115 protein-coding genes, 1 other RNA gene, 2 pseudogenes and 1 riboswitch (2 of these 119 running past the window's edge) are annotated in these 113561 nt (G+C 58.5%); of the genes and pseudogenes, 84 read left to right on the top strand and 34 right to left on the bottom strand.

Annotated features, from left to right (window positions below; translation table 11 throughout):
- The 4 genes in view from mlaC to mlaF are tightly spaced (at most 7 nt apart) and all read right to left on the bottom strand, a layout consistent with a single transcriptional unit that may run on beyond the window.
- Positions 1–198, bottom strand: partial view of a phospholipid-binding protein MlaC gene (gene mlaC, locus WE862_RS02505; RefSeq protein WP_033115466.1) — the 5' portion only. The gene continues 435 nt to the left of window position 1, outside the view; only the first 198 of its 633 coding nucleotides appear in the window; it begins with the start codon at positions 196–198; its stop codon lies off the left edge, out of view.
- A 2-nt stretch (positions 199–200) separates the two neighbouring features.
- Positions 201–701: an outer membrane lipid asymmetry maintenance protein MlaD gene (mlaD, locus tag WE862_RS02500; protein WP_033115465.1), complete on the bottom strand. Its 501-nt coding sequence runs from the start codon at positions 699–701 to the stop codon at positions 201–203.
- A 7-nt stretch (positions 702–708) separates the two neighbouring features.
- Positions 709–1488: a lipid asymmetry maintenance ABC transporter permease subunit MlaE gene (gene mlaE / locus WE862_RS02495; RefSeq protein ID WP_033115464.1), complete on the bottom strand. Its 780-nt coding sequence runs from the start codon at positions 1486–1488 to the stop codon at positions 709–711.
- Entirely contained in the window at positions 1488–2288 is an 801-nt protein-coding gene (gene mlaF / locus WE862_RS02490) for a phospholipid ABC transporter ATP-binding protein MlaF (protein ID WP_042030127.1), read from the bottom strand. The genes mlaE and mlaF overlap by 1 nt, the downstream gene beginning before the upstream one ends.
- A 207-nt stretch (positions 2289–2495) precedes the next feature.
- Between mlaF and WE862_RS02485 the strand changes: the two genes are divergently transcribed.
- From WE862_RS02485 to npr, 10 genes are all read left to right on the top strand, one after another.
- Complete coding sequence (locus WE862_RS02485) at positions 2496–3491, top strand: KpsF/GutQ family sugar-phosphate isomerase (protein ID WP_042030126.1); 996 nt, start codon at positions 2496–2498, stop codon at positions 3489–3491.
- On the top strand, positions 3491–4045 hold the full coding sequence (kdsC, locus tag WE862_RS02480; protein ID WP_042030125.1) for a 3-deoxy-manno-octulosonate-8-phosphatase KdsC: 555 nt from the start codon (positions 3491–3493) through the stop codon (positions 4043–4045). Before WE862_RS02485 ends, kdsC begins: the two co-directional genes overlap by 1 nt.
- A complete protein-coding gene (gene lptC, locus WE862_RS02475) occupies positions 4042–4602 on the top strand; it encodes an LPS export ABC transporter periplasmic protein LptC (protein WP_042030123.1) in 561 nt (186 codons plus the stop codon). The genes kdsC and lptC overlap by 4 nt, the downstream gene beginning before the upstream one ends.
- Positions 4589–5116 carry a lipopolysaccharide transport periplasmic protein LptA gene (lptA, locus tag WE862_RS02470; RefSeq protein ID WP_041210123.1) on the top strand — a complete coding sequence of 176 codons (528 nt, stop codon included), beginning with the start codon at positions 4589–4591 and terminating at the stop codon, positions 5114–5116. Before lptC ends, lptA begins: the two co-directional genes overlap by 14 nt.
- Positions 5117–5119: 3 nt before the next feature.
- Positions 5120–5845: an LPS export ABC transporter ATP-binding protein gene (gene lptB / locus WE862_RS02465; RefSeq protein ID WP_033115458.1), complete on the top strand. Its 726-nt coding sequence runs from the start codon at positions 5120–5122 to the stop codon at positions 5843–5845.
- A 63-nt stretch (positions 5846–5908) separates the two neighbouring features.
- Complete coding sequence (locus tag WE862_RS02460) at positions 5909–7348, top strand: RNA polymerase factor sigma-54 (protein WP_042030122.1); 1440 nt, start codon at positions 5909–5911, stop codon at positions 7346–7348.
- Positions 7349–7369: 21 nt separating this feature from the next.
- A complete protein-coding gene (gene hpf / locus WE862_RS02455) occupies positions 7370–7657 on the top strand; it encodes a ribosome hibernation promoting factor (protein ID WP_005336323.1) in 288 nt (95 codons plus the stop codon).
- Positions 7658–7659: 2 nt separating this feature from the next.
- On the top strand, positions 7660–8106 hold the full coding sequence (ptsN, locus tag WE862_RS02450; protein WP_042030121.1) for a PTS IIA-like nitrogen regulatory protein PtsN: 447 nt from the start codon (positions 7660–7662) through the stop codon (positions 8104–8106).
- A 45-nt stretch (positions 8107–8151) separates the two neighbouring features.
- Positions 8152–9018: an RNase adapter RapZ gene (gene rapZ / locus WE862_RS02445; protein WP_042030120.1), complete on the top strand. Its 867-nt coding sequence runs from the start codon at positions 8152–8154 to the stop codon at positions 9016–9018.
- A gap of 20 nt (positions 9019–9038) precedes the next feature.
- Positions 9039–9311: a PTS phosphocarrier protein NPr gene (npr, locus tag WE862_RS02440; RefSeq protein WP_033115454.1), complete on the top strand. Its 273-nt coding sequence runs from the start codon at positions 9039–9041 to the stop codon at positions 9309–9311.
- A gap of 9 nt (positions 9312–9320) precedes the next feature.
- On the opposite strand, the gene WE862_RS02435 is transcribed toward npr, so the two are convergent.
- The 12 genes from WE862_RS02435 to WE862_RS02380 form a co-directional block, all read right to left on the bottom strand.
- Positions 9321–11225, bottom strand: coding sequence for a BglG family transcription antiterminator (locus WE862_RS02435; RefSeq protein WP_042030119.1), 1905 nt, complete (start codon positions 11223–11225; stop codon positions 9321–9323).
- Positions 11226–11332: 107 nt separating this feature from the next.
- Positions 11333–12073 (bottom strand): 2-dehydro-3-deoxy-phosphogluconate aldolase, encoded by a 741-nt coding sequence (gene dagF, locus WE862_RS02430; RefSeq protein WP_042030118.1) that lies wholly within the window; start codon positions 12071–12073, stop codon positions 11333–11335.
- Positions 12073–13188 (bottom strand): DgaE family pyridoxal phosphate-dependent ammonia lyase, encoded by a 1116-nt coding sequence (locus WE862_RS02425; RefSeq protein WP_042030117.1) that lies wholly within the window; start codon positions 13186–13188, stop codon positions 12073–12075. Before WE862_RS02425 ends, dagF begins: the two co-directional genes overlap by 1 nt.
- Positions 13172–14311: an amidohydrolase/deacetylase family metallohydrolase gene (locus WE862_RS02420; protein WP_042030115.1), complete on the bottom strand. Its 1140-nt coding sequence runs from the start codon at positions 14309–14311 to the stop codon at positions 13172–13174. Before WE862_RS02420 ends, WE862_RS02425 begins: the two co-directional genes overlap by 17 nt.
- Positions 14312–14353: 42 nt before the next feature.
- Positions 14354–15004, bottom strand: coding sequence for a DUF4310 family protein (locus WE862_RS02415; protein WP_005355144.1), 651 nt, complete (start codon positions 15002–15004; stop codon positions 14354–14356).
- Between the two features lie 11 nt (positions 15005–15015).
- Positions 15016–15792, bottom strand: a complete 777-nt coding sequence (locus WE862_RS02410) for a DUF4311 domain-containing protein (protein ID WP_005355143.1) — start codon at positions 15790–15792, stop codon at positions 15016–15018.
- Between the two features lie 39 nt (positions 15793–15831).
- Positions 15832–16128 carry a DUF4312 family protein gene (locus tag WE862_RS02405; RefSeq protein WP_042030114.1) on the bottom strand — a complete coding sequence of 99 codons (297 nt, stop codon included), beginning with the start codon at positions 16126–16128 and terminating at the stop codon, positions 15832–15834.
- Entirely contained in the window at positions 16128–16493 is a 366-nt protein-coding gene (locus WE862_RS02400; protein WP_010635935.1) for an SFCGS family glycine-rich protein, read from the bottom strand. The genes WE862_RS02405 and WE862_RS02400 overlap by 1 nt, the downstream gene beginning before the upstream one ends.
- On the bottom strand, positions 16494–16856 hold the full coding sequence (locus WE862_RS02395; protein WP_042030112.1) for a transcriptional regulator: 363 nt from the start codon (positions 16854–16856) through the stop codon (positions 16494–16496).
- Positions 16857–17176: 320 nt separating this feature from the next.
- The gene (gene degS / locus WE862_RS02390; RefSeq protein ID WP_041210132.1) at positions 17177–18298 is read right to left on the bottom strand and encodes an outer membrane-stress sensor serine endopeptidase DegS; all 1122 of its coding nucleotides are present in this window, start codon (positions 18296–18298) and stop codon (positions 17177–17179) included.
- Between the two features lie 89 nt (positions 18299–18387).
- Positions 18388–19749 carry a Do family serine endopeptidase gene (locus tag WE862_RS02385; protein ID WP_041210133.1) on the bottom strand — a complete coding sequence of 454 codons (1362 nt, stop codon included), beginning with the start codon at positions 19747–19749 and terminating at the stop codon, positions 18388–18390.
- A 90-nt stretch (positions 19750–19839) separates the two neighbouring features.
- On the bottom strand, positions 19840–20211 hold the full coding sequence (locus tag WE862_RS02380) for a YhcB family protein (RefSeq protein WP_042030111.1): 372 nt from the start codon (positions 20209–20211) through the stop codon (positions 19840–19842).
- Between the two features lie 140 nt (positions 20212–20351).
- On the opposite strand from WE862_RS02380, the gene zapE reads away from it, so the two are divergent.
- The 8 genes and pseudogenes from zapE (at position 20352) to WE862_RS02340 (ending at position 26526) form a co-directional block, all read left to right on the top strand.
- Positions 20352–21446, top strand: coding sequence for a cell division protein ZapE (gene zapE, locus WE862_RS02375; protein WP_042030110.1), 1095 nt, complete (start codon positions 20352–20354; stop codon positions 21444–21446).
- A gap of 266 nt (positions 21447–21712) precedes the next feature.
- Positions 21713–22142 (top strand): annotated as a pseudogene (gene rplM, locus WE862_RS02370) (50S ribosomal protein L13).
- 15 nt (positions 22143–22157) lie between these two features.
- Positions 22158–22550 carry a 30S ribosomal protein S9 gene (gene rpsI, locus WE862_RS02365; RefSeq protein WP_005336286.1) on the top strand — a complete coding sequence of 131 codons (393 nt, stop codon included), beginning with the start codon at positions 22158–22160 and terminating at the stop codon, positions 22548–22550.
- 294 nt (positions 22551–22844) lie between these two features.
- Positions 22845–23435 (top strand): ubiquinol-cytochrome c reductase iron-sulfur subunit, encoded by a 591-nt coding sequence (gene petA / locus WE862_RS02360; protein WP_041210136.1) that lies wholly within the window; start codon positions 22845–22847, stop codon positions 23433–23435.
- Between the two features lie 2 nt (positions 23436–23437).
- Entirely contained in the window at positions 23438–24655 is a 1218-nt protein-coding gene (locus WE862_RS02355) for a cytochrome b (protein ID WP_041210137.1), read from the top strand.
- A complete protein-coding gene (locus tag WE862_RS02350) occupies positions 24652–25386 on the top strand; it encodes a cytochrome c1 (RefSeq protein ID WP_033115439.1) in 735 nt (244 codons plus the stop codon). Before WE862_RS02355 ends, WE862_RS02350 begins: the two co-directional genes overlap by 4 nt.
- A gap of 88 nt (positions 25387–25474) precedes the next feature.
- Positions 25475–26104, top strand: a complete 630-nt coding sequence (gene sspA / locus WE862_RS02345) for a stringent starvation protein SspA (protein WP_033115438.1) — start codon at positions 25475–25477, stop codon at positions 26102–26104.
- A complete protein-coding gene (locus tag WE862_RS02340; protein ID WP_033115437.1) occupies positions 26101–26526 on the top strand; it encodes a ClpXP protease specificity-enhancing factor in 426 nt (141 codons plus the stop codon). The genes sspA and WE862_RS02340 overlap by 4 nt, the downstream gene beginning before the upstream one ends.
- A gap of 46 nt (positions 26527–26572) precedes the next feature.
- On the opposite strand, the gene dolP is transcribed toward WE862_RS02340, so the two are convergent.
- From dolP to WE862_RS02320, 4 genes are read right to left on the bottom strand one after another with little or no spacing between them, the layout of a single operon-like run.
- Positions 26573–27151 carry a division/outer membrane stress-associated lipid-binding lipoprotein gene (dolP, locus tag WE862_RS02335; protein WP_033115436.1) on the bottom strand — a complete coding sequence of 193 codons (579 nt, stop codon included), beginning with the start codon at positions 27149–27151 and terminating at the stop codon, positions 26573–26575.
- Between the two features lie 4 nt (positions 27152–27155).
- Positions 27156–27746 (bottom strand): D-sedoheptulose-7-phosphate isomerase, encoded by a 591-nt coding sequence (locus WE862_RS02330; protein ID WP_005336275.1) that lies wholly within the window; start codon positions 27744–27746, stop codon positions 27156–27158.
- Positions 27747–27755: 9 nt separating this feature from the next.
- A complete protein-coding gene (locus tag WE862_RS02325) occupies positions 27756–28127 on the bottom strand; it encodes a YraN family protein (RefSeq protein WP_033115435.1) in 372 nt (123 codons plus the stop codon).
- A complete protein-coding gene (locus tag WE862_RS02320; RefSeq protein WP_042030109.1) occupies positions 28069–29859 on the bottom strand; it encodes a penicillin-binding protein activator in 1791 nt (596 codons plus the stop codon). The genes WE862_RS02325 and WE862_RS02320 overlap by 59 nt, the downstream gene beginning before the upstream one ends.
- Before the next feature lie 199 nt (positions 29860–30058).
- Between WE862_RS02320 and rsmI the strand changes: the two genes are divergently transcribed.
- From rsmI to lfiJ, 16 genes and pseudogenes are all read left to right on the top strand, one after another.
- The gene (gene rsmI, locus WE862_RS02315; RefSeq protein WP_042030107.1) at positions 30059–30892 is read left to right on the top strand and encodes a 16S rRNA (cytidine(1402)-2'-O)-methyltransferase; all 834 of its coding nucleotides are present in this window, start codon (positions 30059–30061) and stop codon (positions 30890–30892) included.
- A gap of 62 nt (positions 30893–30954) precedes the next feature.
- Positions 30955–31341: RNase P RNA component class A (rnpB, locus tag WE862_RS02310), an RNA gene on the top strand.
- A 225-nt stretch (positions 31342–31566) separates the two neighbouring features.
- On the top strand, positions 31567–32439 hold the full coding sequence (gene lfiM / locus WE862_RS02305; protein ID WP_167335492.1) for a lateral flagellar motor switch protein LfiM: 873 nt from the start codon (positions 31567–31569) through the stop codon (positions 32437–32439).
- An 8-nt stretch (positions 32440–32447) separates the two neighbouring features.
- Positions 32448–32825, top strand: a complete 378-nt coding sequence (gene lfiN, locus WE862_RS02300; RefSeq protein ID WP_042030106.1) for a lateral flagellar motor switch protein LfiN — start codon at positions 32448–32450, stop codon at positions 32823–32825.
- Complete coding sequence (fliP, locus tag WE862_RS02295) at positions 32825–33559, top strand: flagellar type III secretion system pore protein FliP (protein WP_042030105.1); 735 nt, start codon at positions 32825–32827, stop codon at positions 33557–33559. Before lfiN ends, fliP begins: the two co-directional genes overlap by 1 nt.
- 1 nt (position 33560) lies before the next feature.
- Positions 33561–33830, top strand: coding sequence for a lateral flagellar biosynthetic protein LfiQ (gene lfiQ, locus WE862_RS02290; RefSeq protein WP_041210142.1), 270 nt, complete (start codon positions 33561–33563; stop codon positions 33828–33830).
- The gene (gene lfiR, locus WE862_RS02285) at positions 33827–34609 is read left to right on the top strand and encodes a lateral flagellar biosynthetic protein LfiR (RefSeq protein WP_042030104.1); all 783 of its coding nucleotides are present in this window, start codon (positions 33827–33829) and stop codon (positions 34607–34609) included. The genes lfiQ and lfiR overlap by 4 nt, the downstream gene beginning before the upstream one ends.
- A complete protein-coding gene (flhB, locus tag WE862_RS02280; protein ID WP_042030103.1) occupies positions 34606–35742 on the top strand; it encodes a flagellar biosynthesis protein FlhB in 1137 nt (378 codons plus the stop codon). The genes lfiR and flhB overlap by 4 nt, the downstream gene beginning before the upstream one ends.
- A gap of 3 nt (positions 35743–35745) precedes the next feature.
- Positions 35746–37821, top strand: a complete 2076-nt coding sequence (lfhA, locus tag WE862_RS02275; protein ID WP_033115427.1) for a lateral flagellar biosynthesis protein LfhA — start codon at positions 35746–35748, stop codon at positions 37819–37821.
- Positions 37822–38018: 197 nt separating this feature from the next.
- Positions 38019–38106, top strand: a riboswitch (cyclic di-GMP riboswitch).
- Positions 38107–38355: 249 nt separating this feature from the next.
- A complete protein-coding gene (gene lafK, locus WE862_RS02270; RefSeq protein WP_269747690.1) occupies positions 38356–39618 on the top strand; it encodes a lateral flagellar response regulator transcription factor LafK in 1263 nt (420 codons plus the stop codon).
- Positions 39619–39629: 11 nt separating this feature from the next.
- On the top strand, positions 39630–39956 hold the full coding sequence (gene lfiE / locus WE862_RS02265) for a lateral flagellar hook-basal body complex protein LfiE (RefSeq protein ID WP_082035417.1): 327 nt from the start codon (positions 39630–39632) through the stop codon (positions 39954–39956).
- Positions 39957–39973: 17 nt separating this feature from the next.
- Positions 39974–41722 carry a lateral flagellar M-ring protein FliFL gene (gene fliFL / locus WE862_RS02260; protein WP_082035422.1) on the top strand — a complete coding sequence of 583 codons (1749 nt, stop codon included), beginning with the start codon at positions 39974–39976 and terminating at the stop codon, positions 41720–41722.
- Positions 41709–42737 (top strand): annotated as a pseudogene (gene fliGL / locus WE862_RS02255) (lateral flagellar motor switch protein FliGL). The gene fliFL and the pseudogene fliGL overlap by 14 nt, the downstream one beginning before the upstream one ends.
- Positions 42738–42749: 12 nt before the next feature.
- Complete coding sequence (gene lfiH, locus WE862_RS02250; protein WP_042030100.1) at positions 42750–43442, top strand: lateral flagellar assembly protein FliH; 693 nt, start codon at positions 42750–42752, stop codon at positions 43440–43442.
- On the top strand, positions 43435–44763 hold the full coding sequence (gene lfiI, locus WE862_RS02245; protein WP_042030099.1) for a lateral flagellar FliI-like assembly ATPase LfiI: 1329 nt from the start codon (positions 43435–43437) through the stop codon (positions 44761–44763). Before lfiH ends, lfiI begins: the two co-directional genes overlap by 8 nt.
- A gap of 12 nt (positions 44764–44775) precedes the next feature.
- The gene (lfiJ, locus tag WE862_RS02240; RefSeq protein WP_041210149.1) at positions 44776–45195 is read left to right on the top strand and encodes a lateral flagellar protein LfiJ; all 420 of its coding nucleotides are present in this window, start codon (positions 44776–44778) and stop codon (positions 45193–45195) included.
- Here the strand turns inward: lfiJ and lfgN are convergent.
- The 3 genes from lfgN to lfgA form a co-directional block, all read right to left on the bottom strand.
- Positions 45192–45635 (bottom strand): lateral flagellar protein LfgN, encoded by a 444-nt coding sequence (gene lfgN, locus WE862_RS02235; RefSeq protein ID WP_042030098.1) that lies wholly within the window; start codon positions 45633–45635, stop codon positions 45192–45194. The two genes, lfiJ and lfgN, sit on opposite strands and share 4 nt — an antisense overlap.
- A complete protein-coding gene (flgM, locus tag WE862_RS02230) occupies positions 45632–45907 on the bottom strand; it encodes a flagellar biosynthesis anti-sigma factor FlgM (RefSeq protein WP_033115419.1) in 276 nt (91 codons plus the stop codon). Before flgM ends, lfgN begins: the two co-directional genes overlap by 4 nt.
- A gap of 77 nt (positions 45908–45984) precedes the next feature.
- Positions 45985–46776 (bottom strand): lateral flagellar basal body P-ring formation protein LfgA, encoded by a 792-nt coding sequence (lfgA, locus tag WE862_RS02225; RefSeq protein ID WP_042030097.1) that lies wholly within the window; start codon positions 46774–46776, stop codon positions 45985–45987.
- Positions 46777–46836: 60 nt separating this feature from the next.
- Here lfgA and lfgB point away from each other — a divergent pair, with 60 nt between their 5' ends.
- The 23 genes from lfgB to lafU all read left to right on the top strand — a co-directional run bounded on the left by lfgB (position 46837) and on the right by lafU (position 65730).
- Positions 46837–47226, top strand: a complete 390-nt coding sequence (lfgB, locus tag WE862_RS02220; RefSeq protein WP_033115417.1) for a lateral flagellar basal body rod protein LfgB — start codon at positions 46837–46839, stop codon at positions 47224–47226.
- A gap of 2 nt (positions 47227–47228) precedes the next feature.
- A complete protein-coding gene (flgCL, locus tag WE862_RS02215; protein WP_339058695.1) occupies positions 47229–47654 on the top strand; it encodes a lateral flagellar basal body rod protein FlgCL in 426 nt (141 codons plus the stop codon).
- A gap of 3 nt (positions 47655–47657) precedes the next feature.
- Complete coding sequence (locus tag WE862_RS02210) at positions 47658–48365, top strand: flagellar hook assembly protein FlgD (RefSeq protein ID WP_041210153.1); 708 nt, start codon at positions 47658–47660, stop codon at positions 48363–48365.
- Between the two features lie 18 nt (positions 48366–48383).
- Positions 48384–49589 carry a lateral flagellar hook protein FlgEL gene (gene flgEL, locus WE862_RS02205; RefSeq protein WP_042030096.1) on the top strand — a complete coding sequence of 402 codons (1206 nt, stop codon included), beginning with the start codon at positions 48384–48386 and terminating at the stop codon, positions 49587–49589.
- Positions 49590–49599: 10 nt separating this feature from the next.
- Complete coding sequence (lfgF, locus tag WE862_RS02200; RefSeq protein WP_033115413.1) at positions 49600–50334, top strand: lateral flagellar basal-body rod protein LfgF; 735 nt, start codon at positions 49600–49602, stop codon at positions 50332–50334.
- Positions 50335–50416: 82 nt separating this feature from the next.
- The gene (gene lfgG / locus WE862_RS02195) at positions 50417–51202 is read left to right on the top strand and encodes a lateral flagellar basal-body rod protein LfgG (RefSeq protein WP_033115412.1); all 786 of its coding nucleotides are present in this window, start codon (positions 50417–50419) and stop codon (positions 51200–51202) included.
- Entirely contained in the window at positions 51202–51873 is a 672-nt protein-coding gene (flgH, locus tag WE862_RS02190; protein WP_033115411.1) for a flagellar basal body L-ring protein FlgH, read from the top strand. Before lfgG ends, flgH begins: the two co-directional genes overlap by 1 nt.
- Positions 51874–51881: 8 nt before the next feature.
- Positions 51882–52988, top strand: coding sequence for a lateral flagellar basal body P-ring FlgIL (fgIL, locus tag WE862_RS02185; protein ID WP_042030094.1), 1107 nt, complete (start codon positions 51882–51884; stop codon positions 52986–52988).
- 8 nt (positions 52989–52996) lie between these two features.
- Positions 52997–53395 (top strand): rod-binding protein, encoded by a 399-nt coding sequence (locus WE862_RS02180; RefSeq protein WP_042030092.1) that lies wholly within the window; start codon positions 52997–52999, stop codon positions 53393–53395.
- The gene (gene lfgK / locus WE862_RS02175) at positions 53395–54714 is read left to right on the top strand and encodes a lateral flagellar hook-associated protein LfgK (RefSeq protein ID WP_042030091.1); all 1320 of its coding nucleotides are present in this window, start codon (positions 53395–53397) and stop codon (positions 54712–54714) included. Before WE862_RS02180 ends, lfgK begins: the two co-directional genes overlap by 1 nt.
- 10 nt (positions 54715–54724) lie before the next feature.
- On the top strand, positions 54725–55624 hold the full coding sequence (lfgL, locus tag WE862_RS02170) for a lateral flagellar hook-associated protein LfgL (RefSeq protein WP_041210158.1): 900 nt from the start codon (positions 54725–54727) through the stop codon (positions 55622–55624).
- Positions 55625–55642: 18 nt separating this feature from the next.
- A complete protein-coding gene (locus WE862_RS02165) occupies positions 55643–56647 on the top strand; it encodes a hypothetical protein (protein WP_225628312.1) in 1005 nt (334 codons plus the stop codon).
- Positions 56648–56699: 52 nt separating this feature from the next.
- Complete coding sequence (locus WE862_RS02160) at positions 56700–57986, top strand: motility associated factor glycosyltransferase family protein (RefSeq protein ID WP_042030088.1); 1287 nt, start codon at positions 56700–56702, stop codon at positions 57984–57986.
- Positions 57983–58258, top strand: a complete 276-nt coding sequence (locus tag WE862_RS02155) for a hypothetical protein (RefSeq protein ID WP_042030086.1) — start codon at positions 57983–57985, stop codon at positions 58256–58258. Before WE862_RS02160 ends, WE862_RS02155 begins: the two co-directional genes overlap by 4 nt.
- A 188-nt stretch (positions 58259–58446) precedes the next feature.
- Positions 58447–59286, top strand: a complete 840-nt coding sequence (gene lafA, locus WE862_RS02150; RefSeq protein WP_042030085.1) for a lateral flagellin LafA — start codon at positions 58447–58449, stop codon at positions 59284–59286.
- Positions 59287–59398: 112 nt separating this feature from the next.
- On the top strand, positions 59399–60682 hold the full coding sequence (gene lafB, locus WE862_RS02145; protein ID WP_042030212.1) for a lateral flagellar capping protein LafB: 1284 nt from the start codon (positions 59399–59401) through the stop codon (positions 60680–60682).
- Between the two features lie 46 nt (positions 60683–60728).
- Positions 60729–61121, top strand: a complete 393-nt coding sequence (gene lafC, locus WE862_RS02140; protein ID WP_033115401.1) for a lateral flagellar export chaperone LafC — start codon at positions 60729–60731, stop codon at positions 61119–61121.
- A 121-nt stretch (positions 61122–61242) separates the two neighbouring features.
- Positions 61243–61581 (top strand): hypothetical protein, encoded by a 339-nt coding sequence (locus WE862_RS02135; RefSeq protein ID WP_042030084.1) that lies wholly within the window; start codon positions 61243–61245, stop codon positions 61579–61581.
- Positions 61578–62666 carry a flagellar hook-length control protein FliK gene (locus WE862_RS02130; protein WP_269780155.1) on the top strand — a complete coding sequence of 363 codons (1089 nt, stop codon included), beginning with the start codon at positions 61578–61580 and terminating at the stop codon, positions 62664–62666. The genes WE862_RS02135 and WE862_RS02130 overlap by 4 nt, the downstream gene beginning before the upstream one ends.
- A 35-nt stretch (positions 62667–62701) precedes the next feature.
- Positions 62702–63160, top strand: coding sequence for a lateral flagellar basal body-associated protein LafF (lafF, locus tag WE862_RS02125; protein WP_042030211.1), 459 nt, complete (start codon positions 62702–62704; stop codon positions 63158–63160).
- A gap of 7 nt (positions 63161–63167) precedes the next feature.
- Entirely contained in the window at positions 63168–63878 is a 711-nt protein-coding gene (gene lafS / locus WE862_RS02120) for a lateral flagellar system RNA polymerase sigma factor LafS (RefSeq protein WP_033115398.1), read from the top strand.
- A 47-nt stretch (positions 63879–63925) separates the two neighbouring features.
- A complete protein-coding gene (gene lafT / locus WE862_RS02115; protein ID WP_033115397.1) occupies positions 63926–64783 on the top strand; it encodes a lateral flagellar motor stator protein LafT in 858 nt (285 codons plus the stop codon).
- Positions 64783–65730 carry a lateral flagellar motor protein LafU gene (gene lafU, locus WE862_RS02110; protein WP_042030082.1) on the top strand — a complete coding sequence of 316 codons (948 nt, stop codon included), beginning with the start codon at positions 64783–64785 and terminating at the stop codon, positions 65728–65730. Before lafT ends, lafU begins: the two co-directional genes overlap by 1 nt.
- A 380-nt stretch (positions 65731–66110) precedes the next feature.
- Here lafU and WE862_RS02105 read toward each other — a convergent pair whose 3' ends face one another.
- Positions 66111–67121 (bottom strand): lytic transglycosylase domain-containing protein, encoded by a 1011-nt coding sequence (locus WE862_RS02105; RefSeq protein WP_225628452.1) that lies wholly within the window; start codon positions 67119–67121, stop codon positions 66111–66113.
- A 194-nt stretch (positions 67122–67315) separates the two neighbouring features.
- Between WE862_RS02105 and WE862_RS02100 the strand changes: the two genes are divergently transcribed.
- The 19 genes from WE862_RS02100 (at position 67316) to mutT (ending at position 88849) form a co-directional block, all read left to right on the top strand.
- The gene (locus WE862_RS02100) at positions 67316–67528 is read left to right on the top strand and encodes a hypothetical protein (protein ID WP_225628314.1); all 213 of its coding nucleotides are present in this window, start codon (positions 67316–67318) and stop codon (positions 67526–67528) included.
- A gap of 237 nt (positions 67529–67765) precedes the next feature.
- Positions 67766–68224, top strand: a complete 459-nt coding sequence (mraZ, locus tag WE862_RS02095) for a division/cell wall cluster transcriptional repressor MraZ (protein WP_033115394.1) — start codon at positions 67766–67768, stop codon at positions 68222–68224.
- Positions 68225–69163, top strand: coding sequence for a 16S rRNA (cytosine(1402)-N(4))-methyltransferase RsmH (rsmH, locus tag WE862_RS02090; RefSeq protein ID WP_042033176.1), 939 nt, complete (start codon positions 68225–68227; stop codon positions 69161–69163).
- Positions 69164–69166: 3 nt separating this feature from the next.
- Positions 69167–69481, top strand: a complete 315-nt coding sequence (ftsL, locus tag WE862_RS02085; RefSeq protein ID WP_005341708.1) for a cell division protein FtsL — start codon at positions 69167–69169, stop codon at positions 69479–69481.
- Positions 69478–71232, top strand: a complete 1755-nt coding sequence (locus WE862_RS02080) for a penicillin-binding transpeptidase domain-containing protein (protein ID WP_033115391.1) — start codon at positions 69478–69480, stop codon at positions 71230–71232. Before ftsL ends, WE862_RS02080 begins: the two co-directional genes overlap by 4 nt.
- Positions 71213–72697, top strand: coding sequence for a UDP-N-acetylmuramoyl-L-alanyl-D-glutamate--2,6-diaminopimelate ligase (gene murE, locus WE862_RS02075; RefSeq protein ID WP_042033288.1), 1485 nt, complete (start codon positions 71213–71215; stop codon positions 72695–72697). Before WE862_RS02080 ends, murE begins: the two co-directional genes overlap by 20 nt.
- Positions 72694–74049, top strand: coding sequence for a UDP-N-acetylmuramoyl-tripeptide--D-alanyl-D-alanine ligase (gene murF, locus WE862_RS02070; RefSeq protein WP_042033177.1), 1356 nt, complete (start codon positions 72694–72696; stop codon positions 74047–74049). The genes murE and murF overlap by 4 nt, the downstream gene beginning before the upstream one ends.
- Positions 74043–75125, top strand: coding sequence for a phospho-N-acetylmuramoyl-pentapeptide-transferase (gene mraY, locus WE862_RS02065; RefSeq protein ID WP_042033178.1), 1083 nt, complete (start codon positions 74043–74045; stop codon positions 75123–75125). The genes murF and mraY overlap by 7 nt, the downstream gene beginning before the upstream one ends.
- A gap of 4 nt (positions 75126–75129) precedes the next feature.
- On the top strand, positions 75130–76413 hold the full coding sequence (murD, locus tag WE862_RS02060; protein WP_042033179.1) for a UDP-N-acetylmuramoyl-L-alanine--D-glutamate ligase: 1284 nt from the start codon (positions 75130–75132) through the stop codon (positions 76411–76413).
- The gene (gene ftsW / locus WE862_RS02055) at positions 76410–77591 is read left to right on the top strand and encodes a cell division protein FtsW (RefSeq protein WP_041210684.1); all 1182 of its coding nucleotides are present in this window, start codon (positions 76410–76412) and stop codon (positions 77589–77591) included. The genes murD and ftsW overlap by 4 nt, the downstream gene beginning before the upstream one ends.
- Positions 77591–78673: an undecaprenyldiphospho-muramoylpentapeptide beta-N-acetylglucosaminyltransferase gene (gene murG / locus WE862_RS02050; RefSeq protein ID WP_042033180.1), complete on the top strand. Its 1083-nt coding sequence runs from the start codon at positions 77591–77593 to the stop codon at positions 78671–78673. The genes ftsW and murG overlap by 1 nt, the downstream gene beginning before the upstream one ends.
- A gap of 111 nt (positions 78674–78784) precedes the next feature.
- Entirely contained in the window at positions 78785–80239 is a 1455-nt protein-coding gene (gene murC, locus WE862_RS02045; protein WP_042033183.1) for a UDP-N-acetylmuramate--L-alanine ligase, read from the top strand.
- 98 nt (positions 80240–80337) lie between these two features.
- Positions 80338–81090, top strand: coding sequence for a cell division protein FtsQ/DivIB (locus WE862_RS02040; protein ID WP_042033185.1), 753 nt, complete (start codon positions 80338–80340; stop codon positions 81088–81090).
- Positions 81071–82330, top strand: a complete 1260-nt coding sequence (gene ftsA / locus WE862_RS02035) for a cell division protein FtsA (RefSeq protein ID WP_005336148.1) — start codon at positions 81071–81073, stop codon at positions 82328–82330. Before WE862_RS02040 ends, ftsA begins: the two co-directional genes overlap by 20 nt.
- 39 nt (positions 82331–82369) lie before the next feature.
- Positions 82370–83521 (top strand): cell division protein FtsZ, encoded by a 1152-nt coding sequence (gene ftsZ, locus WE862_RS02030; protein WP_005336147.1) that lies wholly within the window; start codon positions 82370–82372, stop codon positions 83519–83521.
- Between the two features lie 99 nt (positions 83522–83620).
- On the top strand, positions 83621–84544 hold the full coding sequence (gene lpxC / locus WE862_RS02025; RefSeq protein ID WP_005336146.1) for a UDP-3-O-acyl-N-acetylglucosamine deacetylase: 924 nt from the start codon (positions 83621–83623) through the stop codon (positions 84542–84544).
- 140 nt (positions 84545–84684) lie between these two features.
- Positions 84685–85590: a M23 family metallopeptidase gene (locus WE862_RS02020; protein WP_033115384.1), complete on the top strand. Its 906-nt coding sequence runs from the start codon at positions 84685–84687 to the stop codon at positions 85588–85590.
- 59 nt (positions 85591–85649) lie between these two features.
- Positions 85650–88370, top strand: a complete 2721-nt coding sequence (gene secA / locus WE862_RS02015) for a preprotein translocase subunit SecA (RefSeq protein ID WP_042033186.1) — start codon at positions 85650–85652, stop codon at positions 88368–88370.
- A gap of 74 nt (positions 88371–88444) precedes the next feature.
- A complete protein-coding gene (gene mutT / locus WE862_RS02010) occupies positions 88445–88849 on the top strand; it encodes an 8-oxo-dGTP diphosphatase MutT (RefSeq protein ID WP_042033189.1) in 405 nt (134 codons plus the stop codon).
- 72 nt (positions 88850–88921) lie between these two features.
- On the opposite strand, the gene yacG is transcribed toward mutT, so the two are convergent.
- The 9 genes from yacG to WE862_RS01965 form a co-directional block, all read right to left on the bottom strand.
- A complete protein-coding gene (gene yacG, locus WE862_RS02005) occupies positions 88922–89116 on the bottom strand; it encodes a DNA gyrase inhibitor YacG (protein ID WP_005336142.1) in 195 nt (64 codons plus the stop codon).
- A 9-nt stretch (positions 89117–89125) separates the two neighbouring features.
- On the bottom strand, positions 89126–89848 hold the full coding sequence (zapD, locus tag WE862_RS02000; RefSeq protein WP_042033191.1) for a cell division protein ZapD: 723 nt from the start codon (positions 89846–89848) through the stop codon (positions 89126–89128).
- 44 nt (positions 89849–89892) lie between these two features.
- Positions 89893–90501: a dephospho-CoA kinase gene (gene coaE, locus WE862_RS01995; RefSeq protein ID WP_042033194.1), complete on the bottom strand. Its 609-nt coding sequence runs from the start codon at positions 90499–90501 to the stop codon at positions 89893–89895.
- A 17-nt stretch (positions 90502–90518) separates the two neighbouring features.
- Positions 90519–91391, bottom strand: a complete 873-nt coding sequence (locus tag WE862_RS01990) for a prepilin peptidase (protein WP_042033195.1) — start codon at positions 91389–91391, stop codon at positions 90519–90521.
- Between the two features lie 22 nt (positions 91392–91413).
- Complete coding sequence (locus WE862_RS01985) at positions 91414–92655, bottom strand: type II secretion system F family protein (protein ID WP_339058694.1); 1242 nt, start codon at positions 92653–92655, stop codon at positions 91414–91416.
- Between the two features lie 145 nt (positions 92656–92800).
- Positions 92801–94507, bottom strand: coding sequence for a PilB family type IVa pilus assembly ATPase TapB (tapB, locus tag WE862_RS01980; RefSeq protein ID WP_033115377.1), 1707 nt, complete (start codon positions 94505–94507; stop codon positions 92801–92803).
- 3 nt (positions 94508–94510) lie between these two features.
- The gene (locus WE862_RS01975) at positions 94511–94939 is read right to left on the bottom strand and encodes a pilin (protein WP_042033198.1); all 429 of its coding nucleotides are present in this window, start codon (positions 94937–94939) and stop codon (positions 94511–94513) included.
- 322 nt (positions 94940–95261) lie between these two features.
- A complete protein-coding gene (gene nadC / locus WE862_RS01970; RefSeq protein WP_042033200.1) occupies positions 95262–96119 on the bottom strand; it encodes a carboxylating nicotinate-nucleotide diphosphorylase in 858 nt (285 codons plus the stop codon).
- A gap of 3 nt (positions 96120–96122) precedes the next feature.
- Positions 96123–96593, bottom strand: coding sequence for a retropepsin-like aspartic protease family protein (locus WE862_RS01965; RefSeq protein ID WP_042033202.1), 471 nt, complete (start codon positions 96591–96593; stop codon positions 96123–96125).
- A gap of 123 nt (positions 96594–96716) precedes the next feature.
- On the opposite strand from WE862_RS01965, the gene ampD reads away from it, so the two are divergent.
- From ampD to lpdA, 5 genes are all read left to right on the top strand, one after another.
- Positions 96717–97286: a 1,6-anhydro-N-acetylmuramyl-L-alanine amidase AmpD gene (gene ampD / locus WE862_RS01960; protein ID WP_042033204.1), complete on the top strand. Its 570-nt coding sequence runs from the start codon at positions 96717–96719 to the stop codon at positions 97284–97286.
- A gap of 278 nt (positions 97287–97564) precedes the next feature.
- A complete protein-coding gene (gene pdhR / locus WE862_RS01955) occupies positions 97565–98329 on the top strand; it encodes a pyruvate dehydrogenase complex transcriptional repressor PdhR (protein ID WP_033115373.1) in 765 nt (254 codons plus the stop codon).
- 79 nt (positions 98330–98408) lie between these two features.
- On the top strand, positions 98409–101069 hold the full coding sequence (aceE, locus tag WE862_RS01950; RefSeq protein ID WP_042033206.1) for a pyruvate dehydrogenase (acetyl-transferring), homodimeric type: 2661 nt from the start codon (positions 98409–98411) through the stop codon (positions 101067–101069).
- 119 nt (positions 101070–101188) lie between these two features.
- Positions 101189–103072, top strand: coding sequence for a pyruvate dehydrogenase complex dihydrolipoyllysine-residue acetyltransferase (aceF, locus tag WE862_RS01945; RefSeq protein ID WP_042033209.1), 1884 nt, complete (start codon positions 101189–101191; stop codon positions 103070–103072).
- 164 nt (positions 103073–103236) lie between these two features.
- The gene (gene lpdA / locus WE862_RS01940; RefSeq protein WP_033115370.1) at positions 103237–104664 is read left to right on the top strand and encodes a dihydrolipoyl dehydrogenase; all 1428 of its coding nucleotides are present in this window, start codon (positions 103237–103239) and stop codon (positions 104662–104664) included.
- A gap of 156 nt (positions 104665–104820) precedes the next feature.
- Here the strand turns inward: lpdA and WE862_RS01935 are convergent, their stop codons facing one another.
- Positions 104821–106731, bottom strand: coding sequence for a methyl-accepting chemotaxis protein (locus WE862_RS01935; RefSeq protein WP_042033211.1), 1911 nt, complete (start codon positions 106729–106731; stop codon positions 104821–104823).
- Positions 106732–107006: 275 nt separating this feature from the next.
- On the opposite strand from WE862_RS01935, the gene WE862_RS01930 reads away from it, so the two are divergent.
- From WE862_RS01930 to WE862_RS01920, 3 genes are all read left to right on the top strand, one after another.
- Positions 107007–109217 (top strand): patatin-like phospholipase family protein, encoded by a 2211-nt coding sequence (locus WE862_RS01930; protein ID WP_339058746.1) that lies wholly within the window; start codon positions 107007–107009, stop codon positions 109215–109217.
- 229 nt (positions 109218–109446) lie between these two features.
- Positions 109447–112044 (top strand): bifunctional aconitate hydratase 2/2-methylisocitrate dehydratase, encoded by a 2598-nt coding sequence (gene acnB / locus WE862_RS01925; RefSeq protein WP_041210666.1) that lies wholly within the window; start codon positions 109447–109449, stop codon positions 112042–112044.
- Positions 112045–112296: 252 nt separating this feature from the next.
- Positions 112297–113561 carry the 5' portion of an EAL domain-containing protein gene (locus WE862_RS01920; RefSeq protein ID WP_042033213.1) on the top strand. 322 nt of this gene lie beyond the right edge of the window, so only the first 1265 of its 1587 coding nucleotides appear in the window; the start codon lies at positions 112297–112299; its stop codon lies off the right edge, out of view.

Here is a 113561-nt window from a genome sequence, read left to right as displayed (position 1 = left end):
CAGCTCTTCGCGGATGATCACCCGCAGGTGATCCGGATTGCTTTTGACCTCAGCCTGATCGGCTTTCAGGCGGGCAAAGGTCTGTTTGGCTGCCTGATCCACTAATGCGTAGGGATCGGTGGCATCAACCGCCTGAGCGGACAGGGAAAAGAACATGCTGGTCATCAGACCCAGCAGCAGGGCAATTTTCTTGAACATGGTTACTCCTTCTTGCTGTCTGACTTGCTGTCGGAGGACTGGCTGCTATAGAGGAACTTGCCAATCAGATCTTCCAGCACGATGGCGGATTTGGTGTCTTCAATCAGGTCGCCATCCTTGAGCATGCTGGTCCCCATCTCCTCGTCGGTAAAGCCGGGGGCCAGACCGATGTACTGCTCGCCGAGCAGACCGGAAGTGAGGATGGAGAGGGTGCTGGTCTCGGAGAACTCGCCGGCACTCTTTTCCATCTGCAGGGTGACCTCGGGAACCTGGGTTTTCGGGTCGAGCACGATGTCGCTGACCCGGCCAACCACCACGCCGCCGACCTTGACCGGCGAACGGACTTTCAGGCCGCCGATATTATCGAAATGCGCGCGCAGGGTATAGGTTTCTCCTTCCGGTTTGAAGCTCAAACCGGCCACTTGCAGTGCCAACGCCAGAATGGCACCGATGCCGGCCAGCATGAAGGTGCCAACCAGGAATTCTACTTTGCTGAACTTCATCTTTACCTTATCCAAACATGACTGCAGTGAGAATAAAATCCAGGCCGAGTACGGCGAGGGACGAGTGAACCACGGTACGAGTCGTGGCCTGACTGATCCCGGCCGAGGTCGGCTTGGCATCATAGCCGTTGAAGAGGGCTATCCAGGTGACCACCAGAGCGAAGATCAGGCTCTTGATGGCACCCTGCATGATATCTTCATGCCAGTCGACAGAGGCCTGCATGGCAGACCAGAAGCCCCCTTCGTCGACGCCAAGCCAGTCAACCCCGACCAGCTTGCCGCCAAAGATACCGATCAGGCTGAACATGAAGGCCAGCAGCGGCATGCTGATGACCCCGGCCCAGAAGCGGGGCGCCACCACGCGGCGCAGCGGATCGACTGCCATCATCTCGAGGCTCGAAAGCTGCTCGGTCGCCTTCATCAGGCCGATCTCGGCAGTGAGAGCCGAACCGGCGCGACCGGCAAACAGCAGTGCGGTTACCACAGGGCCCAGCTCCCGCAACAGGGAGAGAGAGACCAGCGGGCCCAGACTCTGCTCGGCACCAAAATCCTTCAATACGTTGTAACCCTGCAGCGACAGCACCATGCCGATGAACAGCCCTGACACCAGAATGATGGCGACGGACTGCACCCCGACTACATAGAGCTGCTGCACCAGCAACGGGAAGTGCTTGCGTGGCTCGGGTTTGCCTGCCAGCGCATGGAACAGCATGATGGCTGCCCGACCCAGGGAGGTGATGGCGCGAATGCCGACCCGCCCCAGTTTGCTTATTTGACTTATCAACATCAGAGATCCTGTAGCAGGTCGCCTGCCGGAAAGTGAAACGGAACAGGACCATCGGGCAATCCTTTGAGGAACTGCTCGACTTCGGGGTTGTGTTCCTCGCGCAGCTGTTCCGGCGTACCGTGTGCCACCACCTTGCGGTTGGCGATGATGTAGGCGTAATCGGCGATGCTGAGCACCTCTTTCACGTCGTGGGTGACGATGACGGAGGTGATACCAAGGGCATCATTCAAATCCTTTATTAGCTTGACCAGCACCGCCATGGTGATGGGATCCTGGCCGACAAACGGCTCGTCATACATGATGAGATCTGGATCCAGCGCGATGGCGCGAGCCAGTGCTGCCCGGCGGGCCATGCCGCCGGAGAGCTCGGAAGGCATCAGTTTTGCCGCGCCGCGCAGACCTACAGCCTGCAGCTTCATCATGACAATGGTGTGGATCAGCTCTTCCGGCAGACCTGAGTGCTCCCGCAACGGGAAGGCCACGTTGTCGTAGACCGTCATGCCGGTAAAGAGGGCACCGCTCTGGAACAGCATGCTCATCCGCTTGCGCACCTCGTAGAGGCGCGAACGGGAGAGGGCGGGGATATCTTCCCCGTCAAACAGGATATGACCGGACTCTGGTTTGAGCTGGCCCCCGATCAGCCGCAGCAGGGTCGTTTTGCCGATGCCGCTCGGGCCCATGACGGCGGTGACCTTGCCACGGGGAATGGTCAGGTTGATCCCGTCATACAGCAGCCTGTCTCCGTGACTGAAGGTCAGATCGGAGACGGTGATCAGGTCATTGTTCAAACAATTGTCCATTCGGTGTAAATGAGGTGCGAATTTTATGGGCTAGTCTAGGTCTAAGCAACAGCAAGGAACAACTATTGAGCAGCCTTCAGCGCGGTTTGCGCGACAGTTTTATGTAACAAACTGCGTCATGTGTTACGGGATTTGCCATCCGATTCGCTTATCAGAGCAGACTTTTTTATAATCCCGCAGCTAAATTCGCCCCGGAGCTGTCTCTTTATGTCTGCAACCCCCGAGAAAGTGTCTGAACTGTTCGATTTCCGTCGCAGTGCCCGTGCGGTGCTGGACACAGAAAAGCAAGCGATTGATGGACTCTATCAGTACCTGAACGACGCCTTCGACAAGGCGTGCGAGATGGTGCTCCGTTGTGGTGGCAAGATAGTGGTCACCGGGATGGGCAAGTCGGGCCATATCGGCAGCAAGATTGCCGCTACCCTGGCCAGTACCGGTACGCCAGCCTTTTTCCTGCACCCGGGTGAGGCCAGTCACGGCGATCTGGGGATGATCTCCGGCGGCGATCTCATCATCGCCATCTCCAACTCCGGCGAGAGCGACGAGATCCTGGCCCTGCTGCCGGTGCTCAAGCGCCGCGGAATCCCGCTTATCTGCATGACCGGCAACCCGACCTCTACCATGGCCAAAGAGGCCAACGTGCACCTGTGCATCAAGGTGGAGAAAGAGGCCTGTCCGCTCGGGTTGGCGCCCACCTCCAGCACCACGGCGACACTGGTGATGGGCGACGCGCTGGCGGTTGCCCTGCTGGAAGCGCGCGGCTTTACCGCCGACGATTTCGCCCTCTCTCACCCGGGTGGTTCGCTCGGCAAGCGGTTGCTGTTGCGAGTGGGCGACCTGATGCACAGTGGCGAGCTGTTGCCCCGGGTGGGGATCGATGCCACCATCAGCGAAGCGCTGCTGGAAGTGAGCCGCAAAGGGCTCGGTATGACCGCAGTGGTCGACCAGCACGGGCTGCTGGCGGGACTCTTCACTGATGGCGACCTGCGCCGCATTCTCGACCAGCAGGTCGATATTCATCGCACCCCCATCAGCCGCGTCATGACGGCCAACTGTGTTACCGTAGGGCCGGAGATGATGGCGGCAGAAGCCGTCAAGCTGATGGAAACGAGAAAAATCAACGGATTACTGGTTGTGGATGGCGACAAGCGCCCGCTGGGTGCCTTCAACATGCATGACCTGCTGAAAGCCGGAGTTATTTGATGCAAAACGTACCGACCCTCTATGGTCCGGTGACGCGCAGCCAGTTCGACAAGGCGGCGCAAATTCGCCTGCTGGTGTGCGATGTGGACGGGGTGCTCTCCAATGGCTTCATCTACATGGGGAACAACGGCGAAGAGCTGAAAACCTTCTGTACCCGCGACGGTGCCGGCATGCGGGCACTGCTCAATGCCGGGATCGAGATCGCCATCATTACCGGGCGCAACTCTCGTATCGTCAGCGATCGGATGAAGAGCCTGGGGGTGGCCCATGTGGTGCAGGGGGCTGATAAGAAGTTGCCTCATTTTGAAGCGCTGCTGACCAAACTGGGGCTGACACCCGAACAGGCCGCCTATATGGGTGATGACACCATCGACCTGCCGGTGATGGAGGCCTGTGGCCTAGGTATTGCCGTTGCCGATGCCCATCCGCTGGTACTGAGCCGTGCCGATATGGTGACCCGGCTTGGCGGCGGTATGGGGGCTGTGCGCGAAGTGTGCGATCTCATCCTGCAGGCACAGGGCCATGACGATTATCAGCCCGAGGTATCGGCATGAGCAGACAAACCCTGTTGTTTGGCCTGCTGTTTCTGGTCGCTCTGGTGGCCTGGCAGCTTGGCAAGGTGGAGCTGGTGCCCGAGGCCAAGGTAAAAACCGAGCACTATCAGCCGGATTTTGTCGCCAGAGATCTGGTGACCACCCGGTTCGATGTCAACGGCAAGCGTACCGAGCGGCTGGAATCCCGATATGCTGAGTATTTCCAGATCCTCGAGCAGGCGACCTTCGAAAAACCGGTGGTCTACATGTTTGACGAGCAGGGACAGGCCGAGTGGAAGGTGACGGCCGAGACCGGCGTACTCAATACCGATGACAACGTGATTCTGCGGGACAAGGTGCATCTGGACGGGTTGCTGCCGGACTCCTTTATCTCCAAGCTGGATACGCCCTATATGGAGCTGGATCTGGTGACACAGGACGTACGCAGCAATCGGCAAGTGAACATTTTGGGTCAGGATTTCCAGACCGAAGGGGTTGGCCTCAAGGGCCATCTGGACCGCAAATATTTTGAGCTACTGGATCAAGGTCATGCCATCTATTTCAATGAAAAACGCTAATCTGGCCCTCGCCGCTCTGATGCTCTGCGGCACAGTCAACGCCAAGGAGTCCGACTTCACCGAGAAGGTCTATGTCGACGCCATCAAGCAAGTGGCCGAGATGCAGGACAACCGCATCACCTTCGAGCAGGATGTGACCATCAATCAGGGCACCATCAGGATCAAGGCTGACAAGGTTGTGGTAACCCGCTCCGGTGAGAAAGGAGCCGAGGTGATGACTGCCTACGGTAAACCAGCCACCTTCTTCCAGATCCTGGATAACGGCAAGCCGGTCAACGCTCATGGCGACAGCATTCGTTACGAGCTGAAAAAGCGTCTGGTGACTATCACCGGTAACGGCCAGCTCAAGCAGGAAGATAGCCAGGTCAACGGCGACCTGATCCGTTACGACATCGTCAAACAGAAGATGATTGCCGAGAGCAAGACCCCGAACCAGCGGGTCAAGACGGTGTTCCTGCCCGATCAGGTCGAAAATTTCGACAAGCCCGCCGACCAGAAGAAGCAGGGAAAATAAGCCATGGCAGTATTGAAAGCAGTCGGCCTGCAGAAGAGTTACAAGCGTCGCATGGTGGTTAGCGACGTGAGCCTTGAGGTTGGAACCGGTCAGATCGTCGGCCTGCTTGGCCCCAACGGCGCCGGCAAGACCACCTCGTTTTACATGATCGTCGGGCTGGTGCAGCGCGATGCCGGTCTCATCACCATTGACGATCAGGATATCAGCCTGCAGCCCATGCATGTGCGTGCCCGCAACGGCATCGGTTACCTGCCGCAGGAAGCCTCAATTTTCCGCCGCCTCACTGTGTATGAAAACCTGATGGGGGTGATGCAGACGCGCAAGGAGCTGAGTCGCGAAGAGCGGGAGGACAAGGTTCAGCAGCTGCTGGAAGAGTTCAACATCACCCATATCCGCGACAACCTGGGGCAAAGCCTCTCCGGTGGTGAGCGGCGCCGGGTCGAGATTGCCCGGGCGCTGGCAGCAGAACCGCGCTTTATCCTGCTGGATGAACCCTTCGCGGGGGTTGACCCGATTTCTGTGATAGACATCAAGAAGATCATCCAGCACCTGAAAGATAGGGGTCTTGGCGTCTTGATTACCGACCACAACGTCAGAGAGACTCTGGACGTATGCGAGAAGGCTTATATCGTCAGCCACGGCCAGATGATTGCCGAGGGTGCCCCGGCCGATATCCTCGCCGATGAACAGGTCAAGCGCGTCTATTTGGGCGATCAATTCAGTCTATAGTAAGGGGGCAGCCTTCATTCTCTGTGACAGTGCCTCGCTGAACATAAGGATATCCCGACGTAGATGAAGCCGACATTACAGTTGCGTCTCGGTCAGTCCCTGACCATGACGCCGCAATTACAACAAGCGATTCGTCTGCTCCAGCTCTCCTCTCTGGAACTCCAGCAGGAAATTCAGCAAGCGCTCGAAAGCAATCCTCTGCTGGAGCAGGAAGAGAGCGACGTGCAGGAGACTGCCCCGCAAGAGGCTGTCGATGCCAGCCAACTCGACTCCAGCGATGCCATGGCTCAGGAGCAGATGCCGGACGAGCTACCGGTAGATACCACTTGGGATGAGGTTTACTCCGCCGGTACTGCCCAGAGCGCAGGCCCGATCCACGACGGTGAAGACAGTGTCTATCAGGGCGAGACCACCGAAAACCTGCAGGACTATCTGCTGTGGCAGATGCGGCTCACTCCGTTTAGCGATGTCGATGCCGCCATCGCGCTCGCCATCATTGATGCCATCGACGAGTCTGGTTATCTGACCGTTGCACTGGAGGATATCCAGGCTGCCGTCAGCAGTGACGAGGTGGAGGTCGAGCTCGACGAGGTGGAGGCTGTCCTCAAGCGGGTGCAGCATTTTGACCCGGTCGGTATCGCCGCCCGTTCGGTGCAGGAGTGCCTGCTTATCCAGCTGGAGCAGTATGCCCCCGAGACCCCTTGGCTCAACGAAGCCAAAGAGGTGATCCTCGAGCACATGGATCTGCTCGGCAACCGCGATTATCGCACTCTGGCCCGTAAAACCCGCCTCAAGGAGAGCGACCTCAAGGAGGTGCTGGATCTGATCCAACTGCTGGAGCCGCGCCCCGGCAATGGCATTATCCAGAGCGACTCCCAGTATGTGATCCCCGATGTTTCGGTGGTAAAGCGCCAGAACCGCTGGGTGGTGGAGCTCAACCCCGATTCTGCCCCGCGCATCCGGGTCAACGAGACCTATGCCGCCATGGCCCGCAACGCCCGCAGCAGCACGGATACCCAATTCATCCGCTCCCACCTGCAGGAGGCCAAGTGGTTCATCAAGAGCCTTGAGAGCCGCAACGATACCCTGCTGAAAGTAGCCAGCTGTATTGTCGAGCAGCAGCAGGGCTTTTTCGAGTATGGTGAAGAGGCAATGAAGCCGATGGTGCTCAACGACATCGCCGAAGCGGTGGAGATGCATGAGTCGACCATCTCCCGGGTGACCACCCAGAAATACATGCATACCCCCCGTGGTATCTTCGAATTGAAGTTTTTTTTCTCCAGCCATGTGAACACCGAAGGAGGAGGAGAGTGCTCATCGACCGCAATTCGCGCGCTCATCAAAAAGCTGGTGACGGCAGAGAATCCTGCCAAACCGTTAAGTGATAGCAAGATCGCGGATTTGCTGGCCGAACAGGGTATTATGGTGGCTAGACGCACGATCGCTAAGTATCGCGAATCCTTGTTTATCCCACCTTCCAATCAGCGCAAACGCCTGGTTTAGGCAAAACAAAAGGATGATGTTATGCAAATTAACCTGACCGGACACCATGTCGAGATCACCGAAGCTCTGCGTGATTATGTGAATAACAAATTTGCCAAACTCGAGCGTCATTTTGACCACATCAACAACGTGCATGTGGTGCTTAGCGTAGAGAAACTGAACCAGATTGCCGAAGCCAAACTGCATGTCAGCGGTGGCGAGGTGTTCGCCAACTCCGAGCATGCCGATATGTATGCCGCGATTGATACCTTGCTCGACAAGCTGGACAGGCAGATCATCAAGCACAAAGATAAGTTAAATAAAAAATAACTATGCAACTTGAACACATACTGAGTCGGGACTGCACCAAGAGTGCAGTCCCATGTACCAGCAAGAAACGCGCCCTTGAAATCATCAGCGAGCTGGCTGCCGAACGTCTCGGCACCTCCCGCCAGGCGCTGTTTGAATGCTTGCTGGCCCGCGAGAAAATGGGTAGTACCGGGATCGGTGCCGGTATTGCGATCCCCCACGGTCGAATTGACGATGAGTTCCCGCCAACTGCGATCCTGATGACCTTTGCCGAACCTATCCCTTTCGACTCCATCGACAATCAACCGGTTGACCTGCTGTTTGCCTTGCTGGTACCGGAGAGCGAGTGCAAACAGCATCTCAAGACCCTTTCCCTGATGGCTTCCAAGCTGGGCGACAAGGCGGTCTGCCGCCAGTTGCGTCAGGCTACCAGCGACGAAGAGCTCTATCAGATCATGACCTCGGCCTGATGTGCAGGCCCTGATGACACACCCGTTTTGGCGTGAGGGAACAAGATGCAGTTAATCGTGGTGAGTGGACGTTCGGGCTCCGGCAAGACGGTAGCCCTGCGGGTGCTGGAGGATTTGGGCTACTACTGTGTAGATAACCTGCCGGTCAACCTGCTGCCCCAGCTGATCGTCTCGGTCGAGAGCCAGTACGACAAGCTGGCGGTCAGCATCGACGTGCGCAACCTGCCCGGTGACCCGGAAAAACTGGAGAATCTGCTGGCTCAGGTTCGCAACGAAGGGCGGGTTGAATTTGCCAGCTTCTTCTTCGATGCCGACAACGGCACCCTGCTCAAGCGCTATGGCGAGAGCCGTCGTCTGCACCCCCTGTCGCGCAACAAGCTGTCGCTGGATGAGGCGATCCGTCAGGAGACCCACCTGCTGGCGCCGCTCTCCTCTACTGCCGACCTGCGCATCGATACCACCAACCTCAGCATTCACGACCTGAGCGAGCTCATCAAGACCCGGGTGCTCGGCAAGAAAGAGAACGAGCTGGTGCTGGTGTTCGAATCTTTCGGCTTCAAGTACGGCATACCCAAGGATGCCGACTTCGTGTTCGATGCCCGCTTCCTGCCCAACCCGCACTGGATCCCGGAACTCAAGCCTTTTACCGGCAAGGATGAACCGGTCGCCAGCTACCTCGCGGCGCAAGCTGATGTGATGCTGTTTACCCAACAGATCGAAAACATGCTGGCGACCTGGTTGCCCCATCTTGAGCGCAACAATCGCAGCTATGTGACGGTCGGCATCGGTTGCACCGGCGGTCAGCATCGTTCGGTCTTTATCGCGGAGCGGCTGGCAGCGGCCTTCAGAGCACTGGGCAAGAACGTGCAGCTCCGCCACCGCACCCTCGACAAGAACCCATCCCACTCCTGATGACGCAATAGGACGGCCCAATGACAGTCTCTGCTTCGGTTGAAGTGAAAAACAAGCTGGGCATTCACGCCAGACCAGCCATGATGTTGTTCGAGCTGGTACAGGGATTCGATGCCCATGTGTTGCTGCGTAATGAAGATGGGGTCGAGGCCGATGCAGACAGCGTGATTGGCCTGCTGATGCTGGACTCCGCTCAGGGCAAGCAGGTGGAAGTGCAGGTTGAGGGCCCCGAAGAGGTTGAGGCCCTTGCCGCCGTCGTTGAGCTGTTCACCTCGGGTTTCAACGAGGAGTAGTGGCGACGCTCAGGGCGCTACTCTTGCCAGCGCCTTGAAATCGGCAAAATCACGACAAGCCAGCAGACTTCTGCTGGCTTTTTCATTCATCAGCGCCAGAAAAAGATCGTAGAGCCCCATCGCCTCCTCATAGTCAGCCTTGCTGATGGCCAGCACGAAGATGAGGGTGGCGTTTTCGCCATTGCCCCAGTCGATCCCCTGCGGGGCCAACACGGTATAGGCCAGCGTTCGGCGTGCCAGCAGGCCGAGGGAGTGGGGCAGGGCGATACCCTCGCCCAGCATGGTGGAGACTATTCGCTCCCGCTCCTGCAGGGAGGCCCTGAAGCCGCTCTCTACCAGATCCTCCGCCTCCAGTTGGCTGCAAATGCGATCAAATAGTTCCGCCTGGGTAATCGGCTCGTTGACCACCATGAAATGGTCTGCATCGAAGTATTTGTCGAGCATATAGGGACGGGTGCGGTCGATCAGTACCAGCTTGCCAAGTTGCTCCAGCTGGTACTGGGTCGGGAAGGGGTCTACCTGCACTACCGGCACATCCTTTTCGCTCACCTTGACGGTACTGATGACAAAATCCTGTTTGATCTGCGCCAGCCCGTCGTAATCCCGTACCGATTCCAGCGTGGTCAGCTGCAACTGGGGATACTCTCGCTTGATGCGCGCTTCCAGTACGCGGAAGGTGGCGTTGCCCGCATCGCACAGCAGCAGTGCCTGCGGGCGGCGGGTATAGCCGATATCGTAGTGGCGCTCCAGCCCGACCCCGATATGGATCACCAGATAACCGATCTCGTGGTGAGTCAGCCGGTAAGGGGTCTGCCTGATCCACTCCGAGATGGCTGCCAGCGTGATGTCGTAGGCGAGGGGGTAGTACTGCTTGATGTGGTCTGCCAGCGGATTGTGGCTGCCGATCTGGTACTTGACCCGCAGCAGCATGGCGCTGATGTGGGTCTGCAGGTCGGCTCGCAGCTGCAGGTCACCCCGCAGATCATAGGGGTAGTGCTGGTGGATGTATGTGAGCAGATGTTCCACCAGCTGTTCGCTCTCGGCTGCCATGGCCGGGCTAAGCTGAGGCGTTTCGGCAATCAGGCGCGCCTGGATCTGGATAGCGAGGCAGGCTATCTCCTCTTCTCCCGGCGGGGTGAGGGTCGGCAGTTCGCCATAGATGTCACGGGCGACTGCCAGCAGGGGGACCGTGAGATCCTCGCTGGCGAATTGGCGCAGCTCGTGGCCAGCGGCCTGGCGCAGCAGGGCGACGGCGCAGTAGATGGCAAGCTGCTGCAAACTCTCGTCGGCCAGACGCAGCTGATGATGGCTCAACTGGTCGTGAATGTGATTGCCCACTACCTCCAGAGTTTTGCTGGGGCAGAGGTTGGGTAGCAGGCTCTGCAGGGGATGGTTGTTGAGCAGCTCCTGACAGAGCAGCTGGGTCAGACAGGCGCGGATTGCCGTCTCGCTCCCCTGTACCCGCATGCCCACCCTTGGTTTGCTCTCGACCGTGAGGCCAAAGTGAGCCAGCTGTTCCCGCACTTCCGCCATATCGCCCTGCAGCGCCGTCCGGCTCAGGTACCAGGTATCGGCCAGCTCATCGAGCTTGATCCCCTGTTCTGCTGTCAGCAGCAGGATCTGCAGATGCAGCACCCGCTCGCGACTGGTTCGCGGCAAGGTACTCTCCTGTTCCTGCGCTGCCAGCAATGCCTCAAACAGCGTCTGATTGTAGATCTTCAGCTGGTAGCCACTGCCACGCTGGTGGATCAGGTGGGCACCGTGCGTGGCAATCAGTTCGTTGAGGGTCGCCACATCGGTGCGCACCGTGCGGGTGGAGACATTGAGGCGGCGAGCCAGCTCCTCCTGCGGCAGTGGTTCGGCATGAAGCTGGGTCAGCAGCTGGTGCAGTCTCGGGTGGGGCAGCTTGATCATGTGGGGATGAGCGTCTCCTGTTGCACGATAAAAGGATCGATGTTAACAAGCATGTCACCAGCAGGCCAGGCACCGGTCAGTGATTAAACCGGTGCCCGTGACTGCCATCACGCCAACAGTCGTTTCACTATGGCCAGCAGAGTCCGTACATCATCAGGACGGGTCTGACCGTTCGCGCTGTCGATGATGGAGCTGTAGACGTGGGGGATCACCTTCTCGACCCCGGCATCCAGAGCAATCCGCACTATCTCCTCGAAGTTCTCCAGATCGATGCCGCCGGTCGGCTCCAGCCAGAAGCCGTGGCGGGCACAGGCCTCGGCCACCGCCTGATACTCGTCGCGGCAGGCCAGCCCGCCCATGGGGAAGAACTTGACCGAGCTGCCGCCCATATCCTTGAGCAGGGCGATAGCGGTATCGATGGGGACAATCCCGTCCGGCTGCCCGGCGCTGAGCGGGCCGGTGGAGATCTTCACCATGCCCGGCATGCCGGTGGGGGAGATCAGGCCGTTGACCAGCGTTTCCGACTGGCCGAGCAGCGCCCTGCTGGCGCCAACGCCAGTGAACACCTGGTTGACGTGCTGGGGCTGCAGCTGGCAGGCCAGCTCGGCCACCATGGCGGACTGGCGTGGATCACCGGCCCCCAGCCCGATGGAGAGGGCGTTATCGATAAGCTTGGCGTACTCCTTCATATCGGCAACTGCGGAGGGGATATCCGGGTAGTTTTTGGAGAGCACACCGACCAGCACGTGGCCTTCAGCTGCGCCGTACACCTCGACGGCATTCTCTTTGGAACCTGCCAGCACGTTGAGACAGACCCGATCACGGTAGTAGTTGGGGGTAAGGGACATCAGCGATTCTCCTGAACGAGGTTGGCAATGGCGGAGTGGATTTGGTCTAGCTGGGGCACGGTGACGCTGCGCACATCGATCTCGATATGCCCCTCGTTGGCCTTGTAGCCACGGCAGTAGATGGCAGGCGTGCCCTGTTGCAGACGGTTGACGACCTGCACTGTGGTCATGCCGATCTGCTGGTGGTCGAAGGCGATATCGGTGCGGGCGATGTCGCGCCCCGCGCTGTCCCACACCACCTTGGCGGTGACGCCGGGCAGCTGATTGAGGCGCTCGATGAAGGGGGTCATCTTGGCGACCATGGCGGCGCCGCTCTCTTTCTCTTTGGCTAGATAGCGCTCGATGGCGTGGGTCAGGCCGAGGATCCCCTCCTTGCCCACCTTCATGGCGCGGCCGATGCCGTTGGCTTGCTGCTTGACCCACTCCACGTACTGACGCTTGCCAACTACCAGCCCGCTGGTGGGCCCTTCAATGGCCTTGGCGCCGCTGTAGATGACCAGATCCGCTCCCTGGTTGTAGTAGAGGCGCAGATCCTCCTCGGCGGCCGCATCAACGATGAGCGGGAGCCCGTGTGTCTTGGCCACCTCGGCTGCCTCGGCCACCGACAGAATGCTCTTCTGCACGCAGTGGTGGGATTTGATGTAGAGGATGGCTGCTGTGTTGGCATTGATGGCGGCGGCCAGCTGGGCCGGGGAACACTCGTTGGCGTAACCGGCCTCTATAACTTTGCCACCACCCAGATTGACCATGGTGCCGACCGGGGCGCCGAAGTTGACGTTGTGTCCCTTGGGCAGCACGATTTCGCTTGGCACGTCATGGGGGTGGGCATGCAGGTGCTCAAGGCGGTAGGGGTCGCCGCGCACGATCACGGCGGCCACTGACTGGGCGATGCCGGCGCTGGCACACGAAATGACCACTGCATCTTCCACTCCCAGCAGGTCAGCCAGGTAGGCGCCGGTCTTGTTGACCAGATCCTTGACCTCGAAGTAGTGGCCGAGGCCGAAGTTGACCGCATCGACCACCTCCTGCTCGGGGGTGGAGACGCCGAGAATGGTCATGCGCCCGGAGGCGTTGATCACCGGTTTGAGCTGATATTTCTCATAAACAGAAGGCATGGTGTGATTTCCCATAGTGAGTCAGAACCAGTTCGCCACCGATCAGGACGGCGAGAGGCTGCAGTTGTTGGTCACCGCGGCGAGACTGGGCTTCGGTATCCATAAACAGGGTCGGGCCGCTGGCGACCTCGAACAGGGTCAGATCGGCATCGGCGCCCACCTCGAGCCGACCCTTGCCGGAAAGGCGCAGGGCATCGGCGGCCTGATGGGTGACGCAGGCGAGCACCTGCTCCAGCGTCATACCGATGGCGAGAAACTTCGACATCACGTGGGCCAGACTGTAGACCGGCCCCTTGATGCGGTTCTTGCAGTAGATGTCTGAGCTGATGGTGCGGGGCAGGATCCCCTGCCGGATAGCCAGCTCCGCCACCTCGAAGCTGAAGCTGGCGCCGCCGTGGCCAATGTCGAGCAAGAGGCCCCGCTGCATCGCTCCGCGCACCGCCTGACGCAGCTCGCCAGCCGGGGTCAGGATGCGGTTGGGCTTGCCGTTGAAGCAGTGGGTCAGCAGATCGCCATCCCCCAGCAAGGCAACTATCTCGTCCAGATCCGGCGGCGTGTTGCCCACGTGCACCATCAGCGGTAGCTGGTCGTGGGCCTGTTGCAGCGCCTTGGCCATGCGCAGCGGTTGCAGGCCGTTTTCACCGACCACGCTGCCGCTCATCCGCGCCTTGATGCCGACAATAAAATCGGGGTGGCGGCGAATGGCAGCCGAGGCGAGATCCATATCGAGGTCCCGGCTGTCGGCCAGCTCGTTCTGGCGCAGCAGGCCGATGCGGGAGATGTTGAGCAGGGCGTGCACCCGGGTCTTGCAACCCGCAGCGATCTGCTGGAAGTCATCCACATCGTCGGCCCCGGTGCTGCCAGCGTCGATGACGGTGGTGACGCCTGATTCGACCCCGACCTTGTCCGGCTCATCGTGATAGATGGGGGAGGCGGGGTAGCAGTGGGTGTGGCCGTCGATCCAGCCGGCGCTCACATGCACCCGGCCGCCGAGCTCCAGTGTCTGCCGCGCCGTTGCCGTCTCCGGCAGGGAGCCGATGGCGGCGATTTTGCCCTCCCTGATGGCGATATCGACGAGCTGGCCATCTCCCTGGCGCCCCGCTTTGATGATGATGTCGTACATGCAGATGACCTCTGGCGAGCCGCCCCGCAGGGCGGCTGGTACTTACACAAGGGCGACCGGGAAGAAGGTGCCCAGCAGCATGGCTCCCAGGATGGCACCGCCGGTGATGGGCTTGCCCCACACGTAGAACAGCAGGGCACCCAGCAGGGAACCGATACCGATGGGGATGGAGGCACCCATGGCGGAGAGGATGATGAGGGGGCCGAGGAAGCGGCCAGAGCTGTTGCCAGCTCCCATCATCACGTCAGCACCGTAAGTGGAGTTGCTCTGGTTGATGGTAAACTTGCGCGCCAGAATGATGACGTAGCCGATGGCCAGACCAATCCCCATGCCGGTTGCCAGCGAGGCTCCGAAGTTTTCCACCGGATAGACGATGCCGGCTCCCAGCAGCAGGGCTGGCACGCCGAGGCCGACTCCGGTCTGGATGGCGCCGCCGATATCCAGGATCCCCACCAGGGAGCCTTCGATGATGCGGGCGAACAGGAAGCTGGCACCGAACGCGGCTACCGCGCCGTAGGCGCCCGTGTCCATTCCCGCTTTCAGCATGGCGACGAAGGCTACCTCGTTGAAGGCTCCAACCCCGTACAGATAGAACATGTGGGTACCGGCAAAGACCCCGGCCGAGAGCAGGCCGACGAAGATGGGGAATGACCAGTCGGCATACCAGAAGTTGTTTTTCAGTTTCTCATCCATGGTGTGACCCCTTATTTGCCGCTCAGCAGGTTATGGACACTTTCCAGCCACAGGGGGACACCCATATGGAAGGATTCAATCAGTTTCATATCGAAGCCACGGAAGAAGCCGCTCAGCACGAACAGCAGGACGATGGCCGCCATCATCACCTTGGTGACGTGGTTCCAGCCGCTCTCTTCCACGCCCTTGCCGATCAGGATGCCGAGCACCAGACCCGGTACTGCGTTGCCCATGATGAGCTGGGCCAGACCGCCGAAGATGGTGGCCCAGAAACCGGATTTCTTGCCCGCCTCGATGGCGGCCAGCCAGAAGATCACCGGCATGACGGTGTTGACCAGCAGGTTGGCAGCCGGTACCAGCACCTTGACCGCAGTGACCTGCAGGGCGGCCGGGACGGCAGCAGCCGTGCTGTTGAGGAAGGCGACCACGATGGCACCTATGATGCCGCCAGCAATGGCCATCTTTTTCGGGTCGTGCAGGGTGGTGGCGAGATCCCGATTTTTGAACAGCAGTGCCGCCGTGGCCCAGTGCGGAATGATGCGGTGATCCACATCCTGGGTGAAAGCGCCTGCCGCCACGGTCGAGGCCCAGGCGTTGAAGAAGAAGCCCAGACCAAACGAGAAGTGGGAAGCGGGATCCCCCTCGCAGGAGTTGAGTTCGCCCAGGGTGCGGAAGGCACCCATGCCCTGTACGGTCGGGGCGTGGAACATCCGCGCCGCGCCGGCCCCCACCCCGACGCCAACCAGGCCGCCAATGATGAGAGACTTGATAAATATGATTAGAAACATCCAACGTATCCTTCTTGTGGGGTGGTGCCGGTCAGGAGATCACACCTGGGTGAACGTCACCCTGGCGACGTCGAGACTGGTGACCTGAACCGTGATCTCCAGCTGGACGCGGTATTCGCGGCGCTGGCGCGGCAGGAAGAAGAACAGGAACTTCTCCACCCGGACCGACTCCTCGGCTTTGAGCACTTGTACATCTACCGGCTCAATGCGCAGCAGTACCTGCTGGTTGTCCTTGAGCAGTGTGGGTTGCACCTGGCTGAGGGCGGAGGCGAACGCCTGCTGACGGGTGGTTCCCTTGCCGCTGACGGTGACCCTGGTGGTGAAGTTCTCTTTCATCAGGCGTGTCCGTGTTTCTTGGCGAAGGCTTCGACCAGTTTCTGGCCCAGCTCTTCCTTGTCCATGAAGCCAAAGCCCAGCACGACGCAGCCTTCGTTGATGGCGGTGACGCCCTCTTCGATGGAGCGCATTCCGTAGCGGCACTTGTAGCCGTACTTGGTCTGGGCGGTGATGGCACCGGCGCCGCCGCTGCCGCAGAAGGAGATCCCCAGATCCGCCTGCTCCTTGTTCATCACGTCACCGAGCTTCATGTCGGCGGCCATGCCGGGGATGACGGTCACGCTGGCTCCGGCTGCTTCCGCGCCTGCACCCACTTTCTGACCCTTACCGAGACGATCTCCAATCACGAGTTTGATGGCAGTCATTTAGTTATCTCCTGTTACTGAGCTGAGTTCGTTTTCTTTGGCTACTTCAAAATGGACGGACAAGAGGTGTGCCTCTTCGTAGGCGAGTCGCTCCAGCCAGCTGACAACCTGCTCGGCGAGACGCAGGGAGAGGGGAGAGATCTCCTCAAACAGGCTGAGGTCAACTTCCGGCAGGGGTTCACCGCTGTGGGAGCGCCACACCATGGCTTTGACGTGGGAGGCCAGCATCTGCTGCTGTACCTCGTTGGGGCGGATACCCTGATCGCCCAGCAGAATATGAATGCGTGCCAGGATCTGGTCGGTCTGGCGCAGCAGCGCCGGGCTGTCCGGGGTCAGGGTCTGGTCGTGGGTCTCTGTTTGCAATGTCTGCTCTCCAAGGCTGGCAGAAGGAATGGCTCTACCCTAAGCCGGCATGGATGGTGAGAGGAGGCAGCTTTTTTCCGATTCGAAGCGGAAATTCCCGTCGTTCGGGTTCAAAAAGGACCCTTTATTGGCAAAAGAGAGTAAAAAAGGTCTGAACGAGGCTGGATTAGTGTGAGCAGAGGCGCACTTTTCCGTTTTCAGCTGGCAGCTGAGCCTTGGCGAAAAGTGTGAATCGCCTCACGCAGGCGGGGCGTATTTATGAAACAGCAGGCAAGAAAAAGGGCGGTTGCCCGCCCCTGAACGATGAGATGAGGTCGAGGTTAGCTGGCGCCTGCCGCGCTGGCGGCAGCCCGGTTCTGGTAGCGCAGATCCTCTTCGATGGTCACTACCACCTCGAGCGGCTTGCCATCGCGGAAGACCGAGATGGAGAGCTTGGTGCCGGGGCGACTCTCGACGATCTTGTCCATGGCTGCACGTACCCCGGTGATCGCTTCACCGTTGATCTTGAGCAGCACGTCACCTCGTTGCAGGCCGCCTTTGGCCGCCGGACCGACCGGATCCAGACTCTCGACGATGAGGCCGCGCAGTTCGCCCAGGTTCATCATGCGGGCGACGATGGGGTTGATCTCGACGCTGGAAATGCCGAGATAGCCGCGAATGACGCGGCCGTTGGCGATCAGCTCGTCCATTATCCGTTTGGCCAGCCGATAGGGGATGGCGAAGCTGATGCCATAGCTCTCCTGATTGCCGTTGAGGTGATAGGTGGCGGTGTTGATGCCCACCAGATCGCCCCGGCCGTTGACCAGCGCGCCACCCGAGTTGCCGGCATTGATGGCGGCATCGGTTTGCAGCAGATCCTGCCGGCCATTACTGTCCGGCCCCATGCTGGATAGACCGGTGCGACCGGTCGCACTGATGATCCCCTGGGTGATGGTCTGGCCGACGTTGTAGGGGTTGCCGATGGCAAGCACCACATCGCCCACCTCGGGCTGGTTGTTCTGATCCTGCGGGATCACCGGCAGGTTGTCCGATTCGATGTAGAGCACCGCCAGATCGGTGAGCTGATCGGTGCCGACCAGTTCGGCGCTGAAGACGCGGCCATCCTGCAGGGCGACGATGATCTGATCGGCATCGGCGATGACGTGGTAGTTGGTCAGCACATAGCCGCGCTGGTTCATGATGACGCCTGAGCCTAGCCCCTGTGGCTGCAGCTGTCCGCGATTGCCCTGATTGGAGGCAAAGCTGCGGGTATAGATGTTGACGACTGCCGGGCCGGCACGGTGGGCGGCGTAGGAGAAGCTCAGTTCGCGGGCATTGGTGATCAGGCCGGGCAGTTGAGCCCCGCCACGGAAATTGGGAAACAGCAGCAACAGCAGTGCGGCGACGGTCAAACCGAAGCCGATAGACTTGCCCAAGTAACTGACTAAAGAGGGGATTTTCATGTCATTCTCATCCGTGCTGGCTGCGGGCAGAGAATAACACTATCAATGGATAAAAATCACCCGCGGCGAGTGCCGCGGGTGATGGGGGATTAACGGATTACCAGATAGAGAGAAGAGTCGCCGCGCTGGATGTTGAGGGCCAGTACGTCCGGCTTGCTCTTGAGCGCTTTGGTCAGTTCACCCAGGGTGTTGATACGCACCCGGTTGACCCCGATGATGATATCGCCCTTCTGCAGGCCGGAAGCGGCTGCCGCAGAGCGGGGGTCAATATCGGCCACCGCGACGCCGGAGACCGGGTCGGTAGTGGTGCTCAGCTTGGCCCCTTCCAGTGCCGGGTGCAGGGCGCTGGCGCGCACTTCGCTGTCATCGGCCTGCTTCAGGGTGACCTTGGCGCTCTGGGCCTTGCCATCACGGATCAGCCCCAGCTCGACCTGCTTGCCGGCGCCCATGGTGGCGATCTTGGCGCGCAGTTCGCCGAAGGAGCGAACCGGCTTGCCATCGATGCTGACGATGATATCGCCCGCCTTGATACCCGCCTTGTCGGCCGCAGAGTCCGGCATCACCTGGTTGACGAAGGCGCCATCCTTCTTGTTGTAACCGAAGGTCTTGGCGATGTCGGAGGTGAGCTCGGTGCCGGTAATACCCAGCTGGCCGCGACGTACTTCACCGTACTTGACGATCTGGTCGGCCAGATCCCGCACCATGTTGGAGGGGATGGCGAAGCCGATGCCGATGTTGCCACCGTTGGGGCCCAGAATGGCGGTGTTGATACCGATCAGCTCGCCACGCAGGTTGAGCAGGGCGCCGCCGGAGTTACCGGAGTTGATGGCTGCATCGGTCTGGATGAAGTTCTCCAGATTTTCGATGTTGAGGCCGCTACGGCCCAGCGCACTGACAATACCGGAGGTGACGGTCTGTCCCAGACCAAAGGGGTTGCCGATGGCCAGCGCATAGTCACCGACCCGCAGCTCGTCGGAGTCGGCGAACTTGATCTGCACCAGATCTTCCGCCTTGATCTGCAGCAGAGCGATGTCGGACTGTTTGTCCTCACCGATCTTCTTGGCTGCATACTCGCGACCATCTTTCAGGTTGACCTTGATCTCGTCCGCCTCGTGAACCACGTGGGCGTTGGTGATCACGTAGCCCTTCTTGGCATCGATGATGACGCCGGAGCCGAGCGCCTGGAAGGGCTGCTCGCTCACCTGTTCGTCAGGCATGTTGGGACCAAAGAAGAAGCGGAACTGCTCGGGCAGGCGCTGACGGGTCACTTTCTTGCCAGAGACAGAAATGTTGACCACGGCCGGAGTGACCTGCTCCAGAACAGGAGCCAGACTCGGCATCTCCTGGTTGGAGCCTAACAGGGAAGGCAGTGCAGCCTGAGCAGGGGCCGCAGACATGGCGATACCGACACTGAGGGCTAGCACACTGAGCATGGAAAGAGGTTTACGCATATGAAAAACAGCTCCCAGAAAAAGTTGCATTGCAATCGTCAAGGTCAGACCACAGACGTTCCCGATTAGTTCCGCAAGGGACTGACCCGTTTACTTGAGCAGGCCGGAAGAGGCGCCGGCATAGTCGCGAGGCGGTACGCCCGGCTCGGCTTCGGTCTTGGTCTCTTCTTCTTCCACCAGGACTTCGCGGAACAGCGGTTCCTGAGCCTTGGCCAGGAACTTGCTCTGCTCTGCCATGTGGCGATAGAGGGTTTGATACTGCTCGGCCAGCTGCTCCATCAGTGCCGCACTGTCGGCAAAGTGGGTATTGATCTGGCCCTGATAGTTTTCGAGCTCTTTATGGGCCTTTTTCAGCTCCTGTTCCAGACGACCGGCGTCACGGCTGCGAACCGAAAAACGGCCGATGATGATACCGACGATCAAGGCTGCGACAGCCAGCAGGATCCCAATTGACAGACTCATAGATGCTCCTTGTTACAGCTAAAACAGTGTGTGTTCATGCGGCCGGATGAGCCGCCATGCCTTGCTGGCACTATACCGTGCGTCCTGAGGCCGTGATACCATTTTGTCCTCTATTCAGGGAGTTGGAGAGGCCCTCAAGGATGACACCGCAGCAAAAATACCAACAGGATCTGCTACGACCCGGCGTGCATGCCGACCCCGCTCAGGGGATGGCCATCAGCAGGCTGGAGCGACTCTATCAGGATTTGCTGCATCGCCCGACTCCGACCAGATCCCGCGGGCTGTTTGGCTGGTTGCAAAAGCCCAGTGCGCAGGAGCCTATCCTGGGGATCTATATGTGGGGTGGAGTGGGCAGAGGCAAGACCTGGCTGATGGATACTTTTTTCGACAGTCTGCCGGGGACGCGCAAAATGCGCTGTCACTTCCATCGCTTCATGCAACGTATCCACGATGAACTCAAGGCGTTGAGCGGTCAGGCTGACCCGCTCAAGCTGGTCGCAGCCAAGCTGGCCGGCGAGACGGACATCATCTGTTTCGACGAATTTTTCGTCTCGGACATTACAGATGCCATGTTGTTGGGCACGCTGTTTCAGGAGTTGTTCGGTCACGGCGTCGTGCTGGTGGCAACCTCAAACATTCCGCCAAAGGATCTTTACCGCAACGGCTTGCAGCGAGCCCGTTTTCTGCCAGCCATCGAGCTTATCGAGCGCCATTGCGAAATACTTAACGTGGACGGCGGCATCGACTATCGCCTGCGGACACTGGAGCAGGCCGAGATTTATCACTGCCCGCTGGATCTGCAGGCAAAAACGAATCTCGATCGCTATTTCCAGCAATTAACCGGGGGGCACGAGGCCTCCGGGGAGCGTTTCGAGGTCAATCATCGTCAGCTGACGTCGCTGGGGATGGGAGAAGGGGTGCTCTATATGGATTTCGAGCAACTTTGCTGTACTCCCCGCTCCCAGAACGACTATATCGAGTTGGCCCGGCTGTTCCACACCGTGCTGCTGGCCAATGTTCAACCAATGGGCAGAGGCACGGATGACGCGGCCCGCCGCTTCATCGCCATGGTCGACGAGTTCTATGAACGGCATGTCAAACTCATCATGTCGGCCGCCGTGCCCATGACGGAACTCTATGGTGAAGGGCTGCTGAATTTCGAATTCCAGCGCTGTCTTTCTCGGCTTCAGGAAATGCAATCGCACGAATACCTTGCCAGAGTGCACCTTCCTTAGTCACAATACCGCGCCTGCCAGTCGGATGGGCATCTGCGGCAGGTAGGGCCGGGCGACATTTGCTAGCTTCATGGCAGTGAAATTAGCAGGTGATATTTAAGGCAACTTCACTTATAATCGCCCGGCCCACGTTACAGCTGTCGATAAGACAGCAACACTTTAAGCTTTACTTGTATTCGAAGGGGTACAGGTAGGCCATCGTTTGTTGTTTGTGGGAGAGCCCCCATAAACAATTGGGTCTGTAACAGGTAATTGGGTTTAACTTAATGAAAACTTTCGTTGCCAAGCCAGAAACCGTAAAACGTGACTGGTACATTGTGGACGCAGAAGGTAAAACTCTGGGTCGTATCGCAACCGAGATCGCTGCTCGTCTGCGTGGTAAGCACAAAGCTGAATACACTCCGCACGTTGACACCGGTGATTACATCATCGTTGTAAACGCTGAGAAGGTACGTGTTACCGGTAAGAAAACTACCGACAAAATGTACCACGCTCACTCCGGTTTCCCGGGTGGTATCAAGTCCATCAGCTTCGACAAGCTGATTCAGCGTAAACCGGAAATGGTAATCGAAGCTGCTGTTAAAGGCATGCTGCCGAAACGGTCCTCTGGGCCGTGCCATGTTCCGTAAACTGAAAGTTTACGCAGGCGCCGAGCACGCTCACGCTGCTCAGCAACCTCAAGTACTGGATATCTAATCGGGAACTGGCAACATGGCAGAAAATCAATACTACGGTACCGGCCGTCGCAAAAGCTCCACTGCTCGCGTATTTATCAAAGCGGGTAGCGGTAAGATCGTAATCAACCAGCGCTCCCTGGAGCAGTACTTCGGCCGTCCGACTGCCCGCATGGTAGTTCGTCAGCCGCTGGAACTGGTTGAGATGACCGAGAAACTGGATCTGTACATCACCGTTAACGGTGGTGGCATCTCCGGTCAAGCTGGTGCGATCCGCCACGGTATCACTCGTGCTCTGATGCAGTACGACGAAACCCTGCGTTCCGAACTGCGTAAAGCTGGCTTTGTTACTCGTGATGCCCGTAAGGTTGAGCGTAAGAAAGTCGGTCTGCACAAAGCTCGTAAGCGTCCGCAGTACTCCAAGCGTTAATTCGCTTCTGGTACTCACTCTTTCGAGTGTCAAAAAAGCCTGGCAACTGCCAGGCTTTTTTTATTGGTGATCTTTCCTGCCGCAATGCTAACCATACGTCACAAAAGACAAAAAATTGTATATTTATTGTTTTCTGGGACTACCTCTCTTTCTTGTCAAGTTGTTATCTTTTCTTTAAAATTTCCTCGGTTTTTCTGTGGCAATTGTAACTCCAGCTTCCGCCGCTGTTGTCACGGGAAAAGGGGAACAGGGACACAATAAGAATGTGCGGAGTCCACATGGGAGAGTTTTTGGATGAGCAATGCGCCAGTTGATACCGGTCGCCGCAGATTTCTTACCTGGTCAACGGTTGCCGTTGGCGGGGTAGGAGCTGCGTTTACCGCAGTGCCGTTTATAAAATCATGGAACCCGAGTGCCAAGGCCAAAGCCGCAGGTGCCCCGGTTGAAGTCGATATCAGCAAGTTGGAACCGGGTCAGCTCATCCGTGTCGAGTGGCGAGGCAAGCCGGTCTGGGTGGTGAACCGCACCAAGCAGACGCTGGATGCGCTCTCTGCGCATGACGACAAGCTGCGGGATCCCTCATCCGAAGAGCCGCAACAGCCTGACTATGCCCACAACGGATATAGATCCATCAAGCCGGAAATCTTCGTGGCGGTAGGCATTTGCACCCACCTCGGGTGTTCGCCCTCCTATTTGCCGGACAGCTTTGGCGAGCAGGTGCAAGGGGTCACATCCGGCTTCTTCTGCCCGTGCCATGGCTCCAAGTTCGATATGGCTGGCCGTGTATTCCAGGGGGTGCCTGCACCACTGAACCTGGTCATTCCGCCATATAAATTCATCAACGACACCACCATTCTGGTCGGTGCCGACGGCAAGGAGGCCTGATCATGTTGAGCAAACTGATGGGCTGGATCGACTACCGGTTCCCGCTCACTGCCATGTACAACGACCACATGGCCAAGTATCCGGCACCGAAAAACCTTAACTTCTGGTACTTTTTCGGCTCCCTGGCGATGCTGGTGCTGGTCAACCAGATCATCACCGGTATCTGGCTGACCATGAACTACAACCCCTCTGCGGAAGGCGCCTTTGCCTCCGTCGAGTACATCATGCGGGATGTGGATTACGGCTGGCTGCTGCGTTACATGCACTCAACCGGCGCATCCGCGTTCTTCATAGTGGTCTATCTGCACATGTTCCGCGGCATGATCTACGGCTCCTACCAGAAGCCGCGCGAGCTGCTGTGGATCTTCGGCATGCTGATCTTCCTCTGCCTGATGGCGGAAGCCTTCATGGGCTATCTACTGCCGTGGGGTCAGATGTCCTTCTGGGGGGCTCAGGTCATCATCTCGCTGTTCGGCGCCATTCCGGTTATCGGCGACGATCTGACACTGTGGATCCGCGGTGACTACGTTATCTCCGGCGCCACCCTGAACCGCTTCTTTGCGCTGCACGTCATTGCGTTGCCGCTGGTGCTGGTGATGCTGGTTGCGATGCACATCCTGGCGCTGCATGAAGTAGGCTCCAACAACCCGGACGGCATCGACATCAAGAAGCACAAGGACGAGAACGGCTGGCCGCTGGATGCGGTGGCATTCCACCCTTACTTCACCGTCAAGGACATGATCGGCGTCGCCGGCTTCCTGTTCTTCTTCTGCGCCATCATCTTCTTCAAACCGGACATGTGGGGTTACTTCCTAGAGAAGCCGAACTTTGAAGTGGCCAACGGCCTGAAGACACCGGCTCACATTGCGCCTGTGTGGTACTTCACCCCCTTCTACGCGATTTTGCGTGCCGTACCCGACAAGCTGCTGGGTGTCATCATGATGGGTCTCTCCATCGTGGTGCTGTTCCTGCTGCCCTGGCTGGATCGCTGCAAGGTGCGTTCGGTGCGCTATCGCAGCAAGCTGCACAAGCTGAACATCGCCCAGTTCGTGGTCTGCTTCATCATCCTGGGTGTTCTGGGTGTGCTGCCGTCGACCCCGACCCTGACCCTGATCGCTCAGGTGTGTACCTTGGGTTACTTCGGTTTCTTTGTCCTGCTGTTCTTCTATAGCAAGAACGAAAGCACCAAGCCGCTGCCAGAAAGGGTGACATTTAAATGAAAAAAATAATATTTGCAGTGCTGACCCTGCTGCCATCTCTGGTGTTTGCCAATACCGGAGCCGTGCATCTGGATAAGGCCAACTATGACCTGAGTGACAAGGCGTCGCTGCAGCGTGGTGCGGCCACGTTCATGAACTACTGCTTCGGGTGCCACAGCACCCAGTATCAGCGTTACAACCGGGTGGCCGAGGATCTGGGGATCCCGGCAGATCTGATGGCATCCAATCTCATCGTAAACGGTGCCAAGATTGGTGACCTGATGGAAAACTCGGTGCACGACAAGGATGCGGCCAAGTGGTTTGGTGCGGCGCCTCCCGATCTGACGCTGGTTGCCCGTGTGCGTGGTGCGGACTGGATCTACACCTATCTGCGCTCGTTCTACGTGGATCCGACCCGTCCGTTTGGCGTGAACAACGTGGTGTTCCCGTCCGTGGGCATGCCGCACGTGCTGGAGCCGCTGCAGGGTACTCCGCGCGCCGAGTTCGCCACCCATACGGTCGATGGAGTCGAGACCCAGCAGGTTGTCAGCATCAAATCTGACGGCAATGGTGAAATGAATAACGAAGAGTATGATCAGACGGTGCTGGATCTGGTAAACTTCTTGGTCTACTCGGCTGAACCGGTCAAACAGGAGCGCGAACGCATGGGCTTCTGGGTACTTGGTTTCATCGTGATCTTCTTCATCTTCACTGTGCTGTTGAAGAAGGAATTCTGGCGCGACGTTCACTAAGCGACCAGATCCGGGTAATATAATGCACGGCAATGAAGACCATAGAGGCTTCATTGCCGTTTCTGCTTTTAAATGACGGGAGGGTTCAATGGCTGTAGCTGCCAATAAGCGTTCGGTAATGACGCTGTTTTCCGGTGCCAACGATATGTTCAGCCATCAGGTGCGTATTGTCCTGGCGGAGAAGGGTGTTAGCGTGGATATTTGCCAGGTTGACCCTGCCAACTTGCCGGATGAACTGGCTGAGCTGAACCCCTACAACTCTGTACCGACCCTGGTTGATCGCGAGCTGGCACTCTATACCTCGCGCATCATCATGGAGTATCTGGACGAGCGTTTCCCTCATCCGCCCCTGATGCCTGTCTACCCGGTAGCCCGTGGTAACAGCCGTCTGATGATGCACCGCATCGAGCTGGACTGGTACTCGCTGGCCGACAAGATCATGGCCGGCACCGATGCCGATGCTGCGCGCAACGAGCTGCGGGACAACCTGCTGGCCATCGCCCCGATCTTCGGTGAGATGCCCTACTTCATGAGCGAAGAGTTTGGTCTGGTGGATTGCTACATGGCTCCGCTGTTGTGGCGTCTGCCGAGCCTTGGCATCGACCTGACCGGTCGTGGTGCCAAAGAGCTCAAGGCCTACATGGTTCGCCTGTTCGAGCGTGAGTCCTTCCAGGCTTCCCTGACCGAGGCCGAGCGCGAGATCCGTGCCGGCGTATGAGCATGGAACCGACAATGACCCCGAGCCGCCCGTACTTGTTACGGGCGTTTTATGACTGGTTGCTGGACAATGACCTGACTCCCCATCTGGTGGTCAACGTCAACATCCCCCATGTGATGGTACCGATGCAGTTCGCTCAGGATGGGCAGATTGTGCTGAACATAGCGCCACGTGCCGTGGTGCAGTATCACATGGATAACGAAGCGATCAGCTTCAGCGCCCGCTTTGGCGGTGTCTCCCAGCAGGTTTACATCCCGATGGCGGCCGTGCTGGCCATTCATGCCAGGGAAAACGGTGTGGGCACCATGTTCCCGCCCGAGCCTGGCTATGACATCTGGCTGGAGCAGGCCGAGGCGCCGGTGGAGCCAGAGCCGGAACCGCCGCGTCCAAGCGGTCGTCCGACCCTGAAAGTGATCAAATAAAAAACGCAGCCGGTTGGCTGCGTTTTTTTATATCCGCTTCGCATCATCAGTTTTGAGCGTACTCGAAGGCTTTGATTACGCGCTTCACGCCGTTGACGTGGCGAGCGATCTCGACGGCTTGTTCCCCCTCCTGGCGCGTAACCAGACCGATCAGGAATACCTCGCTATCTTCGGTCACGACCTTCACCTTGGTGCTGTCGAAGTTCTTGGTGCCGAACATATCGGCTTTCACCTTGGAGGTGATCCAGGAGTCATTGCTGCGGGTGGTGAAGCTGGCTGGTTGACCAAGACGCAACTCGTTATAGACGTGGCGAACCCCTTCGATGCGGCCGACGATTTTGCCTGCCTCCAGTTTGTACACGTCAGAAGGTGTCTGGCCGACCAGCAACACGCGGCCATTGTTGCTGTAGACGCTGATCTTGCTGGCAGCGCTGAGTGGTTTGTTGTCGGCCAGCAGGTTGGCTGCTTTGAGCTCGATGGCCTGATCATCCCACTGGGCGCCCAGGGTGCGGCGATCGCCTGAGGCCTTGGCAGTACCGGCTGCGCCGCCAACTACTACAGCCGCACAGCCTTGCAGCAGCAGGGAACCGGCCAGCAGGCCAAGAATGAGGATCTGCTTGTTCATGGTTTCAATCTTCCTGTTGCGGGAAAAGAGTCTGGTCGATGAGATCACACAGGCAGTGCAGGGTCAACAGGTTCACTTCCAGAATGCGAGGCCGACGGGCGGATGGTACGCGGATCTCCACATCGTTCGGTCCCAGCAGACCGGCCATCTCGCCACCGTCACCACCACTGAGTACCACTATGGTCATGTCGCGGGAGAGCGCAGCTTCCGCCGCCTTGATCAGACTGCGGCTGTGACCCGAGGTGGTGATCACCACCAGAATGTCACCCGGCTGACCCAGCGCGCGGATCTGCTTGGCGTAGACCTCTTCGAAACCGTGATCGGTGGCGATGGCGCTGATGGTCGCCATGTCGGGGGTCAGCGCCATACCGGGCAGGGAGGGGCGCTGGGTCTCGTAGCAGTTGACCAGTTCGGAGATGAACAGCTGCGCCAGTGCGGCAGAAGGGCCGTTACCGCATGCCAGCACCTTGTGGCCATTGAGCAGGCAGATGGTGATCATCTGGGCTGCAGTATGGATGGCATCCGGCAGCGCCTCGGCGGCTGCAATCTTGGTCTGGATGCTTTCGGTGTAGTTCTCTTTGATGCGGTCTGTCATAGGGTCCTCTTAAAATGCGTTCCGGATCCAGTCTGGCTGGTCTCCCTCGAACGCGATCACATCGAATCGACAGGCCTGGCTGGCCTCGTTGATGGCATGTTGCTTCAAATAGTGGCGCGCTGCCAGCATGATCTTGCGCTGTTTTGCCCGGGTGACCGAACTGGCTGCTCCACCATGGCTGGCAGAGGCCCGGTACCTCACCTCAACAAACACCAGGGTCTGGCCCTGGTGCATGATGAGATCGATTTCGCCACCCCGGCAGCGGTAGTTGCGGGTTACCGGCTGCAGACCCTGAGCCTGCAGCCAGCGTTCAGCCACTAGCTCAAAGTGCTGTCCCTTGCTCGACGGGAGCGGGAACAGGTTCTGCAATTGCTGGCGCATCCGAGCTAACAGCTCCTTCATTGGCTGGCTCCTCCAGCTGCTGGACTGCATTCTCGTCGACCAGCTTGCCGTTCTGGTAGGTGGCCCAGCTCAGCATCCGCACGATATTGCCCTGGGCATCGACGCTCAGCTGGCCACTCATGCCGGACTGCTGCATGCCGCCCACCTTGCGCATCTGTTGCAGATTTTCCGCCAGTGCGACGGCGTCATAGCCCATGGCAAACAGGCGCAGCAGGTCGCCCTGGGTCTGCGGCCAGAGCAGGGCAATTTGCTCGCGCTGCTTCTCGTAACCACCGAGCAGCAGCGGCATATCGGCGATACGCATGCCGTTGAGTTCGGAGGTCACTTCGGTCGCAGCGCTGTCATAGCCGCGCGGGCCGGTGAAGATAGGCAGGCTGCCCATCGGATTGACGGAGACATCCACGTAGGGCTTGATCATCCGGGTTTCCAGCGGGTTGGCCACGATGTAGACCACATCGATGCTGCGCGGTGCGGCGTCGGAAAGCTGGACAACCTGGCCGGCACGGGCAGTAGAACGGCCGCTCAGAGCGTTTTTAACCATGCCTTGAACTTCGTTGCGACCGCCAAAGGTGGCGACTACCGGCTTATCCTGGCTCACGGTTGCCCAGGCCTGTTCAAAGGCCTTGATGCTGCTGTAGCCGATACGCCCCTGGGCGGCGATCAGCAGCGGCTTGCGATAGCCCTGGGTATAAAGGTACTGCGCAGCCTGCGCGGCATCTGCGGCGGCAGAGAGAGAGAAGTAGTAGGTGCTGTCGTTGACGATCGGCTTGTCCAGCTCGTTGAGCGCCAGAACCGGCACAGTCGGGTTGGCCTTGAGCAGCTCCTCGACCCGGTCTTTGAGCAGCGGGCCGATGATCATGTCCGCCCCTTCCTGAATCGCCTGCTTGTAGAGGTCGATGGTCGGTTTGCTCTGGGTGTCGTAGAAGTTCAGGGTAAATTGACCTTGATTCTCCTTGTAGGACATCAGCATACCGTTGCGGATGGCGGCGCCCTGCGGCTCCAGATTACCGGAGAGGGGGAGCAGCACCGCAATCTGCTGCACCGAGGTGCTGGCAGCAGTAGCAGTCAGATCGCCAAGACCCGCCGGCATATCTTTCTGGGCCGGGTGGTTGGGGAAGTCGCGCTTCCAGCCAGCCAGCTGACGGGCGAGCAGGTTGGGCTGGGCACCGAACTCGTTGACCAGTGCCGCCAGACGAAGCCAGCCGGTGGTTACGTCAGGAGCCGGGGCCTCTTCCAGCGCCTGCAGGGTAGAAGGGGTCATGCTCTTGAGCAGCGACCAGATCTGCTGATGGTTGGTGGCCTGCTCGCTCTGGTTGAGGTAGGGCTCCAGTGCAATCAGTGACTTGGCGGCACCAAACTTGTTGTTGATGTCGAGCTGCAGTACCACGCGCTGACGATACCAATCCTTCTGGGTATCGGCATCCAGCGCAACCTCAGGCTTGCCTTCCAGCAGGATCAGCGCCTGATTGGCATGGCCTTGTGCCAGCAGCAGGTGGGCTTGCAGCAACTGCAACTGCGCCTTCTGGGCTGGCTCCTTGGCCTGCTTTTGCAACTGCTGGAACAGCGCCGAGGCCGGTTTGGCCTGACCGAGCGCCAGATAGCTACGCGCTGCCAGCATCTGCCAGGTAAAGGCTTCAGCCGGTTTGGCGGGATCGACCTGCTCCAGATACCACTGGGCATTCTTGGTCAAATCCGAGAAGGCTGACGGCATGCCAGACTGCCCCGAAGGTTGATTGGGCTCCGACGCACAGGCGGCCAGCAGGATTGCCGCGAGTAGGATGCCGAAGAGTCGTGATACACTTAGCTGCTTTGTAACCCGGTTCAAGTTCATTCCCCGACCAGTGTTGAAATTCCCCATAGTGTAAACGGGGCAATATGGCGACACAATTGTCGGGGCACTCGGAGATCCCATGAGTGACATCCCAACCCTGTATATAGTGCCCACTCCGATCGGCAATCTGGCTGACATTACCCAGCGTGCGCTGGATACTCTGCGCAGCGTCGACCTGGTCGCCGCCGAAGATACCCGCCACACCGGCATTCTGCTCAGCCACTACCAAATCTCGGTGCCGACCTTCGCGCTGCACGATCACAACGAGCAGCAGAAAGCCGATGTGCTGATCGGCCGGATCAAAGAGGGCAAGAGTGTCGCTCTGGTCTCCGATGCGGGTACCCCGCTCATCAGCGACCCCGGTTATCATCTGGTCACCCGCTGTCGCGAAGCCGGGGTCAAGGTGGTGCCACTGCCAGGCCCCTGCGCCGCCATCACGGCGCTCAGCGCTGCTGGCCTGCCCACCGACCGGTTTGCTTTCGAAGGTTTCCTGCCGGCCAAGAGCAAAGGGCGTGACGATCGCCTGCAAGCCGTTATCGAAGATACCCGTTCGCTGGTGTTCTACGAATCTCCGCGCCGGGTACAGGATACGGTGGAAGCGATTGCTCGCATCCTTGGCGAGCGCCAGGTGGTGGTGTGCCGTGAACTGACCAAAACGTTCGAATCCATCCATGGCTTGCCCGCCTCCGAGATGCTGACCTGGCTTGGCGAAGATGAAAACCGCTGCCGTGGCGAGATCGTGCTGGTGGTTGCCGGCGCCAGTAAAGAGGAAGAGGAGCTGCCGGCCGAGGCAATCCGTACTTTGGGTCTGTTGGTTGCCGAGCTGCCGCTCAAAAAAGCAGCCGCACTGACCGCCGAGATCCACGGTGTGAAGAAGAATGCCCTCTACAAGTACGGCCTCGACCACTATTAATTGCCGTAAACGGGAATTGCCGGTTTACCCCGCCCGCATCACGAGGCTATAATCCGCGCCTCGGAGTTGGCTGGGCAATCGCTGCTTCGTCGTTGTGTCCCTCGGGACAGACGGGCGGAGGGGAGGAAAGTCCGGGCTTCATAGGGCAGGGTGCCAGGTAACGCCTGGGGGGCGCGAGCCTACGACCAGTGCAACAGAGAGCAGACCGCCGATGGCCCGCAAGGGATCAGGTAAGGGTGAAAGGGTGCGGTAAGAGCGCACCGCGCGACTGGCAACAGTTCGTGGCACGGTAAACTCCACCCGAAGCAAGACCAAATAGGCCCCTATTGGCGCGGCCCGCGTTGGGGGCGGGTAGGTTGCTTGAGCCAGCGAGCGATTGCTGGCCTAGAGGAATGATTGCTACCCGGGGCAACCCGGTACAGAACCCGGCTTACAGGCCGACTCCGACCCAATTCTGCGTGACCCGTCACGATAAATCCCGGTGCTTAGCGGCACCGGGATTTTTTACATGTCACAACATGATGTGGCGCGTGGCAGCATTTTTGAATTTGTAATAAAGTTCGGCCTCTTTTTGGTCGCTATGACCCGGTTGGATGAGTTGTATCTATCATGCTGCATCCCCCACCGAAGGGGCTGACGGCAAGGGAAGATGAAATGGTCAGGGTGGATTTTTAATGTCATCAAGCGGTGCAGTGCACACACCTTCCCGCCTGCTCGGAGCCGAGCAAGGCAAAGCCCTTCCTCGTTATGATCTGCTGGGTATCGATCGGGTAAACCGCACTCGTCTCAAGCAGGTTAACGCCCAGTTGAGCACCTTTTCTCTGCAGGTCGCCGGCTGCATGGCCCAACTTTTCAACAGTGCTGATTGTGAGCTGGCCTATGGCGAGTTCGCCGCCTCCAGTGTCGCCGATGTTGCCGAGCCACAACTCTGGGTCGAGGCTACATCCCGGGTTGATCCCCAGCGCGCTGTATATTTTTCCATCTCTCCTCTGGTGATCTACCGTCTGGCCGTTCTCTTTTTTGGTGGCACGCTCCATCAGAAAGAGGAGGCGCTTCCTGCCGGAAAAGGGGTGACCGATACCGAACAACGCCTGCTGCAACGACTCTGTCACTATCAGGTCGATATCTGGTGCTCCTGCCTCGGGCTGGGAGATCTTGAGTGGCAGATCAATATTATCCCGCAGGATGCCATGCCGACCCGTCAGCTGTGGACTACCCGTGCCACCCTGCAAGCCGGCAATTGCACCCACCAGTGGCAGATGTGGTTGCTTCCGTCCGAAGAATCCGACTCTCAGGAAGGGATTGCCTTGCCCGAGGGAGAGCTGGAACAGGTATTGAGCCATGTTCCGGTCCGGCTGCGGGTGGTCATGGGGCAGCTGTCGATGACGCTGGCCGATCTGGAGTGCCTCAAGGTGGGAGATGTGCTGTCGCTGGATCTGCCTGAGATGGTGCCCGCCCTGATTGGTAACCGCCCCTGCTTCAACGGGCGCATAGCAGAACATAAAGGCAGTCTGGTCTACCAGGTTGCGACTGTGGTAGAGGAGTAAATCGAATCATGAGCGAGCACAATATGAATGACCCGCTGGATCTGGATGGACTGGATCAACTGTTTGGTGACGATATCAGCATGCCCAGTGCCGCCGACTACATGGCGCCGACCAGTAGCAGCAAGCAGCGGGATCTCTCTTTCTTCCGCCAGATCCCGGTCAAGGTGACCCTTGAGGTAGCCAGTACCGAAGTGCCTCTGGGTGACCTGATGCGGGTGGAAGAGGGCGCCGTGATTGAGCTGGACAAACTGGCGGGCGAGCCGCTGGATGTCCGGGTCAATGGCCGCCTGCTTGCCAAGGAGGAAGTGGTCGTCGTCAACGGCAAGTATGGCTTGCGTCTGGTTGATGTAATCGATGCCAAACTGCTGGGTGGCATGGACGACTGATGCGTTACCTGCTGCTGACCCTGCTGCTCTTCTCCCTGCCTGGCTGGGGGGCTGACATGACCCTGTTCTCGGTAGCTCCGGGGGCAGCAGGTGGCGAGGATTACAACATCAAGTTGCAGATCCTCTTCTTCATGACAGTGCTGGGGTTGTTGCCGACCCTGTTGCTGATGATGACCAGTTTTACCCGGATCATCATAGTGCTGGCCATCTTGCGGCAGGCGCTCGGTTTGCAGCAGAGTCCTCCCAACCGGGTGCTGATCGGGATCAGCCTCATCCTGACTCTGGTTATCATGCGTCCGGTCTGGACCGACATATACCAGAATGCCTTTGTCCCGTTTGACAGGGATGAGATCACCCTGTCGGAAGGGGTTGCTCGCGCAGAGAAACCGCTGCGCACCTTTATGCTGGCGCAGACCCGCGAGCCGGATCTGGAACAGATGCTGCGTATCTCCGGTGAACCAACAACGGTGGCCAAGCAGGATGTTCCTTTCGGGGTGCTGTTGCCTGCGTTTGTATTGAGTGAGTTGAATACCGCATTTCAGATCGGCTTTATGCTGTTTATTCCGTTTCTGGTGATCGATCTGGTGGTGGCCAGCGTGCTGATGGCGATGGGGATGATGATGCTCTCGCCGCTGATCATCTCCTTGCCATTCAAGCTGATGGTGTTTGTACTGGTCGATGGCTGGTCGATGACGGTCGGTACCCTTGCAGCCAGCTTTGGCGGGGGAGGCTGACATGACGCCGGAGCAGAGCGTGGCGCTGGTTGGCGGCGCCGTCAATCTCGTCGTGGTGATGGTCTCTGTGCTGATCGTGCCGGGGCTGATTGTGGGCCTGGTCGTCAGTGTGTTTCAGGCTGCGACCCAGATCCAGGAGCAGACCCTCAGCTTTTTACCCCGTTTTCTGGTGACCCTGATGACGCTCATCTTCACTGGGAACTGGCTGCTATCGCAGATCACAACCCTGTTCCACGACCTGTTTTTGAAGATACCCGGACTCATCGGATGAACTCCCTCTTGTCCCTCAGCGCTGCCGATCTGACGGCCTGGCTGGGGCAGTGGTGGTGGCCATTCTTGCGGATTGGTTCTGCTTTTTGGGTCATGCCGGTATTCGGTGACGGTCGGGTGCCGCCGCAAGTTCGTCTGCTGCTGGCGCTGATCGTCAGCCTGCTGATTGCCCCCATGCTCAAGGGGATGCCAGTCGTTGACCCCTTCAGCACCGGTGCTCTGGTATTGGCTGTAGAGCAGCTGCTGTTCGGGTTGCTGTTCGGGCTCTGCGTCCAGATGCTGTTCATGATCATGACCATGGCTGGCCAGATCCTCTCCATGCAGATGGGGTTGGCGATGGCGGTGATGAATGACCCCAGCAATGGTGACACCGCACCCATCGTCAGCCAGTTGATGCTGGTCTTCTGCTCACTGCTGTTTCTTGGCCTGAATGGCCATCTGGTGACGCTGGATGTGCTGGTGCAGAGCCTGCGCAGCTGGCCACCCGGTTCTTCCCTCGACCTGCTCGACATGAAAGGGGTGGTCGGTCTGTTCGGCTGGTGTATCGGCGCGGCACTGATCCTCACCCTGCCTGCCGTGGTTGCCATGTTGATGGTCAACCTGACCTTTGGCGTCATGAATCGGACGGCCCCTTCGCTGAACATCTTCTCGCTCGGTTTCCCCATGACGCTGCTGCTCGGGCTGCTCACCATGGCTATCTCAATTAGCGGAGTCCCTTCCCGTTACCTTGAGCTGGTGACTCGCGTGCTGGAACAACTGCGAGCCCTGACCCCCTCATGAGCCAGAACAGCGCCCAGGATAAAACCGAAGAGGCCTCTTCCCAGAAACTGCGCAAGGCACGGGAAGAGGGTCAGATCGCGCGCTCCAAGGAGCTCAGTTCGGCGGGACTGTTGCTGCTCGGCGGCTTTGCCATGCAGTGGATGGTGCCCAGCTTTGGCCGCTTCTTCGCCGAGTTGATGAAACGGCCACAACGGTTCGACTGGCAAGGAGCCAGGGATCCGCAAATGATGGTGCACTGGACGGCGGAAGCCTTGCTCAACATGTTGTGGGTGCTGCTGCCGCTGTTTGCTTTTCTGGCTCTGATGCTGGTCCTGCTCAGCTCGTTGCCGGGGGGCATGGTACTGACCTGGAAGAAGATCTTCCCCAGTGCCGAGAAGCTGAACCCACTCAAGGGGCTCAAGCGGATGTTCTCGAGCCACAGCCTGATGGAGCTGCTGAAGTCGGTACTGAAAATTCTGCTGATTGGCTCCACGCTGGCACTGCTGCTCCAGCATCAGTGGCCCACGTTGCTGATGATGAACCGGATGCCACCCCAGGCCGCCATGGAGCAGGCGCTGCGGATCCTCTCTCAGGCATTCATCTTGCTTGGTGGCGTGCAGATGTTGATCGCCGTGCTGGATGTGCCCTATCAGCGCTGGTCGCTGAACAAGCAGTTGCGGATGACCAAGCAGGAGGTCAAGGATGAGCACAAGAACAGCGAAGGTCGCCCGGAAATCAAGGCACGGATCCGTCAGGTGCAGGCCATGCTGGCTCGTGCCCGTATCGAGCAACGCGTACCGCAGGCGGATGTGATCATCGTCAACCCGACCCACTATGCGGTGGCCATCAAATATGATCCCCAGCGGGCCAATGCCCCGTTCGTGATTGCCAAGGGGGTTGATGGCATGGCTGAGCGGATCCGTCAGGTGGCCAAACAGCATGACAAGATGGTGATGAGTCTGCCGGAGCTGACCCGTGCCATCTACTACTCCACCCGGATAGATCAGGAAGTACCGGCGGGTCTCTATACCGCGGTGGCTTATGTCTTGAATCATGTATTGCAGTTGAGGGCGTATCAGGCCGGCAAGGGGCGAAAGCCAAACCCGCTTGCTCCTTTGCATGTGCCGCCCGAATTACGTCAACCTGAGAGGTAAGTTGTGAACTGGCGTGTATTGACCCAATCCTATACCGCGATCCCGATGATGCTGCTGGCCATTCTGGCCATGATGATATTGCCGCTGCCGGGCTGGCTGCTGGATGCCCTCTTTACCTTCAACATTGTGTTGGCGGTACTGGTGCTGCTGGTCTCCGTATCGGCGCGTCGCCCTCTCGACTTCTCCGTCTTCCCCACGGTGTTGCTGGTGGCAACCCTGATGCGGCTGTCGCTCAACGTGGCCTCGACCCGCGTGGTGCTGCTGCATGGCCATGAGGGCCATGAAGCGGCGGGCAAGGTGATTCAGGCGTTTGGCGAGGTGGTGATCGGCGGCAACTATGTCGTCGGTCTGGTGGTCTTCGTGATCCTGATGATCATCAACTTTGTGGTGATCACCAAGGGTGGGGAGCGGATCTCCGAGGTGTCTGCCCGCTTTACCCTGGATGCGATGCCGGGCAAGCAGATGGCCATCGATGCCGACCTCAATGCCGGCACAATGGATCAGCATCAGGCGCGGGCGAGACGGGACGAGATTGCCCGTGAAGCTGACTTCTACGGGGCGATGGATGGTGCCTCCAAGTTTGTGCGCGGTGATGCGATTGCCGGCATGCTGGTGCTCATCATCAACCTGGTCGGCGGCCTTGCCATCGGTATTTTCCAGCATGCCCTGCCGGTTGCCGAAGCCTTCCAGCGCTATGCCCTGCTGACCATCGGTGACGGTCTGGTGGCCCAGATCCCCTCGCTGCTGATGTCTACTGCTGCCGCCATCATTGTGACCCGGGTCAGCGATGAAGGTGAGATGGCGGATCAGGTGGGTGACCAGATCCTGGCTTCTCCCCGCGTCATCTACACTGCCGCTGCCATCATGCTGGTACTGGGGCTGGTGCCGGGCATGCCGATGCTGGCCTTCCTCAGCTTTGCCGCCGTACTGGCCTGGACTGGCTGGAGCGTGAGCAAGCGGGCGGTCAATACCCCGGATCTGGATGCCGCGCAGGAGCTGGCTCGCCAGATTGCCCAGCCGGAACCACAAGGGCTGGAATGGCAGGATCTGCCGCCGGTCGATACCGTCGCCATCGAACTGGGTTATCGGTTGGTGCCGCTGGCGGAAGCTGACAAAGGCGCCGAGCTGCTGGCCCGGGTGCGCGGTATTCGCAAAACCCTATCGGAGCAGTACGGTTTTCTGCTGCCCGAGATCCGGGTTCGCGACAATTTGCAGCTGCAACCCGATCAGTACCGGATCAAGCTCTCCGGTGTGGCACTGGCGTCCGGCAATGTTGATTGCCAGCGTCTGATGGCCATCAGCAGCGGCGAGACCTATGGTTCGCTGGATGGGGAGCTGACCCAGGATCCTGCATATGGCATGAGCGCAGTCTGGATTTCACCGGAGAACAAGGCCAAGGCATTGAATCTTGGCTATTCGGTGGTGGATTCGGCAACGGTGATCGCGACCCACGCCAGCAAGCTGCTGCGTGAGCAGCTTGATGCCCTCTTCGGTCATGATGAGGTGGGCAAGCTGGGGCAACATCTTGCAGCTCAGTCGCCCCGTCTGGCGGAGGAGCTCAATCTGGCCCTGACCCAGATGCAGCAGTTGCGAGTTTTTCGGCAATTGCTAAAGGAACAGGTCAGCCTGACCGATATACGCACGGTGGCGACGACCTTGCTCGATGCCAGCGAGCTGACCAAGGATCCCGTGCTGCTTGCTTCCGATGTTCGTTGCGCCTTGAAGCGCCAGATTGTGAGACAGGCGATTGGCAGCCGTGATGTGCTTGCCACCTTCACGCTCGATGACCGTCTTGAGCAGACCTTGCTGGCGGCCATGAACCAGTCGCAGCAGCAGGGGAAAATCCAGCTGGACAGTTTTCCGGTTGATCCGCAACTGCTGGCACAGTTGCAGCAAAATATGCCGCTGGTTAAAGAGCAGCTGCAGCAGCAAGGATATGCCCCGGTACTGGTCGTGATGCCGCAACTTAGACCCTTGATCGCGCGTTATGCCCGATCTTTTGCAAAAGGTCTCAAAGTGCTCTCATATAATGAAATACCGGAAGAGTTGAGAGTGGAGGTTATTGGCACGCTAGGCTGAAACAGGGCTGCCATGTTAATAGGCAAATGGGAAGAATATATTCCGCCTATCTACTTGAATTGTAATTGTAAGCCGTTATGATGTGACTGTTTTTGACGCATTCGGTCGTCAAAGATAAATAACAAATATAACAATTCACATGTGTCACTCAGCAGTCACCACTAATTTGGTGCTGTCTTGTCCAAATACGGGCAGTCGCATGAAAAAGGCAAACTGAACTGAAAAGTCAGGACGCAAAGCCTCCGGTCTAAAAGCAGAAATGCTCATGATAGCGGGGTTGCCAAGGCCATTGTTACCGCCTTGATATAACACTGGTTTGATCTAGGTGCTCGTTAGAAGCGCCAGCGTACCTGTGCGTCTTTTATTTCGGCATTTCAGTTCTGTTGATTGTTTTATCCACAATCACGGGTTCGGGTTCATATGCTTTCGGATGTATCTATCAAAAAAAGCTCAAGACCGGCCAGTCTTGGGAAAGATCCCCATTTATTGTTAATCAGCTCATCTATGGCCGATGGGAACGATATTGAAGGAATATTGGCAGCACAGGGATATGCTGTTTCCCGCTGTGACTCTATTCGCAAGTCGAAATTAATTCTCGGCAGCCGTTCCGTTGATTTAATCCTGCTCGACATGGATCTCATGACCGAAGTAGGTCCTCAATTGGTGCATGATTTTAGCGGCATTGATTGCGTGATCCTGGTTAATGAGCGTCAGGCCTATCTTGCGGCAGAAGCGATGCGAGCCGGTGCCATTGACTACATCATCAAGCCCTTCGGGGGGCAGCAGATGCTGGATGTGGTGAAGGGGGCACTGCGTCTGCGGCAGGCCATTCCAGACCTGATCGCCGTCTCGACCATGAGCCTGCAAGTGTTGCAGCTTGCTCGCCGGGCAGCCAAAACGGCAGCCACCATTCTTATCGGGGGTGAGTCGGGAACGGGCAAGGAGCGTCTGGCGCGTTACATCCACGAGATGTCCAGCCGTGCTCACAAGCCGTTTGTCGCCATCAACTGCGCCGCCATTCCCGAGTCCATGCTCGAATCCATTCTGTTTGGCCACAACAAGGGGGCCTTCACCGGCGCGACGGGTTCGCAGCCCGGCAAGTTCGAGCAGGCGCAGGGCGGAACCCTGATGCTCGACGAAATCTCCGAGTTGCCCCTGTCACTGCAGGCAAAGTTGTTGCGGGTTTTGCAGGAGCGTGAGGTGGAGCGCCTCGGTAGCCATCAGACCATCGCGCTGGATGTGCGGATCATCGCCGCCAGCAACAAGGATCTGCGCACCCTGGTGGCAGCCGGCCAGTTCAGGGAAGACCTCTTCTATCGCCTCGATGTGTTGCCGATGAACTGGCCAGCACTGCGCGAGCGTCCCGACGACATATTGCCGCTGGCTGAATATTTCATCGAACGCTATGCGCCCCAGCAGGGGTATCGCCTGAGCGAGAGTGCCCGCAAGCAACTGCTGGCTTATCAGTGGCCGGGCAACGTCAGGGAGCTCGATAACGTCATTCAACGTTCATTAATCATGGCTCGCGGATTGCATATTCAAGCGGTCGATTTGATGCTGCCCAGCTATGTCGCGGAACCCGAACATGGATTGGCGGAAGTCCTTTCCGCCCCGGAAGGGTTGAGCGAGACACGTCGGCACGCAGAATTTCAATTTGTACTAGAGACCTTGCGCCGCTTCCGTGGCCATCGTACCCGCACGGCAGAAGCGCTCGGGATGACCACCCGGGCTCTGAGATACAAGCTGGCGGCGATGCGTGAGCAGGGCATTGATATCGAGCAGCAGCTTCAAAACTAAGGGATAACGGCGTGAAGATTGAAATGATGTCATCACAGGCAACGCTCCTGCAGCAGATGCAGGAGATGCAACGAGTTGCCACTCAGGCTCCTTCCATCGAATCCAATGATCTCTCGAATGTGTCATTCAGCGACGCCATGCGCGACGTTGTCGGCAGAGTCAACGAACAGCAGAACATGGCTTCAGCCATGATGACGGCTGTTGATGCCGGCCAGAGCGATGATCTGGTCGGGGCCATGGTGGCCAGTCAGAAAGCGGGTCTCAGCTTTTCAGCCCTGATGCAGGTGCGCAACAAGCTGATGACCGGTTTTGACGACATTATGCGCATGCCGCTCTGAGGTAAGTGATGACTGAACTGGTAACGTCCCCGCAAGGGGCTTCGGATTCCTTCAGAACACGCGTGCAGGAGGGCCTTCGCAACTGGCGCAGCCTCTCCCGTGACAATAAATCGATCCTGACCATTGCTCTGCTGGCTGCCATCGTTGCCGGCACAATCGTCGTCATTCTGTGGACGTCCAGCAAAAACTACGTCCCCCTGTACGGCAAGCAGGAGCTCTACGATACCGCCAACATCATGGAGATGCTGGAGAAGGAGCAGGTGCCGTTCCGGCTTGAGAAGAGTTCTGGCCAGATCCTGGTGCCGGAGAATCAGCTGGCTCATGTTCGTATGGCCTTGGCGGCCAGAGGGGTGAGAGCGGCCATGCCGGCGGGTCTAGAGGGGCTGGACAATGTCACCGGCCTCGGCACCAGCGAGTTTATGGAAGGTGCCCGCTATCGCCATGCACTGGAAGGCGAACTGGCGCGCACCATCATTTCGCTGGATGCGGTGCGCAGTGCCCGCGTCCATCTCGCCATTCCCAAGCGCACTCTCTTTGTCGGTCGTGACGAGGAGAAACCAAGTGCATCCGTGATGCTCGATCTGCAGCCCGGTCAGGCCATGGAGCCCGGCCAGGTCGAGGCCATTGCCAACCTGGTGGCAGGCAGTATCTCCGGCATGAAACCGGGGGCGGTCACCATTGTCGATCAGGCTGGCCAGCTGCTGAGTGCCGAACTCGGCGACAAGGCCGGTTTTGGCAAGCAGAGCGTGCAGCAGATGGAGTATGTGCGCAAGCTGGAGCAGTACATTCGTCAGCGTGCCAGCGACATGCTCTATCCCATGCTGGGCACCGGCAACTTCCGGGTGCAGATCGCCGCAGACGTCAACTTCAATGCGGTGGAGGAGACCCAGCAGCAGCTGGATCCACAAGGGGTGGTGACCAAGGAGTCGAGCAAATCGGACAAAACCATCGATGCGCTGGCACTGGGTATCCCCGGCGCTCTGTCCAATCGTCCTCCCGAAACGGCACCCAAAAGTGATCCGGCGACCCAGAATCAGACCGCGGCAGCCACCACGGAAAATCAGAAAAATGACTCCCGCACCGAGCGGCAGGAGGTCAGCAAGCAGTACGAAAACAGCCGCACCATAGTACACACCCGCTATCAGCAGGGACGGCTCGAGAAGATGAACGTCTCCGTACTGCTCAATCATCAGAGCGCCCCGAAAGGAGGCTGGAATGATGAGCAGCTGGCGCAGATCCGGCAGATGGTCGAGCGCTCGGTGGGCTTTGATGAGGCTCGTGGAGATCAGATCAGCCTGCAAGTGTTCGACTTCACCGGCGCTGCGCCGATTGCTCCGCCCGAATCGAGCTGGTGGGAGACCCCTTACTGGCAGGATTCGCTCCGTTATCTGGTGGGTGGCCTGCTTGGCCTGACGCTGGTCTTCTTCGGTATCCGCCCGTTGGTGAAGCATCTGGTTCGCACCCAGCAGGCGCCGGATGAAGATACGCTCTCTGACGAGCTGGATGATGAGCTGGAGCCGACCGTGGGTCTCTCCATGCGGCGGGATGATGATGTTGCCCTGACGGCGCCGCCGATGAGCAATGGTCTGATCCGTTCCGACAACGAGCGGGAGCCGCACTTCTCTTCTCTGGATCTGGAGGCATTGCCGGAGCCGGGTTCCGAGCTGGAAGTACAACTCAAGCATCTGCAGTTGCTGGTTGACAAAGATACCGCTCGGGTAGCGGAAGTGGTGAGAGCATGGGTAAGTGGCAATGAACAACGTTAACCTGAACCAGAAAGCCGTCGATATCGATATCGACAACCTGGAGAAAGCGGCCATCCTGCTGTTGAGCATGGGAACTGAGGCCGCTGCCAAGGTGATGCAAAAGCTCTCCCGCGATGAAGTGCAGCGCCTTATCTCCAAGATGGCGGGTCTCTCCGGCGTCAGTTCGATGGAGGCCCGATGAACCTTGCAGCAGTTCTTCAACCAGTATCGTGAACAGAGCGGGATTGGCAGCGCCTCCCGCGAATATCTGGAACAGACTCTCGACCTGGCCCTTGGTCAGCGTCTCTCCCGCAGCCTGCTCGACAGCCTCTACGGTGATGTGATGAGTCAGGATATCCAGCGGTTGCAGTGGGTACCTGCCGATGTGCTGGCCCGTTTCTTCCGCAATGAGCACCCGCAGATGCAGGCGGTGCTGCTGGCGTTCCTGCCACCCCAGACCGCTTCCGCGGTACTGGATGAGCTGCCCGGCTCGGTGCACGACGATCTGCTGGTGCGGGTCGCCAGTCTCAGCAGTGTCAGCGAGCATGTTCTGGGTGAACTCAGGCTGACGCTGGATCGTTGTCTTGCCTATGTCGCTGACCAGTCCGGAGCCAAGGTGAATGGCGTGCGGCAGGTTGCCGATATCCTCAACCGCTATCAGGGCGACAAGGAGCAGATGCTCTCGCTGCTGCGTGAACACGATGGTGACATGGCGCTGGAAATCGAAAAGAACATGTTCGACTTCATGACGTTGCGTCGCCAGAGCGACGAAACCCTGCAGCGTCTGGTGCAGGAGATCCCGAGCGAGCTGCTGGCACTGGCCCTCAAGAATACCGAGACCAGCTTCCGCAAGGTGGTGCTCGGCGCCATGCCGAAGCGGATGGCTCAGGCACTGGAAGATCAGATCCAGCATCAGGGCAGCGTCTCCCTGCGCAAGGTCGAGCAGGCCCGAGAGGAGATCATGCAACTGGTCCGCGAATTGGTGGAGCAGGGCGAGATCGAGTTCCAGCTGTTCGAAGAACCGACGGTCAGCTAACAGGGGGCATTGATGAGTCACTATGTGCGCAAGTTGATGCCAGGCCCGACCCGGCTCTACCGCTTTCCGGCCTTGGGACAGAGCGGGGAAGAGGCCCAGAGTCAGCAGGAGCAGTTCGAGTTTGGTTATCAGCAGGGGCTGGAGCAAGGTCACGACGAAGGGTATCAATCCGGATATCAGCAGGGACTGACCAGCGGTCTGGTGGAAGGGGAGGCCAAGGGGCTGCAGCAGGGACAAACCCGCGGCTTCGCTCAGGGGTTGGCGGAGGGGCGCGCCTCTTTCGATCAGGCCATGGTGCCCTTTGCCAAGCTGCAGGAGCAGTGGGAATCCCTGACCCGGGTAAAGATGCAGGAGCAGAAAGCGCTGATTGCCCAGCTGGTGGCCCAGGTGGCCAAGCGGGTTATCCAGGCCGAATTTACCCTCAATCCCCAGCAGGTACTCAGTCAGGTGGAGCAGGCGCTGGCGACTCTGCCTGCCGCTTCGGAAGAGCTGGTCATCTATCTCAATGAGGGGGATCGCCAGCGTCTGGCCGAACAGGGAGTCACCCGTTGCGAAGGGTGGCCGTTGCAGGTAGACCCCAATCTGGCCATTGGCGATGCCCGCATCGAAACACGGGCGGCGGTGATCGAGGTCAATACCGGCGAGCGCCTTGCCTCCTGCATCGAGCAGCTGAACAGCACGCTGGAACTGCCGCAGCATGCATGAAGCTCTGCAACAGGCGCTCACCTCGGCGCTCGACTGCTTTGACGAGGTGCCCGGTTTTCGCCGCTATGGCCGACTGGTTCGCGTAACGGGGCTGACCCTTGAGGTAATCGGCTGCCAGCTGGTGATGGGGCAGCGCTGCCGGGTCGATACGGCATCCGGCGACTCTCTGTTGGCAGAGGTGGTGGGTTTCAACCGGGAGATCTCCTATCTGATGCCGCTGCAGCCCATGGGAGGGCTTTACGCCGGAGCCCGGGTGTTGCCAATCGATGGCGAAGAGACAATCAGGGTCGGCGAGCATCTGCTGGGCCGGGTTGTCGATGGGCTGTTGCAGCCGCTGGATGGCCGTCCTCTTCGTGACGAGGGGGAGCGCGTTGCACTCTTCTCTTCTCCGCCCAATCCGCTGTTGCGCACGCCGATCCGTGAACCTCTTGATGTGGGTATCCGTGCCATCAATGGCTTGCTGACGGTTGGCAAGGGGCAGCGACTGGGCCTGTTTGCCGGTTCCGGCGTGGGCAAGAGCATGCTGCTCGGCATGATGACCCGCAACACTACGGCACAGATCGTCATCGTGGGGCTGATTGGTGAACGGGGTCGTGAAGTCCGCGAGTTCATCGAGCACAGTCTCGGTGCGGAAGGTCTGGCCCGCTCGGTGGTGGTGGCCGCTCCTGCGGATCAATCTCCTCTGATGCGGTTGCGTGCCGCCCAGCTTTGCCATCGTCTTGCCGAATATTTTCGTGAGCGGGGCCAGGATGTACTGCTATTGATGGACTCCCTCACCCGCTACGCCCAGGCCCAGCGCGAAATCGCACTGGCTATCGGTGAGCCGCCGGCGACGCGCGGCTACCCGCCATCGGTGTTCAGCATGCTGACCCAGCTGGTGGAGCGGGCCGGCAACGGTACCCACCCTGATGGCAGCCTGAGTGCCTTTTACACCGTGTTGGCGGAAGGGGATGATCAGCAGGACCCGGTAGTCGACTCGGCCCGTGCCATTCTGGATGGTCACATAGTGCTGACCCGTCGTCTGGCGGAAGAGGGACACTACCCGGCCATCGACATCGGCGCTTCGGTGAGCCGGGTGATGCCGCAAGTGGTGCCGACTGACTGGCAGCAGCTGGCGGTCACCTTGCGTCAGTTGTGGGGGCGCTATCAGCAGGTGCGTGAATTGCTGCCGCTCGGTGGCTATCAACCGGGGGCAGATCCCCAGATGGACGAAGCGGTACAACGTTACCCGGCCATTGCCGCCTTCCTGCAGCAGGGGATCCATGAAGAGACCCCGCTGGCTCAGGTCGTGGCTGGGCTCAAGCAGGTTCTGGGCAGGTAATAGGAGGTCGCCATGTTGAAATCCTATCTCGGCTTGCAGCAGGAGGCGCTGGAGGCGCTCGGCAAGGAGCGTCAGCGCTTGCGGGAAGAGGCGATAAGGGAAGAGCAGAGAGCCTTGCGGTTGCAGGAGGTGATCGGCTCGCTGAGTCCCGGTTCGGCCACTTTCCATCCCTTGCTGTGGCAGAACAAGCAGCAGATGGATCGCCAGTTGCGTCATCTGCTGGCCCATCAGGTGCAGCAATCGGCACTGGCCAAGCTGGATCTGGAGCGCCATGAAGGGGAGGTGGTCAGGCAGTTTGGTCGGGTCAAGGGACTGGAGCACCTGCTGGACAAGCGTGAACGAGCCATCAGCCAGCAGCGGGAGCTGCGGGATCAGCGCCAGCTCGACGAGCTTTCCGGCTTGCGCCACCGTCAGCTCAAAGAGGGGAACTAGTCGGGAAAACGCTCCAGCTGGCCGTAAGCATGCTCCTGACCCAGCAGCGTGTTGATGGTCTCTATCTGCCCAGCCAGCAGACGGCCGTTGAGATCGTTCTGGCGCAGACACTGCTGCAACAGCAGTTCGAGTTGTTGCCACTGGCTAGCGACTTTTGGCTGCATGGTGGCAGGCAGTTTGGCAATCAGGGTCGCCATCCCCTTTTCATCCGGTTTCAGTCCCAGAGCGAGCAGATGGTGGCAACGTTGCTGAGCCTGTTTTTGCACATCGGCCATCAGCCTTGTCTGCTGCTGGTTGTGGGTTGCCAGCCCATCGACATCGTGAGCTGCCAGCAAGCCGTGCTGGCGCAGCAACAGGCTCCGCAGCTCGGCGTAGCGGCTGCAATCTTGCTGGATGCCCAGGATCAGCTCCTTGATCCGCTGCTTCGGCTCCATGCTCATCGGCGGTGCATATCCAGAATGGCCTGACCCAGTGCATCCATATCGAGTTCCAGTTTTCCTTCGCTGATGGCCTGACGGATCCGGTTCACTTTTTCCATATCCACGTCGGATGTGGTGGCAAGCTGGGCTCTCGCCTGATTGACAACCTGTGCCGTGCTGCTGATCTGGGCGTCAGCCTTGGTAGCGCGCGCCTCGACTTGGGCTGGCGCGCCATCCTGCTTGCGTTGCAACTGGGTCTGAACGTAGAGCGGGTCGGTGCGTGTGATTTTCATAACGTCAATTCCTGGTGGTCTATCTCTGCAAAGCGACCCAAGGTCGGCCTAACTTGAATAAAAACCCTTATACGGGTTCAAAAACGGGTTTCGACTTCCCCTTTTGCGATGACCCAGGCCTGGATCTCTTTGCCTGAGCTGCTGTTGCGTACCTTGATGCCATCGCCGATGGCGCCGCTTGCCAACGCTGTGCCGCGGGTTGTGGCCGAGAATCCACCCTGACCGGCCCGGATCAACACCCCTTCACCCTCCTTCACCGCCCAGGCCTTCTGCAGGTCCAGTTCGCCAATCAACTGCCCCATCCTGAGATTGCGATTGGCCTTGCTGCCTGTCAGCGACTCGGAGACGGGAATGAAGCCTCGCTGCAGTCTGCTGACATCCAGCGACTCCTCGACGAGGTCTGCTGCCTGAATGGTCTGGCCTTTCCGGATCTCCCTGGCCGTCATCCAGACTGGCAGCATGAGCGTGACCTCGACCCGGGCTCTCAGCTGCCAGGAGGGGTTGGCACACTCGACCAGGTAGGGGCGACGACCCCACGGCTGGCGATATTGGCCCCCTGCCTGCAAGCGGATCTCTTGCTGGCAGGGAGGAAGGTGTTCCACCGCCGGAGAGATCCACACCTGATAGTCCACCTCCGGGATTGCCCAGCCCTGTTGTTGCAGGTAGGCATGCAGGGTCTGACTTGCATCCTCCTTGAGGCGGGCACCGACCTGTTGCGACAGTTCACCGGGTTCAGCGTGCAGCGGGCTTGCCAGCATCAGCAGCCAGAAGAGGCCTGAGCGCTTCCATACGGGAAACGGTACTTCCCCTTTTATCAATGTGGTCAGCCAGGGGCAGCGCTGCATCCGGCGCAAATAAGGGATCTTCATGATTGGCATGAGTCTTGATAACGAGTGCACCGGTCTGACTGATTCATAAAAGGATGAAGCATGAGTATCTCATTTGACAGCGCTCTTGGCGTACACCCTTATGCCCTTGATATCCGGGCTGACCGGGCGCGTATTCTGGCCGGGAATCTGGCCAATGTGGATACCCCCGGCTATCTGGCCCGGGACGTCGATTATAAGACGATTCTTGGCCGTGTCGCACAGCAAGTTGCGGCAGGCGAGGAGAGCGCTGCCATCAGTCAGGGCACCATGGCTGACGATATGCAGCATCCGCTCTATCGCATCCCCTATCAGGCATCCATGGATGGCAATACCGCTGAGCTCAGCGTCGAGCAGAGCAAGTTTGCCAACAATGCCACGGATTTCCAGACCAGCCTGACCTTCCTGAATATGAAAATCACCGGGATCGCCAAAGCGATCGAGGGGCGTTAATCATGTCGTTCAACCGAATCTATGACATCGCCGGCAGTGCCATGCGGGCGCAAACCGTGCGACTCGATACCGTCGCCTCCAATCTGGCGAACGTGGACAGTGCAGCCGGCAGTGAAGATGCCGCGTTTCGCGCCATCAAGCCGGTTTTCTCCACTCTCTATCAGCGCGTGCAGGATGCAGAGGCGCTGGGGTCTGCACAGGCTCAGATCGCCGGCATAGTGCAGTCCGATCGTCAGGTCGAGAAGCGTCTCGAACCGACCAACCCGATCGCCGATAAAGACGGTTTTGTTTACTACTCCAACGTCAATGCGGTGGAGGAGATGGCCGACATGATGAGTGCCTCCCGCGGTTTTGAGACCTCGGTCGAGGTGATCAATCGCATCAACAGCATGCAGCAGGGTCTGCTGCGTCTTGGTCAGGGGGTCTAAGCCGTGAGTCTGCCTCAGGTAAGTACCCTTGATACCGCCCGTGGTGCCAGCCAGCGCTCTGCTACCCCGGATATCGCCCCCAACAATGCGGCGGCGGGCTCTGCCACTGGCCAGAGTGCCCAGAGCGGCATGCAACTGCGCAACGAATTTCTGCAGATGATGGTGGCCCAGATCCAGAACCAGGATCCCACCAACCCGCTGGATGGCGCCCAATATGTCACCCAGCTGGCCCAGTTCAGCATGGTGGAAGGGGTCGAGAGCCTGAAGCTGCTGCAGCAGAAGTCCATCAACATGATGGATACCCAGCAGGTCCTGCAGAGTACCGACCTTATCGACAAAGAGGTGATGGTACCGAGCAAGACCCTGACCAAGAGCGATGACAAAGCCATTCGCGGTCAGGTCGAACTGGCGGGCGCCGCCGATCAGGTCGAGCTCAAGGTTTATGACGAGCATGGCACCCTGGTGGCGACCAAGAGTTGGGGTGAAAGCAAGGCTGGCGGGCTGGATTATGAACTGCCGGAGCTGCCCGCCGGGGAGTACAGCTTCGAGGTCAAGGCATCCCTCAACGGGGTTGCCACCACGTCCAAAAACTATGTCGCCAGCAAGGTGGATCGCGTCACCCTGCCCGGCACGGGCGAGATCATGTTGCAGGTCGCTGGCGTGGGTGACGTCCCCCTCTTCAGTGCCATTCAGTTCGGCAAATCGGCGTAATCAAACAGGAGCGAAATTGTGTCTTTCAGTATCGGATTGAGCGGCCTGCGCGCCGTAAACCAGGAATTGAGCGTTATCAGCAACAACGTGGCTAACGCCAGTACCGCAGGCTTCAAGTCGAGCCGTGCCGAGTTTGCTGCCATCTATGGTGGCGGTCAGGCGGGCGGGGTCGAGATGAACAACGTATCCCAGAACTTTGACCGCAATGGTGACGTGATGCGTACCGGCCGTGGTCTGGATCTGGCCATCTCCGGCAGCGGTTTCTTCGTGCTCAAGGATAGCAACGGCCAGACCTCCTACACCAGAGCCGGCATGTTCCAGCGTGACCCGAACAACTACCTGACGACCGCCAACGGCACCCGTCTGCAGGGCTATACCACCAATGATGCCGGTGAGCTGCAATCCGGGGTGATCGGTGACATTCAGGTCAAAGCTGGGAGCCTGCCTGCCAAGGCATCCGACAAGCTGGAGTTCGTCGCCAACCTGAAGGCGGATGCCAGCGTGATCGATCCGGCTCTTCACCCCTTCGATCCAGCCAAGTCAGACAGCTTCAGCTATTCCCAATCCAGCAAGGTCTATGACTCGCTCGGGGTTGAGCACACCGTCACCCAGTATTTTGTCAAAACGGCACCCAATGAGTGGGCCGTGCATTACACATTCAATGGCACTGATATCACCCCTGCTGGCGGGGCCAAGATGCAATTCACCGCAGATGGCAAGCTGGATACGGGGGCTTCGACCATTCCTGCCAATTTGGCGCTGGCACCCGCGGGCGCCTCTCCAATCGCCCTGCAACTGGATATGAGCCGAGTCAGTCAGTACGCCTCCGATTTCAATGCCACTCGCAACCAGTCCAACGGCTATACCGCGGGCGATTTGACCGGTGTACGGGTGGATGCCGATGGCGGCGTCTTCGCCACCTTTACCAACGGCCAGAGCCTGAAGCAGGGTCAGGTGGTGATGGCGAACTTCGCCAATCCCAACGGTCTGCTGCAGACCAACAACACCACCTGGCAGCAGTCCTTCAGCTCGGGTCAACCGGTGCTGGGTGCGCCGGGAACCGGCACCATGGGTCAGCTGACTGCTGGGGCCTACGAGAGCTCCAACGTCGACCTGACCGGTGAGCTGGTCAGCCTGATGACCTCCCAGCGCAACTATCAGGCCAACGCCAAGACCATCAGCTCAGCTGACAAGATGACCCAGGTTCTCTTCAACTCCTTCTAAGGGCTGACCCGTGGAAAAGCTTATCTATACCGCCATGTCAGGGGCGCAACATACCCTGATGGCCCAGCAAATCCGGGCCAATAACCTGGCCAACGTCAACACCGCCGGCTTTCGTGCTGACTTCGAGCGGGTGTCGGCCTATGCCCTGAGCGGTGATGGTTACCCCAGCCGGGTCATGGCTCGCGAAGAGATGGCCGGCACCGACTTCAAACCGGGCGCGCTGATGCAGACCGGGCGCAAGCTGGACGTGGCTATTCGCGGTGAAGGCTTTATCACGGTGCAGACTGCAGATGGCAAAGAGGCCTACACCCGGGCCGGCAATCTGGAGAGCGATGCAGACGGGCTGTTGACCCTCAACGGTCGCCCCGTGCTGGGCGATGGTGGGGAAATGGTACTTCCTGCCTATCGGGATCTCAGTTTTGGCAAGGATGGTTCGCTCAGCATCACGCCGCCCGGTGGCGGTGCCCGTCTCGACGTGGGACGCCTCAAGCTGGTCAACCCGGATCCCGCCGAGCTGGTCAAGGGGCAGGACGGCCTCTTCCGCTTGCGACAGGGGGGTGATGCCGAGACCAGCGAGCAGGTCGTACTGGCTTCCGGTTTTCTGGAGGGGGCGAACGTGAATGCGGTCGATGAGCTGATCAGCAGCATGTCGCTGACCCGCAACTTCGAGCTGCAGGTCAAGCTGATGAAGACCGCGGACGAGCAGGCCAGACAAGGGGCCCGGCTGATTTCCGGTCAGGGTTAATCATGAACGGGACGAGCAGTTTGGTGCATCGTCCCGCTGAGAGGTGCTTCGGCATCCGAATGAATCAGGTGGAGAGACAAAGATGCATGCAGCACTTTGGGTAAGCAAAACGGGTCTGTCGGCCCAAGATGCCAAGATGGCCAGCATTTCCAACAACCTGGCCAACGTCAACACGGTTGGTTTCAAGCGTGATCGGGTTGCCTTTGAAGATCTGTTTTATCAGGTGCAGCGTCAGCCGGGGGCACAACAGGATCAGCAGAACCTCTCGCCCATCGGCATCCAGATGGGTAACGGTGTACGTGTGGTCGGTACCCAGAAGGTCTTTACCCCGGGTCAGTTCCAGAACACCAACCAGGAGCTGGATATGGCCGTGGTCGGCGCCGGCTTCTTCAGTGTCGAGCGCCCCGATGGCGAGACTGCCTACACCCGCAATGGTCAGTGGCATCGCAATGCGGAAGGAATGCTGGTCAACGCTGATGGTCTGCCGATGCAGCCGCAGATCCAGATCCCGGACAACGCTACCAAGATCTCCATCGGTACCGACGGTACCGTGAGTGCCACCTTGCCGGGTCAGCAGGAGAATGTGGAGCTGGGACGCATTACCCTGACCAACTTCTCCAACCCGGCTGGTCTCGAGGCGCTCGGTGGCAACCTCTATCGTGCGACTGGCGCATCCGGTGAAGCCATCGAAGGGGTGCCCGGCGAAGAGGCGATGGGGGCCATCAAGCAGTTCACGCTGGAGAGCTCCAACGTCAACGTGGTGGAGGAGATGGTGGACATGATCACCACCCAGCGAGCTTACGAGATGAATGCCAAGGTGGTCTCTTCCGCCGACCAGATGCTCAAGTTTGTCACTCAAGCGCTGTGATGATGAAGATGATGTGGCGTTACCTGTGGGTCGTGCTGTTGCTGGGTGGCTGCGCGACCTATGAGCTCAAGGCTCCGGAGCCGGGCGAGGAGAAGTGGGCGCCTTCACGGCCCATGCAGTCTGCCTCGGCCCGGGGGGAAGATGGCAGTCTCTATCGTGGCGACTACATGATGACCCTGTTTCAGGATCGTCGCGCCTATCGTATCGGCGACATTCTGACCGTGGTACTGGAAGAGCGTACCCAGTCGAGCAAGAAAGCCAACACCAGCATGAGCAAGAACAGCAGCATGAATGTGCCAGCTCCTTCCATTGGTGGCAAACTGCGTCCTGACTGGGGGGCTACCCTCAGTGCCGACCGGGATTTTGATGGCGGTGCGACATCCAGCCAGCAGAATACCCTGGCCGGTTCCATCACGGTGACGGTGGCCGAAGTGATGCCCAATGGCGTGCTCGGTATCCGTGGCGAGAAATGGATCCGTCTCAATCAGGGTGATGAGTACATCCGTCTGGGCGGCATGGTGCGGGTTGAGGATATCGACCAGAGCAACCGTATCTCGTCCCAGCGCATCGCCGATGCCCGCATCACTTATGCCGGCCGTGGTGCGCTTGCCGACAGCAACCAGATGGGGTGGCTGGGGCGCTTCTTCAGCTCCGCATTTGCACCGTTTTGAGGTTTTACATGAACAGATGGGTTATCGCCCTGCTTTGCCTCTGCCTGCCATGGTGGGCGAATGCCGCTCCTGCCGCCAAGCGGTCACTGCTTGATATTGCCGATGTGCAGGGGATGCGAACCAACCAGCTGGTTGGTTACGGTCTGGTGGTGGGGTTGTCCGGCACCGGCGACAAGAGCCAGGTAAAGTTTACCGGTCAGTCGATGGCTAACATGCTCAAGCAGTTTGGCGTGCAGCTGCCGGATGATATCGACCCCAAGCTCAAGAACGTCGCTGCGGTATCTGTGCAGGCAACCCTGCCGGCACTGGCTGGCAAGGGGCAGCTGGTGGATGTAACCGTCACCTCGATTGGCGATGCCAAGAGTCTGCGTGGCGGCTCGCTGCTGTTGACCCCCTTGCGCGGTATCGATGGTGAAGTGTATGCGGTGGCCCAGGGCAATCTGGTGGTGGCCGGGGTCAAGGCCGAGGGGCAGTCCGGCTCTTCGGTGACCATCAACGTACCGACGGCGGGGATCATTCCCAATGGCGCCATCATTGAGCGGGAAGTGGCCAGCAATTTTGCCGACAAACCCGAAGTGACGCTCAATCTGCATCAGCCCAACTTCAAGACGGCCCGCAATGTGGAGCGGGCCATCAATCACCAGCTGGGGCAGGTTGCCAAAGCGGTCAGTGCCGGCCGCATTCAGATTGCTGCCCCCCGTGACGAGAGCCAGCGCATCTCGTTCATGGCATTGCTGCAGGACGTGCAGGTCGACATGGGGCAGGAGCGACCCAAGGTGGTATTCAACAGCCGTACCGGTACCGTGGTAATGGGGCAGGGGGTCAAGGTGCACAAGGCGGCAGTCAGCCACGGCAGCCTGACGGTGACCATTGGCGAGAGCCAGACAGTCAGCCAGCCCAATGCCTTCTCCAACGGACAGACCACCACGACTCCCAACTCGAAGATCCAGGTGGATCGCGAACGAAACAACATGTTTGTCTGGCCTGATGGCACTTCGCTTGAGGTGATCGTCAAGGCCGTCAACTCGCTTGGGGCAACGCCCGATGATGTTATGGCCATTTTGCAGGCGCTCGATGAGGCTGGTGCCCTCGAGGGAGAGCTGGTGGTCATCTAAGGATCTCTATGACCCGAATAACTTCGGAACCTGGTTTCTATCAGGATCTCAACGAACTTCAGCAGATCAAGAGCAACCCGGATCAGCGCGCTGCGCTTGATGCCGTAGCCGGTCAGTTCGAAGTGAGCTTTCTGCAGACAGTGCTCAAGCATATGCGCTCGGCCAGTGATGCCCTGCAGGATGAGGATGACAAACTCATCAAGGGGCAGGATCTCTATCGCGATATGTATGACAGCCAGCTGGCGATGAGCCTGGTCAAGCGCGGCGGGATCGGTCTTAAAGAGCAGATGGTCAGTCAGTTGGCACCGACATTAAAGAATGCCGACCAGGCGGTCGCTTCAGAATCACAGACCCTGGCTGCCTTCAGTCAGCCTCTGAACACGGCAAAAATGAGGAAAGGTGACTGATGTCTCTGCTCAATATCGGTTTTAGCGGGCTCAACGCGGCACAGATCGCATTGAATGTGACCGCCCAGAATATCGCCAACGTCAATACCATCGGCTATAGCCGTCAGGAAGCCATGATGGGCAGCCTGTCGGGTTTTGGCCGGCTGGATAATGGCCAGGGGGTAGAGGTAACCGGTGTTCGCAGGATCACGGATGAGTATCTGGTTTCCCAGCATTGGCGCAGCCGCTCTGCGACCGGGGCCTCCTACTCGTTCCATCAGTACATCAATACCACCGAGCAGCTTCTGGGCAGCGAGTCGATGAACATCGCCAAGGGGTTGGACAGCTTCTTCGCCTCACTGAGTGCGGCCCTCGACAGCCCGGAAACACCGGCCCAGCGCAGTCAGATAGTGAGCTCTGCCGGCGCATTGGCGAACCGCTATGGCCAGCTGAACGAGAGCATGATGACTCAGGAGAAGCAGATCGACGATCAGCTGAACAGCACGGTTTCTCAGGTCAACAGCTATCTCAAGCAGGTCGCCGAACTCAATACGCAAATTAGCGAGCAGGCATCCAAAGGGGTCAATACATCGGCTCTGGAAGACAGTCGTGAGCAGATCGTGCGCGAGCTTTCCACCTATATGGAAGTGAGGGTCAACCGGCAGAGCGATGGTTCTTTCTCGCTAAGCCTGCCTCAGGGCCAGCCGCTGGTACTGGCTGGCAGCAGCAGTACGCTCTCGCTGGCCGGTGAAAAGCTCAGTCTCAGTTTTGGCCCACAGACTTTCGAAGTACCCGCTCTGCATGGCGGTACTCTGGCCGGAGTAATGGATTACCGTGCCAATGTGCTGCGCCCGCTGCGCGACGAACTCAACCAGATGGCAAAGAAACTGGCCGATGACTTCAATGCCAAGCAGGCTGGTGGTGTTGACCTTAATGGTGACCCGGGCAAACCCCTGTTCAGTTACGACCCGCTCAACCCTTCCGGGACCCTGAAGATTGCCGATGGCTTTACCGGCGATCATCTCGCTTTTGCCAAGGCCGGGGGCGGGCAGGGCGACAACCGCAATCTGCAGGAGATCATCACCATCAAAGATGGCCAGTATGACGCCTACAGCGCCCTGCTTGGCCGGATAGCGGTGCAGAGCGGACAGGCCAAGGCGACCATGCAGGCTGATGCCAATATGGAGAAGCAGCTGGCTACCAAGCTGAGCAGTGTCAGCGGGGTCAACACCGATGAAGAGGGGGTCAAAATCATGGCATACACCAAGGTCTATCAGGCCAATGCCAAGGTGATTAGTACCTCGGATCAGCTCTTCAATTCCATCCTGAACATGTTCTGACGGAGTGACCATGCGCATCAGTACCAACCAGATCCAGCTCAGCATGCTCGATAACCTGCAATACGGTTTCGGCGAGTATGCTCGCCTCGATCGCCAGATCTCCTCAAACAAACGCATTCTGCAGCCTTCGGATGATCCGGTGGGTAGCGTGCAACTGCTTGGACTCAAGAAAGAGCAGGTGGCGATGGAGCAGTATCAGAAGAACATCGCCAACGCCAAAAGCCAGCTCTCTCAGGGTGAAATCCAGCTGGAGTCCATGACCAATATGCTGATGCGGCTGCGCGAACTGACCCAGACCGCGGCAACCGGCTCCTTGTCGGAAGATGATCGTCGCGCCATCGCGACTGAAGTCGGAGTCATCAAGGAGGGACTGTTCGATCTGGCCAATGCGCGCAACGAGAGTGGCTCCAGCCTGTTTGCAGGTAGCCAGGTCAATCAGACCACACTCGTGAAAAATGCCAGCGGTGATTACGTCTATCAGGGTGATGCTCTGGTGCGTGAGGTCAGCATCGCCAAGGGGGTCACGGTCGGTCTCAACCAGACGGCAGACAAACTGTTCATCGACAACGGCGATTTCTTCAAGCAGCTCGATACCATGGTTGCCGCGATAGAGAGCGGAGCACCCGATGCAGCCGATCAGGCGCGCAGCATGCTGGATCGCAGCAAGGTGCTGCAGGACGATATCAGCCAGATGGTGAGTACCATCGGCGCTCGCATGAACCTGCTTGATCAGGTCGATGAGGGGCATACCGAGAAGGGGACCTATAGCAAGGAAGTGAGCAATCAGATAGAGTCCCTCGACTATGCCAGTGCCGTTACCCAGCAGGCCCATGTGCTGATGGCCTTGCAAGTGCAGCAACAGGCATTTGCCAAGGTTAACGGATTGAGCCTCTTCAACTACATGCCATAACGTCAGGCGCAAGGAGTCATGATGCAGATTCAGCAAACCCGTCCGGGTGGTGTGGCCGAGACGCCCGCTCAACCGCGGCTGCACGGACGCTTGACTGCTCAGGACACATCCCGACCGGCAAAAAAAGTTGAGCGCCAGCCCAATATTGTCCGGCTCGACCGTTGGGCATTGATCGGGACGGCCCAGCAGCGGATCGCCCATGCCCAGGGTGGTGAGCTGGCATTAAGCCAGGTTTGGGGCGAGCTGAAGCGGCTGGAACAACAGCTGGGTCAGCATCGTGAGGCCGGCGGCGATCTGGTGACACGTCTCAAGCAGCTGGAAGACAAGCTCACCCGGCCACAAGCGCCCCTGACCTCGGAGTTGAAGCCGCGTTTGTTGACCTCGGCCGCCGAGAGCCGGGTTCATTACAGTGCCGATCGGCTCGATCTGCTAAGTCCCAAGGCAAGTGCCGAGCGTCTGGTGTTCTCTTTCCCGCAAACCGCCAGTGCCATCGAGGTGACCCTACCAGCAGGAGCCAATGAGGCAGATGTCGCATCCAGGCTCGATCGGGCGCTGCGCAAAGAGCACATTCAGGCGCGTCTCAACGAGTTGGGCAAGCTGGAACTGAGCGTTCCGGAGTTGCATCGGCGCAAACTGGACGAGCCTGTTCTGCTTAGTGGGGAAGGCATTCGCATTCCGGCCGGAAACCCTGTTCCGGTACAATTCAAGGCAAAGCCGGGGCAGTTGACCCAGCTGGGCGAAGGTATCGACAAAGGTGAGTTGCGACAGGAGCAACAGCGCCTTAGAAGATTGCTTGGGGAAATCGAACAATCCGTACGGGAGCTGAAGCAGTTCCGCCAGCGGATGGTCAAGCAGCTCGATCGGGTCAAGGCGCGTAGCCAGAACATGAAGCAGCAGGAGCTTGAGCAGCTTCAGGGCAAGCTCAGTGAACAGCTAAAGGATGGCGGTTTCATGGGAACCATGTCTGGTCTGCTGGCTCAGGCCAATGTATCGCGCCAGAATGTGGTGGCTCTGCTGACGTAAGCCCACGTCTTCTTTTTTCTCTCATCCCCTTCTGCAAGTGACATAACACATCATGATCGACTATTTTCCCCAGCACGCAGAGCTTATCGCCCGCCGCTGGCCTGCAGTCTTGGCCTGCCTGCAAGAGCAGGACGTCAACAGCGTTCCTGCCGAACTGGTTGAAGGCCTCAGTTCTACTCTGGCTATCAATGGCATTCAACTGACCAGCCGCCATGACCGGATACGGGAGGCTGAACGGATTGCTGCTATGTCTTCGGCCAAGGAGCCGGAGCTGACCTTGTATGGAACCGGCCTTGGCGATGTCCCGCGTGTATTGCTGAAGCGCAAGCGGCTACGGCGACTGAATATCAAGATCATGAATTCCGCTATCTTTGCGCTGGTCTTGCACCTGACTGAACAACTGGACTGGCTTTCTGACCCCAGAGTGAACCTGTTGCTTGCAGAAGAAAATGAGCTGGTCATGTCGCCTTTTCTTTTCCTCGGTTCGGAATTGGAATTAGCGGATGAATCTGCGGCCAAGATCAGGGATAGAGTCCTTATCCAGAGTCGGCTTGAGGCTATCAATGAACAATTCGGGCAGAGCTGGGTATCAGAGCGTCTGGCTGGCAATTTGGATCTATTGCGTAAAGATGCCGATGTGGCGCAATTATTCGGTACAGCCAAGGGACGGGATGCTTATGTCGTGGCCACGGGGCCGACACTGGCTCATCATCTGAGTGCATTGAAAGCGGTTTATGAACGACCTGAGCGTCCTCTTTTCATCTGTGTCGACACGGCGCTACGCCCTCTGATGTCCCAAGGAATCAAACCCGATATTGTGGTGACCATAGATCGGCATATTCACCTTGGTATCCTGGATCCCCAGCACTCTTCCCATATTGCTCTTGTCTATATCCCCATGGTGGACAACAAGGTGTTGTCACAATGGCAAGGTCCACGTTATGGCGCTTATGAGATGTTGGACACCTATGCTGGCCTACAGAAAAAATTGCGGCGAGCATCACTTTTTACCGGGGGAAGCGTAATTCACCCCGCCACCGATCTGGCAGTCAGGATGGGGGCTCACAACATCACGCTGTTTGGGGCAGACTTCTCCTTTCCTGAAGGTAGAAGTCACACGGGATGGCAGGATGGCGAACTGGGTAGTGATGCTCGCTATGGTCGCCGAACAGTACCTAATGGACATGGTCAGCCAGTCAAAACATTACTCAGCTTCTGCATCTATCTAAATGGCTTGGAAGTTTATATTCAACGCCACCCTGAGGTGAATTTCATGAATAGCAGCCGAGACGGGGCTCGTATTCTGGGTACCAGTTATCAGGAGGAGTTTGCCGGATGATCGATGTGGCCAGTTTCAAGGTAGGTGCTGATGCATTGGCTGCCTTGTTGCGTGAGGGAAATGATGAAGAGGCCTGCTTCGAATGCGGGCGGATGCTTCAATTGCTGACGCCGCTGATGACGAATCTACCAGTCGAGTTGCAATCCTCGTTGCTGCTTCTGTCAAGGCAGTTGTTGCAATGTCAGGTACGTCACGATTGGGTTGGGTTGTCTGACTATCTGGAGTTTGAACTTCCAGTTCTGCTGGATGATATTGATCGCGCCTTGCGTTGATTGTCACTGTGGTTATTCCTACGGGGCTGGCACTTTGTCATCCCCGATATTTTGTCGCGGAGCATGCCCTTCTTCGGCATAAAAAGAAAAATCCCTCTATTTTGTTCAATTTTTTCCAACCCATGGTCGTCCTTCTATTTTGTCTACCTAACAAGCTGCAGTGCAGCGCCTAAATCGAGGAAATAACCATGGGCTTGTCCATTCATACCAACTTTGCTTCCATGACCACCCAGAACCAGCTGAACTCCACCAACAAGATGCTGGGTACCGCCATGCAGCGTCTGGGTACTGGTCTGCGTATCAACTCTGCAGCTGATGATGCTGCCGGTCTGCAAATCGCCACCCGTCTGCAGGCTCAGTCCAACGGTCAAAAAGTGGGCATGCGCAACGCTCAGGATGCCGTATCCATGATCCAGACCGCTGAAGGTGCCATGGACGAGATGACCAACATCACCCAGCGCATGAAGGATCTGGCTACCCAAGCAGCCAACGGTACCAACAGCGATAAAGATATCGCGGCCATGAATTCCGAGTTCAAGGAATTGGGGAAAGAGCTGATTAACATCAGAGACAACACCACTTTCGGTGGCACAGATCTTCTGAAGGCCGGCGGTAAATTCGAAAACGGTGCAGTGTCCTTCCAGATCGGTGCCAGTGCCACCGAGAAGCTGGATCTGAATGCTTCCACCCAAGTGAAAGCTGTCAACACTGCTATCACCAGTGCCGCTGGCGTCACCTTGAGTGCCACTAATGCGACTGCCCAGATCACTGCTATGGACAGCATGCTGGAGAAGATCGGTGAAGCCCGCTCCACCTTCGGTGCCAACATCAACCGTCTGGACCACACTGTCAACAACCTTTCCAACATGAAAGAGAACACCGACATGGCGAACGGTCGCATCATGGATGCCGACTTCGCCCAGGAGAGCACCAACATGACCAAGAATCAGATGTTGATGCAGGCCGGCATGTCCGTGCTGTCCAACTCCAACCAGATGACCGGCATGGTAACTTCCCTGCTGCGTTAACAGTTGATATGGCCGCTCCTATGGGGCGGCTTTTTGTTTAGCAGACACGTGTCGGTTGGAAAGGACTAAAAGGTATTTTCCAACAGGCATGCCAAAGAATAAGGGTGTAATGATGCAAATAGATCCGGCCAGCATGGCAATGCAACTGGTAGCTATCGAGCGCCAGAATATGGACAAGCTGCTGAAAAAGCAGATGGACAGTATCAAGGGGCAGCAGAGTGCAATCAGCACGCTCACGACCAAGCTGTCGAGTTTTCAGACCATGCTCAAGGATCTGAACAAGGCATCCAATCTGCAAGCCCAGAAGGCTACCATGTCCCAAGAAGGGCTCATGACGGTGACGAGCAATGGCAAGGCCAGCTCGGGGCAATACAACTTCTTTGTGGAACAGCTGGCCCAGTCTCATCAGGTTGGTCTCAGCCTGGATAGCGAGACGGCGCCCCTGCCCGCAGATGGCGTCTTCTCTCTGACGGTCAAAGGCAAGAGTGTGGATATCGATCTGGCGAGTTTGCCTGCGGGTGCAACCGTGAAGGATCTGGTTTCTCATATCAACAATGCCAAGGATAACCCCGGTGTTAAAGCCACACTGGTTCGGACCGATGGCAAGGTCAATATGGTGTTGACCAGCAAGGAGAGCGGTGAAGTGAATGCCATCACGGTGAAGTACAGTGGTGATGCAGGCTCTTCTCTAGGAACTGCGGTTGCCAAGCAGAGCGAGATCACCAAAGCCCAGGATGCCAAGTTGCAGATGGGCGGGAACAACCCGTTAACCATCACCTCTGCCAGCAACAAGATTGAAAATGTGGTCGACGGCCTGACCCTCCAGCTCACCAAAGCCCAGAAAAGTGGTGATGCGCCTCTGCAGGTGACTGTCGAACAGGATAAAGAGGCAGTTACAGGCTCTCTCAAGAAGTTTGTAGACAGCTATAACGAGCTGGTCGATGAGCTTGCCAAGATGACGTCAAGTGACCCCAAGGCTCCCGGGGCACTCTCTTCCGATAGTGGTGTCCGCAGCCTCAAGAGCATGCTTGCCAACAGTGTGCGTGATCTGCCCAACGGTCTTAGTCTGAGCAGTCTGGGCATAAAGACTGACAAAACTGGCAAGCTCTCCTTCAACGAGACTGACTTCAACAAGGCGCTGGAGAAGGATCCCGAACTGCTGGGCAAGGCATTGATGGGGGATGATGGTCTACTCAAGCGAATGAGCGATTCTCTGGATCCCTACACCAAACGTGATGGCGCACTCAAAGGTCGCAAGAGTGGCTTGGAAGCCAGTGAAAAGCGGGTGAATGAGCGAATGGAAGCGCTGGATCGCCGTATGAATTCCGCGTATAAGCGCTACCTCAACCAATTTACCACCATGAATCAGATGATGCAGACCATGGGCAACCTGTAACGGGTCTTGCTATTTGGCTGCCTCATCCGGAGCAAGCGAGTTTTACATGTTTGAACATCAAGATGGCTATGATGCCTACCAGTTTGCGGCAACTCAGGCCAAGGCTGCGAGTGCGGATCCACATCAGCTGGTGTTGATGCTGATGGATGGCCTGCTCGACGAAATGGCCAGAGCAGAGGGGCATATTCAAGCCCGCCAGTTTGAACGCAAAGGACAGGCAATCAGCAAGTGTCTGCAGATCCTGGGGGGGCTCGACAGCGCACTCGACATGGAGAAGGGCGGTGAGCTCGCCAGCAATCTGCATCGTCTCTATGACTACTGCGGTCAGCGTCTGTTCGAGATCAGCGTCTCCAACGATATTGCCGGTTTTGCCGAAGTGCGCCGCATCCTGCTGGAGCTGAAAGAGGGCTGGGAAGCGATGGCTCGTCATCCGCGCTAAGGCGGAAGTCCCTCTTCCTCTCATGCGGGCGAAAACCGCCTGTGCGCTCCGAAATACCCGAGTTCCATATATGGCCTGCTCCTTGCTAGTTGGCTGAGCTGTTTTCTTTGGGAGCAATAGCATGCCACTGATTGGGTCAACCCACCTTCCAGCCGAGCTGGATAAACGCCAGCGTCAACTGCTTGGCCTGGGCCGCCTGATTTTGCAGCAGGCTCATGCCGGTCAGTGGGATGCCGTTCGTTTATCCGATAGCAAGTTGGCCAGATTTGCCGAGATCATGGCCAAAGAGCCTGAGCTGTGGGCCTCATTGTCTGCTGCGCGAGCGCAGGTTCGCAGCTGGCATCAGGAGGCACAACAGCTGTGCCGGCAAGAGATGACCTTGCGTGAGCGCGAATGGCATGAGCTGTCCCGGAAGAGAGAAGGTTTGCAAGCATACGGAGAGGTGCAGGAGTGGGCATGATTCAGTTTTCCGGTCCCGATGCATCGGCGATGCCGGAACAGAGCGGTTTTACCCGTCTTGCTCGTCAGCCGGAGGATCAGGGGGGATTATTTCCGCCCCTTGACCTGTTGATGGAAGGGGGATCTCTTGCTCCTGCGACTAAAGAAATAAAGGAAGAGGTAGAACAGGATGAACCGGATGAGGTTGCTGACAATGCAACGGCTCGGCTGGACGCATTCAGTAATATGCTTCCCCCATTTCTTTTGCATGAGGCAGGTACGAGAGCCGCAATCGTCTCTTCCAACGTGGCTGCTGCCACTGCTGGCAATGTAGAGTCCGGCGACGATGTGCAGGGCAGCACACCCTCTGTCTCTGCCGCCCTGCGGGCGCTATCTGCGTACAAGCAGCCGGAAACGGACAAGAGTCAGCCTGTCATGGAGACGCCTGTCTCTGGCAACAAGGAGCGAGTCGATCGCGCAGCTACTGATTTTTCTAGTTTAATGCTGGCTCGTCCCTCGGCGCGCAGTGATGACGCAGCCATACGCGAGAAGACGATCGCCGGCATGCAGAGCCTGCTGGGGGTTGAGCGTGCAGGGGAGCGGGAGTCCGGTGTTCCTGACCTCAAAGGTATTGTGAGCAATCAGATATCAGTGCCTGCACCGAAAGTTGCCGAATATCAGTGGGCTCCGGTCAAACTGGCCGAGCCCCAGGTGCAGTGGGGGCAGCAACTGGTCGATGTGCTCAAGGACAAGGTCGAGCTGCAGGTGAACCAGCAGATCAAACAGGCTCATATTCGCCTGGATCCTCCCGAGCTGGGTCGACTCGAACTGACCGTTCGGGTCGAGGGTGATCGGCTCAATGTTCAACTCAATGTGACCAACCCGGCCGTTCGGGACGCGCTGATCCAGTCGATGGAGCGGTTGCGCATGAGTTTGGCTCCTCACCATGCCGGTGGAGTTGAAGTCAACGTCGGGCAGGGCGGTGGACAAGGCGATGCGCAAGGAAAGTGGCAGCAGGAAAAAATCCTGGCGGGCCGTCGCCAATGGCAAGATGAATTTGAAACTGCCGGGCAGGATGAGCGTGCATGGCTCAACACCCTGGTGTGACCTAAACCGGCTAAATCGAGAGTGAAATCAAAATGATGCGCCGTATCATGAAGTGGTTGATGTTGGTTGTCATGGCTCTTTGCCTGTTGCTTGTACTTGCCTATGGCGCCTATCTCAAGCGCGATACCATTGCCGTCTGGCTCGGTCTTGAAGAGCCCAAGCCAGAGTTGAGTGCCACTCCGTTGTTCAAGCCGATGGAGCGCTTCGTCATCAGTCTGGATGGCGGGGTTGAGTCTCACTATCTGGTACTTGAGCTGGCTCTGGTGACTCACAACAAGGCGCATCTGAACACGCTGAACGAGCTGACACCACTCATCCGGAACGCCATGGTGCAGTATTTCAGTCACCGTACCCACGATGATGTGAAAAAAGAGCTGCAGAATATCACCTCTTTGCAGGGTTCCCTGCTCGCCAAACTGGTCACCACCTTGCAAGGTTACGGTTACAAGACCTACCTCGACGAAGTGCTAATCACCAAGGTTCTGGTGCAATAAGACAGATATGATCGATGTCGACTGGGATGCCCCTCACGAGTTCACTTCTTCTCCGCCACGTACCGGCGAGCAGGCCATTCTGACCCGCTATCTGCCGCTCGTTAAGCGAGCCGCCAGCCACCTGCGCAGCCAGGTTTCCGCCTGCTTTGATCAGGAGGATATGGAGCAGGTCGGCATGATGGGGTTGCTGGAGGCCTGGCGTCGTTACGGTAGCGAACCGGATGTCCAGTTTGAAAGCTATGCCTTCAAGCGGATCCGGGGCGCCATGCTCGATGAATTGCGTCGACTCGACTGGCGGCCTCGTCAACTGCGCCAGCAGGTACATAGCCACAATCAAGTCCAGCGAGACCTGCATAACCGGTTGGGCCGGGCGCCAACCGAGCAAGAGCTTGCCGCTGCGTTGAACTGCACCATCGAAGAGGTACGCCAGCTGGCATATGCCAGTCAGGCTGAGGCTTTGCAGAGCCTTGAAGAGTGGCTGGAAAATGGCGGAAGGGCGCCAGCAACCGAATCAGATGATGTCGATATGGCCATGACCATCAGCAAGGCGCTGACTCTCCTCGACAAGCGGGAACAGCTGCTGCTCTCTCTCTACTATCAGCAGGAGCTGAATATGAAAGAGATTGCGCTAGTGCTGGGGCTGACCGAGTCGCGGGTTTGCCAATTGCACAAGCAATGTGTACTTCAGCTCAAGCAGCGATTGGTCGACTCCATATAGTAGTGCCCCATGATTCGTGGGGGTGGTTGTAGAATTCGGGAGCATTCATGCAAAAACAGATTGGCATCGGCGTCATATTAATATGCGTGCTGGGCGGCTTCATGATGGCAGGTGGCAACCTTGCGGCTTTATGGCAGCCAGCCGAGCTGATCATTATTGTGGGTGCTGCTGCCGGTTCCATGTTTCTTGGCAACTCGAAAGAGGTGATGCACGAGATGTGGGCGCAGTTGAAGATGTGCTTCAAGCCCAACAAGGAAGAGCGTGAGGTCTACCGCGAGTTGCTTACGCTGATGCACCAGTTGCTGGAGGAGACGCGCAACAAGGGGATGAAAGCGCTGGACGAGCACATTGAAAACCCCCAGCAAAGCTCGGTGTTCCTGATGTACCCGCAAATTTCGGAAGATCCCCAGTTGCTCGGTTTTATCATCGACAACCTTCGTCTGCTGGGGATGGGCAAGATCACTCCTCATGAGCTCGATACCATCCTGGAGCAGGAGATCATGGCGATTGAGGAGGATATGCTCAAGCCTGCCCATGCACTTCACAAAACCGGCGAGGCCTGCCCCGGCTTCGGTATTTTGGCGGCTGTTATGGGGATCATTATCACCATGCAGCAACTCGATGGTCCTCTGAGCAATATCGGTGTGCATGTGGCGGCGGCACTGGTGGGTACCTTTATCGGTATTTTCCTCTGCTACTGTCTGCTCGAACCCATCAGTAACGCTATGGAAGAGATGGTCAAACGCCGGGTCGGTCTGCTGATGTGCATCAAATCCATTCTGATTGCCCAGCTACGTGGCAAGACGCCTCTGCTGGCGGTCGATTCCGGCCGGAAAATTCTCGAACCTGATGTCAAACCCAGCTTCCTGGAACTGGAAGACTGGGTGACCAACAGGGCGATGTAATGCGCAACCACGAACAGATCATCGTCAAGCGCCAGCAGAGGCGTAACAGCTCCCCCAAAAGTGGAGGGGCATGGAAAGTGGCATTTGCCGACTTTACTCTGGCCATGATGGCGTTTTTCATGGTGCTCTGGATCCTGGCAGTCTCCAACCAGGAGGAGCGGGAGATGGTAGCCAGCCGCTTGCGCGATTACAGCATCATGGATAATGAGGCCAACCCGTTTGATATTCGCAATAGCCCCTATCCGGTCGATCTGGGCGGCAATCCTTCGGTCATCGATGAGCTCAATCCCAAGTTTGATCAGAAGGGACAGCTGACCCCCAGACATATGGATCGCAATCAGAGCATCTTTTCTGATGGGCCCGGGGGGGGATACGAGCAGCTACTGGTCGGCAAGCTGGAAGGTGAGCACCAGATGAAGCAGCTTGCCGGGTTTATCGGTAATCTTGCTGAGCAAATGCAGGCGAAGAACAATCTGGAGATTCAGATTGTGCCGCAAGGTTTGCGTATTCTGATCCGTGATGACGCCGATCGCGAAATGTATAGCCGCGGCAGTGCCCGTATTAGCCCCTTCTTTCGTCATATGCTGATGGCGCTTGCCCCGATTTTTCAGCGGGTGGAAAACCGGGTCATGATCTCGGGTCATACCGACAGCACCCCTTTCGCGGGTGAAAACTACAGCAACTGGGAGCTTTCATCGGATCGCGCCATGATGGCGAGACGAGTGTTGCTGGCGGGGGGCATGCCGCCAGAGCGCATTGCCCAGGTGGTGGCCATGTCTGACACCATGCTGGAAGATAGCGAAAATCCACAGGGTAGCCGGAACCGTCGTATCGAGTTGCTGATTATGACGACCAGAGCGGAACAGAATCTGGAGCAGCTGTTCAGTGCCGAGACCAAAGCAGCAGCCACTCAAGCCAAGGAAAAGACAGTTAATGGACGCCCCTGAAACAGAGTTTCTGTTCCATACCGCACACAATGACCCGAGAAGAAAGGTGCCTCGCTGGTATCTCCATGATGGCGCTACACCCTTCGAATCGCAGAGTTGTGGTATTGCAGCTCGCCTGTTGATATCCGGTTTGCTGTTTGACAAGAGCATTGGCCGGGCCGTCATCAAGGATATCGGGCCGGGTGGGGTGGGCTTTCTTGCTCCTGCCAGATTCATTTTGCCCGAGACAGTAACCCTTTCTCTGTTGCCACGCATTACACTGACATGCCGCATCACCCATCGCCGCCCCATTGGCCAGCACCTCTGTTTTTATGGGGCGCGCTGGTCACATCCGGAGCAAATTGACCTTGCGCCGGTATTGAGCCATTGGCGGCACAGCTTCAGGGTACCGCAATCAACGGCCGCTTCAGAGTCATCCCAAGAGGATCAGGCTGACGTTCCAGCCTGAGCTCACCACGGCTCATATCAAGCCCTCTGGCTGTCTTCAGCAGCAGCGGGTCATGCAGGCTCTCCAGCGAAACGGCTTTGAAGATGAGCTTGCCGCTGCCCCGCTGTGGTGTCGTGACCGGGGCTTTTGCTTTGCTGTAAACAACCGGGCAATTGGTTATTCCTGCCGGTACCGGGAGCTGCCATGCCGGATTCCATCGGCTGGCCTCATTCATGGATACACCTTTGGCCTGAGCCCAGGCAGGCAGCGAACAGCCTTCCGGATTGCGAAAAACCTTCAGGTCGTTGCCACTTTTCCATGGCGGCAACTGGAAGTGGTGGATACTTGCCATGTCGAGTACTCTGGCAAGGGCAATAAAGCGAGCAACGTAAACCCGCGTTTCCGCCGGCAGATCCAGAGCCCAGATATTTCGGGTGCCAGCTTTCAATACCGCATTCAGCACTCGCCCTTCTCCAGCGTTATAAGCAGCCAGCGCCAGCAACCAGTCCCCGCCAAAGAAACGAGAGAGCCAGCCAAGGTAAGTCAGAGCTGCGTCGGTTGCCAATGGCAGTGAATAACGGCCATCGAATGAACTATTGATAGGCACGGCAAAACGCCTGGCCGTATCGGGCATGAGTTGCCAGGGGCCTGCTGCGCCAGCGGCAGAGACAACATCAAGGCGGTAGCTGCTTTCCAGCAAAGGGACAAAAGCCAGCAGGGGCGGAAGTTTGCGTTCCTGCACCTGTTCCGAGATCCAGCGGATGATGGGTTGGGTTTCGGCAAGACGTTGTTGCAGATAGGGGCGCTGGGCAAGCAGAAAGGCTTGCTGTTGACTAACCAGCTCGACCCCCTCTCCACGTATCGGAGGAGGGAAGCCGGTTTGCCATTGATAATTGTTATAAGCGTGACAAGATGTGGATGTTATTAACATCGCGCTTAGTAAAAAGAAAATGAACCTGGTCATTGTGAATTTGTTGAACAAGGATCGCACAATAATAAAAACATCATGTATCTCAACAGTTTTCTGAATTTAGGGTCGTCTGATCATGTGTAATCCAGGACGTGGCAAGCATGATAACACGAGTAAAAAAGAGCCCAAATGCAGGTAAAGCAATCCAGAAGTTTTTGCTATATCTGATCCTCGCCAATTTTATTCTCATGGGGCTTTACATCGCGTTTGCCCACGAGCTGACCTTTGCCGTCAATATCCTGCTGACTACGCTGCTGATAATTTACAACCTGCTGCTTTGTCATCTGGTCTCTTTGCGTGCCCGCCGTTCCAAAGATGGCTATATCATCTATCCGGTGATCTGCGTCAGTATTTTGCTCTGCGCCGTTGTGCTGTTCCGTTTCATCATCTCTCCCAGATAGTAACCGCTCACCCACAGCTTTTTTATTAATCGTATTTTCTGTCGCCACAAATAACTCGTGGAAAATCAACCCACTCAATCCGTAACCCGCAAATGCTGCGTCAATATGTTCCCTCTGGCCGATCTCCTTGCTTGAAAAGCCCCCTCCACGTCCTTAAACTTCAAGGTGGGGAAAAGTGGATCAAAGTGGTTTTAAAAGGGGCGGCTCGCCCGTTTACTCACCTTCAGGGACAGAAATTTGTTGCGTGGCGCTCACGCCATCAGCCTGGACAGCAAAGGGCGACTGGCGATTCCGACCAAGTTTCGTGACTGGCTGCGCGATGAAAGCGACGGCCAGCTGGTCTGCACCATCGATATTGCCCACCCCTGTCTGCTGCTTTACCCCCTGAACGAGTGGGAAGAGGTCGAGCGCAAGCTCAAGACCCTTTCCAGCATGAATCCCGCCGAACGCCGCTTGCAGCGGCTGTTGCTCGGGCATGCGACCGAATGCGAGCTGGATGGCAATGGCCGTCTGCTGCTCAGCCAGCCACTGCGCAACCATGCGGGGCTGGACAAGAAGATCATGCTGGTGGGCCAGCTCAACAAATTTGAGCTGTGGGATGAAGCCCGCTGGCAGCAACAGGTCAATGACGACATCTTGGGTCTGCCCGGGGACGATTGGGCAAGCTCACCACGACTACAGGATTTCTCTTTATAAATGACCCAAGCCGCTGAACACATCACAGTGCTGCTGCACGAAGCCGTCGAAGGTCTGGCCATCAAGCCGGACGGTATCTATGTCGACGGTACTTTTGGCCGTGGTGGTCATTCTCGTCTGATCCTGCAACACCTTGGCCCTAACGGCCGTTTGATCGCCATCGATCGCGATCCGCAGGCGATCGCCGAGGCTGCCAAGATCCAGGATCCGCGTTTCGAGATTGTGCATGGCCCCTTCTCCGGTATCACCAGCTATCTCAGCAAGCGCGGTTTGCTGGGCAAGGTGGACGGTTTTCTGCTCGATCTGGGGGTTTCATCTCCCCAGCTGGATGATGCCGAACGTGGCTTCAGCTTTATGAAAGACGGTCCGCTCGATATGCGGATGGACCCCACTTCCGGTCAGAGCGCCGCCGAGTGGCTGGCCAAGGCTGATGTAGACGATATCGCCTGGGTATTGAAGACCTTCGGTGAGGAGCGTTTTGCCAAGAAGATTGCCCGCGCCATCGTGCACGACCGGGTTACCGAGCCTTACGTGCGCACCCGCCAGCTGGCCGAGATGATTGCCCGGGTCAATCCGAGCAAGGAGAAGGGCAAGCACGCCGCGACCCGCAGCTTCCAGGCTATCCGCATCTACATCAACAGTGAGCTGGACGAGATCGAAACCGCGCTCAACGGTGCGCTGGAGGTGCTGGCTCCGCACGGTCGTCTGTCGGTGATCAGCTTCCATTCGCTGGAGGACCGCTTGGTGAAGCATTTTATTCGCAAGCACGAGAAAGGACCGGAAGTACCCTACGGCATTCCGTTGACCGAGGCCCAGCTGGCTGGCGGTCGCAAATTGAAGTCGGTCGGCAAGGCTCTCAAGCCTTCTGATCATGAAGTGTCGGAAAATACCCGGTCGCGCAGCTCTGTGCTGCGGGTCGCCGAGCGTCTGGCGGAGTAAGCAATGAGCGAAGTGCGTGTCCACCTTGCCAAGGAGATCGTTGCGGATCTCTGGCGGCACAAGCTGCAGATCCTGTTGTCGGTCGCCGTACTGGTGACTGCATTTGCCGTGATCCTGGTGACCAACATGACGCGCGGCCTGACTGCCAAACAGAACGACCTGATGGCCGAAGAGGATCGCCTCAATATCGAATGGCGTCACCTCCTGCTGGAGCAGGGCACCCTGGCAGAACATTCCCGGGTGGCCACTCTGGCGATGGATAAGTTACAAATGGGTCGCCCTCTGGTGACCACCGAGAAGGTAATTACCCTGCCATGAAACGCAAGGCTACAGCCAAAGCTGCCAAAGCGAACGTCAAAGCGCCCTCGATCTATCCGTGGCGCTTTCGCACGCTGGTCGTATTCATCGGCATCGCATTTGTTGGGCTGATCCTGCGACTGGCCTGGATCCAGGTGATCAACCCTGACCGCCTGCGCCAGGAGGGGGACATGCGCTCCCTGCGTACCACCTCTACCCAGGCGGTGCGCGGCATGATCACCGATCGCAACGGTGAACAGCTGGCTGTATCCGTGCCGGTCGAAGCGGTCTGGGCAGACCCCAAGACGGTGCACGAGTCTGGCGCGATTCACAACGAGCGAGCCTGGATGGCGCTCTCTGCCGTGCTCAAGATCGACATCAATACCCTAAAACAACGGATCGCCAATCCCAGCAAGCGTTTTGTCTATCTGCAGCGTCAGGTGACCCCTGCCGTTTCGGAATATATCAAGGGGCTCAAGCTGGGTGGTGTCTATCTGCGTCCCGAGTCGCGCCGTTTCTATCCGACTGGCGAGATCAGTGCCCATCTGGTTGGGGTGACCAACATCGATGGCCACGGTATCGAAGGTATCGAGCGCAGCTATGACGAGTGGCTGACCGCAACACCGGGCGAGATGCGGGTGCGCAAGGATCGTCAGGGGCGGGTCATCGAACGCCTTGGCATCGTCAAGGAGGGCAAGAACGCCAACGATCTGCAGCTCAGTATCGATCAACGGGTACAGGCGCTGGCTTATCGTGCGCTCAAGCGGGCCACCGACGAGAACAAGGCGACATCCGGCTCCATGGTGATGCTGGATATCAAGACCGGTGAAGTGCTCGCCATGGTCAACACCCCCTCCTACAACCCGAACAACCGCGGTCAGTATCAGAGCTTCCGGGTGCGCAACCGGGTGGTCACCGATACCTACGAGCCGGGCTCCACTGTCAAACCATTGATTTTGCTCAGTGCCTTGCAAGCTGGAGTTACCAGCTGGAAAGACTTCATTCAGGGCGGGCCGCTCTTTATCGGCGCCAAGCAGATTAAGGATGTCAGTATCCACCGGGCGACCAACCTCTACGACATTCTGCGCTACTCCTCCAACATCGGTATGTCGCGCATCGCACTGCGGATGCCGGCGCAGGAGATGATCAATACCCTCAGCATGTTTGGCTTCGGCATGGATACCGGTAGCGGCCTGATGGGCGAGAGCAGCGGCATGCTGCCCCAGCGTCGCCGCTGGTCCGATATCGAGCGGGCGACTCTTTCGTTTGGTTATGGTCTGCGGGTTACCCCGCTGCAACTGGCTTCTGCCTACGCCACCCTGGCCAACAAGGGCAAGCGGGTGCCCATCTCCATCGTCAAGGTCACCACGCCGCCCAAGGGTGAGCAGGTGATCGACCACAACAACGCCTCCGCCATGCTGCAGGCACTGGAGTATGTGGTCGATAACGCCATTCCCAAGGCCAAGATCCCGGGCTACCGGGTAGGCGGCAAGAGTGGTACCGCCAAGGTCGCCGTTGCAGGTGGCTATGGCAAGGATTACATGGCCTGGTTTGCCGGCTTCGCCCCGGCCAGTGATCCCCGTTTCGTCATGGTGGTGGTAATCAACGAGCCAAAAGGCAGCGCCTACTATGGTGGCGCCGTGGCGACCCCGCCGTTTGCAGAGGCCATGGGCGGGGTACTGCAACTTTTCAATATTCGTCCGGATGCGGTACCCCCTTCGGTACCCACCAAACTCGCCAGTACGGAGGCTCCTGTTGCACCGCGCACTTGATTCATTCCTGCGCCCCTTCGGCATTACGGCGCCGGCGCTTGCCCTGACCGATATCCAGCTGGATAGCCGGCGGGTCGGCCCCGGCTCTCTCTTCGTGGCCATTCGCGGCCATCAGGTGGACGGCAGACGGTTTATCGAACAGGCGGTGGCTCAGGGAGCGACCGCTGTTGTGTTTGAGGAGGACGGTGAATTTATTGCGCCAGCAGTTTCCGTTCCCTGCATCGGGATGCGCGATTTGCCTGCTCATCTCTCCGCCCTCGCAGGCTATTTCTACGATCAGCCAGCCAAAAAACTGGAGCTGGTGGGGATCACGGGGACCAACGGCAAGAGCACAACAGCGCTGCTGGTCGCCAACTGGCGCACTCTGCTGGGTGGCAAGGCTGGCGTGATGGGTACCATCGGCAACGGTCTGTTTGGCAACCTGATCGAAGCGGAAAACACCACTGGCAGCGCCGTTCAGGTGCAAGCCAATCTGGCCGCCCTGCAAGAGCAGGGGGCGGATCTGGTGGCGATGGAGGTCTCCAGCCACGGTCTGGTGCAACATCGGGTTGCCGCCTTGCCGTTTGCTGCCGCGGTCTTCACCAATCTGAGTCGGGATCACCTCGACTACCACGGCTCCATGGAGGCCTATGGTGCCGCCAAGGAGCAACTGCTGCAGCTGGTCGATGAGCCGAATGCGGTGATCAACCGGGATGACGAATTGGGTGCCAAGTGGCTCGAAAAATATCCCTTAGCTGTGGCGTTCAGCGTTAATGGCCCGATTGAAAACCATTCCGGCCGTCAGTTAACGGCGCAGCAACTCGATTTTCACCAGCAAGGTTTTCGCGCGCAGATTAACTCCAGCTGGGGGAATGGTGTATTATCCGCCCCCTTGCTCGGGCGCTTCAACGTCAGCAATGTGCTGGCGGCGATGGGGGCCATGTTGGTACTCGGCTATGACATCGACGAGCTGCTGGCAACTGCCCCGAAATTGCAGCCGGTGACCGGTCGCATGGAGTGCTTTGGCGGCGGTGATGCGCCCCTTGCCGTGGTCGATTATGCCCATACTCCGGACGCGCTGGACAAGGCGCTGCAAGCACTGCGCGTGCATTGCAAAGGCCAGCTCTGGTGTCTGGTCGGTTGTGGGGGGGATCGGGATCGCGGCAAGCGCCCCATGATGGCAGCCATGGCTGAACAGTATGCGGATCGCGTGATCCTGACCGACGACAATCCCCGTACCGAGGAGCCGGCCCGGATCATGGCCGACATGGTGGCGGGCCTTCGCGATCCTGCTGCGGTGCAGGTCGAGCACGATCGGGTCAAGGCGATCAACCTGGCTATCCGTCAGGCGAGCAAACAGGACATCATTCTGGTGGCCGGCAAAGGCCACGAGGATTATCAAATCATTGGAACCGACAAGCGGCACTATAGCGACCGGGAAACCGTCGCGGCTGCTTTGCACACATTAATGGAGTCATTCAAATGATGACCCTCAGGCTTGCCGACCTGGCGCAGGTGCTCGATGCCCGTCTGATTGGTGAAGATGGCGAGATTACTGCAGTCAGCACCGATACCCGTACTTTGGGTGCTGGCGCTCTGTTCGTTGCACTGCGCGGCGAGCGCTTCGATGCCCACGACTTTTGCGAGCAGGCGCTGGCTGCAGGGGCCTCTGCTCTGCTGGTCGAGCGCGAACTGCCGCTTGCCATTCCCCAACTGGTGGTAGCCGATACCCTCAAGGGGCTGGGCCGTCTCGGCAAACTGGTGCGTGAGCGCATCAACCCGAAAGTGCTGGCTATCACCGGCAGCTGTGGCAAGACCACGGTGAAGGAGATGGCGACCGCCATCCTGCGTCATGAAGGAGAGGTGCTGGCCACCGCCGGCAACTTCAACAATGAAGTGGGCGTACCGCTCACCCTGCTGCGCCTCGAACCGCAACACAAGTTTGCGGTGATGGAGCTGGGAGCAAACCACAAGGGCGAGATCGCCTGGACTACCTCGCTGGCCAAACCGGATGCCGCCATCATCAACAACGTTGCAGCTGCCCATCTTGAGGGCTTCGGCTCTCTTGAGGGGATCTACCACGCCAAGAGCGAAATTTTTGAGGGCTTGAGCGCCGGCGGCACCGCCATCGTCAACGCCGACAACGAATTCTGGCCGAAGTGGCGCGAGCGTGGCATTCGCTGCGCCTTCTCCATCGAGGATCAGAGCCAGCCGTTCCATGCTCGCGATGTGGTTCTCAACGCTCAGGGTTGTGCCGAGTTCGTTATGGTGACCCCGCAAGGCGAGGTGAGCCTGACTCTGGCGATCCCCGGCCGCCATAACGTGGCCAATGCGCTGGCTGCTGCTGCCGGTACCCTGGCACTCGGTGCTTCTCTGGCCTCGGTCAAAGCCGGTCTGGAGCAGATGGCTCCGGTCAAGGGACGCTTCTGTGTTCAGCACTGGGGCGGTCTGACTCTGGTGGACGATACCTACAACGCCAGCGTGGAGTCCGTGCTGGCGGGCATCGATGCCCTGACCGCCATGAGCGGCTTCAAGGTGCTGGTGTTCGGTGACATGCGGGAACTGGGTGAGGAGTCTGCCGAGCAACATGCCCGGGTTGGCCATCATGCCCGCGAGTGCGGTCTGGATGCCGTGCTGACAGTGGGAGAAGAGAGTCGCCATACCGCAGATGCCGCGGCTGGCCGACATTTCGATAACAAGGCGTCGTTGTTTGAAGTGCTTGCGCAAATGATTAATACACATCAGGAAATTTCGATTCTGGTCAAAGGTGCCCGTGGCTCCCGCATGGAAGATATCGTCAAGATGGTCGTCGACCATCAGGAGTCAGCCGCATGCTAGTCTGGCTGGCTGAACTGCTCACCCCGCACTTAACCTTCTTCAACGTCTTCTCCTACCTGACGTTTCGCGCCATCCTGTCGATCATTACCGGTCTGGGTGTCGCGCTCTGGATGGGGCCGCGCCTCATTCGTCGCCTGCAGATCCTGAAGTTCGGTCAGGTGATTCGCAACGATGGTCCCGAGTCTCACCTCAGCAAGCGGGGTACCCCGACCATGGGTGGCCTGATGATCATTGCCGCCATCTTCACTTCCGTGTTGCTCTGGTGCCGCCTCGACAACCCCTATGTCTGGCTGGTGCTGTTTGTGCTGGGCGCCTACGGTGCCATCGGCTTTGCCGACGACTACCTCAAGGTGGTGCGCAAGAACACTGACGGTCTGATCGCTCGCTGGAAGTACTTCTGGCAATCCGCCGTTGCGCTGGGAGTGGCTGTATTCCTCTATGCCACCGCTACCCACGATGGTCAGACCCAGCTGGTGGTGCCCTTCCTCAAGGATGTGATGCCGCAACTTGGCCTGATGTTCATCCTGCTGACCTACTTTGTCATCGTCGGTACCTCCAATGCGGTCAACCTGACCGATGGTCTGGATGGTTTGGCCATCATGCCGACCGTGATGGTGGCGGGCGGCTTTGCGTTTATCGCCTGGGCAACCGGCAACGTCAACTTCGCCAGTTACCTGCATATTCCCTATGTTCCCTATACCTCCGAACTGGTGATCGTCTGTACCGCCATCGTCGGTGCGGGTCTGGGCTTCCTCTGGTTCAACACCTATCCGGCGCAGGTCTTCATGGGCGACGTCGGTTCGCTGGCGCTGGGCGGCGCGCTCGGTACCATCGCCGTGCTGGTTCGTCAGGAGTTTCTGCTGGTGATCATGGGCGGGGTCTTCGTGATGGAGACCGTCTCGGTGATCCTGCAGGTGGGGTCATACAAGCTGCGCGGCGTGCGGATCTTCCGCATGGCGCCGATCCATCACCACTACGAGAAGAAGGGCTGGCCGGAGCCGCGCGTTATCGTGCGCTTCTGGATCATCACCCTCGTGCTGGTGCTGCTGGGGCTTGCCACCCTGAAGGTGAGGTAAGGCCATGGTCATCATCATCGGATTGGGTAAAACCGGACTCTCCTGCGTCGACTACTTCCTCGGCCGTGGCGTCACGCCGCTGGTGATGGATACCCGTGCCAACCCGCCCGGCAAGGATCAGCTGCCGCCAGAAGTGGAGCTCATTCACGGGCTGGATGAAGAGCGGCTCAAGCAGGCACATATGATCGTAGCGAGCCCGGGCATTGCCTTGGCGACCCCCGAATTGAAAGCCGCAGCCGAACGGGGTGTGCAGATAATCGGGGATATCGAGCTGTTTGTGCGCGAGACCCAGACACCGGTCATCGCCATCACCGGCTCCAACGGCAAGAGCACCGTGACCACGCTGGTGGGCGAGATGATTGCCGAAGCCGGACTCAATGTGGGTGTGGGCGGCAATATCGGTACACCGGCGCTCGATCTGCTCAAGCAGCCGATGGATCTCTGCGTGCTGGAGCTCTCCAGCTTCCAGCTCGAGACCACCTACAGCCTGCGCGCTGCCGCCTCCGTGGTGCTAAACCTCTCCGAAGATCATATGGATCGCTATCAGGGCATGGCCGATTACCGCGCCGCCAAGATGGAGATCCATCAGAACTCCAAACACATTCTGGTCAACCGTGACGATGCCCAGACCCTGCCTGATGTGGGTCAGGTGTGGCAGAGCTTTGGTCTCGACTGCAATGGTTACGGCCGCTGCCTGCTGGATGGTCGTTACTGGCTGACCCTGCACGGCGAGCCCCTGATCGCGGTGGATGAGATGAAGATCGTCGGCGCCCACAATCAGGCCAACGCCCTTGCCGCCATGGCGCTGTGCGATGCAGTTGGCATTCCCCGCGCGGCGCAACTCACCGTGTTGCGCCGTTTTGAGGGGCTGCCGCACCGTGCCCGCTTCGTGCGCGAGGTGAACGGGGTGCGCTGGATCAACGACTCCAAGGCGACCAACGTGGGGGCGACTCTGGCTGCCGTGGCCGGTGTACGCGAGTCGGTCAGGGGGCGTCTGTTGCTGCTGGCAGGTGGTCAGGGAAAGGGGCAGGATTTTGGTCCCATTCAGGCGCTGCTGGGCAACCAGATCGATCACATGTACTGCTTCGGCCAAGATGCCGAGGTGCTGCTGGCACTGGGTGAGCAGACTGAACGGGTGGCCGACCTTGCTGCCGCCGTTGCCAAGGCGGCTGCCGATGCCAGGCCCGGTGACTGGGTGCTGCTGGCGCCCGCCTGTGCCAGCCTGGATCAGTTCAAGTCGTTCGAGGTGCGCGGCGATCGCTTCACCGAGATGGTGATGGCGCTATGAACGCCCTTCGCGCAGCTGCAGGTCTTTTCCAGCGCTGGTTGTTACCGGCGCGTCCCGCCGGTCTCTATGATCGGCAGCTGGTCGTGCTGGCGCTTGCGCTGATGGCGCTTGGGGTGGTGATCGTGGCATCCGCCTCGATCCCCGAGGGGATCTCTCTGGGTGACGATCCCTTCATGTTCGTGAAACGTCACGCCATGTTTCTGGTGATGGCGCTCGGCATCTCCTGGTTCGTGTTGCAGGTGCCGATGGCACGCTGGCAGGAACACAATGGCCCCATGCTGCTGCTGGCCATTCTGATGCTGGTGCTGGTGCTACTGGTGGGGCGCAACGTCAACGGTGCGGTGCGCTGGTTACCGCTTGGCCCGTTCAACCTGCAGCCTGCCGAATTCGGCAAGCTGGCGCTCTTTGTCTATCTGGCCGGTTATCTGGTGCGGCGCCAGAACGAGGTGCGTGAAGCCTGGATTGGCTTCCTCAAGCCGCTAGCGGTATTCGGGGTGCTGGCCGTCCTGTTGCTGCTGCAGCCTGACTTGGGTTCCACCGTGGTGATGTTCGTGACCTCGTTTGGCATGCTTTTTCTGGCGGGGGCCCGACTCGGCCAGTTTCTGACCCTGATCGGTGCCGGGGTCGGTGCCGTGGTGATGCTGATCATCGTCGAGCCTTACCGGATGCGGCGGGTTACCTCCTTTATGGATCCCTGGGCTGATCCGTTTGGCAGCGGCTACCAGTTGACCCAGTCGCTGATGGCGTTTGGCCGCGGCAGCTGGTTCGGCGAAGGGCTGGGCAACTCCATCCAGAAGATGGAGTACCTGCCGGAAGCGCATACCGACTTCGTCTTTGCGATCCTCGGTGAAGAGCTCGGCTATGCCGGTGTGCTGGGTGCCCTGTTCTTGATCTTCGCCCTAGCGGTCAAGGCGTTGAAGCTGGGCCACAAGGCTCTTGCTGCCGATCGCCTCTATGACGGTTATCTGGCCATCGGTATCGGGATCTGGTTCAGTTTCCAGACCTTCGTTAACGTTGGCGCGGCCAGCGGCATGATGCCGACCAAAGGGTTGACCTTGCCGCTCGTGAGTTACGGTGGCTCCAGTCTCATCATCATGACGGTGGCAGTGAGCATGTTGATTCGAATCGATTTTGAGTTGCGTCAGGCGACAGCCCAGGCGCGGGTGCGGGAGGTTTAGTGAGCAAGACGCTGTTGGTGATGGCAGGTGGTACCGGGGGACATGTCTTCCCGGGTCTGGCCGTAGCCGATCGATTGAAGGAGCAGGGCTGGACTGTCCACTGGCTGGGCACCGCCGACCGGATGGAAGCCGAGCTGGTACCAGCCCATGGCTATCCCATCTCCTTTATCGATATTCAGGGGGTGCGTGGCAACGGCATCAAGCGGCTGCTGGCGGCGCCTTATCGCATCGTGAAATCCGTGCTGCAGGCGCGTCAGGTGCTCAAAACCATTCGCCCGGATGTAGTGCTCGGCATGGGTGGCTTTGCCTCCGGCCCGGGTGGTGTCGCGGCATGGTTCTCCGGCATCCCGTTGCTGCTGCACGAGCAGAATGCAGCAGCCGGTCTGACCAACAAGCTGCTGGCGCGTATCGCCAAGCGGGTGCTCATGGCATTTCCGGGGGCGTTTGCACCGAGCCGCCGCACCGCCGTTGTGGGTAACCCGGTTCGCCCCGAAGTGGTCGCACTGCCGGATCCGCAACTGCGAAGCAGCAGTGAGCCGTTGCATCTGCTGATCGTGGGCGGAAGTCTGGGGGCTCGCGTGCTCAACGAGCAGGTGCCCGCAGCGGTTGCTGCGGCTGGTGTGCCTATCGAGGTGCGTCACCAGTGCGGCAAGGGCAATGGCGACACCGTCAGCGCAGCCTATGCCCAACACGGTATCAATGCCGAGGTAAGCGAATTTATCAAGGATATGGCGGGTGCCTATGCCTGGGCCGACCTGGTGGTCTGCCGGGCGGGAGCCCTGACCGTCTCCGAAGTGGCTGCTGCCGGTGTGGCTGCCATCTTTGTGCCGCTGCCCCATGCAGTGGATGATCACCAGACCCGCAACGCCCTGACTCTGGTCGATGGCGGTGCGGCTGAGTTCCTGCCCCAGTCCGAGTTGACCACCGCCTCGCTGGCGGCGCGTCTCTCCTGGCTCGCCGGGCGCAGGGAGACGCTGTTTAACATGGCCAAAGCCGCCCGTCGTGTCGCTATTACCGATGCGGCCGAGCGGGTTGCCGATGAGTGCAAGCGGCTCGCCAGTGGGCAGAGTGGTAAAGATTAATGAGCAAGGTTGCAGTGGTGACACCGTGCAGCCTTGTACCTGTATGTATTGATGCCGCCGTACAGCCGGGCTTTGACGGTACATGGCTTGCGGCAGACTAAAGAGATGATTATGACCAAGGTTGAACTGGCAAAACTGCGTACTGTGATCCCCGAAATGCGCCGCGTGCGTCGCATCCATTTTATCGGCATCGGTGGTGCCGGTATGGGCGGGATCGCCGAAGTGCTTGCCAACGAAGGGTATCAGGTAACGGGTTCTGATCAGGCTCGCAATGCGGTGACCGAGCGGCTTGAGGCTCTGGGCGCCCATATCTTTACCGGCCACAGCGCCGAGCACGTCAACGGTGCCAGCGTGGTCGTGGTCTCCACTGCCATCAAGCAGGACAACCCGGAGCTGCTGGCTGCCCGCGAACTGCGGATCCCGGTAGTGCGCCGTGCCGAGATGCTGGCCGAGCTGATGCGTTTCCGTCATGGTATCGCCATCGCCGGTACTCACGGCAAGACCACCACCACCAGTCTGGTGGCGAGCATCTATGCCGAAGCCGACCGCGATCCGACTTTCGTTATCGGTGGCCTGCTCAACAGCGCTGGCACCAATGCCCGTCTGGGCAGCAGCCGTTATCTGATCGCCGAGGCGGACGAGAGCGATGCCTCCTTCCTGCATCTGCAGCCGATGGTCTCTATCGTGACCAACATCGAAGCGGATCACATGGATACCTACGGCGGTGATTTCTCCAAGCTGAAGGCCACCTTTATCGAGTTTCTGCACAACCTGCCTTTCTACGGTCTGGCTGTGGTCTGCATCGATGATCCGGTGATTCGTGGCATGTTGCCAGAGATTGCGCGCCCGACCTTGACCTACGGTCTCTCTGACGATGCGGATGTGCAGGTGCTGGATTTTGTCCAGACCACCAACCACAGCTGCTTCCGGGTGCGCCGCAAAGATGCGGGTGAGCTGCAGGTAACCCTCAACTTGCCGGGGATCCACAACGCCTTGAACGCTGCCGCGGCGATTGCTGTCGCGACGGAAGACGGAGTCAGCGACGATGCCATCATCCGTGCGCTGGCCAAGTTTGAAGGGGTAGGCCGCCGCTTCCAGCAGTATGGCGAGTTCGAAACCGGTCGCGGCAAGGCGATGCTGGTGGACGATTATGGCCACCATCCGAGCGAAGTGAAGGTGACCATCAATGCTGCTCGTGCAGGCTGGCCGGAGAAGCGTCTGGTCATGGTGTTCCAGCCGCATCGCTACACCCGTACTCGCGACCTTTACGAAGACTTCGCTGACGTGCTCTCCAAGGTAGATGTACTGGTAATGCTGGAGGTTTATGCTGCCGGCGAGGATCCGATCCCGGGGGCAGATGGTCGTGCGCTGTGCCGCTCCATCCGTTCGCGCGGCAATCTGGAACCCATCTTTGTGGCCACGCCAGATGACGTGCCGGCCGTGCTGGCCGACCTGGTTGGCGAAGGGGATCTGGTGCTGACTCAGGGGGCGGGGAACGTCGGAGCACTGGCCCGTCGTCTCGGCGAGATGAAATTGAGCATAGATAGCATGAAATCTGGTGCCTGAGGGCCCAATGAGTATTTTGACCGCCAAGCCGGGGCCTATATAATGGCGAACCGGTCTGTCAAAAGGCCGGTTTAGCGCGTTACACGGGGATCGAGCGGGTGGAGGCAAGGGCACAGGGGCGCACCAAGGGCGGCTTCATCGCAGGCGTGATGTTTTTCCTGCTGGTGATATGGGGCTGCTACCGGACTGCGCTGGATGTTAAAGGTTGGCTGACGGATGCCAACCGGTTGCCCATGAGCGAGCTGTTGCTGCAGGGGCAACACCAGTATCTGGAAACCGAAGAGCTGCGACTGGCCGTGCTGGATGGCGCAGAGTCACGCAACTTCTTCGAGTTGGATGTTAACGAATTGCAGGCACGGCTTAATGCCTTGCCATGGGTAGCCTCGGTATCGGTACGCAAGAAGTGGCCGAACAAGATCAAGGTCTACCTGACAGAACAAGACGTGGCGGCACGCTGGAACGGCAACCGCTTCGTCAACACCAAGGGCAAGGTGTTCAGTGCACCGGATCGGGTCAAGACACCGCTGTTGCAGTTGTCGGGGCCGGATGACCAGGCCGCCATGGTGTTGAAAGAGAGTCGGCAGTATGAAGTGCAACTGGCTGCCAAGGGATACAAGTTGCTGGGGGTGAATCTGACCCCCCGCCATGCCTGGGAACTGACCCTGGATGGCAATATCAAGCTGTTTCTGGGGCGCAACGACATAGCGCTCCGGTTGCAGCGGTTTATCGATGCCTTCCCGGCTATCGAACCCCGTGCGCAGGTTGCGTACGTGGATCTTCGATACGATACCGGAGTGGCAGTTGGCTGGAAGAAGAGCGAAGAGAAAGTGCATGACCAACACCGCAGATAGGAATTTGATTGTCGGACTGGATATCGGCACAACCAAAGTGGCGGTTCTGGTCGGTGAAGTATTGCCGGACGGTGAACTGAACGTCATCGGTATGGGCAGTCACGCTTCCCGCGGGATGGAGAAGGGCGGGGTCAACGACCTCGACTCCGTGGTCAAGTCACTGCGCCGTGCGGTGGAAGAGGCCGAGATGATGGCGGATTGCCAGATCAGCTCGGTCTACCTCGGCTTGTCCGGCAAGCATATCGACTGCCGCAACGAGACTGGCATGGTACCCATCTCCGACGAAGAGGTGACTCAGGAAGATGTGGACAACGTGATCCACACCGCCAAGTCGGTTCGCCTCTCGGATGAACTGCGGGTGTTGCACGTGCTGCCGCAAGAGTTTGCCATCGACTATCAGGAAGGGATCAAGAATCCGGTCGGTCTTTCCGGTGTACGGATGGCGGCCAAGGTGCATCTCATCACCTGCCATAACGACATGGCTCGCAACATCGAGAAGTGTGTCGAGAAAGTGGGTCTGCGAGTCGATCAGCTGATCTTCTCCGCGCTGGCCTCCAGCTACGCGGTGCTGACCGAAGACGAGAAAGAGCTGGGTGTCTGCGTGGTGGACATCGGTGGTGGCACCATGGATATGTCGCTGTTTACCGGCGGCGCCCTGCGCCACACCAAGGTGATCCCGTACGCTGGCAGCACTGTGACCAGCGACATCGCCTACGCCTTCGGCACGCCGCCGCTCGACGCAGAAGCGATCAAGGTGCGCTACGGCTGCGCCCTCGGTCGTCTGGTCAGCAAGGAAGACAATATTGAAGTGCCCAGTGTCGGCGGTCGTCCGGCGCGTAGCCTGCAGCGGCAGACACTGGCTGAAGTAATCGAGCCCCGCTACACCGAGTTGCTCTCCATGGTGAATGATGAGCTGGTGCGGGTACAAAGCGAATTGAAAGCGCAGGGGGTCAAGCATCAGCTGGCAGCCGGTGTGGTCTTGACCGGCGGCGCTGCCCAGATCGAAGGCATTGTGGAGTGCGCAGAGCAGATCTTCCAGAGCCAGGTCCGGGTAGGGGAGCCCATGAATATTCGTGGCTTGAGTGATTATGTGCAGGCGCCGGTGTACTCGACTGCGGTCGGGTTGCTGCAGTACGGCCGTACACATCAGGCAACAGGTAGCAACAAAGAATATGCCGCCAAGGCAAGCGTCGGTGGTCTGGTCAAACGGGTCAGCAACTGGCTGCGTGGCGAGTTTTAAGAATTTTGCTGAGTCAGGCAAATAAAGCGGAGAGACAACATGTTTGAATTTATGGATAGCCACACTGACGAAGCCGTCATTAAAGTGATCGGTGTAGGTGGCGGCGGCGGCAACGCTGTCGAACACATGGTTCGTCAAAACATCGAAGGTGTCGAGTTCATTACCGTCAACACCGACGCCCAGGCACTGCGTAACTCCAGTGCCAACACCACTCTGCAGATCGGCGGTGGCATCACCAAAGGTCTGGGTGCTGGCGCCAACCCGGAAGTGGGTCGTGATGCGGCCATGGAAGATCGCGAAGCGCTGCGTGAGCTGCTGACCGGCTCCGACATGGTGTTCATCGCTGCCGGTATGGGCGGTGGTACCGGTACCGGTGCTGCGCCGATCGTGGCCGAAGTGGCTCGCGAAATGGGCATCCTGACCGTTGCTGTGGTGACCAAGCCGTTCTCCTTCGAAGGGAAGAAGCGGATGGGCTTCGCTGCGCACGGTATCGAAGAGCTCTCCAAGAACGTCGACTCCCTGATCACCATCCCCAACGACAAGTTGTTGAAGGTGCTGGGTCGTGGTATCTCCCTGCTGGACGCCTTCAAGGCTGCCAACGATGTACTGCTTGGCGCGGTACAGGGTATTGCCGAGCTGATCACCCGTCCGGGCCTGATCAACGTCGACTTCGCTGACGTGCGTACCGTTATGCGCGAAATGGGTACCGCCATGATGGGTACCGGTTCCGCCTCCGGTGATGACCGTGCCGAAGAAGCTGCCGAGAAGGCTATCTCCAGCCCGCTGCTGGAAGACGTGGATCTGGCCGGTGCCCGCGGCATCTTGGTCAACATCACTGCCGGCATGGACATGACCATCGAAGAGTTCGAAACCGTGGGTAACGCGGTCAAGGCCTTCGCTTCCGAGAACGCCACTGTAGTAGTGGGTACCGTAATCGATCCGGAAATGCACGACGAACTGCGTGTGACCGTGGTTGCCACCGGTATCGGTGCCGAGCGCAAGCCGGACATCACTCTGGTCAAGAGCAGCCAGGTGCAAGAGCGCCCGGTACGTCAGCCGCTGGTCAGCGACATGATGCAGGGCCGCGTGATGGACGAAGCCCCGGCCAAGGTGGTTAACGCCGAGCCGCAAGCCCGTCGTGAACCGGATTATCTGGATATTCCGGCGTTCCTGCGCAAGCAGGCAGACTAAGTCTCTTATGAGGCGTGTTTGTCTGTTGCTTAAGGAATGTGCTAAGATGGCCTGCCAACGACCATCTGGTCCGGATTTTAAGCTGTTTAGGGTACACCCATGATTAGACAAAGAACCTTGAAAACGAGTGTTCAGGCGACTGGCGTCGGCCTGCATTCGGGCCGGAAAGTCACCATGACATTCCGTCCGGCCCCTGTGAATACAGGGATCGTTTACTTGCGTACCGACCTGAATCCTGTGGTGGAGCTGCCAGCCAATGCCGATCAGGTGCGTGATACCGTGCTCTGTACCGCTCTGGTCAACGAAGCCGGCGTGCGTGTCTCTACCATTGAGCACCTCTCCGCCGCGTTGGCCGGGATGGGGATCGACAACCTCTACGTCGAGGTTGACGCGCCCGAGATCCCGGTAATGGACGGCAGTGCGCATCCCTTTATCTACCTGCTGCAGGAAGTCGGGATCCGTGAGCAAAATGCTGCCAAGCAGTTTGTGCGGATCAAGAAGAGCATCCGGGTTGAAGATGGCGACAAGTGGGCGGAATTCCACCCTTATCGCAACGGCTTCAAGATGGATCTCGAGATCGATTTCCAGCATCCGGTCTTTGAAGGGCGCAACCAGCGTTGTGTACTGGATTTCTCCGGTGCCTCCTTCGTGAAAGAGATCAGCCGCGCCCGTACTTTCGGGTTCATGCGTGATATCGAGTACCTGCGTTCCCAGAACCTGGCGCTGGGCGGAAGCCTGGAAAACGCCGTGGTACTGGATGACTACCGGGTACTGAACGAAGATGGTCTGCGTTACGAGGACGAGTTCGTCAAGCACAAGATGCTGGACGCAATCGGTGACCTCTATATGTGCAACCGCAGCATTATCGGTGAGTTCCGCGCTTACAAGACAGGGCATGCCCTGAACAATAAACTGCTGCGTGCCCTGCTGGCCGAGCAGGAGGCTTGGGAACTGGTGACCTTCGAGGGTGAGGGCGACAAAGCGCCTATCGCTTACTACGACAACGGTCTGGTTCTGGCCTGATAGCTGTGCAACGGAACGTCGGTTCCCTCTCCGCACCGACGTTCCGTCATTTGTTTACTCCATCCTTTAATACCGACTATCTCCCGGTTTTATTTCCCGTGCAGGCCCATGGCCGCACCTGACCGAGCAGACTGATTTCTATGAGCATTACCCTGATCCTCCACGGCAAGCAGCGACGCAGGTTGCACTTACCAAAACAACGTCTGGCATGGGTCGGCGGTATTGTTTTCTCCCTGTTGGCCCTTGGGGGCGGCTGGCTCTGGCAGAGCTGGCAGCAGAAGATGGATGCGCTGGAAGTGGCGCTGGCCATGGCAGAACAGCGTTCCGTAGACCAGAGCGGCGATGAAGCCCGCGAGCAGCTGGCGATGCTGGCAGCCCAGGTGGGCACCATGCAGGGCCAGCTTGGCCGCCTGAATGCCCTTGGCGAACGGTTGACCGAGCAGGCCGATCTCGATCCCGAAGAGTTCAATTTCAAAGAGCTGCCCCCGATGGGCGGCCCCTCTTACGATGAAGATCTGGAAGTGAGCCTCAACGAGCTGCAAGCCTCCATGAAACATCTCAGCCAACAGCTCAGCAGTCGCGAAGAGCAGCTGTCGGTACTTGAATCTTTCATCATGAATCACCATATCACCGATGCCGGTTTTATTTCCGGCACGCCAGTCAAGCAGGAGCGAGTCTGGGTCTCGTCCGGCTTTGGCGGACGGGTCGATCCGTTCAACGGGCGTGCCAAGATGCACAAAGGGGTGGATTACCGTGGCAAACCCGGGACCCCCATTCTGGCCACCGGGCCCGGCATTGTCAGCTGGGCCGGCCGTCATCCGGAATTTGGCAACATGGTGGAGATTAATCACGGCAATGGTCTGGTCACCCGCTATGCCCACAACTCCAAGTTGCTGGTCGAGGTGGGCACCCTGGTTGATCAGGGGCAGAAGATTGCCTTGATGGGACGCACCGGTCGCGCGACCGGGGTCCATTTGCATTACGAAGTGTTGAAAGATGGTCGTCAGGTAAACCCCGCACGCTTTCTCAGTGCCAGCCGGGGTTAGGTTTTTTCTTCAGGTTCCAGTGACGGAACGCTTTATATAACCAGAAATAGTTGGTACCCATGATTAGCACACTGCTTACCAAGATTATCGGCAGCCGGAACGACAGAACGCTCAAGGCTTTGCGCAAAATTGTAAAACAGATCAATGCCATGGAGCCGCAGTTCGAGGCCCTCTCGGATGCCGAGCTGCAGGCCAAGACGGCCGAGTACCGCCAGCGTCTGGAGCAGGGCGAGACCCTGGAGCAGCTGCTGCCGGAAGCGTTCGCCACTGTGCGCGAAGCCTCCAAGCGGGTATTTGGCATGCGTCACTTCGACGTGCAGCTGATCGGCGGCATGGTGTTGAACTCCAACCGCATCGCTGAAATGAAGACCGGTGAGGGTAAGACCCTGACCGCGACCCTGCCGGCTTACCTGAATGCCCTGAGCGGCCGCGGCGTCCACGTCGTGACCGTGAACGACTATCTGGCCAAGCGTGACGCCGAGGCAAACCGCCCGCTGTTCTCCTTCCTCGGCATGACCGTGGCGTGCAACGTGCCGGGCATGGATGCATCCCAGAAGCGTGACGCCTATGCGGCCGATATCACCTACGGTACCAACAACGAATTCGGTTTCGACTACCTGCGCGACAACATGGCGTTTTCGCCCGAGCAGCGCGTCCAGCGTCCGCTCAACTACGCGCTGGTGGATGAGGTGGACTCGGTGCTTATCGACGAAGCCCGTACCCCGCTCATCATCTCCGGCCCGGCGGAAGACAGCTCCGAGCTCTATATTCGCGTCAACAAGCTGATCCCGCTGCTGGTCAAGCAGGACAAGGAAGATACCGAGGAGTACACCGGCGACGGTCACTACACGGTAGACGAGAAGAACCGTCAGGCCTTGCTGACCGAAAATGGCCAGATCTTTGTGGAAGAGCTGCTCAAGAAAGAGGGACTGCTCGACGAGAACGACTCCCTGTTCTCCGCCACCAACATCAGCCTGCTGCACCACGTCAATGCCGGTCTGCGCGCCCATACCCTGTTTGAGCGCAACGTCGACTATATCGTGCAGAAGGACGAGATCGTCATTGTCGACGAGCATACCGGCCGTACCATGCCGGGCCGTCGCTGGTCCGATGGTCTGCATCAGGCGGTCGAGGCGAAGGAAGGGGTCAAGATCCAGAACGAGAACCAGACTCTCGCTTCCATCACCTTCCAGAACTACTTCCGTCTCTACAACAAACTGGCGGGCATGACCGGTACTGCGGATACCGAAGCCTTTGAATTCCAGCAGATTTATGGCCTGGATACCGTGGTTATCCCGACCAACAAGCCGATGGTGCGCAAAGACATGGGCGATCTAGTCTACCTGACCGCCAACGAGAAGTATGCCGCCATCGTCAAGGACATCCGCGAGTGCGTGGAGCGTGGCCAGCCAGTACTGGTAGGCACCGTTTCCATCGAAAACTCCGAGTTGCTCTCCGGCATTCTCAACAAGGAGAAGATCCCGCACCAGGTGCTGAACGCCAAGTTCCACGCCATGGAAGCGGAGATCGTTGCCCAGGCTGGCCAGACTGGCGCGGTCACCATCGCCACCAACATGGCCGGTCGTGGTACCGACATAGTGCTCGGGGGCAACTGGCAGGCGGAGATCGCCAAGCTGGAGAATCCGACCGAGGCACAGATTGCCGAGCTGAAAGCGGCCTGGCAGGTGCGTCACGATGCGGTGCTGGCTGCCGGCGGTCTGCACATTATCGGTACCGAACGTCACGAATCCCGTCGTATCGACAACCAGCTGCGCGGCCGTTCCGGTCGTCAGGGTGACCCGGGTTCCTCCCGTTTCTATCTCTCCATGGAAGATACCCTGATGCGGATCTTCGCCTCCGATCGCGTGACCGGCATGATGAAGAAGCTGGGCATGGAAGAGGGCGAGGCCATCGAGCACCCGTGGGTGACCAAGGCGATTGAAAACGCCCAGCGCAAGGTGGAAGGTCGCAACTTCGACATCCGCAAGAGCCTGCTCGAGTTTGATGACGTTGCCAACGACCAGCGCAAGGTGGTTTACGAGCAGCGCAACGAGTTGCTGGATACCAACGACATCTCCGAGACCATTCACGTTATCCGTGATGATGTTTATGGTGCCATCATCGATGAGTACATTCCGCCCCAGTCTCTGGAGGAGATGTGGGATGTGCCGGGTCTGGAAGCACGCCTGAAGGCCGACTTCGCCCTCGACCTGCCGCTGCAACAGTGGCTGGCGGAAGATGACAAGCTGTACGAAGAGAAGCTGCGCGAGCGCATTCTGGACGAAGCCACCAAGCTCTATGCCCACAAGGAGGAGCTGGTCGGTAAAGAGGTGCTGCGCAACTTCGAGAAAGCGGTGATGCTGCAGACTCTGGATGGCCTCTGGAAAGAGCATCTGGCGGCCATGGATCACCTGCGTCAGGGCATCCATCTGCGCGGCTACGCCCAGAAGAACCCCAAGCAGGAGTACAAGCGCGAATCTTTCGATCTGTTCACCCAGATGCTGGAAACCCTCAAGCGCGACGTGGTCAGCATCCTGAGCCGGGTTCAGGTGCAGGAGCGCGATGTGGAGGCTATGGAAGAGCAGCAGCGCCAGCAGGCCGAGTCAGCCCCCCGCACCTACACCCACGCTGCCGCCGAGAACCAGTTGGCGGACGAAGAGGAAAGTGCAGCCGAGGGTCACACCACCTTCGTGCGTGACGAGCAGAAGATCGGCCGCAACGATCCCTGCCCGTGCGGCTCTGGCAAGAAGTACAAGCATTGCCACGGTCAGTTGACCTGATCGACCCGATGCCATAAAAGGCGGGCCCAGTGCCCGCCTTGTTATTGGTGGCAACAAGCGAACAGAGGTAATTGATGGAACAGAAAAAACGGATCTGGGTGGCCGTTGGTGTCATCGAGAACGAGCAGGGGGATATCTTCATTGCCAAGCGCTCTGCCGATCGCCATCAGGGCGATCGCTGGGAGTTTCCCGGTGGCAAGGTCGAGTCCGGTGAGGATCTGCTGACCGCGCTGGATCGGGAGCTGTGGGAAGAGATCGGGATCCGGGTGCAGGATTGTGCTCCCTTCATGGAGCTGCATCACGACTACCCGGAGAAGCAGGTACTGCTTGATATCTGGAAGGTGACCCGTTTCAGCGGTGAACCCTTTGGTAAAGAGGGTCAGGAGTGTTTATGGGTGCCGGTCGCCGAACTGCACAACTACCACTTCCCCGATGCCAACGGTCCGATAGTGGCGCGCCTACAGGCGCGCCAAGCGTAACCTGCCGTTATCTGGCTATGAAAAAAGGGCCGTATGGCCCTTTTTACTTTGCAGAATCGAGCGACCTCTGGCTTATAGCCACTGATCACCCTCTTCCGGCTCTGGCAGCAGGTCAGGGTTGATCTCCCCGGGGATCCGCTTCTCCTCATCGGCCCACTCGCCGAGATCGATCAGCTGGCAGCGCTTGCTGCAGAAAGGGCGAAACGGGCTCTGCGGGCCCCATTCCACTTCGCTCTGGCAGGTCGGGCACTTTACCTTGGTGACCATGAGCACTCCTTAACAGCAGGCGAGCTGGAATGGCACATCGCCAATCGGCTGTTCGCCGGTTGGCAGGAAGCGCAGCGCAAAGCGGTTCTTGTGGCCGCTCAGGGTGGGGTAGCAGCAGAGGTTGCCCGGCAGCTTGATGCGGATAAGCTCGGCGCTCTCGGCTGTATCCTGGAAGAAACCATTGGTCGCTACCTGCTCGCTGAAACTGCCTGATTCGCGCCACAGGCGCAGCAACAGGGTGATGGCATTCATCAGCAGGGTAATGTCGCTCAGCCACAGCTGCATTTGCTGATGGCGGGTAATGGCTGGCGTACCGAGCCAGTGGTGCAACTGCGGTACGTCGAAGGCGCACAGACCACCCGGGATGGAGAAGCGCTGACGGATGGAGCCGAGCAGGCGATCCTCTTTCAGGCGAGCGCCGGGACGCGGGGAGTTGAGCAGGCTACGGGATAGCTGGCTGCTCTCGTGCTGCATCTGCTTGATCTGCTCCAGATCGACGTCGGGCAGGCTGGCCCAGTGGCTCAGGCGCTGGCCGAGACGCTCGAGATCCTTGATCAGGTCGGCACGCAGGTCACCACGCTCCAGCAGCTCCTGCAGATCGAACAACCCTTTGAAGAAGGCGATATGAGCCCAGGGCTGGTTGTTCTCCAGATTGTCGCGGATCTGGGAAAACAGGGATTCCAGACGAAGATAGGTCCGGCTTTTTTCATTGAGGGGGAAATCGTAAATCATGCCTAATCCTGGCCAGCCATAAATCCGGCCTAGTGTACTCACTGTTAACCGGCTTGTTGAGAGGCAAATGCCAGATATGTTTCGTGCAGCGTTAAAATCCGCGCTTTTATCGCCATTTCGCTGCCATTGCCGTTCTCGACGACATCATCTGCCGCTGCCAGGCGCTCCGACCGGCTGGCCTGTGCCGCGATGATGGCCTTGGCCTGTTCGGGGGTAACGCCATCCCGGCGGCAGGTGCGCTCGATTTGGGTCGCCTCGTCTACATCGACCACCAGTACCCTGTTGGCCAGGCCGGTGAGCTTGTTTTCCACCAGTAGCGGCACGACCAGCAGGCAGTAGGGGGAGCTGGCTGCGGCGCACTGGCGCTGCATCTCGCTGCGAATGAGCGGGTGGAGCAGGGCATTGAGCCATGCTTTGGCCGATGGGTCACTGAAGACCTGTTCGCGCAGGCGGCGGCGATCCAGCTGACCGTCGGGGGTAATGACATCAGGGCCAAAGTGGTCGGCGATGGCTGCGAGAGCCGGGGTGCCGGACTCAACGACCTCGCGGGCAATCACATCGGCATCCACGACGTCGATGCCCAGCTCGGTAAACTGGTTGGCAATTGTCGTCTTGCCGCTGCCGATGCCGCCGGTTATTGCAACTACATACATGAGTCAGTGCGCCTGTTTCAGAGGATGGTGGTGAGATACCAGCGGGTGATGGTATCGCCCCATAGCAGCGCAATCCAGCCCGCGATGGCGAGGTAGGGGCCAAAGGGGATGGGGTTACCCTGATGGTGTTTGCGCAGGGCTATGAGCGAGATGCCGATGATGGCACCAACCAAAGATGAGAGCAGCAGTATGATCGGCAGTGCCTGCCAGCCGAGCCAGGCTCCCAGTGCCGCCAGCAACTTGAAGTCGCCATACCCCATCCCTTCCTTGCCGGTCAGCAGTTTGAAAGCCCAGTAGAGGCTCCAGAGCACCAGATATCCTGCCATGGCGCCGATCACAGCATCAGCAAGCGGTGCAAAACCACCGATCAGGTTGAACAGCAAACCGCCCCACAGCAGCGGCAGGGTCAGCTGGTCTGGCAGCAGCATCTTGTCCAGATCGATGAAAGTGAGTGCCACCAATACCCAGGTCAGCAGCAGGGCGACAAGGGCACCCCAACCCGGTGAGATCACCATGGCTACGGCCACCGAGAGCAGCGCTGTCAGCAGTTCAACCAGCGGATAGCGGGCCGAAATAGGGGCTTGGCACTCACCACAGCGCCCTTTGAGCCAGAGCCAGCTTAACAGCGGGATGTTTTCCAGTGCGGTGATGGCATGGCCGCAATGGGGGCAGGCCGAGCGCGGTACCATCAGGTTGTAGCGCGGTTCGGTTAATTGCTCTTCATCGGGGGTGAAGTAGCCTCTATATTCAGCCTGCCATTCTCGTTCCAACATAATGGGCAAGCGATGGATCACCACGTTGAGAAAGCTGCCGATCATCAGGGAGAAGAGAAAAACCAACGAGAAGTAGAGCCAGGGGAGGCTATGGAAAACATCAGTGATCAACAACATGGTGTCTCGGATTGGTTGAAGGTCAGTGGATAACTGACCCCAGTTTAAAGATGGGCAGATACATGGCAACCACCATACCGCCAACCAGCACCCCCAGTACCACCATGATAAGAGGTTCCAGCAGGCTGGTGAGGCCATCGACCAGATCGTCGACCTCCTGTTCAAAGATGGTGGCGACCTTGGAGAGCATATCATCTATGGCGCCGGACTCCTCGCCGATCATCACCATCTGGATCACCATGTCGGGGAAAAGATCGACGGTGCTCATCGCCACGTTGATCTGCATGCCGGCTACCACCTCGTTGCGAATGGCCATCACGGCGGTGCGATAGACATAGTTACCTGAGGCGCCAGCAGCTGAAACCAAGGCATCGACCAGTGGAATCCCCGCCGAGAAGGTGGTGGATAGGGTGCGGGCAAAGCGGGCCATGGCTGCTTTGTGCAGGATCATCCCGACTACCGGAATCGTGAGCACAAACTTGTCGGTATTGTCTTTTACCTTCTGGGAGGCTCGCCAGGCACGGACATAGAGAAAGATGGCCAGCGCGATTCCGCCGAAGAAAACGTACCACCAGTTCTGCATAAAGCGGGAGATGCCGATAACAAACTGCGTAAATGCAGGCAGCTCGGCACCGAAGCTTTTGAAGATATCTTCGAATTGCGGGATGACGAACAGCAACAGGATGGAGGTAACGACAATCGCAACCAGGATAACCATGGTTGGGTAGAACATCGCCTTCTTGATCTTCGACTTGAGTGCTTCTGATTTCTCGCGGTAGGTAGCGATGCGGTCATAGATGGTTTCCAGCGCGCCGGACTGCTCGCCAGCTTCCACTAGATCGCAATAGAGATCGTCAAAGTAGAGAGGATGACGGCGCAGCGCTTCCGACATGGGGGTGCCGGTTTCGACATCAGCGGCAATTTCTCCCATAAGTTCGCGCATGGATGCTTTTTCGTGGCTGCGGGCGATGATTTGCAGGCTTTGTACCAGAGGAACGCCGGCGGAGAGCATGGTAGTGATCTGGCGCGATACGATGGCAATATCCATCGGTTTGATCTTGGCGCCGCCCTTGGAGAAGAGCCCCTGACTCTTCTTGGCAACCTTGGTGACATTGACGCCCTGCTTGCGCAGCTCTGCCTTCACTGTGGCTATGTTCTCTGCTTGAAGCTCGCCAGAGACTTTTTGTCCTTTGCGGTTTACCCCTTGCCAGCGAAAGGCGAAGACTTTTTTCGGGGCATTGGTTTTCTTGGTCAGCGTTGCCATCGATGCATCCTGCAAATGGACTGGAGGGAAGAGGATAACCCCTGAACCGTCGGATTTGATGTCTTGCCTAAGTGGCTGACAGCTACCCGGTCAATATCTTTTACCCGTGTTTATGCACTCTGATGCTTGCTATCGGGATGAGCAATCAATTCGTTGTCACCCGGTTGACCTCCGCCAGACTGGTGACGCCAAGGCGAGCCTTTTCCAATCCTGACATACGTAAGGTACGCATCCCCTCTTTCTGGGCTATGGCCGCTATTTGTAGCGAGTTGGCCCCCTGCATGATCAGCTTTGCGATGTTTTCCGACATCAGCATGATCTCGTAGATACCGACCCGACCCTTGTATCCACCAGAGCACTCCTTGCAGCCGACCGGTTTGAACAGCCGCAGCCCCGCCGCCAGTTGCTGCTGAGTAAAACCCAGCTCCAGTAACTCTGCTTCCGGCACTACTTCGGGAGCCTTGCAGTGGTCACACAGTTTGCGTGCCAGCCGCTGGGCCATGATCAGGGTCACCGAGGAGGCGATATTAAAGGCTGGCACTCCCATGTTCATCATCCGGGTTAGGGTTTCGGCGGCTGAGTTGGTGTGCAGGGTGGATAGTACCAGGTGACCGGTCTGGGCGGCCTTGATGGCTATTTCTGCCGTCTCCAGATCGCGGATCTCCCCCACCATCACCACATCCGGGTCTTGCCGCAAGAAGGAGCGCAGGGCGCTGGCAAAGGTCAGCCCAGCCTTGGGGTTGACCTGCACCTGGTTGACACCGGGCAAGTTGATCTCCACCGGATCTTCGGCGGTGGAGATGTTCACCTCGGTAGTGTTGAGAATATTGAGACCGGTATAGAGCGAGACTGTTTTACCCGAACCGGTCGGGCCGGTGACCAAGATCATGCCTTGAGGTTTAGAGAGTGCCCGTAGATATTGCGCCTTTTGCCGGTCGTCAAAGCCGAGTTGCTCGATATTGAGACGGGCAGCTGATGAATCGAGCAGACGAATAACAATTTTCTCGCCCCACATTGTGGGCAGGGTGTTGACCCGCATATCCATCGACTTGTTGCGCGACAGCTTGAGCTTGATACGGCCATCCTGCGGCAGCCGGCGCTCTGCGATATCGAGCCGCGCCATGACTTTGAGACGGGCAGAAAAACGGTTGGCCAGATTGACCGGCGGCGTGGCCACTTCATGCAGGATGCCGTCGATGCGAAAGCGAATGCGGTATTTTTGTTCGTAGGGCTCAAAGTGCAGGTCGGAGGCACCACGCTTGATGGCATCCATCATGATTTTGTTGATGTATTTGACGATGGGGGCGTCATCATCAGCGGTATTGACGCTCTCATCCAACCTGCTGCTTTCATCGGATACTTCGAGGTCGGAGATTTCAGATTCATCGATATCCTCCATTCCGAGAGCATCGTTCTCACTTTCCAGCAATTTTCCTATTGCCGCAGTGAGTTTGTTCTCCTCGACCAGCAGCGCTTCGGTATGGAGACCGAAGCTGAAGCCGAAGTCTTCCAGTGCCGACACATTGGTCGGGTCAGACATGGCGATATAGAGGGTATGCCCTTGGGTGTATATGGGAAGCACATGGTGCTTTTCAATCAGCTTCTGATTGAGGTACTTCTGCGGGATCTCGGCCAAATCGAAGGCTGCAAGATCCAGCAGAGGTACCCCATACTCCAGTTCGCAAAAATCGGCGAGAGCCTTGCTCTCAAGGATCTCGTTCTCGATCAGGAAGGTTACAAAGGGTTTACGCTGGGCCTTGGCCTGGCTCAGATAGCGCTGGGAGTCCTCCTCACTTATCAGTGAAGAGGCGGCCAGGCTTAATGCCAGGCCGCTGTTGGGGCTAGAGGTCATCCGTTAACATTTGCCATCGGTTCTGCATGAACCTGAAATGTTCCAAAGTACCTGTGCCCCTGGTGTAACTGCGCCAGAGGTAACCAAGTCATATGTTGAATTGCCAAGTGCTGCGGTGGCGATACCAGAAATAGTAATAACACCAGCTGCGTTAGTAACTGTTACATCACTCAAATTTGTCGTGGCGCCAGCAGATACGGCGGCAGTGCCGGCCGCTGCACAGTCAGCGCCAATATTAGCAGCCGCACCAGTGTATCCTTGCACACAAACTTCAACGGCTGTTTTTCCGGGGCCTACAGCTGATATAACTTCAGTAAATTTTGCTCTCTGTGTGTAGCTTTGATACGCAGGTAGAGCTACTGCTGCCAGAATGGCGACGATCGCCACAACGATCATCAATTCAATAAGGGTAAAGCCTGATTGTTTCTTCATTTCAAATATCCTTTTGTCCTTGGTTCCTGGGAAGTGCCGATGGAAAATCATCCACACGTCAGTATCTTATCCGAGCTATCAAGGGTGGCAACAGAGATCGCAGCCTTTGTTAACCACTTTTCTGTCATTTGCTAAAAACATGATGAAAATCATATAGCAAGCAGCTTCTATCGACTCTTTTTGCTAGTTGTAAAGGGCCCGCCATCACACTCCTTATGCAGAGGGTTCCTGCCATAAAGAAAAGGCGCCTGAGGCGCCTTTTGCAAGTCCATGACCTGTTATCTATCTTCCCGTTTACGACGGGGTGGAGTGAATCTTCCTCTCAGATAAAACGCATCGAGAGATCGAGCGCCCGCACATGCTTGGTCAGGGCCCCGACCGAGATAAAATCGACGCCGGTGGCGGCAAATTCGGCCAGGGTATCGAGGGTAACATTACCTGATACTTCCAGCTTGGCCCGTCCCTGATTGATGGCGACTGCCTCACGCATCATGGCAACATCGAAGTTGTCCAGCATCACGATATCGGCGTTGGCCGCCAGCGCCTGTTCCAGCTCGGCCAGCGATTCGACCTCTACCTCTACCGGTTTGCCCGGATTGAGATGACGAGCCTCATTAATCGCTTCGGCGATGCCGCCGCAGGCAAGGATATGGTTTTCCTTGATCAGGTAGGCGTCGTAGAGGCCGATGCGGTGGTTCTTGCCGCCGCCACAGGTGACGGCGTACTTCTGGGCCGTGCGCAGGCCCGGGATAGTCTTGCGGGTGTCGAGCAACCGGCAGTCGGTCTCTTCCAGCTCGGCGACATAACGAGCGGTGAGAGTGGCAACGCCGGAGAGGGTCTGGACGAAGTTCAGCGCATTGCGCTCGCCGGTCAGCAGCAAGCGGGCTGGGCCATGGAGGCGGAACAGCTCCTGATTGGGGGATATTACCTCGCCATCCTGCACCTTCCACTCCACCTTCACCTCGCCGCCGAGTTGTACGAACACCTCGTCGACCCATGGCTGGCCGCAGAATACTCCGGCTTCACGGGTGATCACCCGGGCGTTGGCCATCCGGTCGGCCGGGATCAGCTGGGCCGTGATATCGGCGCTAGCGTCCGGTTGGTCGAGCGTAGTCAGGGCATCGCCCAGATCTTCGAGTAGTGCAGCGCGTACGGCGCGGCTGACATCCTGTTGAAACATGCCTTATTCCTGCAAGGGTCTGAGCAGCAGTTGCCGCTCTTTTTGAACCAGCTCCAGCCGGCCTAGGGCGTTCATGCCAACCAGCACCTCGTCGCCCTCAGCCGCCGGGTTGATAAAGATGGCCAAATCGTACAAGGTCAATGGCCCCATCGCCAGCGTTTCGATGGTGCCGTTGCCGACCCGGATCTGACCCGCAGCCGTGTTGACCTGGCTGCCGCCGCGGGCTGCCAGACCCAGCCGCTTGGCAACCTGCTGCGGGATGGTGACACGGGTGGCGCCGGTATCGAGCAGCAGTTGCACCGGGTAGCCGTTGATGGCACCCTCCAGACGATAGTGGCCGCTCTGGTCGGCTTGCAGCAGCAGTTCGCCGCTGGCGGTGACGCTGGGTTGGCTGCGGGAGTGAAAATAGAGGGTCAGCAGACCCATCAGAGAGAGCCAGGCCAGTAACCACATCCAGCGTGCCGTGTGCTGCATATCTCATCCATTGCGAGCGGAAGATGACTCAGCCTAACACACATTTTTCCACTGATTCAGCGGCTTGGTGACAAGATGCCTGCCCGGATCGCGCTTTTTTGTTCAACTCGTATCGAGTAGCCGATGACTCATTCTGACCCCATTTTTTCCATTGATGATGCCGGCTGGTGCCAGCAGGCTCGCCGGGTTCCCTCTCCCCATCACAACGAACGGGCCGCGCCGGACGATATCTCCCTACTGGTGGTGCATGGCATCAGCCTGCCGCCGGGGGAGTTTGGCGGTCCCTTTATCGACGACCTTTTTATGGGACGGCTCGACCCCGAGGCTCACCCCTATTTTGCCGGTATCCATCAGCTGCGGGTCTCGGCCCACTGCCTGATCCGCCGCGATGGCGAGCTGGTGCAGTATGTGCCGTTTGGCGCGCGCGCCTGGCACGCCGGAGTATCGAGCTGGCAGGGGAGGGAGGCGTGCAATGATTTCTCCATCGGCATCGAGCTGGAGGGGACGGACGAAACCCCCTATACAGATGCGCAATATTTCGCACTGGTGGGGCTCACCCGAGCCATCTCTGCCCGTTACCCGGCGGTCACCGTGGAAAAAATTGTCGGCCATTGCGATATCGCGCCAGGGCGTAAAACGGATCCGGGGGAGAGTTTTCAGTGGTCACGCTTCCGCGAGATGCTCAATAGTTAAAGTAAATATTCAAATTTAGTTTGGGTTTTAAAATCAATGGCTTGCCTCTATGGCAGGTCATTTTTGTTTGTGGTTGCGCAAATGTTATTTGTGAGCCTGCTCAAGAATATTGGTAAGACCAATTTCTATGAGCCAAATCATGTTTACCCCGCTTTACCTCTTATTGGGTGGTGGTGATTCTTGATTCAGATCATCTTTTGAGTGGACTTTTGACAAGGCCTCTGCTAATTTTCGCCCCATTCATGAAATTGGTAATACCAATTTAACAAAGTAGCCTCATGCCCTATCGCAAGATTACGCAACCCAAGTTGGCCGACTCCATTGTCGCCGAGCTGGAACAGATGATTCTGGAAGGAAGTTTGCAGCCGGGGCAGAAATTGCCTCCCGAACGCGAACTCGCCATCCAGTTTCAGGTATCGCGCCCATCCTTGCGCGAAGCCATCCAGCGACTTGAAGCTCGCGGGTTGCTCTATCGCCGTCAGGGCGGTGGCACTTATGTGCAGAATGCCCTGAGCAAGGGGATCGCCGATCCTCTGTTCGAACTGCTCAGCACTCACCCGGAAGCCCAGTATGACCTGCTGGAGTTTCGTCACGCACTGGAAGGCATCTGCGCCTACTATGCTGCATTGCGGGGTACCGGTGCGGATTTCGAACGCATTCGTCAGGTGCAGACCACCATCGAAGAGGCGGGCCAGTTGGGTTCGCTGGTGGCCGAATCGGCAGCCGTTACCCAGTTCTATCTGGCGGTGGCCGAGGCGTCCCACAACGTGGTGCTGCTGCATCTGCTGCGGGCCATGAGCCCCATGCTCGAGCAGAACATTCTGAGAAATAACGAGATTTTGAATCGCCGCCCGGGAGTGGTAGCCAAGATCCGACGCCATCGTGCGAATCTGATCGAAGCCATCCTGTCGGGGGCTCCGGAGCGGGCCAGAACAGCTTGTCATGAGCATCTGGCCTTTATCGAGGACACCTTGTTGGATATGCAGAGGGAAGACAGCCGGATCCAGCGATCCATGCGTCGGATCCGTCAGCAGGAAAACTAATCCCACAAGGCTTTATTGTCGAATGCTTGCGCCCTTCGCCGTGCAATGCCGTGCAATCACAACAAAATAGGAACCAGCCATGTCTGATATCCTGAAGAACGATGTGGACCCGATAGAAACGCTGGAGTGGCTTGCCTCTCTGGAATCCCTGCTGCGTGAAGAGGGTCCCCAACGCGCTCAGTTCATCCTTGAACAGTTGGCCGAGAAAGCCCGCGCAAGCGGTGTGGACGTGGCTGCCAAGGCAAACCGCGATTACATCAACACCATTCCGTCCAGCGAAGAGCCGGACTACCCGGGCGACCTGGAGATGGAGCGCCGCATTCGCGCCATCATCCGCTGGAACGCCATGATGATCGTGCTGCGCGCCTCCAAGAAAGACCTGGACCTGGGTGGTCACATGTCTTCCTTCGCTTCTTCTGCGACCATCTATGATGTCTGCTTCAACCACTTCTTCCGTGCTCGCAACGAGAAGGATGGTGGTGACCTAGTTTACTTCCAGGGTCACATCTCCCCGGGTATCTATGCCCGCGCCTTCGCCGAAGGTCGTCTGACCGAAGAGCAGCTGGACAACTTCCGTCAGGAAGTGGATGGCAAGGGTATCCCTTCCTACCCGCACCCGAAACTGATGCCGGACTTCTGGCAGTTCCCGACCGTATCCATGGGTCTGGGCCCCATCGCCGCCATCTATCAGGCTCGCTTCCTGAAGTACCTGACCGACCGTGGCATCAAGGATTGCTCCGAGCAGACCGTTTACGCCTTCCTGGGTGACGGCGAGATGGACGAGCCGGAAGCCAAAGGTGCCCTGACTGTTGCCGTGCGTGAAAAGCTCGACAACCTGGTGTTCGTGGTCAACTGCAACCTGCAGCGTCTGGATGGCCCGGTTGTCGGTAACGGCAAGGTTATCAACGAGCTGGAAGGCCTGTTCGCCGGCGCTGGCTGGGACGTTACCAAGGTTATCTGGGGTCGCAAGTGGGATGAGCTGCTGCGCAAGGATACCTCTGGCAAGCTGATCCAGCTGATGAACGAGACTGTGGACGGTGACTACCAGACCATGAAGTCCCGCGACGGTGCCTACATCCGCGAGAACTTCTTCAACCGTTACCCGGAAACTGCCGCGCTGGTCAAAGACATGACCGACGAGGAGATCTTCGCCCTGAACCGTGGTGGTCACGATCCTCGCAAACTGTTCGCTGCATTCAACAAAGCGACCCAGACCAAGGGCAAGCCGACCGTTATCCTGGCCAAGACCATCAAGGGTTACGGCATGGGCGAAGCGGCCGAAGGCAAGAACATCGCTCACCAGGTCAAGAAGATGGAGCTGGACTCCGTGCGTCACCTGCGTGACCGCTTCAACCTGCCGGTGGCCGACGAGCAGCTGGCCGACCTGCCTTACCTGAAGATCGAAGCGGGCAGCGAAGAGCACAAATACCTGCACGCTCGTCGTGCGGCCCTGAAAGGCTACCTGCCGACCCGTCTGCGCGAGAGTACCGACAAGCTGGAAATCCCGGCACTGGATGCCTTCGCTCCGCTGCTGGGTGAACAGGCGCGCGAAATCTCCACCACCATGGCGTTCGTGCGTTCCCTGAACGTGATGCTGAAAGACAAGTCCATCGGCAAGCGCATTGTTCCGATCCTGGCTGACGAAGCCCGTACCTTCGGTATGGAAGGTCTGTTCCGCCAGATCGGTATCTACAGCCCGCACGGTCAGCAGTACACCCCGCAAGACCGCGACATCGTCTCCTACTACAAGGAAGACAAGCAGGGTCAGGTTCTGCAAGACGGTATCAACGAGCTGGGCGCCATGTCCTCCTGGCTGGCTGCTGCGACCTCTTACAGCACCAACGACTGCCCGATGATCCCGTTCTACATCTACTACTCCATGTTCGGCTTCCAGCGGATTGGCGACATGGCGTGGGCAGCCGGTGACCAGCAAGCCCGTGGCTTCCTGCTGGGTGCAACCTCCGGTCGTACTACCCTGAACGGCGAAGGTCTGCAGCACGAAGATGGTCACAGCCACATCCTGGCCGGCACCATCCCGAACTGCATCTCCTACGACCCGTCCTACGCCTATGAAGTGGCGGTGATCGTACAGGACGGCCTGCGCCGCATGTACGGTGAGAACCCGGAGAACGTGTTCTACTACATCACCACCCTGAACGAGAACTACGCCATGCCGGCCATGCCGGAAGGCGCCGAGGAAGGCATCCGCAAGGGTATCTACAAGCTGGAATCCGTAGCCGGTGCCAAGGCGAAAGTGCAGCTGCTGGGTTGTGGTTCCATCCTGGGTCACGTGCGCACTGCTGCCCAGATCCTGGCAAGCGAATATGGCGTGGGCTCCGACGTGTTCAGCGTCACCTCCTTCAACGAGCTGGCTCGTGATGGTCAGGACGCGGATCGCTGGAACATGCTGCACCCGACAGCCGAAGCTCGCGTACCGTACATCGCTCAGGTACTGGGTTCCGAAGCCACCATCGCTGCGACCGACTACATGAAGTCCTTCGCCGACCAGGTTCGCGCCTTCGTTCCGACCGAGAACTACCGCGTGCTGGGTACCGACGGTTACGGCCGTTCCGACAGCCGTGCCAACCTGCGTCGTCACTTCGAAGTGAACGAGTTCTATGTGGTGGTTGCTGCCCTGACCGAGCTGGCCAAGCGCGGCGAGATCGACAAGCAGGTTGTGGCCGATGCCATCGCCAAGTACGGCATCGATGCCGACAAGGTCAACCCGCTGTACGCGTAAGTGGATCAAGGGTCGCGCCGTCATGCGGCGCGACCCTGCCAGGGTTTAAAACGGTTAACGCGAGATGTGCGTGGCTGCATCAGCCAGTCACGCGGATCGACGCAAGAGGATAAAGCACAATGTCCAAACAGATTATGGTGCCGGATATCGGCGCCGATGAAGTTGAAGTCACCGAGATCATGGTGGCCGTGGGTGACAAGGTCGAGCTGGACCAGTCCATCATCGCGGTAGAAGGCGACAAGGCCTCCATGGAAGTACCGGCCCCGTCTGCCGGTATCGTCAAAGAGATCCTGATCAAGGTGGGCGACAAGGTTGCCACCGGTTCCCAGATCATGATCTTCGAAGCCGAAGGCGCTGCTGCACCTGCAGAAGTGGCCGCTCCTGTTGCTGCAGCTCCGGCTGCCGCACCGGTCGCTGCCGCTCGCAAAGATGTCAACGTACCGGACATCGGTGGTGACGAAGTTGAAGTCACCGAGATCATGGTTGCCGTGGGCGACATGGTTGAAGCCGACCAGTCCATCATCGCCGTGGAAGGTGACAAGGCCTCCATGGAAGTGCCGGCACCGTTCGCCGGTCGCGTGGTCGAGATCAAGGTTGCCGCTGGCGCCAAGGTTTCTACCGGCTCTCTGGTGATGGTATTTGAAGTGGCTGGCGCTGCTCCTGCCGTTGCTGCTGCACCGGCTCAGGCTGCCGCTCCTGCCGCCGCCCCGGTTGCTGCCGGCGCGAAAGATGTCAACGTACCGGATATCGGTGGCGACGAAGTCGAAGTCACCGAGATCATGGTTGCCGTGGGTGACAAGGTTGAAGCCGACCAGTCCCTGATCGCTGTGGAAGGTGACAAGGCCTCCATGGAAGTGCCTGCGCCGTTCGCCGGTGTGGTTAAAGAGATCAAGGTGAAGGCGGGTGACAAGGTCTCCACCGGTTCCCTGATCATGGTATTCGAAGTGGCTGGCGCAGCTCCTGCTGCCGCGCCGGTTGCTCAAGCTGCCGCTCCTGTCGCTGCTGCACCCGTTGCTGCTGCTCCGGCTCCGGTTGCTCAGGCTGCAGCCTCTTCCGATTTCGTTGCCAACGACGCTTACGTACACGCCTCTCCGGCGGTACGCCGTCTGGCGCGCGAGTTCGGCGTCAACCTGGCCAAGGTGAAAGCCTCCGGTCGCAAGGGCCGTATCGTCAAAGAAGACGTACAAGCCTACGTGAAGGATGCCATCAAGCGTGCCGAGTCCGCTCCAGCCTCTGCCGGCGTAGCCGGTGGCAACGGTCTGGGCGTACTGCCGTGGCCGAAAGTAGACTTCAGCAAGTTCGGTGATGTGGAAGAGGTCGAGCTGACCCGCATCCAGAAGATCTCCGGTCCGAACCTGCACCGCAACTGGGTCATGATCCCTCATGTCACCCAGTTCGACGAAGCCGATACCACCGAGCTGGAAGCGTTCCGCAAAGAGCAGAACGCGATGCTCGAGAAGCAGAAGGCCGACGTGAAGATCACCCCGCTGGTCTTCATCCTGAAAGCCGCCGCCAAGGCGCTGGAAGCTCACCCGCGCTTCTGCAGCTCCCTGTCCGAAGATGGCAGCAAGCTGATCATGAAGAAGTACATCCACATCGGTGTGGCGGTGGATACCCCCAACGGTCTGGTTGTGCCCGTGGTACGCGATGTTAACAAGAAGGGCATCATGGAGCTGTCTCGCGATCTGGCCGAGATCTCCAAGAAGGCCCGTGCCGGCAAGCTGACCGCTTCCGACATGCAGGGCGGTTGCTTCACCATCTCCAGCCTGGGTGGCATCGGCGGTACCAGCTTTACCCCGATCGTCAACGCGCCGGAAGTGGCCATCCTCGGTGTCTCCAAGTCCGAGATGAAGCCGAAGTGGAACGGCAAAGAGTTCGCGCCGCGCCTGATGCTGCCGTTGGCTCTGAGCTACGACCACCGCGTGATCGATGGTGCCGATGGGGCTCGCTTCATCACCACCATGAATGGCGTGCTGTCCGACATTCGTCGACTGGTCCTGTAAGTGAGAGGGCGGGCCCAGAGCCTGCCCTTTTTACTTCTCATTTCATTAACATGATCGTAAACTTGCCCCGTTTTTTTCACGGCTGCAGCGGCCTCTTGTTTTGCAAGGAAAAGAAGGCATAAGACTGCGCTGTCCGGGGATACAAGAACGACAAAGAGGTCATGATGAGTAAAGAAATCAAAACCCAGGTCGTAGTACTGGGTGCTGGCCCTGCCGGTTATTCCGCTGCTTTCCGTGCGGCCGATTTGGGTCTGGATACCATTATCGTCGAGCGTTACTCCACCCTGGGTGGCGTCTGCCTGAACGTGGGTTGCATTCCCTCCAAGGCCCTGCTGCACGTAGCCAAAGTGATTGAAGAAGCCAAGGCGCTGGCCGAGCACGGCATCGTCTTCGGTGCGCCGCAGACCGACATCGACAAGATCCGTCTGTGGAAAGAGAAGGTTATCAACCAGCTGACCGGCGGTCTGGCTGGCATGGCCAAGATGCGTAAAGTTCAGGTTGTGAACGGCTTCGGCAAGTTCACCGGCCCGAACACCATCGAAGTGGAAGGCGCAGATGGCAAGACCACCGTGACCTTCGACAACGCCATCATCGCGGCCGGGTCCCGTCCGGTGAAGCTGCCGTTCATTCCGCACGACGATCCGCGCGTATGGGACTCTACCGATGCGCTGGAGCTGAAAACCGTTCCCGGCAAACTGCTGGTTATCGGTGGCGGCATCATCGGTCTGGAGATGGGTACCGTTTACTCCTCTCTGGGTTCCGAGATCGACGTGGTGGAATTTGCCGACCAGCTGGTTCCGGCTGCCGACAAAGATATCGTCAAGATCTACACCAAGCGCGTGGCCAAGAAGTTCAACATCATGCTGGAGACCAAGGTCACCGCAGTTGAAGCCCGTGAAGACGGTCTGTACGTCTCCTACGAAGGCAAGCACGCTCCGGCCGAGCCGGTTCGCTACGACAACGTGCTGGTTGCCGTAGGCCGTGTGCCGAACGGCAAGATGCTGGATGCCGAGAAGGCTGGCGTTGCCGTTAACGAGCGCGGTTTCATCGAGGTGGACAAGCAGCTGCGTACCAACGTGGCGCACATCCACGCCATCGGTGACATCGTTGGTCAACCGATGCTGGCCCACAAGGGTGTGCACGAAGGTCACGTTGCCGCCGAAGTGATCGCCGGCAAGAAGCACTACTTCGACCCGAAAGTGATTCCGTCTATCGCCTACACCGAGCCAGAGATGGCCTGGGTTGGTCTGACCGAGAAGGAAGCCAAGCAACAGGGCCTGAACTTCGAAGTCGCCACCTTCCCGTGGGCTGCTTCCGGTCGCGCCATTGCGTCCGACTGCTCCGACGGCATGACCAAGCTGATCTTCGACAAGGAGAGCGGCCGCGTCATCGGTGGTGCCATCGTCGGTACCAACGGTGGTGAACTGCTGGGTGAAATCGGTCTGGCCATCGAAATGGGTGCTGACGCCGAAGACATCGCGCTGACCATCCACGCTCACCCGACTCTGCACGAGTCAGTGGGTCTGGCAGCCGAAGTATTCGAAGGCTCCATCACCGACCTGCCGAACGCCAAGGCCAAGAAGAAAAAGTAATCTTCTGTCCGCTTCATAAAAAAGCCGCTCAATCGAGCGGCTTTTTGCTTTTGGTCATTAGATATCAAAGACATCCCTGTCCTGTTTTTTCCTGCTTGAGTTTGCACATGAAAAAGGGCGCCGCAGCGCCCTTTTTATCGTGCCAGATGGCCCCGTTTATAGCCGGAAGTTACCAACCAGTTTATCCAGCTGGGCAGAGAGCTGCTGCAGGCTGCGGCTCGATTCGGTGAGCTGGTGGGCGATATCGGCCGTCTCCATGGTGAGCTGGTTGATATCCTCCACGTTGCGGTTGATCTCGCCGACCACGCTCGACTGCTCCTCGGTCGCGGTGGCGACCTGGATGTTCATGTCGTTGATCTGGGTGATGTGGGCGGTGATATGGCCGAGCGCGGCGTTGGCTTCATCGGCCTGTGCCACCACTTCCAGACTCTGGTTGCGGCCCTGAGCCATGGCGCTGACGGCGCGGGCGCTCTGATCCTGCAGCCGGTTGATCATCTCCTGGATCTCGGCGGTAGAGGCGGCGGAGCGGTTGGCGAGGTTGCGCACCTCGTCGGCCACCACGGCGAAGCCGCGGCCCTGTTCGCCAGCGCGAGCCGCTTCGATGGCTGCGTTGAGCGCCAGCAGGTTGGTCTGCTCCGAGATACTGCGGATGGTCTCGAGGATGCTGCCGATGGAGTCGGTCTGGCTGGCCAGCGACTCGATAACACCGGCGACCTGCTCGATTTCCCCGGAGAGGCCGACGATGCCGTGGCGGGCCTGTGCCACGATGTGGGCACCGGCATCCGCCTGATCATTGGCCTGCTTGGCGACATCCGCCGCCAGCGAGGCGTTGCCGGCAATCTCGCCCACGGTGGCCCCCATTTCGTGGATGGCGGTAGCCACCTGTACGGTACGGTCACGCTGGGCGGTACAGTTGTGCTGGGTCAGCTGGGCCTTGCTGGCCACCTCGTTGGCCGTCGTGGCCAGCTGACGGGAGTTGCTGGCCACTTGCTCGATGGAGCCGTGGATCTTGGCGACGAAGTTGTTGAAGCCGGTCGCAACCTGGCTCAGCTCGTCACGGCCCTCCACTTTGAGGCGCTGGGTCAGATCGCCATCACCGCTGCCAAGCTCCTTGAACAGACGTGCCAGTTCGTTGAGCGGGCGGCTGACAGAGCCCGCCAGCAGCATACCCATGGCCCCCATGGCGAGTGCGATGACCAGCGAGATCATCAGGATCTGGTTGCGGTTCTGATCCAGCTCGGCGTAGATCTCCGCTTCCGGCACCTGGACGACCAGATACCAGTCGAGCAGCGGGATATAGCTGCTGGCCAGCACCATGGGCTCGCCATTCACTTCGGCGCTGATCACGGCAAAGGGACGCTTGGCCAGCAGGCTGCCACTGTCGCTGCCTGCCAGCTGGCTCAGGTTGTCACGCTCTATCCGGCTGGCATCGGGGTGCAATTTCACCTTGCCGCTGCCATCGACCATAAAGACGATGCCGCTATCTTCCAGCCGGAAGTTGGAGACCATGGCAACCATGGAGTCGAGGGATTTGGCAAAGCCGGCCAGTCCGCGACCATTGAGCTGCTGGAAGTTGACGAACAGCTTCATCTCGCCGGTGCTCTCGCGGAAGATGCTGAGAGTCATCTCCTTCTGGCTCTTGGTGTAGTCATAGAACCAGGCATCCTGAGCCGGAGTGAGGTTGCGCAGAAAGCCATCCTGGTTGTAGTAGGCCGCGGTCTGGCGATCGGCAAAGGAGGCGGTGACCAGCCCGTACTGGTTGGCTACATCCTTGAGCTGGTTGATGAGCAGTGGTTCCTGCTCCTTGGGCATGCCCCGATCCACCCAGTCGAGAATAAAGCGGTCGGTGGCCAGCTGCTGTGCCGCACGGGCGATACCGTTGAGATCCTGTTCGATCTCCTTGCTGATGCGTTGGGTCAGGTTGGGCAGCTCCTGTTCGAACATGCGCTTTTCGATCAGTTGCTGAGCGGCGCGCTGGCTGAAGTAGCCCACCAGCAGGCAGGAGATAACGACGGCCAGGGTGACGGTGGCCAGAATTTTCTGTTTGAGGGTCAGGGTTGCCAGCATATAAGAGCCCGAAAGGTAGAGATTGACGACTCTCATATTAGCGGCAGAGAGGGGGCGCCCATGAGCCTTTCGACCCTTTATTTATGGATTGCGTTTGCGCTCACAAGGGGCTGGCGGACAAATAGATCCGGGAGAGGCTGAATTGGCCGGAATGCCGGTTGCGCTTGTGCTCCGGCTCCTTATAGTAGAGGCCATCCTTGGTGACCGGCTTCCTGAACAAGATGGAAAATATGATGCGCAGCGTTCGTGCGGGATGAACCCGACTGCTTTTGATTATGCTGGCGGCCATGCCGCTGCTGGTGCAGGCGGCCGATGGTGGCCGCCCCAAGGTGGCACTGGTGCTCAGTGGTGGCGGTGCCAAGGGCTCGGCCCATATCGGTATCCTCAAGGTACTGGAGCAGAAGCGCATCCCGGTCGACATCATAGTTGGCACCAGCATGGGCTCTTATGTGGCGGGCATGTACGCCATGGGGCTTAGCGCCGAGGAGGTGGAGCGTACGACGCTAGCCATCGACTGGAACAAGGGTTATCAGGACAAGGTGGGCCGTGATGAGCTCTCCCTGCGCAAGAAGCTGCAGACCGAGAAGTATCAGCTACGCACCGATATCGGCGTCAATGGCGACACCATTCAGCTGCCGGATGGTTTCTTTCAGGGCCAATCCATGGCCAGCTTGCTGCGCACAGCCACCTCCAACCTGCCGGCGCTGAAGAGCTTCGATGATCTGCCGATCCCTTATCGTGCCATGGCAACCGATATGGAGACGGTCACCCCTTACGTGCTCGATCACGGCAGTCTGGCCAAGGCGATGCAGGCTTCCATGTCCATTCCGGGGGCGCTCAAGCCGGTGGAGTGGGATGGCCGGATTCTGGCCGATGGCGGTGCGGTCAACAACATGCCGGTGGACGTGGCCAAGGCGATGGGAGCCGATGTGGTGATCGCGGTGGATATCAGTGCCAGGCTGCGCACCCGCGAGTCCCTCAAGTCCGGCCTTGCCATGATCGACCAGCTCACTACCTACATGACCCAGGTCGGCACCGACAAGCAGAAGGCGCTGCTGGGGCCCAAGGATATCCTGCTCACTCCCGAGTTTGGCGACATGGGGATCGCCGATTTCGCCCGGATGCCGGAGGGGATCAAGATAGGCGAGGCAGCGGCCGAGAAGGTGTCGCTGGAACTCGACAAGCTCTCCCTGAGCAAGGAGCGCTACAACGAGTACCGCAACCGCAAGCTGAGTCGCCGTGCCGAACGCAGCGGCCTGCCCGCCTACTACATCGACAAGGTGGAGATCATCAACAAGTCGCGTCTATCCGACGAGACGGTGCGCGCCATGCTGGATGTGCGACCGGACAAGATCCAGACCAACGAGAGTCTGGAGGCGGGCATTCGCCGCCTCTATGCGCTGGAGTCGTTCGATCGCATTACTTACGAGGTGGATGAGCGCGATGGCGAGAACGTGCTGGTGGTCGATGCCAGCGAGAAGAACTGGGGGCCGGGTTACCTCAACTTCCAGTTCGGCTTCTCCGACGATTTCGAGAACACCTCCAACTACAACGTCGGCATGTCCTACACCCTCACCAACGTCAACAACTGGGGCGGGGAGTGGCTGACCGAAGCATCGCTTGGCACGGCCAAACATATCAAGACCGACTTCTATACCCCGCTGGAGCCCTCCCAGACCTTCTTTGGCGAGGCAAGTCTGGCCTATGACAAAACCCAGCGCCGGGTCTTCAACTCCGAACCGAATACATTGACCTATCTCGACAGTGACTACTCCTTCTTCAGCTCTGAGCTGGCCGTTGGCTGGAACAGTCAGCCATGGAGCCGCATCTACACGGGGCTTGAAGGTCGGGTAGGCAATATCGATCTGAAAAACTTCAAGAATACCAGTGTGGATGCAACCGCCTGGGGGCCCTTCGTTCGCTTTGAGCACGATACCCTCGACAGCCTCTACTTCCCCTACTCGGGCGAGAGGTGGGACATCAAACTGGGTTATTCCCATGTCGATCTGACCGGGGGAGAGCTGGATCAGAGTAGCCGCGACGAGGGGTGGAACTACAACTTCTCCATGATCAAGCCCTGGTCATGGGGTCGTCACAGCCTCAACCTGATGCTGGAGGGCGGCGGTTCCAGCAGTCAGGAGGCGCTGCCGCTCTATATCCAAGACCTGGGTGGGCTGTTCCGTCTCTCCGGCTTCCAGCGTTATCAGCTGAGTGGTCGCTACAGCCTGTTTGGCGGGTTGCGCTACATCTACCGAGTCGCGGACAACGACTTCGGTGCCCTCAAGATGCCGCTCTATCTGGGCGGCTCCCTCGAGCAGGGCGGGGTGTGGGACAAGGGTGAAGATATCAGCTTTGACAGCTCCTTCACTGCTGGCTCCGTCTATGTGGGGGTCGAGAGCTTCCTTGGCCCGGTGTTCCTCGGCTACGGCATGGCGGAGGAGGGGAATGGCGTCTTCTATCTGCAATTGGGCACTACGTTCCAATAATGGATAAATGATGCGTATTTGTTAACTCTGCATCCAGGCTGACATTTAATTTTCAAAAAATACCAGTCTGTTTAATTGGTTACGGTTTTGTGTTGAATTGGTTAACAGAGTTTGGATTTTAATTGGTCGTTAAAACTTATATAGTGGGGAGCACCCTACGGGGTGTCCCGCAAGGACGATCGCCGCGAGCGTGGGCGAACCCCAAAAAAAGACCAAAGAGGAATTAGTCGTGCTTGAAACATACCGTAAACACGTCGCAGAACGTGCTGCCGAGGGCGTGGTTGCCAAACCTCTGGACGCAGAGCAGGTCGCCGCCCTGGTCGAGCTGCTCAAGAACCCGCCCGCCGGCGAACAAGACTTTCTGAAAGAGCTGTTGTCCTCCCGAATTCCCCCCGGTGTTGATGAAGCGGCCTATGTCAAAGCCGGTTTCCTCACCGCCGTCGCCAAGGGCGAAGCCCACTCTCCCATCCTGACTGCTGCCGAAGCCGTTGAACTGCTGGGCACCATGCAGGGTGGTTACAACATTCAGCCGCTGATCGACCTGCTGGACGATGCGACCCTGGCTCCTCTTGCTGCCAAGGGCCTCTCCCACACCCTGCTGATGTTCGACTCCTTCCACGACGTGGAGGAGAAGGCCAAGGCGGGCAATGCCCACGCCAAGCAGGTGATGCAATCCTGGGCAGATGCCGAGTGGTTCCTCTCGCGCCCGGAGCTGGCCGAGAAGATCACCGTCACAGTGTTCAAGGTGACCGGCGAAACCAACACTGACGACCTCTCTCCTGCACCGGACGCCTGGTCCCGCCCGGATATTCCGCTGCACGCCCTGGCGATGTTGAAAAACGCCCGTCCCGGCATCACCCCCGACAAGGATGGCGCCATTGGCCCGATCAAGACCATCGACGCCCTGAAAGAGAAGGGTTTCCCGCTGGCCTATGTGGGCGATGTAGTCGGTACCGGCTCTTCCCGTAAATCCGCTACCAACTCGGTGCTCTGGTTTATGGGCGACGACATTCCGTTCGTGCCGAACAAGCGCGCTGGTGGCGTGGTGCTGGGTGGCAAGATTGCCCCGATCTTCTTCAACACCATGGAAGATGCCGGCGCCCTGCCCATCGAGGTGGACGTTTCCGGACTTGCGATGGGCGATGTGATCGACATCTACCCGTTTGCCGGCAAGATCTGCAAGCACGGCACCGAGCAGGTGCTGGCGCAGTTTGAACTGAAAACCGACGTGCTGATCGACGAAGTGCGCGCCGGTGGCCGTATTCCGCTGATCATCGGACGCGGCCTGACCGACAAGGCCCGCGAAGCGCTGGGTCTGCCGTTCTCCACCGTATTCCGTCGCCCGCAGCCGGTGGCCGATACCGGCAAAGGCTTCACCCTGGCCCAGAAGATGGTGGGCAAGGCGTGTGGCGTGAAGGGCATTCGCCCGGGTACCTACTGCGAACCCAAGATGACCACGGTCGGCTCTCAGGACACCACGGGCCCGATGACCCGCGACGAGCTCAAAGATCTGGCCTGCCTCGGCTTCTCCGCTGATCTGACCATGCAGTCCTTCTGCCACACAGCGGCCTATCCCAAGCCCATCGACGTGCAGACCCACCACACCCTGCCGGACTTCATCATGAACCGCGGCGGTGTCTCTCTGCGTCCGGGTGACGGCGTCATCCACTCCTGGCTGAACCGCATGCTGCTGCCGGATACCGTAGGTACCGGTGGTGACTCCCACACCCGTTTCCCCATCGGCATCTCCTTCCCGGCGGGCTCCGGTCTGGTGGCTTTCGCCGCCGCTACCGGCGTGATGCCGCTGGATATGCCGGAATCCGTGCTGGTGCGCTTCAAGGGTGAGCTGCAACCGGGCATCACTTTGCGTGATCTGGTCCATGCCATCCCCTACGCCGCCATCCAGAAAGGGCTGCTGACCGTCGAGAAAGCGGGCAAGAAGAACATCTTCTCCGGCCGCATCCTCGAGATCGAAGGTCTGCCGACCCTGAAGGTGGAGCAGGCGTTCGAGCTGGCAGATGCCAGCGCCGAGCGTTCCGCCGCAGGTTGCACCATCAAGCTGGATAAAGAGCCGATCATCGAGTATCTGAAGTCCAACATCGTGATGCTGAAATGGATGCTCTCCGAAGGCTACGGTGACCCGCGCACCATCACCCGTCGCATCAAGGGAATGGAAGAGTGGCTGGCCAACCCGACCCTGATGGAAGCGGACAAGGATGCCGAGTACGCCGAAATCATCGAGATCGATCTGGCCACCATCAAGGAGCCGATCCTGTGTGCACCGAACGATCCGGACGACGCCCGTCTGCTGAGCGATGTGGCTGGCGACAAGATCGACGAGGTGTTCATCGGTTCCTGCATGACCAACATCGGTCACTTCCGTGCCGCCGGCAAACTGCTCGAGAAGTATCAGGGCGAGCTGCCGACCCGCATGTGGATCGCGCCGCCCACCAAGATGGACAAGGATCAGCTGACCGAAGAGGGCTACTACGGCATCTTCGGCCGGGTCGGTGCCCGCATCGAGATCCCGGGCTGTTCCCTCTGCATGGGCAACCAGGCGCGGGTAGCGGAAGGGGCCTCCGTGGTCTCCACCTCCACCCGTAACTTCCCGAACCGTCTGGGTAAAGGCGCCAACGTCTATCTGGCCTCTGCCGAGCTGGCAGCGGTTGCCGCCATTCTCGGCAAGATCCCGACCGTGGCTGAGTACCTGCAATACGCCAAGGCGCTTGATGCCACTGCGGCAGATACTTACCGCTACCTCAACTTCAACGAGATCGCCTCCTATACCAAGAAGGCCGATGCGGTGATCCTGCAGCAGGCGGTTTAACGCCTAACTGCACAGCTGTAACGAGAAATGCCGCGTAATACGCGGCATTTCTATTTTGCGGCTTTCTATTCTTGAGCCTCTTTCGAAGCTTGTTGCTGCGGGCTGTGATCCAACCACTGTTTTCGCTGTTCGTTTTATAAGTGCTTTGCGTTATGTTGTTTGGTTATGACCAGTCGGGAGATCCCTGCGTTGGTCGGTATGACGTGGATGTCTGCCTGCGGGCGGCTCTGACCAACTGTGGCGTGGCTCTCTATGTTTCTATTCCGGATCGATCTCTCCCGAACCAGGCTGCGTGTTGGCAGTGCCCTGTTGGTTTTTGCCTTGCCGCTGCTGGTGGGCAGCTGGATCATTCACAGCACCTATTTGCAGGATCTGAAATCTGACTCTCGCGACTCGGCGCACAAGGCGAGGCTGCTGCTGGAGGAGATGCTGGACAGGGCCGAGCAGGCCAACCGGGAGGTGTTGCCGTTGGTCAATGCTCCCTGCGCCCAGAACCTGCTGATCCTGAGAAAGACGGTTGCGCTCGAACCGTTTCTGCGTTCGGTCAATCTGGTGCGCGACGGGGTGATCAACTGTACCTCCCTGTTTGGCGAGGCCAATGATGCAGACGACGGTACTATCTACACCGGGCACAAACTGTTGCTGATGAGCGGCAACCGGGTACGCAAGAATCACCCTCTGCTGGTGGTGCGTCTCGAGCAGGGTTCTGATGCAGCCCTGAGCGCCATCGACGGCAGCCAGCTCAGCTTCATGCTCTCCCTGAGCGGCAAGCCGAGCGAGCTGTTTCTGCAGGTCGGTTCGGCCTGGCTTAGCGAGTCGGGTCGCTATCTCGAACGCCTGCCCAGATTGCACCACAGCACCAGCCTTGAACTCTCTTCCCAACGTTACCCCTTCACCATCTATGCCGGCTATACCATGCCGCTCTACTGGCGCTCGCTATGGGAGGCTCGCCAGACTGCTCTACTGTCGCTGGCTGGTGCATCCTTGCTGCTCTCCCTGCTGGTGTGGTGGGTGCTGGGGCGGCCGGGGTCGCCGATGGATGAGTTGCGTCGGGCGCTGCGGGCGAAAGAGTTTGTCCCCTATCTGCAACCGCTGGTGGCCAGCGACACCCGGCGGATGATGGGGGCCGAGGTGCTGATGCGCTGGAACCATGCCACCGAAGGGGTGATCCGCCCCGATCTCTTTATTCCGCAGGCTGAGGAGTCGGGGCTGATCGTCCCCATGACCAGCCAGATGATGCGCAATGTGGCGGCTCAGCTGAGCTGGGTGCAACGCTCTTTGCCCGATGGTTTTCATATCAGTTTCAATATCAGCGCCGCTCACTGTCACGACTTTGCCCTGCTGCAGGAGTGCCGACTGTTCCTCGATCACTTTGCCCCCGGCAAGGTGGTACTGGTGCTGGAGCTGACCGAGCGTGAGCTGCTGGTGGCGGATCCCAAGACCCTCTCCCTGTTCCGTCAGCTGGACGAGATGGGGGTCAAGCTGGCAATCGACGATTTCGGGACTGGCCACTCCAG

This window comes from Aeromonas jandaei (assembly GCF_037890695.1).
GTDB lineage: Bacteria > Pseudomonadota > Gammaproteobacteria > Enterobacterales > Aeromonadaceae > Aeromonas > Aeromonas jandaei.
Note: the sequence above shows the minus strand (reverse complement) of the source record. Positions and strands in the feature narration are given on the sequence as shown.

Coding starts and splice junctions, on each gene's coding strand:
- WE862_RS02415 (WP_005355144.1), bottom strand. CDS start 15,004: ATGGATGAGAAACTGAAAAACAACTTCTGGTATGCCGACTGGTCATTC.
- dolP (WP_033115436.1), bottom strand. CDS start 27,151: ATGAACAAGCAGATCCTCATTCTTGGCCTGCTGGCCGGTTCCCTGCTG.
- rapZ (WP_042030120.1), top strand. CDS start 8,152: ATGCAGTTAATCGTGGTGAGTGGACGTTCGGGCTCCGGCAAGACGGTA.
- WE862_RS02460 (WP_042030122.1), top strand. CDS start 5,909: ATGAAGCCGACATTACAGTTGCGTCTCGGTCAGTCCCTGACCATGACG.
- lpdA (WP_033115370.1), top strand. CDS start 103,237: ATGAGTAAAGAAATCAAAACCCAGGTCGTAGTACTGGGTGCTGGCCCT.
- WE862_RS02080 (WP_033115391.1), top strand. CDS start 69,478: ATGAAACGCAAGGCTACAGCCAAAGCTGCCAAAGCGAACGTCAAAGCG.
- dagF (WP_042030118.1), bottom strand. CDS start 12,073: ATGTCCCTTACCCCCAACTACTACCGTGATCGGGTCTGTCTCAACGTG.
- WE862_RS01990 (WP_042033195.1), bottom strand. CDS start 91,391: ATGTTGTTGATCACTGATGTTTTCCATAGCCTCCCCTGGCTCTACTTC.
- pdhR (WP_033115373.1), top strand. CDS start 97,565: ATGCCCTATCGCAAGATTACGCAACCCAAGTTGGCCGACTCCATTGTC.
- fgIL (WP_042030094.1), top strand. CDS start 51,882: ATGAACAGATGGGTTATCGCCCTGCTTTGCCTCTGCCTGCCATGGTGG.
- WE862_RS02180 (WP_042030092.1), top strand. CDS start 52,997: ATGACCCGAATAACTTCGGAACCTGGTTTCTATCAGGATCTCAACGAA.
- rsmI (WP_042030107.1), top strand. CDS start 30,059: ATGAGTGACATCCCAACCCTGTATATAGTGCCCACTCCGATCGGCAAT.
- ptsN (WP_042030121.1), top strand. CDS start 7,660: ATGCAACTTGAACACATACTGAGTCGGGACTGCACCAAGAGTGCAGTC.
- WE862_RS02405 (WP_042030114.1), bottom strand. CDS start 16,128: ATGAAAGAGAACTTCACCACCAGGGTCACCGTCAGCGGCAAGGGAACC.
- lafC (WP_033115401.1), top strand. CDS start 60,729: ATGTTTGAACATCAAGATGGCTATGATGCCTACCAGTTTGCGGCAACT.
- aceE (WP_042033206.1), top strand. CDS start 98,409: ATGTCTGATATCCTGAAGAACGATGTGGACCCGATAGAAACGCTGGAG.
- petA (WP_041210136.1), top strand. CDS start 22,845: ATGAGCAATGCGCCAGTTGATACCGGTCGCCGCAGATTTCTTACCTGG.
- WE862_RS02355 (WP_041210137.1), top strand. CDS start 23,438: ATGTTGAGCAAACTGATGGGCTGGATCGACTACCGGTTCCCGCTCACT.
- lptC (WP_042030123.1), top strand. CDS start 4,042: ATGAGCAGACAAACCCTGTTGTTTGGCCTGCTGTTTCTGGTCGCTCTG.
- WE862_RS02330 (WP_005336275.1), bottom strand. CDS start 27,746: ATGACAGACCGCATCAAAGAGAACTACACCGAAAGCATCCAGACCAAG.
- WE862_RS02410 (WP_005355143.1), bottom strand. CDS start 15,792: ATGTTTCTAATCATATTTATCAAGTCTCTCATCATTGGCGGCCTGGTT.
- npr (WP_033115454.1), top strand. CDS start 9,039: ATGACAGTCTCTGCTTCGGTTGAAGTGAAAAACAAGCTGGGCATTCAC.
- WE862_RS01930 (WP_339058746.1), top strand. CDS start 107,007: ATGCTGGCGGCCATGCCGCTGCTGGTGCAGGCGGCCGATGGTGGCCGC.
- ftsW (WP_041210684.1), top strand. CDS start 76,410: ATGAACGCCCTTCGCGCAGCTGCAGGTCTTTTCCAGCGCTGGTTGTTA.
- lafS (WP_033115398.1), top strand. CDS start 63,168: ATGATCGATGTCGACTGGGATGCCCCTCACGAGTTCACTTCTTCTCCG.
- mlaD (WP_033115465.1), bottom strand. CDS start 701: ATGAAGTTCAGCAAAGTAGAATTCCTGGTTGGCACCTTCATGCTGGCC.
- WE862_RS02130 (WP_269780155.1), top strand. CDS start 61,578: ATGATTCAGTTTTCCGGTCCCGATGCATCGGCGATGCCGGAACAGAGC.
- flgCL (WP_339058695.1), top strand. CDS start 47,229: ATGTCGTTCAACCGAATCTATGACATCGCCGGCAGTGCCATGCGGGCG.
- lfgL (WP_041210158.1), top strand. CDS start 54,725: ATGCGCATCAGTACCAACCAGATCCAGCTCAGCATGCTCGATAACCTG.
- WE862_RS02155 (WP_042030086.1), top strand. CDS start 57,983: ATGATCGATGTGGCCAGTTTCAAGGTAGGTGCTGATGCATTGGCTGCC.
- lafA (WP_042030085.1), top strand. CDS start 58,447: ATGGGCTTGTCCATTCATACCAACTTTGCTTCCATGACCACCCAGAAC.
- WE862_RS02165 (WP_225628312.1), top strand. CDS start 55,643: ATGATGCAGATTCAGCAAACCCGTCCGGGTGGTGTGGCCGAGACGCCC.
- WE862_RS02320 (WP_042030109.1), bottom strand. CDS start 29,859: ATGCCGTCAGCCTTCTCGGATTTGACCAAGAATGCCCAGTGGTATCTG.
- WE862_RS02020 (WP_033115384.1), top strand. CDS start 84,685: ATGAGCATTACCCTGATCCTCCACGGCAAGCAGCGACGCAGGTTGCAC.
- lfiH (WP_042030100.1), top strand. CDS start 42,750: ATGAGTCACTATGTGCGCAAGTTGATGCCAGGCCCGACCCGGCTCTAC.
- ftsZ (WP_005336147.1), top strand. CDS start 82,370: ATGTTTGAATTTATGGATAGCCACACTGACGAAGCCGTCATTAAAGTG.
- aceF (WP_042033209.1), top strand. CDS start 101,189: ATGTCCAAACAGATTATGGTGCCGGATATCGGCGCCGATGAAGTTGAA.
- lafF (WP_042030211.1), top strand. CDS start 62,702: ATGCGCCGTATCATGAAGTGGTTGATGTTGGTTGTCATGGCTCTTTGC.
- flgH (WP_033115411.1), top strand. CDS start 51,202: ATGATGAAGATGATGTGGCGTTACCTGTGGGTCGTGCTGTTGCTGGGT.
- lfiN (WP_042030106.1), top strand. CDS start 32,448: ATGAGCGAGCACAATATGAATGACCCGCTGGATCTGGATGGACTGGAT.
- degS (WP_041210132.1), bottom strand. CDS start 18,298: ATGAAAATCCCCTCTTTAGTCAGTTACTTGGGCAAGTCTATCGGCTTC.
- WE862_RS02380 (WP_042030111.1), bottom strand. CDS start 20,211: ATGAGTCTGTCAATTGGGATCCTGCTGGCTGTCGCAGCCTTGATCGTC.
- lfiQ (WP_041210142.1), top strand. CDS start 33,561: ATGACGCCGGAGCAGAGCGTGGCGCTGGTTGGCGGCGCCGTCAATCTC.
- WE862_RS02160 (WP_042030088.1), top strand. CDS start 56,700: ATGATCGACTATTTTCCCCAGCACGCAGAGCTTATCGCCCGCCGCTGG.
- hpf (WP_005336323.1), top strand. CDS start 7,370: ATGCAAATTAACCTGACCGGACACCATGTCGAGATCACCGAAGCTCTG.
- yacG (WP_005336142.1), bottom strand. CDS start 89,116: ATGGTCACCAAGGTAAAGTGCCCGACCTGCCAGAGCGAAGTGGAATGG.
- mlaF (WP_042030127.1), bottom strand. CDS start 2,288: ATGGACAATTGTTTGAACAATGACCTGATCACCGTCTCCGATCTGACC.
- flhB (WP_042030103.1), top strand. CDS start 34,606: ATGAGCCAGAACAGCGCCCAGGATAAAACCGAAGAGGCCTCTTCCCAG.
- lafU (WP_042030082.1), top strand. CDS start 64,783: ATGCGCAACCACGAACAGATCATCGTCAAGCGCCAGCAGAGGCGTAAC.
- murC (WP_042033183.1), top strand. CDS start 78,785: ATGACCAAGGTTGAACTGGCAAAACTGCGTACTGTGATCCCCGAAATG.
- sspA (WP_033115438.1), top strand. CDS start 25,475: ATGGCTGTAGCTGCCAATAAGCGTTCGGTAATGACGCTGTTTTCCGGT.
- murD (WP_042033179.1), top strand. CDS start 75,130: ATGGTCATCATCATCGGATTGGGTAAAACCGGACTCTCCTGCGTCGAC.
- WE862_RS02420 (WP_042030115.1), bottom strand. CDS start 14,311: ATGTACGACATCATCATCAAAGCGGGGCGCCAGGGAGATGGCCAGCTC.
- WE862_RS02385 (WP_041210133.1), bottom strand. CDS start 19,749: ATGCGTAAACCTCTTTCCATGCTCAGTGTGCTAGCCCTCAGTGTCGGT.
- ftsL (WP_005341708.1), top strand. CDS start 69,167: ATGAGCGAAGTGCGTGTCCACCTTGCCAAGGAGATCGTTGCGGATCTC.
- lfiR (WP_042030104.1), top strand. CDS start 33,827: ATGAACTCCCTCTTGTCCCTCAGCGCTGCCGATCTGACGGCCTGGCTG.
- WE862_RS02340 (WP_033115437.1), top strand. CDS start 26,101: ATGAGCATGGAACCGACAATGACCCCGAGCCGCCCGTACTTGTTACGG.
- lptB (WP_033115458.1), top strand. CDS start 5,120: ATGGCAGTATTGAAAGCAGTCGGCCTGCAGAAGAGTTACAAGCGTCGC.
- flgM (WP_033115419.1), bottom strand. CDS start 45,907: ATGAAAATCACACGCACCGACCCGCTCTACGTTCAGACCCAGTTGCAA.
- WE862_RS02425 (WP_042030117.1), bottom strand. CDS start 13,188: ATGCCTTCTGTTTATGAGAAATATCAGCTCAAACCGGTGATCAACGCC.
- WE862_RS01935 (WP_042033211.1), bottom strand. CDS start 106,731: ATGCTGGCAACCCTGACCCTCAAACAGAAAATTCTGGCCACCGTCACC.
- zapD (WP_042033191.1), bottom strand. CDS start 89,848: ATGATTTACGATTTCCCCCTCAATGAAAAAAGCCGGACCTATCTTCGT.
- lfgG (WP_033115412.1), top strand. CDS start 50,417: ATGCATGCAGCACTTTGGGTAAGCAAAACGGGTCTGTCGGCCCAAGAT.
- nadC (WP_042033200.1), bottom strand. CDS start 96,119: ATGTTTCAACAGGATGTCAGCCGCGCCGTACGCGCTGCACTACTCGAA.
- WE862_RS02350 (WP_033115439.1), top strand. CDS start 24,652: ATGAAAAAAATAATATTTGCAGTGCTGACCCTGCTGCCATCTCTGGTG.
- lafT (WP_033115397.1), top strand. CDS start 63,926: ATGCAAAAACAGATTGGCATCGGCGTCATATTAATATGCGTGCTGGGC.
- rsmH (WP_042033176.1), top strand. CDS start 68,225: ATGACCCAAGCCGCTGAACACATCACAGTGCTGCTGCACGAAGCCGTC.
- fliP (WP_042030105.1), top strand. CDS start 32,825: ATGCGTTACCTGCTGCTGACCCTGCTGCTCTTCTCCCTGCCTGGCTGG.
- secA (WP_042033186.1), top strand. CDS start 85,650: ATGATTAGCACACTGCTTACCAAGATTATCGGCAGCCGGAACGACAGA.
- WE862_RS02100 (WP_225628314.1), top strand. CDS start 67,316: ATGGGGCTTTACATCGCGTTTGCCCACGAGCTGACCTTTGCCGTCAAT.
- lfgN (WP_042030098.1), bottom strand. CDS start 45,635: ATGAGCATGGAGCCGAAGCAGCGGATCAAGGAGCTGATCCTGGGCATC.
- WE862_RS02485 (WP_042030126.1), top strand. CDS start 2,496: ATGTCTGCAACCCCCGAGAAAGTGTCTGAACTGTTCGATTTCCGTCGC.
- mlaE (WP_033115464.1), bottom strand. CDS start 1,488: ATGTTGATAAGTCAAATAAGCAAACTGGGGCGGGTCGGCATTCGCGCC.
- tapB (WP_033115377.1), bottom strand. CDS start 94,507: ATGACCTCTAGCCCCAACAGCGGCCTGGCATTAAGCCTGGCCGCCTCT.
- WE862_RS02105 (WP_225628452.1), bottom strand. CDS start 67,121: ATGACCAGGTTCATTTTCTTTTTACTAAGCGCGATGTTAATAACATCC.
- lafB (WP_042030212.1), top strand. CDS start 59,399: ATGCAAATAGATCCGGCCAGCATGGCAATGCAACTGGTAGCTATCGAG.
- lfiI (WP_042030099.1), top strand. CDS start 43,435: ATGCATGAAGCTCTGCAACAGGCGCTCACCTCGGCGCTCGACTGCTTT.
- mraY (WP_042033178.1), top strand. CDS start 74,043: ATGCTAGTCTGGCTGGCTGAACTGCTCACCCCGCACTTAACCTTCTTC.
- coaE (WP_042033194.1), bottom strand. CDS start 90,501: ATGTATGTAGTTGCAATAACCGGCGGCATCGGCAGCGGCAAGACGACA.
- WE862_RS02435 (WP_042030119.1), bottom strand. CDS start 11,225: ATGATCAAGCTGCCCCACCCGAGACTGCACCAGCTGCTGACCCAGCTT.
- ftsA (WP_005336148.1), top strand. CDS start 81,071: ATGACCAACACCGCAGATAGGAATTTGATTGTCGGACTGGATATCGGC.
- zapE (WP_042030110.1), top strand. CDS start 20,352: ATGACACCGCAGCAAAAATACCAACAGGATCTGCTACGACCCGGCGTG.
- lfgA (WP_042030097.1), bottom strand. CDS start 46,776: ATGAAGATCCCTTATTTGCGCCGGATGCAGCGCTGCCCCTGGCTGACC.
- WE862_RS02325 (WP_033115435.1), bottom strand. CDS start 28,127: ATGCGCCAGCAATTGCAGAACCTGTTCCCGCTCCCGTCGAGCAAGGGA.
- lfgB (WP_033115417.1), top strand. CDS start 46,837: ATGAGTATCTCATTTGACAGCGCTCTTGGCGTACACCCTTATGCCCTT.
- WE862_RS01975 (WP_042033198.1), bottom strand. CDS start 94,939: ATGAAGAAACAATCAGGCTTTACCCTTATTGAATTGATGATCGTTGTG.
- WE862_RS02135 (WP_042030084.1), top strand. CDS start 61,243: ATGCCACTGATTGGGTCAACCCACCTTCCAGCCGAGCTGGATAAACGC.
- lfiJ (WP_041210149.1), top strand. CDS start 44,776: ATGTTGAAATCCTATCTCGGCTTGCAGCAGGAGGCGCTGGAGGCGCTC.
- kdsC (WP_042030125.1), top strand. CDS start 3,491: ATGCAAAACGTACCGACCCTCTATGGTCCGGTGACGCGCAGCCAGTTC.
- mutT (WP_042033189.1), top strand. CDS start 88,445: ATGGAACAGAAAAAACGGATCTGGGTGGCCGTTGGTGTCATCGAGAAC.
- lfiM (WP_167335492.1), top strand. CDS start 31,567: ATGTCATCAAGCGGTGCAGTGCACACACCTTCCCGCCTGCTCGGAGCC.
- WE862_RS02400 (WP_010635935.1), bottom strand. CDS start 16,493: ATGACTGCCATCAAACTCGTGATTGGAGATCGTCTCGGTAAGGGTCAG.
- lfgK (WP_042030091.1), top strand. CDS start 53,395: ATGTCTCTGCTCAATATCGGTTTTAGCGGGCTCAACGCGGCACAGATC.
- lptA (WP_041210123.1), top strand. CDS start 4,589: ATGAAAAACGCTAATCTGGCCCTCGCCGCTCTGATGCTCTGCGGCACA.
- ampD (WP_042033204.1), top strand. CDS start 96,717: ATGACTCATTCTGACCCCATTTTTTCCATTGATGATGCCGGCTGGTGC.
- rpsI (WP_005336286.1), top strand. CDS start 22,158: ATGGCAGAAAATCAATACTACGGTACCGGCCGTCGCAAAAGCTCCACT.
- murF (WP_042033177.1), top strand. CDS start 72,694: ATGATGACCCTCAGGCTTGCCGACCTGGCGCAGGTGCTCGATGCCCGT.
- lpxC (WP_005336146.1), top strand. CDS start 83,621: ATGATTAGACAAAGAACCTTGAAAACGAGTGTTCAGGCGACTGGCGTC.
- WE862_RS01965 (WP_042033202.1), bottom strand. CDS start 96,593: ATGCAGCACACGGCACGCTGGATGTGGTTACTGGCCTGGCTCTCTCTG.
- WE862_RS01985 (WP_339058694.1), bottom strand. CDS start 92,655: ATGGCAACGCTGACCAAGAAAACCAATGCCCCGAAAAAAGTCTTCGCC.